The 112025-nt window shown below is 70.9% G+C and carries 106 protein-coding genes and 1 riboswitch (1 of these 107 cut by a window edge); of the genes, 55 read left to right on the top strand and 51 right to left on the bottom strand.

Features of this window, described 5'->3' with window-relative positions; all coding sequences use genetic code 11:
- Nucleotides 1-483, bottom strand: partial view of a carboxymuconolactone decarboxylase family protein gene (locus ACIP6U_RS06785; protein WP_401713807.1) — the 5' portion only. 39 nt of this gene lie to the left of the window's left edge; 483 of the gene's 522 nt are visible here — the first part of the coding sequence; it begins with the start codon at nt 481-483; the stop codon falls past the left edge of the window.
- Nucleotides 484-529: 46 nt separating this feature from the next.
- Between ACIP6U_RS06785 and ACIP6U_RS06780 the strand changes: the two genes are divergently transcribed.
- Entirely contained in the window at nt 530-2080 is a 1551-nt protein-coding gene (locus ACIP6U_RS06780) for a PLP-dependent aminotransferase family protein (RefSeq protein WP_401713805.1), read from the top strand.
- Nucleotides 2081-2087: 7 nt separating this feature from the next.
- On the opposite strand, the gene ACIP6U_RS06775 is transcribed toward ACIP6U_RS06780, so the two are convergent.
- Complete coding sequence (locus ACIP6U_RS06775; RefSeq protein ID WP_401713803.1) at nt 2088-2306, bottom strand: hypothetical protein; 219 nt, start codon at nt 2304-2306, stop codon at nt 2088-2090.
- Nucleotides 2307-2412: 106 nt separating this feature from the next.
- Entirely contained in the window at nt 2413-3648 is a 1236-nt protein-coding gene (locus ACIP6U_RS06770; protein ID WP_401713801.1) for an amidohydrolase family protein, read from the bottom strand.
- Nucleotides 3649-3794: 146 nt separating this feature from the next.
- On the opposite strand from ACIP6U_RS06770, the gene ACIP6U_RS06765 reads away from it, so the two are divergent.
- The 3 genes from ACIP6U_RS06765 (at nt 3795) to ACIP6U_RS06755 (ending at nt 6051) form a co-directional block, all read left to right on the top strand.
- Nucleotides 3795-4094, top strand: coding sequence for an antibiotic biosynthesis monooxygenase family protein (locus ACIP6U_RS06765; protein ID WP_401713799.1), 300 nt, complete (start codon nt 3795-3797; stop codon nt 4092-4094).
- 32 nt (nt 4095-4126) lie between these two features.
- Entirely contained in the window at nt 4127-4963 is an 837-nt protein-coding gene (locus ACIP6U_RS06760) for a MurR/RpiR family transcriptional regulator (RefSeq protein ID WP_401713797.1), read from the top strand.
- Between the two features lie 68 nt (nt 4964-5031).
- The gene (locus tag ACIP6U_RS06755) at nt 5032-6051 is read left to right on the top strand and encodes a 2-dehydropantoate 2-reductase (protein ID WP_401713795.1); all 1020 of its coding nucleotides are present in this window, start codon (nt 5032-5034) and stop codon (nt 6049-6051) included.
- Between the two features lie 25 nt (nt 6052-6076).
- On the opposite strand, the gene ACIP6U_RS06750 is transcribed toward ACIP6U_RS06755, so the two are convergent.
- Nucleotides 6077-6997, bottom strand: a complete 921-nt coding sequence (locus tag ACIP6U_RS06750) for a hypothetical protein (RefSeq protein ID WP_401714421.1) — start codon at nt 6995-6997, stop codon at nt 6077-6079.
- A gap of 156 nt (nt 6998-7153) precedes the next feature.
- Between ACIP6U_RS06750 and ACIP6U_RS06745 the strand changes: the two genes are divergently transcribed.
- The 3 genes from ACIP6U_RS06745 to ACIP6U_RS06735 all read left to right on the top strand — a co-directional run bounded on the left by ACIP6U_RS06745 (nt 7154) and on the right by ACIP6U_RS06735 (nt 10344).
- On the top strand, nt 7154-7501 hold the full coding sequence (locus ACIP6U_RS06745) for a hypothetical protein (protein ID WP_401713793.1): 348 nt from the start codon (nt 7154-7156) through the stop codon (nt 7499-7501).
- 7 nt (nt 7502-7508) lie between these two features.
- Nucleotides 7509-8693 (top strand): glutathionylspermidine synthase family protein, encoded by a 1185-nt coding sequence (locus ACIP6U_RS06740; protein ID WP_401713791.1) that lies wholly within the window; start codon nt 7509-7511, stop codon nt 8691-8693.
- Between the two features lie 74 nt (nt 8694-8767).
- Nucleotides 8768-8858: riboswitch (ZMP/ZTP riboswitch) on the top strand.
- 31 nt (nt 8859-8889) lie between these two features.
- Entirely contained in the window at nt 8890-10344 is a 1455-nt protein-coding gene (locus ACIP6U_RS06735) for a glycine hydroxymethyltransferase (RefSeq protein ID WP_401713790.1), read from the top strand.
- Nucleotides 10345-10390: 46 nt separating this feature from the next.
- Here ACIP6U_RS06735 and ACIP6U_RS06730 read toward each other — a convergent pair whose 3' ends face one another.
- The 4 genes from ACIP6U_RS06730 to ACIP6U_RS06715 form a co-directional block, all read right to left on the bottom strand.
- Nucleotides 10391-11188: a hypothetical protein gene (locus tag ACIP6U_RS06730; RefSeq protein WP_401714420.1), complete on the bottom strand. Its 798-nt coding sequence runs from the start codon at nt 11186-11188 to the stop codon at nt 10391-10393.
- A gap of 71 nt (nt 11189-11259) precedes the next feature.
- Nucleotides 11260-11946 carry a hypothetical protein gene (locus ACIP6U_RS06725; protein ID WP_401713788.1) on the bottom strand — a complete coding sequence of 229 codons (687 nt, stop codon included), beginning with the start codon at nt 11944-11946 and terminating at the stop codon, nt 11260-11262.
- 180 nt (nt 11947-12126) lie between these two features.
- Nucleotides 12127-13059 carry a hypothetical protein gene (locus ACIP6U_RS06720; protein ID WP_401714419.1) on the bottom strand — a complete coding sequence of 311 codons (933 nt, stop codon included), beginning with the start codon at nt 13057-13059 and terminating at the stop codon, nt 12127-12129.
- Between the two features lie 235 nt (nt 13060-13294).
- Complete coding sequence (locus ACIP6U_RS06715) at nt 13295-13897, bottom strand: RNA polymerase sigma factor (RefSeq protein WP_401713786.1); 603 nt, start codon at nt 13895-13897, stop codon at nt 13295-13297.
- Between the two features lie 100 nt (nt 13898-13997).
- Here ACIP6U_RS06715 and trpS point away from each other — a divergent pair, with 100 nt between their 5' ends.
- Nucleotides 13998-15011, top strand: coding sequence for a tryptophan--tRNA ligase (gene trpS / locus ACIP6U_RS06710; protein WP_401713784.1), 1014 nt, complete (start codon nt 13998-14000; stop codon nt 15009-15011).
- Nucleotides 15012-15151: 140 nt separating this feature from the next.
- The gene (locus ACIP6U_RS06705; protein WP_401713782.1) at nt 15152-15730 is read left to right on the top strand and encodes a 2'-5' RNA ligase family protein; all 579 of its coding nucleotides are present in this window, start codon (nt 15152-15154) and stop codon (nt 15728-15730) included.
- Nucleotides 15731-15764: 34 nt separating this feature from the next.
- Here ACIP6U_RS06705 and ACIP6U_RS06700 read toward each other — a convergent pair whose 3' ends face one another.
- Both ACIP6U_RS06700 and ACIP6U_RS06695 read right to left on the bottom strand, forming a co-directional pair.
- Nucleotides 15765-16520 carry a decaprenylphospho-beta-D-erythro-pentofuranosid-2-ulose 2-reductase gene (locus ACIP6U_RS06700; protein WP_401713780.1) on the bottom strand — a complete coding sequence of 252 codons (756 nt, stop codon included), beginning with the start codon at nt 16518-16520 and terminating at the stop codon, nt 15765-15767.
- Nucleotides 16521-16617: 97 nt separating this feature from the next.
- A complete protein-coding gene (locus tag ACIP6U_RS06695; protein WP_401713778.1) occupies nt 16618-18027 on the bottom strand; it encodes an FAD-binding protein in 1410 nt (469 codons plus the stop codon).
- A gap of 133 nt (nt 18028-18160) precedes the next feature.
- On the opposite strand from ACIP6U_RS06695, the gene ACIP6U_RS06690 reads away from it, so the two are divergent.
- Genes ACIP6U_RS06690 through ACIP6U_RS06675 form a run of 4 tightly spaced genes read left to right on the top strand, consistent with a single transcriptional unit; the run spans nt 18161 to nt 21115 of the window.
- On the top strand, nt 18161-18697 hold the full coding sequence (locus tag ACIP6U_RS06690) for a phosphatase PAP2 family protein (RefSeq protein WP_401713776.1): 537 nt from the start codon (nt 18161-18163) through the stop codon (nt 18695-18697).
- A complete protein-coding gene (locus ACIP6U_RS06685; protein WP_401713774.1) occupies nt 18694-19686 on the top strand; it encodes a decaprenyl-phosphate phosphoribosyltransferase in 993 nt (330 codons plus the stop codon). The genes ACIP6U_RS06690 and ACIP6U_RS06685 overlap by 4 nt, the downstream gene beginning before the upstream one ends.
- Before the next feature lie 23 nt (nt 19687-19709).
- A complete protein-coding gene (locus ACIP6U_RS06680) occupies nt 19710-20174 on the top strand; it encodes a GtrA family protein (protein WP_401714418.1) in 465 nt (154 codons plus the stop codon).
- Nucleotides 20162-21115 carry a YihY/virulence factor BrkB family protein gene (locus ACIP6U_RS06675; protein ID WP_401713772.1) on the top strand — a complete coding sequence of 318 codons (954 nt, stop codon included), beginning with the start codon at nt 20162-20164 and terminating at the stop codon, nt 21113-21115. The genes ACIP6U_RS06680 and ACIP6U_RS06675 overlap by 13 nt, the downstream gene beginning before the upstream one ends.
- Here the strand turns inward: ACIP6U_RS06675 and ACIP6U_RS06670 are convergent.
- On the bottom strand, nt 21063-22529 hold the full coding sequence (locus tag ACIP6U_RS06670; RefSeq protein ID WP_401713771.1) for a D-alanyl-D-alanine carboxypeptidase: 1467 nt from the start codon (nt 22527-22529) through the stop codon (nt 21063-21065). The two genes, ACIP6U_RS06675 and ACIP6U_RS06670, sit on opposite strands and share 53 nt — an antisense overlap.
- On the opposite strand from ACIP6U_RS06670, the gene ACIP6U_RS06665 reads away from it, so the two are divergent.
- From ACIP6U_RS06665 to ACIP6U_RS06650, 4 genes are all read left to right on the top strand, one after another.
- Nucleotides 22468-22707, top strand: coding sequence for an SCO4848 family membrane protein (locus ACIP6U_RS06665; protein ID WP_401713769.1), 240 nt, complete (start codon nt 22468-22470; stop codon nt 22705-22707). The genes ACIP6U_RS06670 and ACIP6U_RS06665 overlap by 62 nt on opposite strands.
- 138 nt (nt 22708-22845) lie before the next feature.
- Nucleotides 22846-24039, top strand: a complete 1194-nt coding sequence (locus ACIP6U_RS06660; RefSeq protein WP_401714417.1) for a metallophosphoesterase — start codon at nt 22846-22848, stop codon at nt 24037-24039.
- Nucleotides 24040-24360: 321 nt separating this feature from the next.
- Nucleotides 24361-25917, top strand: a complete 1557-nt coding sequence (locus ACIP6U_RS06655; protein WP_401713767.1) for an ABC transporter substrate-binding protein — start codon at nt 24361-24363, stop codon at nt 25915-25917.
- Nucleotides 25918-26014: 97 nt separating this feature from the next.
- Nucleotides 26015-26416, top strand: coding sequence for an ATP-binding protein (locus ACIP6U_RS06650; protein WP_401713765.1), 402 nt, complete (start codon nt 26015-26017; stop codon nt 26414-26416).
- Between the two features lie 30 nt (nt 26417-26446).
- On the opposite strand, the gene ACIP6U_RS06645 is transcribed toward ACIP6U_RS06650, so the two are convergent.
- Nucleotides 26447-27946: a sensor histidine kinase gene (locus ACIP6U_RS06645; protein ID WP_401713763.1), complete on the bottom strand. Its 1500-nt coding sequence runs from the start codon at nt 27944-27946 to the stop codon at nt 26447-26449.
- Nucleotides 27943-28632, bottom strand: coding sequence for a response regulator transcription factor (locus ACIP6U_RS06640; protein WP_401713761.1), 690 nt, complete (start codon nt 28630-28632; stop codon nt 27943-27945). The genes ACIP6U_RS06645 and ACIP6U_RS06640 overlap by 4 nt, the downstream gene beginning before the upstream one ends.
- A gap of 166 nt (nt 28633-28798) precedes the next feature.
- Here ACIP6U_RS06640 and ACIP6U_RS06635 point away from each other — a divergent pair, with 166 nt between their 5' ends.
- Nucleotides 28799-31222, top strand: a complete 2424-nt coding sequence (locus ACIP6U_RS06635; RefSeq protein ID WP_401714416.1) for an MMPL family transporter — start codon at nt 28799-28801, stop codon at nt 31220-31222.
- A gap of 9 nt (nt 31223-31231) precedes the next feature.
- On the opposite strand, the gene ACIP6U_RS06630 is transcribed toward ACIP6U_RS06635, so the two are convergent.
- Nucleotides 31232-32008 (bottom strand): TetR/AcrR family transcriptional regulator, encoded by a 777-nt coding sequence (locus tag ACIP6U_RS06630; RefSeq protein WP_401713759.1) that lies wholly within the window; start codon nt 32006-32008, stop codon nt 31232-31234.
- Nucleotides 32009-32086: 78 nt separating this feature from the next.
- Entirely contained in the window at nt 32087-32497 is a 411-nt protein-coding gene (locus tag ACIP6U_RS06625) for a VOC family protein (protein WP_401713757.1), read from the bottom strand.
- Nucleotides 32498-32565: 68 nt separating this feature from the next.
- Between ACIP6U_RS06625 and ACIP6U_RS06620 the strand changes: the two genes are divergently transcribed.
- Both ACIP6U_RS06620 and ACIP6U_RS06615 read left to right on the top strand, forming a co-directional pair.
- On the top strand, nt 32566-32958 hold the full coding sequence (locus ACIP6U_RS06620; RefSeq protein ID WP_401713756.1) for a hypothetical protein: 393 nt from the start codon (nt 32566-32568) through the stop codon (nt 32956-32958).
- Nucleotides 32958-35432 carry a DUF4132 domain-containing protein gene (locus ACIP6U_RS06615; protein ID WP_401713754.1) on the top strand — a complete coding sequence of 825 codons (2475 nt, stop codon included), beginning with the start codon at nt 32958-32960 and terminating at the stop codon, nt 35430-35432. The genes ACIP6U_RS06620 and ACIP6U_RS06615 overlap by 1 nt, the downstream gene beginning before the upstream one ends.
- Before the next feature lie 3 nt (nt 35433-35435).
- On the opposite strand, the gene ACIP6U_RS06610 is transcribed toward ACIP6U_RS06615, so the two are convergent.
- The 6 genes from ACIP6U_RS06610 to ACIP6U_RS06585 form a co-directional block, all read right to left on the bottom strand.
- On the bottom strand, nt 35436-35930 hold the full coding sequence (locus ACIP6U_RS06610) for a hypothetical protein (RefSeq protein ID WP_401713752.1): 495 nt from the start codon (nt 35928-35930) through the stop codon (nt 35436-35438).
- Nucleotides 35931-36056: 126 nt separating this feature from the next.
- Nucleotides 36057-36836, bottom strand: a complete 780-nt coding sequence (locus ACIP6U_RS06605) for a succinate dehydrogenase iron-sulfur subunit (protein WP_123998168.1) — start codon at nt 36834-36836, stop codon at nt 36057-36059.
- Nucleotides 36836-38590: a succinate dehydrogenase flavoprotein subunit gene (gene sdhA, locus ACIP6U_RS06600; RefSeq protein ID WP_401713750.1), complete on the bottom strand. Its 1755-nt coding sequence runs from the start codon at nt 38588-38590 to the stop codon at nt 36836-36838. Before sdhA ends, ACIP6U_RS06605 begins: the two co-directional genes overlap by 1 nt.
- A 31-nt stretch (nt 38591-38621) precedes the next feature.
- Nucleotides 38622-39104 carry a succinate dehydrogenase hydrophobic membrane anchor subunit gene (locus tag ACIP6U_RS06595; RefSeq protein WP_401713748.1) on the bottom strand — a complete coding sequence of 161 codons (483 nt, stop codon included), beginning with the start codon at nt 39102-39104 and terminating at the stop codon, nt 38622-38624.
- Between the two features lie 5 nt (nt 39105-39109).
- The gene (gene sdhC, locus ACIP6U_RS06590; protein WP_123998165.1) at nt 39110-39490 is read right to left on the bottom strand and encodes a succinate dehydrogenase, cytochrome b556 subunit; all 381 of its coding nucleotides are present in this window, start codon (nt 39488-39490) and stop codon (nt 39110-39112) included.
- Nucleotides 39491-39738: 248 nt separating this feature from the next.
- A complete protein-coding gene (locus ACIP6U_RS06585) occupies nt 39739-40251 on the bottom strand; it encodes a 2-oxo-4-hydroxy-4-carboxy-5-ureidoimidazoline decarboxylase (RefSeq protein ID WP_401713746.1) in 513 nt (170 codons plus the stop codon).
- Between the two features lie 242 nt (nt 40252-40493).
- Here ACIP6U_RS06585 and ACIP6U_RS06580 point away from each other — a divergent pair, with 242 nt between their 5' ends.
- The 3 genes from ACIP6U_RS06580 (at nt 40494) to ACIP6U_RS06570 (ending at nt 44300) form a co-directional block, all read left to right on the top strand.
- On the top strand, nt 40494-42104 hold the full coding sequence (locus tag ACIP6U_RS06580) for a family 20 glycosylhydrolase (RefSeq protein ID WP_401714415.1): 1611 nt from the start codon (nt 40494-40496) through the stop codon (nt 42102-42104).
- Between the two features lie 104 nt (nt 42105-42208).
- The gene (locus ACIP6U_RS06575) at nt 42209-42712 is read left to right on the top strand and encodes a hypothetical protein (protein WP_401713745.1); all 504 of its coding nucleotides are present in this window, start codon (nt 42209-42211) and stop codon (nt 42710-42712) included.
- 112 nt (nt 42713-42824) lie between these two features.
- Nucleotides 42825-44300 (top strand): MFS transporter, encoded by a 1476-nt coding sequence (locus ACIP6U_RS06570; RefSeq protein WP_401713743.1) that lies wholly within the window; start codon nt 42825-42827, stop codon nt 44298-44300.
- A 30-nt stretch (nt 44301-44330) separates the two neighbouring features.
- Here ACIP6U_RS06570 and ACIP6U_RS06565 read toward each other — a convergent pair whose 3' ends face one another.
- Nucleotides 44331-46475, bottom strand: coding sequence for a peptidoglycan recognition protein (locus tag ACIP6U_RS06565; protein ID WP_401713741.1), 2145 nt, complete (start codon nt 46473-46475; stop codon nt 44331-44333).
- A 306-nt stretch (nt 46476-46781) separates the two neighbouring features.
- On the opposite strand from ACIP6U_RS06565, the gene ACIP6U_RS06560 reads away from it, so the two are divergent.
- From ACIP6U_RS06560 to ACIP6U_RS06545, 4 genes are all read left to right on the top strand, one after another.
- Entirely contained in the window at nt 46782-47402 is a 621-nt protein-coding gene (locus ACIP6U_RS06560; RefSeq protein ID WP_401714414.1) for an RNA polymerase sigma factor, read from the top strand.
- Between the two features lie 46 nt (nt 47403-47448).
- Nucleotides 47449-47637: a hypothetical protein gene (locus tag ACIP6U_RS06555; RefSeq protein WP_401713739.1), complete on the top strand. Its 189-nt coding sequence runs from the start codon at nt 47449-47451 to the stop codon at nt 47635-47637.
- Between the two features lie 353 nt (nt 47638-47990).
- Nucleotides 47991-48653 carry an RNA polymerase sigma factor gene (locus tag ACIP6U_RS06550; protein WP_401713737.1) on the top strand — a complete coding sequence of 221 codons (663 nt, stop codon included), beginning with the start codon at nt 47991-47993 and terminating at the stop codon, nt 48651-48653.
- The gene (locus tag ACIP6U_RS06545) at nt 48653-49741 is read left to right on the top strand and encodes a hypothetical protein (protein ID WP_401713735.1); all 1089 of its coding nucleotides are present in this window, start codon (nt 48653-48655) and stop codon (nt 49739-49741) included. Before ACIP6U_RS06550 ends, ACIP6U_RS06545 begins: the two co-directional genes overlap by 1 nt.
- Before the next feature lie 203 nt (nt 49742-49944).
- On the opposite strand, the gene ACIP6U_RS06540 is transcribed toward ACIP6U_RS06545, so the two are convergent.
- Nucleotides 49945-50802 carry a L,D-transpeptidase family protein gene (locus ACIP6U_RS06540; RefSeq protein WP_401713733.1) on the bottom strand — a complete coding sequence of 286 codons (858 nt, stop codon included), beginning with the start codon at nt 50800-50802 and terminating at the stop codon, nt 49945-49947.
- A 140-nt stretch (nt 50803-50942) separates the two neighbouring features.
- Between ACIP6U_RS06540 and ACIP6U_RS06535 the strand changes: the two genes are divergently transcribed.
- Both ACIP6U_RS06535 and leuE read left to right on the top strand, forming a co-directional pair.
- A complete protein-coding gene (locus tag ACIP6U_RS06535; protein ID WP_401713731.1) occupies nt 50943-51524 on the top strand; it encodes a Uma2 family endonuclease in 582 nt (193 codons plus the stop codon).
- A 30-nt stretch (nt 51525-51554) separates the two neighbouring features.
- A complete protein-coding gene (gene leuE / locus ACIP6U_RS06530; RefSeq protein WP_401713729.1) occupies nt 51555-52205 on the top strand; it encodes a leucine efflux protein LeuE in 651 nt (216 codons plus the stop codon).
- 40 nt (nt 52206-52245) lie between these two features.
- On the opposite strand, the gene ACIP6U_RS06525 is transcribed toward leuE, so the two are convergent.
- Nucleotides 52246-53712 carry an FAD-dependent monooxygenase gene (locus ACIP6U_RS06525; protein WP_401713727.1) on the bottom strand — a complete coding sequence of 489 codons (1467 nt, stop codon included), beginning with the start codon at nt 53710-53712 and terminating at the stop codon, nt 52246-52248.
- A 79-nt stretch (nt 53713-53791) separates the two neighbouring features.
- On the opposite strand from ACIP6U_RS06525, the gene ACIP6U_RS06520 reads away from it, so the two are divergent.
- Nucleotides 53792-54445 carry a TetR/AcrR family transcriptional regulator gene (locus ACIP6U_RS06520; protein WP_401713725.1) on the top strand — a complete coding sequence of 218 codons (654 nt, stop codon included), beginning with the start codon at nt 53792-53794 and terminating at the stop codon, nt 54443-54445.
- Nucleotides 54446-54500: 55 nt separating this feature from the next.
- On the opposite strand, the gene ACIP6U_RS06515 is transcribed toward ACIP6U_RS06520, so the two are convergent.
- Complete coding sequence (locus ACIP6U_RS06515) at nt 54501-55592, bottom strand: acyltransferase family protein (RefSeq protein ID WP_401714413.1); 1092 nt, start codon at nt 55590-55592, stop codon at nt 54501-54503.
- Between the two features lie 206 nt (nt 55593-55798).
- Between ACIP6U_RS06515 and ACIP6U_RS06510 the strand changes: the two genes are divergently transcribed.
- The 3 genes from ACIP6U_RS06510 to ACIP6U_RS06500 are packed head-to-tail and all read left to right on the top strand — an operon-like array spanning nt 55799 to nt 61313.
- On the top strand, nt 55799-57265 hold the full coding sequence (locus tag ACIP6U_RS06510; RefSeq protein ID WP_401713723.1) for a glycosyltransferase family 29 protein: 1467 nt from the start codon (nt 55799-55801) through the stop codon (nt 57263-57265).
- Entirely contained in the window at nt 57262-59595 is a 2334-nt protein-coding gene (locus ACIP6U_RS06505; protein ID WP_401713722.1) for a glycosyltransferase, read from the top strand. Before ACIP6U_RS06510 ends, ACIP6U_RS06505 begins: the two co-directional genes overlap by 4 nt.
- Nucleotides 59596-59621: 26 nt before the next feature.
- Nucleotides 59622-61313 carry a hypothetical protein gene (locus ACIP6U_RS06500; protein ID WP_401713720.1) on the top strand — a complete coding sequence of 564 codons (1692 nt, stop codon included), beginning with the start codon at nt 59622-59624 and terminating at the stop codon, nt 61311-61313.
- A 50-nt stretch (nt 61314-61363) separates the two neighbouring features.
- On the opposite strand, the gene ACIP6U_RS06495 is transcribed toward ACIP6U_RS06500, so the two are convergent.
- The 3 genes from ACIP6U_RS06495 to ACIP6U_RS06485 all read right to left on the bottom strand — a co-directional run bounded on the left by ACIP6U_RS06495 (nt 61364) and on the right by ACIP6U_RS06485 (nt 64824).
- The gene (locus ACIP6U_RS06495; RefSeq protein WP_401713718.1) at nt 61364-62356 is read right to left on the bottom strand and encodes a hypothetical protein; all 993 of its coding nucleotides are present in this window, start codon (nt 62354-62356) and stop codon (nt 61364-61366) included.
- A 144-nt stretch (nt 62357-62500) separates the two neighbouring features.
- Nucleotides 62501-63838, bottom strand: a complete 1338-nt coding sequence (locus tag ACIP6U_RS06490) for an alpha-2,8-polysialyltransferase family protein (RefSeq protein WP_401713717.1) — start codon at nt 63836-63838, stop codon at nt 62501-62503.
- The gene (locus ACIP6U_RS06485) at nt 63838-64824 is read right to left on the bottom strand and encodes a glycosyltransferase family 2 protein (protein ID WP_401713716.1); all 987 of its coding nucleotides are present in this window, start codon (nt 64822-64824) and stop codon (nt 63838-63840) included. Before ACIP6U_RS06485 ends, ACIP6U_RS06490 begins: the two co-directional genes overlap by 1 nt.
- A 198-nt stretch (nt 64825-65022) precedes the next feature.
- Between ACIP6U_RS06485 and ACIP6U_RS06480 the strand changes: the two genes are divergently transcribed.
- From ACIP6U_RS06480 to ACIP6U_RS06465, 4 genes are all read left to right on the top strand, one after another.
- The gene (locus ACIP6U_RS06480) at nt 65023-66369 is read left to right on the top strand and encodes a DUF6716 putative glycosyltransferase (RefSeq protein ID WP_401713715.1); all 1347 of its coding nucleotides are present in this window, start codon (nt 65023-65025) and stop codon (nt 66367-66369) included.
- 255 nt (nt 66370-66624) lie between these two features.
- Complete coding sequence (locus ACIP6U_RS06475) at nt 66625-67890, top strand: cytidylyltransferase domain-containing protein (RefSeq protein ID WP_401713713.1); 1266 nt, start codon at nt 66625-66627, stop codon at nt 67888-67890.
- A 14-nt stretch (nt 67891-67904) separates the two neighbouring features.
- A complete protein-coding gene (locus tag ACIP6U_RS06470) occupies nt 67905-68840 on the top strand; it encodes an N-acetylneuraminate synthase family protein (RefSeq protein WP_401713712.1) in 936 nt (311 codons plus the stop codon).
- A gap of 25 nt (nt 68841-68865) precedes the next feature.
- Nucleotides 68866-69933, top strand: coding sequence for a hypothetical protein (locus ACIP6U_RS06465; protein ID WP_401713711.1), 1068 nt, complete (start codon nt 68866-68868; stop codon nt 69931-69933).
- Between the two features lie 14 nt (nt 69934-69947).
- Here ACIP6U_RS06465 and ACIP6U_RS06460 read toward each other — a convergent pair whose 3' ends face one another.
- Entirely contained in the window at nt 69948-70607 is a 660-nt protein-coding gene (locus ACIP6U_RS06460) for a class I SAM-dependent DNA methyltransferase (protein WP_401713709.1), read from the bottom strand.
- A 340-nt stretch (nt 70608-70947) separates the two neighbouring features.
- On the opposite strand from ACIP6U_RS06460, the gene ACIP6U_RS06455 reads away from it, so the two are divergent.
- The 8 genes from ACIP6U_RS06455 (at nt 70948) to ACIP6U_RS06420 (ending at nt 80359) form a co-directional block, all read left to right on the top strand.
- Nucleotides 70948-72168, top strand: coding sequence for an amidohydrolase (locus tag ACIP6U_RS06455; protein ID WP_401714412.1), 1221 nt, complete (start codon nt 70948-70950; stop codon nt 72166-72168).
- Between the two features lie 287 nt (nt 72169-72455).
- Nucleotides 72456-73511, top strand: coding sequence for a BMP family protein (locus ACIP6U_RS06450; protein ID WP_401713708.1), 1056 nt, complete (start codon nt 72456-72458; stop codon nt 73509-73511).
- 307 nt (nt 73512-73818) lie between these two features.
- Nucleotides 73819-75447, top strand: a complete 1629-nt coding sequence (locus ACIP6U_RS06445; protein ID WP_401714411.1) for an ABC transporter ATP-binding protein — start codon at nt 73819-73821, stop codon at nt 75445-75447.
- Nucleotides 75444-76574 carry an ABC transporter permease gene (locus ACIP6U_RS06440; protein WP_401713706.1) on the top strand — a complete coding sequence of 377 codons (1131 nt, stop codon included), beginning with the start codon at nt 75444-75446 and terminating at the stop codon, nt 76572-76574. Before ACIP6U_RS06445 ends, ACIP6U_RS06440 begins: the two co-directional genes overlap by 4 nt.
- Nucleotides 76571-77857: an ABC transporter permease gene (locus tag ACIP6U_RS06435; RefSeq protein ID WP_401713704.1), complete on the top strand. Its 1287-nt coding sequence runs from the start codon at nt 76571-76573 to the stop codon at nt 77855-77857. Before ACIP6U_RS06440 ends, ACIP6U_RS06435 begins: the two co-directional genes overlap by 4 nt.
- Nucleotides 77854-78255: a cytidine deaminase gene (locus ACIP6U_RS06430; RefSeq protein WP_401713703.1), complete on the top strand. Its 402-nt coding sequence runs from the start codon at nt 77854-77856 to the stop codon at nt 78253-78255. Before ACIP6U_RS06435 ends, ACIP6U_RS06430 begins: the two co-directional genes overlap by 4 nt.
- An 84-nt stretch (nt 78256-78339) precedes the next feature.
- A complete protein-coding gene (locus ACIP6U_RS06425; protein ID WP_401714410.1) occupies nt 78340-79617 on the top strand; it encodes a thymidine phosphorylase in 1278 nt (425 codons plus the stop codon).
- A gap of 355 nt (nt 79618-79972) precedes the next feature.
- On the top strand, nt 79973-80359 hold the full coding sequence (locus ACIP6U_RS06420) for an STAS domain-containing protein (protein WP_401713702.1): 387 nt from the start codon (nt 79973-79975) through the stop codon (nt 80357-80359).
- Here ACIP6U_RS06420 and ACIP6U_RS06415 read toward each other — a convergent pair.
- Together ACIP6U_RS06415 and ACIP6U_RS06410 are read right to left on the bottom strand one after the other, a co-directional pair.
- Nucleotides 80243-81259, bottom strand: a complete 1017-nt coding sequence (locus tag ACIP6U_RS06415; protein WP_401713700.1) for a sigma-70 family RNA polymerase sigma factor — start codon at nt 81257-81259, stop codon at nt 80243-80245. The genes ACIP6U_RS06420 and ACIP6U_RS06415 overlap by 117 nt on opposite strands.
- Nucleotides 81260-81390: 131 nt before the next feature.
- Nucleotides 81391-82656 (bottom strand): MFS transporter, encoded by a 1266-nt coding sequence (locus ACIP6U_RS06410; RefSeq protein WP_401713698.1) that lies wholly within the window; start codon nt 82654-82656, stop codon nt 81391-81393.
- A gap of 63 nt (nt 82657-82719) precedes the next feature.
- Between ACIP6U_RS06410 and ACIP6U_RS06405 the strand changes: the two genes are divergently transcribed.
- Entirely contained in the window at nt 82720-83670 is a 951-nt protein-coding gene (locus ACIP6U_RS06405) for a LysR substrate-binding domain-containing protein (RefSeq protein WP_401713697.1), read from the top strand.
- 18 nt (nt 83671-83688) lie between these two features.
- Here ACIP6U_RS06405 and ACIP6U_RS06400 read toward each other — a convergent pair whose 3' ends face one another.
- Entirely contained in the window at nt 83689-84453 is a 765-nt protein-coding gene (locus ACIP6U_RS06400) for an alpha/beta hydrolase (protein WP_401713696.1), read from the bottom strand.
- Between the two features lie 113 nt (nt 84454-84566).
- On the opposite strand from ACIP6U_RS06400, the gene ACIP6U_RS06395 reads away from it, so the two are divergent.
- Both ACIP6U_RS06395 and ACIP6U_RS06390 read left to right on the top strand, forming a co-directional pair.
- A complete protein-coding gene (locus ACIP6U_RS06395; RefSeq protein ID WP_123998128.1) occupies nt 84567-85685 on the top strand; it encodes an adenosine deaminase in 1119 nt (372 codons plus the stop codon).
- A gap of 178 nt (nt 85686-85863) precedes the next feature.
- A complete protein-coding gene (locus ACIP6U_RS06390; RefSeq protein WP_401713695.1) occupies nt 85864-86223 on the top strand; it encodes an ATP-binding protein in 360 nt (119 codons plus the stop codon).
- A gap of 73 nt (nt 86224-86296) precedes the next feature.
- Here the strand turns inward: ACIP6U_RS06390 and ACIP6U_RS06385 are convergent, their stop codons facing one another.
- The 5 genes from ACIP6U_RS06385 to afsQ1 all read right to left on the bottom strand — a co-directional run bounded on the left by ACIP6U_RS06385 (nt 86297) and on the right by afsQ1 (nt 90114).
- Entirely contained in the window at nt 86297-86500 is a 204-nt protein-coding gene (locus ACIP6U_RS06385) for a PspC domain-containing protein (RefSeq protein WP_280878266.1), read from the bottom strand.
- Nucleotides 86501-86593: 93 nt separating this feature from the next.
- Nucleotides 86594-87145, bottom strand: coding sequence for a VanZ family protein (locus ACIP6U_RS06380; RefSeq protein ID WP_401713694.1), 552 nt, complete (start codon nt 87143-87145; stop codon nt 86594-86596).
- A gap of 82 nt (nt 87146-87227) precedes the next feature.
- Nucleotides 87228-87860, bottom strand: coding sequence for a hypothetical protein (locus ACIP6U_RS06375; RefSeq protein WP_401713693.1), 633 nt, complete (start codon nt 87858-87860; stop codon nt 87228-87230).
- Nucleotides 87857-89440, bottom strand: coding sequence for an ATP-binding protein (locus ACIP6U_RS06370; RefSeq protein ID WP_401713692.1), 1584 nt, complete (start codon nt 89438-89440; stop codon nt 87857-87859). The genes ACIP6U_RS06375 and ACIP6U_RS06370 overlap by 4 nt, the downstream gene beginning before the upstream one ends.
- On the bottom strand, nt 89437-90114 hold the full coding sequence (gene afsQ1, locus ACIP6U_RS06365) for a two-component system response regulator AfsQ1 (RefSeq protein WP_123998123.1): 678 nt from the start codon (nt 90112-90114) through the stop codon (nt 89437-89439). The genes ACIP6U_RS06370 and afsQ1 overlap by 4 nt, the downstream gene beginning before the upstream one ends.
- 243 nt (nt 90115-90357) lie before the next feature.
- On the opposite strand from afsQ1, the gene ACIP6U_RS06360 reads away from it, so the two are divergent.
- A complete protein-coding gene (locus ACIP6U_RS06360) occupies nt 90358-91095 on the top strand; it encodes a SigE family RNA polymerase sigma factor (RefSeq protein WP_123998122.1) in 738 nt (245 codons plus the stop codon).
- A 283-nt stretch (nt 91096-91378) separates the two neighbouring features.
- On the opposite strand, the gene ACIP6U_RS06355 is transcribed toward ACIP6U_RS06360, so the two are convergent.
- Nucleotides 91379-92014 (bottom strand): uridine kinase, encoded by a 636-nt coding sequence (locus ACIP6U_RS06355; RefSeq protein WP_401713689.1) that lies wholly within the window; start codon nt 92012-92014, stop codon nt 91379-91381.
- A gap of 127 nt (nt 92015-92141) precedes the next feature.
- Here ACIP6U_RS06355 and ACIP6U_RS06350 point away from each other — a divergent pair, with 127 nt between their 5' ends.
- Nucleotides 92142-92543 carry a hypothetical protein gene (locus ACIP6U_RS06350; RefSeq protein ID WP_401713688.1) on the top strand — a complete coding sequence of 134 codons (402 nt, stop codon included), beginning with the start codon at nt 92142-92144 and terminating at the stop codon, nt 92541-92543.
- A gap of 69 nt (nt 92544-92612) precedes the next feature.
- Here the strand turns inward: ACIP6U_RS06350 and ACIP6U_RS06345 are convergent, their stop codons facing one another.
- From ACIP6U_RS06345 to deoC, 3 genes are read right to left on the bottom strand one after another with little or no spacing between them, the layout of a single operon-like run.
- Entirely contained in the window at nt 92613-93530 is a 918-nt protein-coding gene (locus tag ACIP6U_RS06345; RefSeq protein WP_401713686.1) for an aldehyde dehydrogenase family protein, read from the bottom strand.
- Nucleotides 93523-94956 (bottom strand): aldehyde dehydrogenase family protein, encoded by a 1434-nt coding sequence (locus tag ACIP6U_RS06340; protein ID WP_401713685.1) that lies wholly within the window; start codon nt 94954-94956, stop codon nt 93523-93525. Before ACIP6U_RS06340 ends, ACIP6U_RS06345 begins: the two co-directional genes overlap by 8 nt.
- Before the next feature lie 6 nt (nt 94957-94962).
- Complete coding sequence (gene deoC / locus ACIP6U_RS06335) at nt 94963-95919, bottom strand: deoxyribose-phosphate aldolase (protein WP_401714409.1); 957 nt, start codon at nt 95917-95919, stop codon at nt 94963-94965.
- Nucleotides 95920-96064: 145 nt separating this feature from the next.
- On the opposite strand from deoC, the gene ACIP6U_RS06330 reads away from it, so the two are divergent.
- Nucleotides 96065-96790: a PH domain-containing protein gene (locus ACIP6U_RS06330; protein WP_401713683.1), complete on the top strand. Its 726-nt coding sequence runs from the start codon at nt 96065-96067 to the stop codon at nt 96788-96790.
- A 45-nt stretch (nt 96791-96835) separates the two neighbouring features.
- On the opposite strand, the gene ACIP6U_RS06325 is transcribed toward ACIP6U_RS06330, so the two are convergent.
- Nucleotides 96836-98011 (bottom strand): glycosyltransferase family 39 protein, encoded by a 1176-nt coding sequence (locus tag ACIP6U_RS06325; RefSeq protein WP_401713681.1) that lies wholly within the window; start codon nt 98009-98011, stop codon nt 96836-96838.
- Nucleotides 98012-98497: 486 nt separating this feature from the next.
- Between ACIP6U_RS06325 and ACIP6U_RS06320 the strand changes: the two genes are divergently transcribed.
- Entirely contained in the window at nt 98498-100066 is a 1569-nt protein-coding gene (locus ACIP6U_RS06320) for a purple acid phosphatase family protein (RefSeq protein ID WP_401714408.1), read from the top strand.
- Between the two features lie 18 nt (nt 100067-100084).
- Here ACIP6U_RS06320 and ACIP6U_RS06315 read toward each other — a convergent pair whose 3' ends face one another.
- The 3 genes from ACIP6U_RS06315 to ACIP6U_RS06305 form a co-directional block, all read right to left on the bottom strand.
- Nucleotides 100085-101716 carry a phospho-sugar mutase gene (locus ACIP6U_RS06315; protein WP_401713679.1) on the bottom strand — a complete coding sequence of 544 codons (1632 nt, stop codon included), beginning with the start codon at nt 101714-101716 and terminating at the stop codon, nt 100085-100087.
- A 121-nt stretch (nt 101717-101837) separates the two neighbouring features.
- The gene (locus tag ACIP6U_RS06310; protein ID WP_401713677.1) at nt 101838-102662 is read right to left on the bottom strand and encodes a purine-nucleoside phosphorylase; all 825 of its coding nucleotides are present in this window, start codon (nt 102660-102662) and stop codon (nt 101838-101840) included.
- A 149-nt stretch (nt 102663-102811) separates the two neighbouring features.
- Entirely contained in the window at nt 102812-103249 is a 438-nt protein-coding gene (locus tag ACIP6U_RS06305; protein WP_123998112.1) for a gamma-glutamylcyclotransferase, read from the bottom strand.
- A gap of 95 nt (nt 103250-103344) precedes the next feature.
- Here ACIP6U_RS06305 and ACIP6U_RS06300 point away from each other — a divergent pair, with 95 nt between their 5' ends.
- Together ACIP6U_RS06300 and ACIP6U_RS06295 are read left to right on the top strand one after the other, a co-directional pair.
- Nucleotides 103345-104793 (top strand): NAD(P)H-quinone dehydrogenase, encoded by a 1449-nt coding sequence (locus ACIP6U_RS06300; RefSeq protein WP_401713676.1) that lies wholly within the window; start codon nt 103345-103347, stop codon nt 104791-104793.
- A 166-nt stretch (nt 104794-104959) separates the two neighbouring features.
- Nucleotides 104960-105910, top strand: a complete 951-nt coding sequence (locus ACIP6U_RS06295; protein ID WP_123998110.1) for a DeoR/GlpR family DNA-binding transcription regulator — start codon at nt 104960-104962, stop codon at nt 105908-105910.
- Nucleotides 105911-105992: 82 nt separating this feature from the next.
- Here the strand turns inward: ACIP6U_RS06295 and ACIP6U_RS06290 are convergent, their stop codons facing one another.
- Together ACIP6U_RS06290 and ACIP6U_RS06285 are read right to left on the bottom strand one after the other, a co-directional pair.
- Nucleotides 105993-106565: a TetR/AcrR family transcriptional regulator gene (locus ACIP6U_RS06290; RefSeq protein ID WP_401713674.1), complete on the bottom strand. Its 573-nt coding sequence runs from the start codon at nt 106563-106565 to the stop codon at nt 105993-105995.
- A gap of 80 nt (nt 106566-106645) precedes the next feature.
- Entirely contained in the window at nt 106646-108418 is a 1773-nt protein-coding gene (locus tag ACIP6U_RS06285) for an acetyl/propionyl/methylcrotonyl-CoA carboxylase subunit alpha (RefSeq protein ID WP_401713670.1), read from the bottom strand.
- A gap of 363 nt (nt 108419-108781) precedes the next feature.
- On the opposite strand from ACIP6U_RS06285, the gene ACIP6U_RS06280 reads away from it, so the two are divergent.
- Entirely contained in the window at nt 108782-109258 is a 477-nt protein-coding gene (locus ACIP6U_RS06280) for a hypothetical protein (RefSeq protein WP_401713668.1), read from the top strand.
- Here the strand turns inward: ACIP6U_RS06280 and ACIP6U_RS06275 are convergent.
- From ACIP6U_RS06275 to ACIP6U_RS06260, 4 genes are all read right to left on the bottom strand, one after another.
- The gene (locus ACIP6U_RS06275; RefSeq protein WP_401713667.1) at nt 109227-109853 is read right to left on the bottom strand and encodes a Maf family protein; all 627 of its coding nucleotides are present in this window, start codon (nt 109851-109853) and stop codon (nt 109227-109229) included. The two genes, ACIP6U_RS06280 and ACIP6U_RS06275, sit on opposite strands and share 32 nt — an antisense overlap.
- A 23-nt stretch (nt 109854-109876) precedes the next feature.
- Nucleotides 109877-110005, bottom strand: a complete 129-nt coding sequence (gene mmpB, locus ACIP6U_RS06270) for a morphogenic membrane protein MmpB (protein ID WP_401713665.1) — start codon at nt 110003-110005, stop codon at nt 109877-109879.
- Between the two features lie 110 nt (nt 110006-110115).
- Entirely contained in the window at nt 110116-110325 is a 210-nt protein-coding gene (locus ACIP6U_RS06265; protein WP_401713663.1) for an acyl-CoA carboxylase epsilon subunit, read from the bottom strand.
- A gap of 17 nt (nt 110326-110342) precedes the next feature.
- Nucleotides 110343-111980 (bottom strand): acyl-CoA carboxylase subunit beta, encoded by a 1638-nt coding sequence (locus tag ACIP6U_RS06260; protein ID WP_401713661.1) that lies wholly within the window; start codon nt 111978-111980, stop codon nt 110343-110345.
- Between the last annotated feature and the right edge of the window lie 45 nt (nt 111981-112025).

Below are 112025 nucleotides of genomic sequence, written 5' to 3'. Positions count from 1 at the left end.
GCGGCAGGTCACGCCGAAGCGGTTCCACGCGTTGATCACCGTGATCGCGGCGATCAGCTGCGCCAGCTCGGCCTCCTCGAAGTGCTTGGCGGCCTTCTCGTACACCTCGTCCGGCACGAAACCGTCGGTCAGGACCGTGACCGCCTCGGTCAGCTCGAGCGCCGCGAGCTCCTTCTCCGTGTAGAAGTGCCGCGACTCCTCCCACGCGCCGAGCTGGATGATCCGCTCGACGCTCTCGCCCGCCGCGAGCGCGTCCTTGGTGTGCATGTCCAGGCAGAACGCGCAGTGGTTGAGCTGCGAGGTCCGGATCTTGACCAGCTCGTTGAGCTTCGGGTCGAGGCCCTTACGGGCGGCGGCGTCCAGGCGGAGCATCGCCTTGTAGACGTCGGGCACGTGCTGGGCCCAGTTCAGGCGGGGGCTGTGCTCGGGGGCGTACTGATCGGTGCGATCGGAGGCGGATTCGGCGGTCTGCTCTGTGGTCATGTCTCGACCCTAGGTTCCGGGCAGCCCAGGAGTATGGTCCATTTCCATGGTGAAAACGTGGGCCACTTTCGGCGTAGACCTCCACCTGGAACCGACCGGACCGGGCCTGCGCCGCGGCCTGACCGACGCCCTGCGCGAGGCCGTCCGCACCGGCCGCCTGGCCCCCGGCACCCGCCTGCCCTCCTCCCGCTCACTCGCCGCCGACCTGGGCATCGCCCGCAACACGGTCGCCGACGCGTACGCCGAACTGGTGGCGGAGGGCTGGCTCACGGCCCGCCAGGGCTCGGGCACACGGGTCGCGGAGAGCGTTCGGGCTGCGCAGGCCACGAGGGGTGCGAAGGGCGCGTGGGTCGGGGAGGGCACGCCGATCGCGACGGACTCCCCACCTCGCCCCGACCCCGAGCCGTCCGGCGAGGAGCCCCATCGCCACCCCCGTGATCGCCACCCCCGTGCGGGGCATCACCTCCACCCCGGTGAAGAGCACCGCCCTCGCGAAGCGCACCGCCCCCGCGAAGCGCCCCGCCCCGCCTACGACCTGGTCCCCGGCACCCCCGACCTCGCCTCCTTCCCGCGCGCGGAGTGGCTCAAGGCCGCCCGGCGCGCCCTGACAGACGTCCCGTCCCAGTCCCTCGGGTACGGCGACCCGCGCGGCCGCGTCGAACTGCGCACCGCGCTGGCCGGCTACCTCGCCCGCGCCCGGGGCGTACGCGCCGACCCCGACCGCATCCTGGTGTGCGCCGGCATCTCGCAGGGTCTGCGCATCCTCAGCGCGGTACTGCGGGCGCGCGGCGCGAGCACGGTCGCCGTGGAGTCGTACGGCCTCTACATCCACTGGCGCCTGCTCGCGGCCGAAGGTCTGCGAACCGTCCCGCTCCCCTTCGACGAACGGGGCACGGACCCGAGGGAGTTGACCGACGAGGGCGCGGTCCTGCTCACCCCCGCCCACCAGTTCCCGATGGGCGGCACCCTGCACCGCGACCGGCGCGCGGCCGTCGTCGACTGGGCCCGCCGCACCGGCGGCATGGTCATCGAGGACGACTACGACGGGGAGTTCCGCTACGACCGCCAGCCCGTCGGCGCCCTCCAGGGCCTGGACCCCGACCACGTCGTGTACGCGGGCACCGCCAGCAAGGCCCTCGCGCCGGGCCTCCGGCTGGCCTGGCTGATACTGCCCCCGGGCCTCGCCCAGGAGGCGGCACGCGCGAAGGGCGGCATCGACTCCTGCGGGGCACTGGACCAGCTGACCCTCGCCCAGTTCATCAACTCCGGTGCCTACGACCGTCACGTGCGCGCCTCCCGCCTGCGCTACCGGCGGCGCCGCGACGCCCTGGTCGCCGAACTCGCCCACCGCGCCCCCCAGGTCAGCGCCACCGGCATCGCGGCCGGCCTGCACGTGGTCCTCCGCCTTCCCCCGGGCACCGAACAACAGGCCCTGCGCGCGGCCGCCTGGCAGGGCCTCGCCCTCCACGGCCTGCACCGCTACCAGCACCCCGACGCGACGGTCGAACGCCGCGACGCGCTGGTGGTGGGCTACGGGACCCCACCGGAGCACGCGTGGTCGGGGGCGCTGGAGGCGTTGTGCCGGGCGTTGCCTTAGCGGTCGTTCACGTGCCGGCAAGGCGTTGAGCGCGACGGAGACGCAGGGCGGACGCGGTGACGGCCGCCGTGGTGCCCAGCACCGCGTAGCCGCCGAGGGCGAAGACGCCGACGATCAGCAGGACGCCGCGCGGGTTGAGGGCATCGCTCAGTTCGGCGGTGAAGCTCTGTGATGCGGGGGCGGGAGGCGTGTCGTGGGCCGGGGCGCCGGGTGAGAAGGATGTCATGGTCAGGTCTTTCGGGGTGCGGTGTGCCGTGCGTGGAGGGGAGCGGACTCGGGGGCTGGCCTCGTACCGTTGACCTGGGTTGCCCCGGTCCGGTGCTTGCGAGGGGTCAGACGACGACTCCCGCCTTGATGACGTGGAGCAGGCTCTGCTGCGGGCGGGCAAGAACGCCGATGTCCTCAAGCGGATTGCCGTCCACCACGAGCAGGTCGGCATGGGCCCCGACGGCCAGAGTGCCTATCTCGCCTTCCATGCGCAGCAGCCGTGCGGCCGTGGTCGTGGCGGACCGCAGGATGTCGGCAGGCGGCTGGACCTGGGCCCGCAGGTTGAATTCCTCGAGCTGGGCGCTGTGCAGGGGACCGATCAGGTCCGTGCCGTAGACCAGATTGACGCCGGCCCGGTAAGCGCGCTCAAGCGCGGACAGGCCGGCCTCGTGCACGTCGGCGATCTTCTTGTACGACTGCTCGGGCATTCCGACGCGTCGGCCGAACTGGGCCATCTGGTCGTAGGTGACCAGCGTGGGAACGAGAAAGGCATCGTGCTCCAGGAGCAGGCCGATCGTCTCGTCGTCGATGAGGTTTCCGTGCTCGACGGACCGGACACCCGCCCGCAGCGCCCGGTTGACCCCACGGGAGTGGTAGGCGTGCACCGTGACATAGCGGTTGTGGTGCTCGGCCTCGACGACGGCCGCGCGGATCTCCTCGTCGGTGTACTGGACCGCCGACACCTCGTCGTGGGGTGAGGCCACGCCTCCGCTGACCAGCACCTTCAGATGCGATGCGCCCTTTCGGAACTCGTCGCGGGCGGCGGCACGTACCGCGTCCACGCCGTCGGCCACACGGCCGAAGGAGGGGCGGCTCTGACAGCAGGGCAGTGAGTCGTCGCCCAGCGGGCGGAGGTCGCCGTGGCCCCCGGACTGCGACAGGGCCCTGCCGCCGTAGATCAGGCGGGGGCCGGTCGCGAGTCCCTCATCGAGGGCCCGGGCCATGCCGTGGTCGGCTCCGCCGACGTCGCGGACGGTGGTGAAGCCGCGCCGGAGCATGCGCTCGGCTTCCTTCAGGGCGCGAGCGGTGGCATATCCAGGCGTCCAGTCGGCCGCCTCCTTGGCGTCGAACGTCGTCAGCAGGATGTGCACGTGGGCGTCGATGAGGCCTGGCAGCATGGTCGCGCCGCCGACGTCGAGAACGGGCACGTCCTCGGGCGCCGCGGGCGCACGCCCGGTGCCGTGAGCGGCGATGCGGCCGTCGACGGCCTCCAGCCAGGAGGTGTCGGTCAGCTCACCGCTCTCCGGGTGGAGCAGCCGAGCGTTCGTGATCAGCAGACGTACGGGATGCGAAGAGGGCATCTTCTGGTTCCTTCCGGTGGTTCCGGGCTGTGGCCGGCGGACTTCTCGCCAGGGAAGGCGGCGAGAACCGCGAGAGGCGGCGACGACGTACAGGAAGATGCGTGCAACATTAGATGCATGGAAAGCATGCATGCAATGATTGATTCATGAAGTTCACGTCACTGTCTCTCCGCACGTCCCCCGGCCGCCGTGACGAGCTGGTCGACCACTTCCGCTCGGCCGGCATCCTGGAGGCTTCGGGCGCACTCGCGGCGCAGGTCCTGGTTCCGGCAGACGCACCGGACACCGTCGTGGTCACGGCTCTGTGGCCCGACGCCGACGCCTGCACGGCCTGGCAGAATTCACCCGAGCGCCAGGAGTACGCGCTGGCGATGGCGCGCTTCTTCGACTCCGCCGACGCCATCAGCACCCGTGGCTTTCACGTCGCTCACCACGTGGCCGAGTGAAGCCGTCGCCCCGCACGTGAGGAGAGGACTCCTTGACCATCGAGTCATGGCTGGCCGAGCGCACCACCCGCGGCGCACTCGGCCCTCAGGCCGAACGCGTGGCGCACCTTCTGGCCCGGGCTCCCCAGTTCGCCAGCTACTCCTCGGCCCGCGAGATCGCCGAACGGGCCGGAGTCAACGTCTCGACCGTGGTCCGCACCGCCCAGCAGCTGGGTTTCGAAGGCTGGCCCCAGCTGCGTGAGGAACTCCGGGCCCTCTACCTCGCCTCAGTCTCCTCCGGCGACGTCTCCCTGGGTCCGGAGGCCGCCGACCCCGCGGCCCAGATGCTGCGCCATGACACCACCAACATCAGCGCTCTGGCCACTCCCGACAACCTCGCCGCCATCCGCGCCACCGCCCGGGCCATCAAGGCCGCCCGCCGCACGCTCATCATCAGCTCCGGCAGCGGGGCCGGGCCCGCCCACATCCTGAGTTACCTCGGCACCATCGCCGGCCACGACGTCCAGCTCGCCCTCGGCTCCTCCACCAGTCAAGCCGTCCAGGTCGCCCGCCTGGAAGAGGGCGACTGCCTCATCACCATCAACATCTGGCGGCTCACCCGCACCCTGCGCGGCCTGACGCGACTGGCCCGTCGGCGTGGCGCCACCATCAGCATCCTGACCGACCTGCGCTCCTCCCCGCTCGCGGAGGATGCCACCCACCTGATCATCGTCCCCATCGAAGCCACCCACACCGGACCATCCCTCACCGGCGTGGTCGCCGCCGTCCAGGCCATCCTCAGCGAACTCGCCGATGACGACGCCGTCCGCTCCGCGGGCCAGATCCAGCAGCTGTGGCAGGAACTCGACCTGATGGACGACCAGCCCTGAACCTGTCAGCCGGCCCTTGAACGCGCCGGTCGATCCGCGAACTCTCCGCCTACGGGAGGACCACCGACATGCGCATCACGGTCATGGGCGCGGGCAGCATAGGCTGCCACCTGGGCGGACACCTCGCCCGGCAGGCTGACGTCGAGGTGACGCTGATCGGCCGCCCGGCGGCGATGGCCGTCGTCGCCGACAAGGGCCTCACCCTCACCAGCGGCCGCCACGAGCCGATACATGTCTCCCCCGACGAGCTCACCGTCACCACCGAGGCCGCGGCCGCCGCCGACGCGGAAGTCGTGCTGGTGACGGTCAAGTCGGACGGCACCCGCGCCGCCGCGCGTGAGCTGGCCCCGCACCTCGCACCGGACGCCGGCGTGGTCAGCTTCCAGAACGGCCTGCGCAACGCCGAGGCATTGCGCGAGGAACTGCCTGAGCACACCGTGCTGACCGGGATGGTCCCCTACAACGTGCTGCAGACCGAGCCCGGGACGTTCCACCAGGGCATGGGCGGCGCGCTGATGCTGGACGACGATGCGGCCGGCGCGTCGCTCGTCGCCGCGCTCGCGGCGTCCCTGCTGCGGGTGGAGGCGCGCCCGGACATGCGCGAAGTCCAGTACGCCAAGCTGCTGATGAACCTGAACAACGCTGTCAACGCGCTCGCCGGCGTTCCGCTGCGAGCACAGCTCGGCGAACGCTCCTTCCGTACCTGCCTGGCCTTGTGCCAGCGTGAGGCGTTGGCGGTGTTCCGCGCATCCGGCGTGACGCCCGCCCAACTGGGTGCGGTCCGCCCCACGCTGATGCCCCGCCTGCTCCGCCTTCCGGACGTGGTGTTCACTCGCGCGGCCAAGGCCATGCTGGCCATCGACGCCACCGCACGGTCCTCGATGTGGGAGGACCTGCGGCGTGGGCGGCCGACCGAGGTCGACTCTCTCCAAGGTGAGATCGTCGCCCTGGCACAGCGGCACGGGCTGAGCGCCCCGGTCAACGCCCGGCTCGCCGAGCTGGTCCACGAGGCGGAGCAGTCTCCCCGGGGCACTGTTCGCGCCTGGTCGGGGCCAGAGCTTCTGGCCGCCCTCCGCGGCACGGCTTGAACCAGGAGTCGCTACGGGTGCTGCCTCAGGACGGCGGGAGGGGAGCCGAAGGCTCCCCCTGCGAGCCCGGTCCCAGTCCCGGTCCCGGTTCCGGTCCCAGTCCCGGCTCCCGCCCCGGCGCCTCCCCGAACCGCGCCAACGCCAGCGCCCCCGCCACCGCCACGCAGAACCCCAGTACCGCCAGCCACACCAAGCCCTCCCTCGTGCGGTCGCCGAGCCAGATCACGCCCACCGCTGCCGGGCCGATCGTCTCGCCGATGACCATTCCGGCGGTGGCCGCGGTCACCGAGCCGTGCTGGAGGGCCGAGGTCAGCAGGAGGAAGGCGGCGGCGCCGCCGAGGAGAAGGGCGTAGGTCGCCGGGTTGGTGAGGAGGTCCGAGGGGGTGACCGAGTCGATCAGGCGTACCGCCACCTCCACCACCCCGAACCCGAACCCGGCCCCCAGCCCGAGCGCCGGCGCCCGGCCCCGCCCCGACCAGCGCCCGCCGACCAGCGCGAGCAGCAGTACCGCGACGGCGACCCCGAGCATCGCGTACTTCAGCGCGGTCGACCCGGCACGGTCCCCCTCCGCGCCCGAGGCCAGCCCCAGCATCGCCAGTCCGCCGCAGACCACCCCGACCGCGCCCCACTCCAGCCCGCTCAGCCGCACCCGCAGCAGCCGGGCCGCGACCACCGCCGTCACCGCCAGGCTGGAGGCCAGCGCGGCGCCGACCGCGTAGATGGGGATCGAGCGCAGCGCGGCGATCTGGAACACGAACCCCAGCCCGTCAAGACCGAGCCCGAGCAGATACCGCCACTGCCGCACAGCTCTGAGCAGCAGCGCCGCCTCCCCACCGGCGCCGGTCGCGCGGGTGCCGGCCGTCTCCTCGTCGGCCTCCCGCGTGGCGACGGCCTGCAACACCGTCGCCGTACCGAAGCAGACCGCCGCAGCCAGCGCGCACACCATCCCAAAGATCACAAAGCGACTGTAGGGGAGGGGAGTACGGGCGGGGTGCCTCGTGGCGTGCTCTCACCGATCTCTAGGCTGTCCGCCGAAGATCACACAGCGGCCTGACGGCAGCCGGCCCCTCGCACAGCGGCCGGATCAACGGGGAGACGGAACATGGCGGACGCACGCAGACAACTACGCTCGGGCACGGTCGTACTCGGCGGCATGGGACTGCTCGCCGCCGCCCTCACCGCCTGCTCCTCCGACCCCGACAAGCGCTGCGTCGACCGCGACAGCTACAACCTCGCCAAGGGCTACAAGGTCGTCGCCGACAAGAGCTGCAACTCCACCAGGACCTCGGCGAACGGCGCCTGGTACTACGGCGGCAAGAAGAAGGGCTCCTGGGTCGAGGGCGGTTCCTTCACCAAGCCCCGCAAGAGCTCCGGCTCCTCGGGCGGCGGCCACGGCAGCAGCGTCGACCGCGGCGGCTTCGGCAGCGGCAAGGGAAGCTCCGGCGGCTGAGCGACCCATGCGAAGGCACCAGATCACCCCGCGCCCCGACTGGCAGCGCACCGTCGAGGAACAGGGCCTCGTCTATCCGCTCACCCGGTATCCCGACGACTCCCTGCGCCCCTACTGGGACGAGAGCGCCTACTACTCCTTCACGCTCCCGGAGGTCGAGGCCCTGGAGGAGACCGTCGAGGAACTGCACCGCATGTGCCTGGCCGCGGCCGAGCACATGGTGTCCCGTCACCGCCTCGCCGACCTCGGCATCACCGACCCCCGCCTCGCGCAGACCGTCGCCGAGGCCTGGCACCGGCGCGCCGAACTCCCGTCCGTCTACGGCCGTTTCGACCTCCGCTACGACGGCACCGGTCCGGCGAAACTGCTGGAGTACAACGCCGACACGCCCACCTCCCTCGTCGAGGCCGCCTCGCCCCAGTGGTTCTGGATGCAGGACCGCTTCCCCGGCGCCGACCAGTGGAACTCCCTCCACGAACGCCTCGTCGCCGCCTGGAAGAACCAGGCCGCCCTCCTCCCGCCCGGCGCGCCCCTGCACTTCGCGCACTCCGCCGCCGACGAGCTCGGCGAGGACCTCATGACCGTCGCCTATCTCAAGGAGACCGCCGAACAGGCCGGCCTCGACACCGACTGGATCTCCATGGAGGAGATCGGCTGGGACCCCCTCTCCGGCCGCTTCGTCGACAACCGCCTCCGCTTCATCCGCAGTTGCTTCAAGCTCTATCCCTGGGAGTGGCTCACCAGCGACCGCTTCGCCGACCACGTCCTCGACACCCTCGACAACGGCGGCGGCACCGGCACCACCTTGTGGATCGAACCCGCCTGGAAGATGCTCCTCAGCAACAAGGCCCTGCTGGCCGTCCTGTGGGAGCTGTATCCCGACCACCCCAACCTCCTCCCGTCCTACCTCGACGGCCCCCGCGACCTCGCCCGCACCACGGGCTACGTCGCCAAGCCCCTGCTCGGCCGCGAGGGCGCCGGCGTGACGATCCACGCCCCGCACACACCCCCGCCCGAGCCCCAGGAACCCTGCTGCTACCAGCAGTTGGCCCCGCTGCCCGACTTCGACGGCAACCACGTCGTCCTCGGCGCCTGGGTCGTCGAGAACGAGTCGGCCGGCCTAGGCATCCGGGAGTCGTCGGGCCTGGTCACGGACGAGTACGCCCGCTTCCTCCCGCACGTCATCCGGTGAGTCCGCCGCCCGGCCGGACCTCGCTCGCATGGTGGACGGGACACGTCCGCCCCGCGACCTGCCCGGTAGGCTGACCGGCGGGCCGTGACTGGCGCGCTGGGATGGGACCAACCATCGGGGAGCGGCCCGAACGGAAACTGTGTGCCGTGCGCCTGGGCCGTACCGTGAACGCCGAACGCAACGTCCGGAGGTCCTGATGCCCGACAACTCTGCGCCCCTTTCCCCCGAGTCCACCGCCTTCCGCTCCGCCCTCGATGTGATCCGTGCCGTCGAGCCGCGCGTCGCCGACGCCATCGGCCAGGAGGTGGCCGACCAGCGCGAGATGCTCAAGCTGATCGCCTCGGAGAACTACGCCTCCCCGGCCACCCTCCTCGCCATGGGCAACTGGTTCAGCGACAAGTACGCCGAGGGCACCGTCGGACGCCGCTTCTACGCCGGCTGTCGCAACGTCGACACCGTCGAGTCCCTCGCCGCCGAGCACGCCAAGGAACTCTTCGGCGCCCGCCACGCCTACGTCCAGCCGCACTCCGGCATCGACGCCAACCTCGTCGCCTTCTGGTCCGTCCTCGCCCAGCGCGTCGAGGCCCCCGCCCTGGAGAAGGCCGGCGTCCGCCAGGTCAACGACCTCTCCGAGGCCGACTGGGCCGAACTGCGCCAGGCCTTCGGCAACCAGCGCATGCTCGGCATGTCCCTGGACGCCGGCGGCCACCTCACCCACGGCTTCCGCCCGAACATCTCCGGCAAGATGTTCGACCAGCGCTCCTACGGCACCGACCCCACCACCGGCCTCATCGACTACGAGGCCCTGCGCACCTCCGCCCGCGAGTTCCAGCCGCTGATCATCGTCGCCGGCTACTCCGCCTACCCCCGTCTCGTGAACTTCCGCATCATGCGCGAGATCGCCGACGAGGTCGGTGCGACCCTGATGGTCGACATGGCGCACTTCGCCGGCCTGGTCGCCGGCAAGGTACTGACCGGTGACTTCGACCCGGTCCCGCACGCCCAGATCGTCACCACCACCACCCATAAGTCGCTGCGCGGCCCGCGCGGCGGCATGGTCCTGTGCGACGACTCCCTCAAGGACCAGGTCGACCGCGGCTGCCCGATGGTCCTCGGCGGTCCGCTCCCGCACGTCATGGCCGCCAAGGCCGTCGCCCTCGCCGAGGCCCGTCAGCCCTCCTTCCAGGACTACGCCCAGCGCATCGTCGACAACTCCCGCGCCCTCGCCGAGGGGTTGATGAGCCGCGGCGCCACCCTCGTCACCGGCGGCACGGACAACCACCTCAACCTGATCGACGTCACCACCTCCTACGGCCTCACCGGCCGCCAGGCCGAGGCCGCCCTCCTCGACTCCGGCATCGTCACCAACCGCAACTCCATCCCCGCCGACCCCAACGGCGCCTGGTACACCTCCGGCATCCGCATCGGCACCCCCGCCCTGACCACCCGTGGCCTCGGCACCGCCGAGATGGACGAGGTCGCCGCGCTCATCGACCGCGTCCTCACCACCGCGGAGCCCGGCACCACCAGCAAGGGCGCACCGTCCAAGGCCCAGCACGTCCTCGACCCCAAGGTCGCCGACGAGATCTCCCGCCGCGCCACCGACCTCGTGGCCGGCTTCCCGCTGTACCCGGAGATCGACCTGGGCTGAGGCCCACCGGGCTGACGCCCACCCCGACGCTTGGGCAAACCGCACCTCACAGGTCGAGGTCGATCAGCTCATGTCGTGGCTCCTCCCGCGGCGGTCCGGCTCCCTGCCGGGCCGCCGCGCGGCGTATCAGCAGCGTGCCGCCGACACCGACCGCGATCCCCACGGCGAGCCCCGGCAGCGTCCACCAGACACCACCCCGGCCGAGCCCGCCTCCGCCCAGCCTGTCCGCCGTGCCAGCTCTGGCCTGGCTGTCCGTCCTGCCCGCCGCGGCCGAGCCGGTCTGCGCGGACTCGCTCCCCCCAGCCCTGCTCCGCGGCCCGTCCCCGAGCCCGTCGAGCACGCCCTGCTGCTCCAGCGTCACGAAGATCGAGCGCGGCGCCCGATGCCAGCGGATGTCGTCGTCCTCCACATCCGGCGCGAGGTCGCTGCGCACCCAGGGCGAACCGTCCGCCGCCACGAACAGTTGGTCCTGCCGCTCCATGGCCACGTCACCGCCCGGCGCCCGGTCGGTCTGCGGCCAGCCCCCGACGCCCGACAGCCCCCAGATCACCGTGAAGTCCACCGGGGGATACCGGCCCTCGGTCCACTCCTCCGGCACCCGTTCCGTCCCGGTGAACGACGGCCGCAACAACTCCGTCAGCCGGGCGAACGCAGGCTCGCCGGAACGCAACGCCATCGTCCGCCCCGTGCCACCCGCGACGATCACCGCTGTGTCGGGAGTGTCCCGGCCCGGCGTCGGAGCCTCCGCAGCTGCTCGGGCCACTGCCCCGGGCCCGGCCTCCGCGCCGACCGCCGCGTCGGCCATCGGCACCCCGCACAAGGTCACCGCCACCACCGGCAACATCACCGCAAGCCGCACCGTCGCCCGCCCTACTCGTGGGCCATGCCCAGCCCGCCCGGTCCGCCCGCACCCCCTCATACGTCCCGCAACTCCTGCCTGGGCCCCGACTCCCGCCCTCCGCGCCCCCACCCCGGCGGCAGCCGCGACGCCAGCGGTCGCAGCACCAGCGCCACCCCCGCCCCGGCCGCCGCCCCCGGCAGCGTCCACCACCAGTTGGACCACCAGCGGGTGCCGTCGGGCGGGTCCGGCAAGCCGACCGACACGGTGGTCGTCGACGTGTCCGGTACGTCGGTCGGCACAGTGGCCGGCTCCGGCGTCGGCTCCTCCGATCGCCACGGCTCCGGGAAGATGCCCGTGGAGGCGTCGCCCGAGGCCTTGCCCATCACGCCCAACTTCTTCAACAGAGCGCGTAGTTCGGCGGGGTGGTCGGCGCGGTGCCAGTAACCGTTCGGCGTTTCCGGCATGTTGGCCGCCGTGTGGATCCAGACGGCGCGGGGCCCGGAGTCGACGGGGAAGACCCGGTCCACGCGCCAGGGCGACATGTCGTGCACCATCCATGTGACGTTGATCTGCCGCGCGTTGGCCAAATTGACCTCGGCCGGCTGGTCCCGGCTGCCCACCTCCGCCGCGCCGAGCAACTGTTCCAGCGCGCCGTACTCCTTGTCGGAGTAGTACAACCCGGTGGCCTGGCCGCTGGCCGGCGAGGTCACCAGCACACTCGTCGGTCCGCCCGCCGAGGCCGACGACGCCACCCACGTCATCAGGGCCAGCGTCACCGCCAACGCGCCTGCCAACACCGCCAGTTCACGGACCCGGCCCCGCCATCTGTTCCGCCACCCCTGCATCGCGTCCCCCAACCAGTCGTCCCCTCGACCCGTCCCCGAGCCGCATGTCACTTCTGGTACACCGCCCGACCCGCCGGGGTTCCCACCCCGACCGCACTATTTCGCCGACCCGCCGGCAGACCCGCCGCCGGAGCCATCGGAAGGTCCGTCGGCAGACCCGCCTGAGCCCCCGCCGGACCCCTCGGCAGAGCCCGCGGCAGACATCCCCCCGGCCTTCTCCAACCCCTTCGCGATCTCCACCGCCCGAGCCCTCGACGCCACCCCCTCCAGCCGGAGCGTCACCTCGTCGAGGCCGGTCCGGTGCATCCACAGCAGCGTCGGCCCGGCGGTCCGCTCCTTACGGGTGAAGCGGCTGCCGTCCGCGTCGATCAGCCAGAAGCTCAGCAGATGAGGGCGGGGGAACCACAGGGCGTAGTCCCGAATGCCGTCGGTCGAGGTCTCCTCGCCCAGCGGGACCCACTCCGGCTGCTCGCGCGCGGTCTTGGCGAAGGTGAGGTCCAGTGGGTTCGGCATCTCGTCCAGCCGGACCGTGTGCCCGTCCTCGCGCCAGCACAGGCTCACCAGGAACCGCCCGTGCGGCTCATCGGTCACCGCCACCGTGTCCGGGACGCCCAGCGCCTTCGGCACCAGCGGTTCGAACCCGGCGCGCTGCTCGGCCTGTCCGAGCGACACCGACCGCCCGCACCCGGGCACCTCGGCGCCGGGCGACGGCACCGCCGACGGGTCGTACCGCACCTCGACCCCGCCGAAGTCGAACCAGTCGAAGACCGCCGCCCGCACCGGGGGCGTGAGCACGAGCACCGTCAGCAGGCCGCACAGCAGGGCGGTCAGCGAACGCCAGCGCAGTCGTGTCCAGTGCCGGACCGACCGCAGGCGCGCGCCGACCGGCCGTGGCTCGGGGACCGGGGTCGGCAGCTGTTCGGCGAGTATCTGGCCCAGTACCCGCTCGACCATCGTCTCGGAGTCGTCGGCGCCTCCGGTGCCGGGCGCGTCCAGCGACCGGCCCAGCGCCTTCAGCTCCTCCGGCAGCCGGGCGGCCTCCTCCCGGGTCCGGCCCCGCTCCCGTCCCTGCTCGCGTCCCCGCGCACGTCCTCGCGGACCCCGGCCGCCGCCCCGACCGTCGCCGCGGCCGCGTGGGCCCCGGCCACCGGTGCCTCCGGCGGCACGGCCGCCCTCACCCTCGTACCTCTGCCCCTCGTAACCCCGATCCTCGAAGCTCTCGCCCTCGTGGCTCTCGCCCTCGAAACCGTCGTCCTCGTGCGACTCACTCATGCTCATCACCCCCTTCCCGAGGTCGGAAATCCGGCAGCAGTCTGCCCAGCTTTCGCAGGGCGCGGCTGAGGCGGGACTTCACCGTGCCTCTCGGCCAGCCCAGGGCCTGGGCGGTCTCCGGCTCGTCCATCTCCAGCAGATAGCGGTAGGTGACGACCAGGCGGTGCTCCTCGCTCAGCTTCTCCAGGGCGGACAGCAGGGCCGCGCGACGCTCCGTCTCGATGGTCGCGACCGCCGGGTCCGCCGATTCCGGTATCAGCGGCTCGGCCTCGGCGAACGCCGCTTCCCGGCCGGCGAGCGTGCGCTGCCGGGCCGCCGTGCGCACCGTGTTCCTCGTCTCGTTGGCGACGATCGACAGCAGCCACGGCTTGAAGGCCGCGCCGTCCTTGAACCCGCCCAGCGCGCAGTACGCCTTCACGAAGGCCTGCTGCACCACGTCCTCCGCGTCCGCACCCGCCCCGAGTGCCGCGGCCGCCCTGAGCGCGATGCCCGTATGGGCCCGCACCAGCTCCGCGTACGCCTCCGGCTCTCCGGCGCGTACGCGTGCGATCACCGCGGCCTCATCGACGATGCGGCCCCCCTCCCGCGTTCTCACACATTTGGTACACCGCCCGACCCGGATCGGTTCCCACCCGTGTCACATCTGTTTCCGACCGGTTCCGGACCCGCCCCCCAGACCTGAGAGAATGGTGAGCATGGCTTCTGACCGTCCCCGCGTGCTCTCCGGAATCCAGCCCACCGCAGGCTCGTTCCACCTCGGCAACTACCTCGGCGCCGTCCGCCAGTGGGTGGCTCTCCAGGAGTCCCACGACGCGTTCTACGCGGTCGTGGACCTGCACGCGATCACGATCCCGCAGGACCCGGCGGAGCTGCGCGCCAACACCCGGCTCGCCGCCGCGCAGCTGCTGGCGGCCGGGCTCGACGCGGAGCGCTGCACGCTCTTCGTGCAGAGCCACGTCCCCGAACACGCCCAGCTGGCGTGGGTCATGAACTGCCTGACCGGGTTCGGCGAGGCCTCCCGCATGACCCAGTTCAAGGACAAGTCCGCCAGGCAGGGTGCCGACCGGGCGAGCGTCGGCCTGTTCACGTACCCGATCCTCCAGGTCGCGGACATCCTGCTGTACCAGGCCAACGAGGTGCCGGTCGGTGAGGACCAGCGGCAGCACATCGAGCTGACCCGCGACCTCGCCGAGCGCTTCAACGGCCGCTTCGGCGAGACCTTCACGATCCCGAAGCCGTACATCCTCAAGGAGACGGCGAAGATCTACGACCTCCAGGACCCGTCGATCAAGATGAGCAAGTCGGCGTCCACGCCGAAGGGCCTCATCAACCTCCTCGACGACCCGAAGGCCACCGCCAAGAAGGTCAAGAGCGCGGTCACCGACACCGACACCGTCATCCGCTACGACGCGGTGGAGAAGCCGGGCGTCAGCAACCTGCTCACGATCTACTCGACCCTCACCGGCAAGTCGGTCGCGGAGCTGGAGCGGGACTACGAGGGCAAGATGTACGGCGCCCTCAAGACGGACCTCGCCGAGGTCATGGTCGACTTCGTGACGCCCTTCAAGGAGCGCACGCAGCAGTATCTGGACGACCCGGAGACGCTCGACTCGATTCTGGCCAAGGGCGCGGAGAAGGCGCGTGCCGTCGCCGCGGAGACCCTCTCCCAGGCCTATGACCGGGTCGGCTTCCTGCCCGCGAAGCACTGAGGCGCACAACCGCACACACGTACCACTGGGCAGAGCGCTGCACATCACTACGGTTGCGCCTGCCCGCATCCCAGCCGTGGCCGTACAGTCGATAGCCGAACGGATGGGAACGACCGACCGACACGACGACAGGAGATGACGTGGGGACCGTAACGATCGGCGTGTCGATCGCGGTCCCGGAGCCTCACGGCAGCCGCCTCCAACGGCTGCGCACCGGCTTCGGGGACGCCGCTGCTCACGGCATCCCCACGCACGTCACCCTGTTGCCGCCGACGGAGGTCGACGGCGCTTCGCTGCCGGCCGTCGAGGCGCATCTGACGGAGCTCGCCGGGAACGGCCGTCCGTTCCGGATGCGGCTGTCCGGCACGGGCACCTTCCGGCCGCTGTCGCCCGTCGTCTACGTGCGCGTGGAGGATGGCGCCGAGGCGTGCACCTGGCTGCAGAAGCAGGTCCGCGACGCCTCCGGGCCCGTCGCACGCGACCTCCAGTTCCCGTACCACCCTCATGTGACGATCGCGCACGGCATCGACGACGAGGCGATGGACCGCGCCTTCGAGGAGCTCGCCGACTACGAGGCCGAGTGGCCGTGCACCGGGTTCGCGCTGTACGAGCAGGGCGCGGACGGCGTGTGGCGCAAGCTGCGTGAGTTCCCCTTCGGGAGCTCGGTGGTGCCGCCGCAGGCCGGTCATGTGGAGCGGGGCACCATCCCGAGCCGGTAGGTCTACGCCTACAAGGACAGCCGTCGGCCTCCATCTACAGGGACAGCCGTCGGAACACCCCGCGCGGGACGTGCCGCAGGGCCGACATCACCACGCGAAGCGTGCCGGGCACCCACACCGTCTCCGAGCGGCGGCGCAGGCCCAGTTCGACGGCCGTCGCGACCGCCTCAGGGGTCGTCGCCAGCGGCGCCTCCGGCAGCCCCGCCGTCATCTTCGAGCGGACGAACCCGGGGCGTACGACCATGACCTGCACGCCGGTGCCGTGGAGCGCGTCGCCGAGGCCCTGGGCGAACGCGTCCAGGCCCGCCTTGCTGGAGCCGTAGATGAAGTTGGCGCGGCGGGCGCGCTCGCCGGCGACGGAGGAGAGCACCACGAGCGAGCCGTGGCCCTGCGCCTGCAACGCGCGTGCGCTCACGAGCCCGGCCGACACCGCGCCCGTGTAGTTGGTCTGCGCGACGCGCACCGCGGCGGCCGGATCACGCTCGTCGTTCGCCTGGTCGCCGAGGATCCCGAAGGCGAGCAGCACCATGTCGACGTCGCCCTCGGCGAACACCTTGCCGAGCGCCACCTCGTGCGCGTCGGGGTCGAGCGCGTCGAAGGCCACGGTGTGCACGTCGGCGCCGAGACCGCGCAACTGCTCCGCCGACTGCTCCAGGGCCGGCGAGGGGCGTCCGGCGAGCCACACCGTGCGGGTGCGGCGGGCGATCAGACGGCGGGCGGTGGCGAGGGCGATCTCGGACGTACCGCCGAGGACGAGCAGGGACTGGGGGAGACCGAAGGCGTCCTTCACGAGAGAGCTCCTAGCGGGTGCCTGGGGGTGCCTGGGGTTGCGTGGAGGGTGTCCGGAAGGTGCCCGGAGCTTGGGGTTGCTCAGAGCTTGGTGCTGCTCAGAGGGCGAGGCGGCGGGCGAGGTCCGACACGAACACCCCGCGCGGGTCGAGGTCCGCGCGCAGTGCCCGGAAGTCGTCGAGGCGCGGGTACATGGCGGCGAGCAGGTCGGGGCGCAGCCGGGAGTCCTTGGCGAGGTAGACGCGTCCCCCGGCCTCGGCCACGTCCTCGTCGAGCCGGTCGAGGAGGACGCCGAGGCCGGGCAGGCCCGCCGGGATGTCGAGGGCCAGCGTCCAGCCGGGCACGGGGAAGGAGAGCCAGCCGGGGTCGGCCTCCCCGAAGCGCTTGAGGACGGCCAGGAAGGACGGGCACCGGTGCTCGGAGATGCGCCGCACGATCCGGCGCAGGGCGTCCTCCCGGCCGTGTCCGACGACGAACTGGTACTGCACGAAGCCACCGCGGCCGTAGACGCGGTTCCAGTGCGGCACGCCGTCCAGGGGGTGGAAGAAGGCGGGGATCCGCTGGAGTTCGCCGGTACGCGCGCGGGGTGCCTTGCGGTACCAGAGCTCGTTGAACAGGCCCACGGTCGTGCGGCTCAGAAGGCTCTCCGGGAGGAAGGCGGGGGCGGCCGGGAGCCGGCGGGTCCGGAAATCCAACGGTGTTCTACGCGTGCGTGCGGGCAGCGCGTCGAGGGGCGCGTGGTCGCCGCGCGAGAGCACCGCGCGGCCGGTCGCCGCGCCCCGCGCGAGGAGGTCGATCCAGGCGACCGAGTAGCGGTAGTGGTGATCGGTCGCCGTGAGGCGTGCCATCAGGTCGTCGAGGTCCGTCGCGCGTTCGGTGTCGACCGACATCAAGGACGTCTCGACGGGCAGCAGTTGAACGGTCGCCGTCAGGATCACGCCGGTCAGGCCCATGCCGCCGGCGGTCGCGTCGAACAGGGGCGTGCCGCGGCTCACCGTGCGGATCGTGCCGTCCGCGGTGAGGAGTTCGAAGGACAGGACGTGCCGGGAGAAGGAGCCTGAGACGTGGTGGTTCTTGCCGTGGATGTCAGCGCCGATCGCGCCGCCGACCGTCACCTGGCGCGTGCCCGGCGTCACCGGCACGAACCAGCCGAGCGGCAGCAGGACCTCCATCAGCCGGTGCAGGGAGACGCCCGCGTCGCACAGCACGATGCCCTCGGCGGCGTCGATCACGTGGACGCGGTCCAGACCCGTCATGTCGAGCACCGCGCCGCCGGCGTTCTGCGCCGCGTCCCCGTAGGCCCGCCCCAGGCCTCTGGGAATGCCCCCGCGGGCCCCGCAGCCCCGGACGGCCGCCACGGCCTCCTCGTACGTCCCCGGGCGGATCAGACGGGCCGCCGTGGGCGCGGTGCGGCCCCACCCGGTGACGGGAACGGGGACGGCTGCGCGAACGGGAGCGGGGACGGCTGCGGGAACGGGCGCGGACGTGGGGGCGGCGTCGGCAGACATGTCCGCGACCGTATCGCCCCTATGTGATCGCTTTGTTCATAAACATGACCTCCCTCCCTGAAATGGGTGATTAATGGGATGTCGCTCAATATTGCCGGAGTTCCAACGGCGTTGACGTGAACAGTGAGTCCACATGGAGCACACGGACCCCACGGACCCCATGGACCTGGACCACCGAGTCCTTTCGGCCTGCCGGGCGTACGGCGCCGATCCGCGCGTCGCCGGAGCCGCGCGCGCCCTCTCCCGGGCCGGCGAGCACGGCGCGCTGTGGCTCGCGGCGGGGCTCGCGGGAGCCGCCGTGGACGGTGCGCGACGCGGCACCTGGTTGCGCGGCACGGCGCTCACCGCCGGTGCGCACCTCGTCAGCATGGGCGTGAAGAGAGCGGTGCGCCGCCCGCGTCCGACCCACGTCGAACCCCTCGTGCGCACCGCGGGCCGGCACTCCTTCCCCAGCTCCCACGCGACCTCCGCCGCCGCCGCGGCCGTCGCCTTCGGGGCGCTCGGCGCGCACGCGGTCCCGCCGCTCGCCGCCGCGATGTGCCTCTCCCGCCTGGTCGTCGGCGTCCACTACCCCTCGGACGTGGTGGCGGGCGCGGCCCTGGGGGCGCTCACGGCGTGCGTCGGATCGCGCTGGATGAAGACCGCGCCGGACGACGGAGGGCGCTCATGACGGAGACCGCGCCCCTCACCGGCAGCGCGCGCACCCGCGAGACGGCGCTCCTGGAACAGCGCACGCCCGGGCGACGTACCCCATCACCCCGCAGGGGCACCCGCCTCGGCTCGGTCCTCCGCGGTCTGCTGAGGACCGCGCGCCCCAAGCAGTGGGTCAAGAACGTCCTGGTCGTCGCCGCCCCGGCCGCCGCCGGCCAGCTCTTCACCCGGCACGCGCTCACCCAACTCGCCCTGGTCTTCGCGCTGTTCACCGCCTGCGCCGCCGCCGTCTACCTGATCAACGACGCCCGCGACGCCGAGGCCGACCGCGCCCACCCCACCAAACGGCACCGCCCGGTCGCCGCAGGACAGGTCCCCGTACCCGTCGCCTACGCCGTCGGAGGCGCCCTCACGGCCCTCGCACCGGTGCTCGCGGCCTGGCTGGTCTCGCCGGTCGTCGCGGCGCTCCTGACGGCCTACCTGGGCATGCAACTGGCCTACTGCGTCAGCCTCAAGCACGTCCTGGTCGTCGACCTCGCCGTCGTCACGACCGGCTTCCTGATGCGGGCGATGATCGGCGGGCTCGCCCTCGGGATCCCGCTCTCGCGCTGGTTCCTGATCACGACCGGCTTCGGCGCGCTGTTCATGGTCGCGGCCAAGCGCTACTCCGAGGCCGTGCAGATGGCCGGAAAAGGCGGCGCCACGCGCGCGTTGCTCACCGAGTACACCACCGGCTACCTGCGGTTCGTGTGGCAGCTGGCCGCCGGGGTCGCCGTGCTCGGCTACTGCCTGTGGGCCCTGGAGGAGGGCGGCGTCTCGCACGCGAGCGTGCTGCCCTGGCGCCAGTTGTCCATGGTCGCCTTCATCCTCGCCGTCCTCAGGTACGCCGTCTTCGCGGACCGCGGCACGGCGGGCGAACCCGAGGACGTCGTCCTGCGCGACCGGGCGCTCGCCCTCATCGCCCTGGTGTGGCTGGCGATGTACGCGCTGGCGGTGGCGAATTGGTGACCCAAGCGAGCCCGGCGCCCGCCGTGAGCCCCGCCACGGCACTCGCCCGCCCCGCCTCCCCCGGCCGGCCCAGCCGTCGCGAACTCCTCGCCTTCGCCGCCGTGGGACTCCTCGCCTACGCCACCGACCTCGCCCTCTTCACCTGCCTGCGCGGCCCGGCCGGGCTCGACCCGATCACCGCCAAGGCGCTCTCCTTCGTGGCCGGCTGCTCGATCGCGTACACGGGCAACGCGCTCGGCACCTACCGGGGCACCGGACCGGGCGGCCTGCGCCCCTACGCCGTCTTCGTCGCCGTCAACATCGCCGGCGCCCTCGTCCAGCTCCTGTGCCTCGCCGTCAGCCACTACGGCCTCGGCCTCACCTCGCAGCGCGCGGACACGGTCTCCGGTGCTGTAATCGGCATGGCCCTTGCGACGATCCTGCGGTTCTGGGGTACTCGCACATTGGTTTTCCGCAGTGAGGGCAGAGTCGGATCATGGACTGGCTGAAGAAGCTCCCCGTCGTCGGGCCGCTGATGACGCGGCTGACCGCCACGCACGCGTGGCGGTCCTACGAGCGCCTGGACCGGGTGAAGTGGTCGCGGCTGGCCGCCGCGATGACGTTCATCAGCTTCATCGCGCTGTTCCCGCTGCTCACCGTGGCCGCCGCGGTCGCCGCCGCCACGCTCAGCACCGAGCAGCAGAACACGCTCCAGGACAAGATCGCCGACCAGGTGCCCGGCATCTCCGACCAGCTCGACATCCACGGTCTGGTGCAGAACGCCGGCACGATCGGCCTCATCGCCGGTGCCGCGCTGCTGTTCACCGGCATCGGCTGGGTCGGGTCGATGCGCGACTGTCTGCGCGCGGTGTGGGAGCTGCCGGACCGGGAGGGCAACCCGATCCTGTCCAAGGCCAAGGACGCGATCATCCTGATCGGCTTCGGCGGCGCCGTCCTCGTCACGATCGCCATCTCGACCGTCGCCTCGGCCCTGGTGGGCTGGATCGGCGAGCAACTCGGCCTCCAGGAGGGCGGCATCGGCCGGGCCCTGCTGCGGATCGCCGCGTTCACCGTCGCCGTACTCGCCGACTTCCTGCTGCTCCTGTACGTCCTCACGCTGCTGCCCGGCGTGGAGCCGACGCGCCGTCGGCTGCTGGTCGCCGCGCTGACCGGCGCCGTCGGCTTCGAACTGCTGAAGCTGCTGCTGAGCGGGTATATGCAGGGCGTCGCCGCGAAGAGCATGTACGGCGCCTTCGGCGTGCCCGTCGCGCTGCTGCTGTGGATCAACTTCACCTCGAAACTCGTCCTGTTCTGCGCCGCCTGGACGGCGACACAGAGCGAGCAGGACGAGATCCGCGAGGAGGAGGCCGAGGAGCGCGACGGGGAGATCCGCAAGGTCAGGGACGAGGACGACGACGTACCAGATCAGGCAGCGGCCAGCGGCGGTTGACCAGGAAGGCGGCGGCCGCGAGCAGCACCAGCGCACCGCCCGTGATCGCCAGCGCCGTCCCGATGCCGCCGGAATCCTCCTCGGCCGCGGCCTTCTTCGTCACCGGGTCCGTCGACGCGTCGACGGACCCGCCCGCCTGCCCCGAGGAGGCCGTGGCGCCCGGCTGGGCGCTCGCCTGCGCGCCCTTCGGCGCCACCAGCTCGCCCACCGGCTGCGCCTTGCCGGCCGCCTTGAAGCCCCAGTCGAAGAGCTTGGAGGTCTCCTTGTAGACCTCGTTGTGGTCGTTCTTCGACGGGTTCATGACGGTGACGAGCAGCACCTTGCCGTTGCGTTCGGCGACCCCCGTGAAGGTCGCGCCCGCATTCGTCGTATTGCCGTTCTTGACGCCCGCGATGCCCTGGTACACAGGGGTGTCGTAGTCGCCGCTCAGCAGCCGGTTGGTGTTCTGGATCTCGAAGGACTTGCGGACCTTCTTGCCCTTCTTGTTCTTCTTCGTCTCGCCCGGGAACTGCGCCCGCACCGTCGAGCAGTACTCCCGGAAGTCCTTCTTCTGCAGCCCCGAGCGGGCGACCAGGGTCAGGTCGTACGCGGAGGAGACCTGCCCCGGCGCGTCGTAGCCGTCGGGGGTGACCACGTGCGTGTCGAGGGCCTGGAGCTCCTCGGCGTGCTCGTTCATCTGCTGGACGGTGGTGTCGACACCGTCGTTCATCGCCGACAGCACGTGCACGGCGTCGTTGCCGGAGCGCAGGAACACGCCGAGCCACAGGTCGCGGACCGTGTAGGTCTCGCCCTCCTTTATCCCGACCATGCTGGAGTCGGCCCCGATGCCCGCCAGGTCGGCGGGGACGACCTTGTGCTTCTCGGCCTTCGGGAACTTCGGCAGCACCGTGTCCGCGAACAGCATCTTCATCGTGCTCGCCGGGGGCAGCCGCCAGTGCGCGTTGTGCGAGGCGAGCACGTCGCCGGACTCGGCGTCGGCGACGATCCAGGAGCGGGCCGTGAGGTCCTTGGGGAGCACGGGGGCGCCGCTGCCCAGATCGACCTGCGTGCCCGCCTGCCCGAGGCGTGCGCCGCCCACGGTCGACATCTTCGCCGGGGGTGCGGCCGACGGACTGGTCGAAGGACTGGAGCTCGTCGAAGGACTCGGACTCGTCGAGGGACTCGGGGCCGCGAGCGTGACGGGCGCGGTCAGCGCGAGCGACGACAGGGCGGCGGAGGTGACCAGCAGGGTTCGCCTGACGGTCTTCTTGGCAGCGGGCACGGACGAGAACGTACATGGCGTGCGACGGGAAGTCCCACCGCCCACCCCACCCCGGGAAGGGAACCGGACAGGCGGCGGCGATACTGAACGTATGAAGCTCAGCCGCCCGGTCTCCTGGTTCCTGCTCGCCTTCGGGGTGTGGAGCTGGGTCATCTGGGTCACTTTCGTCAAAAACCTTGTCAAGGACAGCAGCGGGCTCGCGTTCGAGGACGGGAACCCGACGGCGTACTTCTGGGTGCACCTGACGCTCGCCGTCGTCTCCTTCGTATTGGGGACGGTTGTGGGGGGCATCGGGTTGCGCGGACTGCGCGCATTGCGCCGCGCCGCATAGAAGTCCGCGCGGAAGTCCTCCAGAAATCCTCCAGAAGTCCTCACAAAAGACAGCGGGGTTCACGGCACGGTGGTCATCGTCTTCGCGCTGCTCGCGCTCACGGTCCTGGTGGCGGGCAACTGGTATCTGTGACGCCGCCTGTTCCGCGACACGACCCGGGGCCCGGGTGTCATGCGCCGCGTGGGCGTGGCCGTCGTCGCGGGCGGCTGGCTGCTGGCGATCGGCGCGCTCGTCGCCGAGCGGTCCGGCGCGCCCTTCTGGCTCCAGCAGACCCTCGCCTGGCCGGGCTTCCTGTGGCTGGCCCTCTCCATCTACCTGCTGCTCGCGGTGGTCGCGGGAGAGGTCGTACGACCGCTGCTGCGCCGCCTGCTGGAGCGCCGGGCGCGCCCGGCGGCGGACGTACGGGAGCCGGTCCCGGCGGGAGCACTGCCGGCGCCCGCTGAGGAGCCGACTCCCGAGGAGGCACCCACCACCGCCTCCTCCGGGACAGCCGAACGGCCCGCGCCCCCCGACCCCTCCCGCCGCCTCTTCGTCTCCCGTGTCGTCGCCGGTGCCGGCGCCGCGATGGCCGTCGGGACCGTGGGATACGGGACGTACGGCGTCCTGCGCGGCCCGCGCGTGAAGCGGGTCACCGTGCCGCTGGCCAAGCTCCCGCGCGGGGCGCACGGTTACCGCATCGCCGTGGTCAGCGACATCCACCTGGGCCCGACGCTGGGCCGGGGCTTCGCGCAGCGGGTCGTCGACACGATCAACGGGACCCAGCCGGACATCGTCGCCGTCGTCGGCGACCTGGTCGACGGCAGCGTGAAGGACCTGGGCCCGGCCGCCGCGCCGCTGTCGCAGCTGAAGGCGCCCGCCTACTTCGTCACCGGCAACCACGAGTACTTCTCCGGCGCCGAGCAGTGGGTCGAGGAGGTGCGCCGGCTCGGTCTGCTCCCGCTGGAGAACGCGCGCACCGAACTGCCGTGGTTCGACCTGGCCGGCGTCAACGACATCGCGGGCGAGAGCGAGGGGCAGGGCCCGGACTTCACCAAGGCGCTGGGCGACCGCGACACCACGCGCGCGTGCGTGCTGCTCGCCCATCAGCCGGTGCAGATCCACGACGCCGTCGACCACGGCGTCGACCTCCAGCTCTCCGGCCACACCCACGGCGGTCAGCTCTGGCCCGGCAACTTCGTGGCGGAGGCGGCGAATCCGACCGTCGCGGGCCTGGAGCGGTACGGCGACACGCAGCTCTACGTCTCCCGGGGCGCCGGCGCCTGGGGGCCGCCCACGCGCGTGGGCGCGCCCTCGGACATCACGGTGATCGAGCTGGCCTCGACGCGCGCCTGAGCGTCGGCGTCTCTTTCCAGAAGGCGACCCACTTTCCAGAGGGCCGACTTCCTTACCGAAGGCCGACTCCCTAACCGAGGTCCACGCCCCTCGCGAAGCCCAACTCCCTTTCCAGGAGCCCGCTTTCGCCGGTTTTCACATCCTGTGGACGGGCTGTGAAACCCGGCCGAAACGATCCTTCGGTAAGTGTTCTCTCATCTCGCCAGATTTCCCTTCCCCCGGCTGAAACACGTGTGGTTAGGTGAGCCGCGCCGCTCGGGGGAGCGGCCTGGGGAGTGAACGGTGGGGTGGGTCCCGACGGGGCCCGGAGAGGGCAAACCGATGCGCTCGGTTCGCACGCGGATTCTCGCGACGGTACTGGTACTCGCGGCCGCGGGAGTGGGCGGCTGGCAGTTGCTGCCGTCGCAGGAGAATTCCGGCAAGACGATCACGGTCGGTACGACGGACGCCGTCACGGCGCTCGATCCGGCCGGCGCCTACGACGCGGGTTCGTGGGCGCTGTTCAGCAACGTCTTCCAGTCACTGCTGACCTTCGACCCGGGCGGTGCCGAGCCGGTGCCCGACGCGGCCAGGAGCTGCGTCTTCGTCGGCAGCGGACTGACCACGTACCGCTGTGTGCTGCGGGACGGCCTGACCTTCCCGAGCGGGCGCGCGATGACCGCCGAGGACGTCAAGTACTCCTTCGACCGGGTCAAGAAGATCAACTCCGACGTCGGCCCGTCCTCGCTGCTGAGCACGCTCAAGTCGGTCGACGCCAAAGGCCTGACGGTCACCTTCCACCTCTCCTCGCCGGACGCCACCTTCCCGTTCAAGGTCGCCACCGGGGCCGGTTCGATCGTCGACCGCACCAAGTACCCGAGGAACAGCCTGCGCACCGAGACCGGCGCCGACGGCACGGGGCCGTACAAGCTCACGTCGTACGCGAAGAACAAGAAGGCCGTCCTCGCCCCCAACGCGCACTACAAGGGCGACGTCCACGACACCGGACGCCCCATCGACCTGCTCTACTACGGCAGCGCGGCCGCCCTGGAGAAGGCCTGGAAGGCGAAGCAGATCGACGTCGCTGCCCGGCAGCTGCCGCCGACGACGCTCTCGCGGCTCTCCGCCAGCGACCCCAATCAGCGCGTCAACGAGTCCGACACCTCCGAGACCCGCAACCTCTACCTCAACACGCGCCAGAGCTCGCCCCTGCACGACGTCCAGGTCCGCAAGGCCATGGCCTGGCTGATCGACCGCGAGGAACTGGCCGCGACGGTCTACCAGGGCACGGTCGACCCGCTGTACTCGCTGATCCCCACGGGCATCACCGGTCACACGACGTCGTTCTTCGACACCTACCCCAGGCAGGACGAGCAGAAGGCGAAGGAGCTGCTCACCGAGGCCGGCGTGACGACCCCCGTCACCTTCACCTACGGCTACGCCGAGGGTCGCGGCGCCGCCCAGGCGGAGGCCGAGGACCTCAAGAAGCAGCTGGAAGCCGGCGGCCTGTTCAAGGTCACGCTCAAGGGCTACGAGTGGACCGACTTCCAGAAGCAGTGGGCGGCCGGGAAGCTCGACGCGTACGCCGTCGGCTGGGTCGCCGACTATCCCGACCCGGACACCTTCGGCGGCCCGCTCGTCGGCACCGGCAGCACCATGAACACGGGCTACAGCAACAAGGCCGTCGACCGGCTGATCCAGGCCAGTCAGCAGTACCCCGACCGAGGGGACGCCGCGGCCGACTTCAAGACGCTGCAGGAGGACATCGCGCGCGATGTGCCGGTCATCCCGCTGTGGCAGGGCAAGGAGTACGTGCTCAGCAACGAGGCCGTCGGCGGCGGCCAGTACCTCTCGGACGCCACCGGTGTGTTCCGGCTGTGGAGCCTGACCTGGATCTGACTCCGGTCGGGCGGCACCGACCTTCACCCGAGTGACGCGCGACGCCCACCCGACGCAGGAGGATGTGACGGAGGCGTGCGTGGGGTGAGGAGGACATGTGCTCAGACGCGACTCCTTCCGGCTGCCCCGCCACCCGGCCTCCGTCGGCCTCGCCCGGCACCGGGTACGCGACCACCTGGCCGACTGGGGACACGGTCCCGACGACCCGGCCCTGCACGACGCCGTCCTCCTGGTCTCCGAACTGGCCACCAACGTCGTACGCCACGGCCCGCTCCTGGAGCGCGAGTTCGAGGTGGCCGTGACCGCGCTCTCCGACGGCTCCTGCCTCATAGAGGTCTCGGACGAGGGCCGGACCGAACCGCGCCTGCGCCTGGTGACGGAGTGGGACGAGACCGGCCGCGGTCTGCGCCTGGTGGAACACGTCGCGGCGGCCTGGGGGGTGTGGAGTCGCGGCCGACACGGCAAGACGGTGTGGGCGCTGGTGCTGACCGAGGCCTGAGCGGTGTCGGGGCGCGAGCCGCATAGAGGCTTACGACGGATCGAGGTCCTCCGCCTCCACAGCCACCCGCGCCGGCAGCGTCACCGTCACCGTCAGCCCCTCGCCCGGGGCCGTGCGGACCGTCACCTCGCCGCCGTGGGCCTGGACGACGCCCTGCACGATGGCCAGGCCGAGGCCGCTGCCCGCGCCGCCGCCGGCTCGGAAGAAGCGGTCGAAGACCCGGGCCGCGTCCTCCTCGCACAGCCCGGGACCCTTGTCCTCGACACAGAGGCGTACGACGCCGTCCGCCCGCTCCAGGCCGAGCCGCACCGGCACGTCCGCGGGGGTGTGCGTGCGGACGTTGCCCGTCAGGTTGCCGAGCACCTTCCGCAGGCCCGACTCGTCGGCCCGCACCAGCAGCGCGCCGTCGGCGCCGACCGATATGGGCCGCTCCGGCTGCTGCACCCGCAGATCCTCGGCCGCGTCCCGCACCAGACGGCTCAGGTCGACGTTGCGCAGGAGCAGTTGCGGCTCCTGGTCCAGACGGGCCAGCGTGAGCAGTTCGTCCACCAGGCGGCCCATGCGGTCCGTCTCCGCCAGCACCCGGTCCCAGGCCCGCCGGCGCTCCGCGGGGTCGCTCAGCATGCCCTTGTCGTACAGCTGGAGGTAGCCGCGGATCGCGGACAGCGGGGTGCGCAGCTCGTGCGAGGCATCGCCCACGAAACGGCGCAGCTGGGCCGCGCTGCGTTCGCGCGTGCGGTACGCCGACTCGACCTGGTGGAGCATCGAGTTGAGGGCGAGGCGCAACTGCTCGACCTCCTGCGTCGGATGGTGGCTGGAGGGCACGCGCCGGGTCAGGTCGCCCTCGGCGATCGCCGACGACGTCTCCACCATGTCCTCCAGCGGCCGCATCCGGCGGCTGACGCTCATCATGGTCAGCCAGGCCAGCAGCACGAGGAGCAGCCCGCCGACGGCGAAGTCGAGCCGCAGGGCCTTGCCCATGCCCATGTGCAGGGCTTCGGTCGAGGCCGCCATCAGGATGTATGTGCCGTCGGCAAGCCGGACGGCGGTGACCCGGTACGAGGCGTGGTTCACCGTCACGTCGTGCGGGCCGGTGTCCCGGGCGAGGGCCGGGGCGTCGTGGGCGGCGCGGGCCAGGTCGATCTGCGCGTCGGTGAGCCGCACGCCGAGGATGCCGACGGCCTTGCCCCGGTCGTCGACGGCCGTGTAGATCGAGTCCGGTGCCGACCGGTCCTTGGCCGAGTCGTCCGGGACGATCTTCTCCTTGGCGAAACCCAGGGCGCCGAGCGAGTCGACGTTCCGCATGGTGAGTTCCGAATCGCTCAGCGAGTCGCGCATCTTGATCAGCTCGGCGTCCACCTGGTCGAGCAGGTAGTACCGCATCCCCATGAGGCTGACGGCGGTGGTCGCCACGATGCCGAGGGCCAGCAGCGCCACGTTGGCCAGCGTCAGCTTGGCGCGCAGCGAGTGCAGGCCCCGTTTGCAGAACGCGGGGCGCAGCGGGCGGCGGAACGGATGGAGGAACGTCATGCAAGCCCGTATCCGACGCCACGCCGCGTGGTGATCACCGGTGCTCCGAGGGTGTCCAGCTTGCGCCGCAGATAGCTGATGTAGGTCTCCACGACGGTCGACTCGGGCGGGGTGTGCTCGTACTGCCAGACGTGCCGCAGCAGTTGCTCCTTCGACACGATCCGGCCGCCGTTGCGCACCAGGAAACGCAGCAGCGCGTACTCGGTGGGGGTCAGCTCGACCGTGCGGCCCGCGCGGTGGACGCTGTACGTCGTCTCGTCCAGCTCCAGGTCGCCGTAGGTCAGCGGTGGCCGCTGGGGCAGCACGTCGGCCCGGCGGGTGCGCCGCAGGACGGCGGTGATCCGGGCGACGACCTCGTCGATGTTGAACGGCTTGGTGATGTAGTCGTCGCCGAAGCCGAGGGCGCCGACGATCTCCGCGGGCGCGTCCCGCGCGGTGAGGAAGACCAGCGCCAACTCCGGCCGCTTCGCGCGCAGTTCACGCCCAAGAGCCCGGCCGTCGCCGTCCGGCAGCATGACGTCGAGCAGCGCCGCGTCGGGGCGGGTGCGCTCGACGAGCGCGAGCGCCTCGCGGACGGTGCCCGCGATCATCACCTCGAACCGGTGGTAGCGCAGGGCGATGGCGAGGACGTCCGCGATGCTCGGCTCGTCCTCCACCACCAGCACGGTGCCTGGAGCCGTCGTCATGCCCCCAGTATCGGCCGGGCCACTGACAACCGGACCGGATCGGTCTTTGGAGTTCCTTGAGAGTCATGGGCGCGCCGTGTCCACGCACGCGTGGTGCCGCCAATCCTGTTGCCCAGGACCTGGGGGACCGACCGACCGACTAAGGGGAGTGTTGAGAGTGGCGGCATTGGCACGGTGGTGCTATCGGCACCGGCTGGTGGTCCTGTTGCTGTGGGTGGGGGCACTGTTCGGCCTGGGCTTCTCGGCCTCGGCCGCGGGCACGAACTACGCGAACGTGTTCTCCCTCCCCGACACGGATTCCAAGAGTGCGTACGACCTGATGGAGAAGGCCTTCCCGAACACCTCCGGGGACACCGACACGGTGGTGTGGAAGGTCGACCAGGGCTCGGCGAAGGACCAGGCGGTCCGGTCCCGCATCCAGCCCGCCCTCGACAAGATCGCGAAGATGCCCGGCGTCGGCGCGGTCACCAGCCCCTACGCGGGCGCGCAGGGCGCGGCCCAGGTCAGCGGCGACGGAAAGATCGCGTACGCCCAGCTGACCTTCGCCAAGCCCGCCAACGAGGTGCCCAAGGAACTGGTCCAGGACGTCCTGGACACCGCGCAGGGCGCCGAACGAAGCGGTCTTGAGGTCGAGTTGGGCGGCCAGGCGATCCAGCGCGTCCAGGAGCCGCCGCAGGGCCTGTCGGAGATGGTCGGCATCGTCGCCGCGGCCGCCGTGCTGTTCCTGGCCTTCGGGTCGTTCTTCGCGATGACGCTGCCGATCGCGATCGCCATCTTCGGTGTCGGCACGGGCCTGTTCTCCACCCAGCTCCTCAGCCACGTCACCGACATCCCCGACATCGCCCCGCTGCTCGCCTCCCTGATCGGCCTGGGCGTCGGCATCGACTACGCGCTGTTCATCGTGACGCGGCACCGGCGCGGCATCCAGAAGGGCATGGACCCGGAGGAGGCGGCGGTCACCGCGCTCAACACCTCCGGCCGGGCGGTGCTGTTCGCGGGCGGCACGGTCTGCATCGCGCTCGCCGGCATGCTCGTGACCCGGCTGCGGTTCCTGGACGGCGTGGTCATCGGCACCTCCCTCACGGTGGTGCTGAGCGTGCTGGCCGCGACGACCCTGCTGCCGGCCCTGCTGGGCCTGCTCGGACCGCGCGTGCTCGGCCGCCGCCAGCGGCGCCGGCTCGCGGAGAACGGGCCCGAGACCGAGTCGACGAGCAACCTCTCGGCCCGCTGGTCGATGAACGTGCAGAAGCGTCCCCGCCGGATCGCCGTGCTCGCCCTGGCCGTCATGGCCGTACTCGCCCTGCCCGTGCTGTCGCTGCGCCTGGGCGCCACCGACCAGGGCAACGACGACTCCTCGTCGACCACCAGGAAGGCGTACGACCTCCTCGCCGACGGCTTCGGGCCCGGCTTCAACGGGCCGCTCCAGGTGGTCACGGACGCCGGCGACACCACCGCCCTGGTCAAGGGCATCCAGGGCACCGAAGGCGTCGCCAAGGTGGTCGCGCTGCCGCCCGCGCAGGGCGTGACGGTGATCCAGGTCGTGCCGACCACGTCACCGCAGTCCAAGGAGACCGACGACCTGATCGACACCCTGCGGGACGACGTGATCCCGCAGGCCGACGTCACCGCGCACGTCGGCGGTGTGACGGCCGTGTCCAAGGACTTCGCGACGGTGACCGGCGAACGGCTGCCGCTGTTCATCGCGACCATCATCGGCCTGGGCTTCCTGCTCCTGCTGGTCGCCTTCCGGTCCCTGGTGGTCCCGTTGACGGCCGCCCTGATGAACCTGATCGCCGCGGCGGCCTCCTTCGGCGTCCTGGTGGCGATCTTCCAATGGGGCTGGGGCCTGGAACTGCTCGGCCTCGGCAAGGAGGGTCCGATCAACGCCTTCCTGCCGGTCATCATGCTGTCGCTGCTGTTCGGCCTCTCCATGGACTACCAGGTGTTCCTGGTCAGCCGGATGCACGAGGAGTGGGTGCACACCAGGGACAACGCGCGCGCGGTGCGCGTGGGCCTCGCCGAGACCAGCCGGGTCATCAACTCCGCCGCCCTCATCATGGTCTGCGTCTTCATGGCGTTCGTGCTCAGCGGCGACTCCGGTGCGGCGATGGCGGGTGTGGGACTGGCCGCCGCGGTGGCGCTCGACGCCTTCATCCTGCGTACGGCGCTGGTGCCGGCCGCGATGCACCTGCTCGGCAACTCCAACTGGTGGCTGCCGGAATGGCTGGAGAAGCGGCTGCCGCACCTCGCGGTCGAGCCCAAGGAGGACGGCGAAACGGGCGAGGCCAACGCGTCCTCGACGGCGGCCGACGGTCCCGCCTCCGCGGTGCACGGCTTCGTCCGCAGCCCGGACGGCGACGCGGTGGAGGGCGCGGCGGTCACGGTCCTGTCCAAGGGCGGACGCCAGCTGGACCGCGTGACGACCCTGGCCGACGGCTCGTACATCGTCTCGGTGCCGGGCCCCGGCGCCTATCTGCTCGCGGTCACCTCCGCGGCCCACGGCTCCCGGGCCAGGCACGTGATGGTGGCGGACGGGCCGCTCGTGTACGACGTCGAGCTGGCGGAGGACGAGGTGGACGCGGTCAACTGAGCCGCGCGTTCAGGGGCGCTCGTCCTCGGCCGGTTCCGAGGCGGGCGCCCCGCGCTTCTTCTTCGCCGGGTCGGGCAGCGCGTGGGTCATCCCCGGCAGGAAGTCCGTGAACAGCTCGTGCACCTCGAGGACGAGCGGCCGCAGCACCCGGAAGCGGGCCAGCGAGACCCCGCGCGCGGTGAGCCGGGCCCCGCGCTCGGCGAGCCGGTAACTCCGCTCACGCCCAGGCGTCCGGTCGAACACCCAGTACAGGACGAGCCCCATCTGCGAGAGCCACATCAACTCCGGGAGCGCGTCCCGCAGTTCGGGCGCCACCTTGGTCTTCGCGCCGGACAGCACCTCCTTGTGGACGCTGATCGCCTCCACGCGCGCGTGCTCGCTCTCCGGTGAGAACGGGCTGAGCGGGCTGTCCGGGTCGGCCGCGTTCTTGAAGAACTGCACCGCGAACTCGTGGTAGGGCGCGGCGATGTCCAGCCACACCTTCAGCACGCCCGCGAGCCGTGCCTCCAGGTCCCTCTCCCGGTCCAGGACCTCGCGGACCGCCACCTGGTGCTCGGCGGCGATCCGGTCGTAGAAGCCCTGGATCAGGTGCTCCTTGCCGGCGAAGTAGTAGTACGCGTTGCCGACGGAGACCCCCGCCTCCTTGGCGATCGCCCGCATCGTCGTCTTGTCGTAGCCGTGCTCCTGGAAGAGCCGCATGGCCGTCTCCAGGATCAGCGCGCGGGTCTGCTCGGACTTGCTGGGCACGCTGTCGCTCTGCGGAGCGCTGTCGTTCGTGGCGGACACGCACAGGAGCCTACGGGGTGCCCGACCGGTTACCGGCCACAGCCCGCGGCCTCCGGGCTCACCGACTGCGGCCCCGACTCACCGACTGCGGCCCAGCTCCGGGCGCTTGGTGTAGTCCGTGAACCCGATGACGTTGCCCCACGGATCGGCGGTCTCGACGGTCCAGCCGGTGGCGACCGAGAAGGGCTCGTCGAGGAGCGGGACCCCCGCCGAGCGCAGGGAGCGGGCGGCCGTGCGGGCGTCCGCCACCTCGATCCACAGCCGGGACGTCGGCCACGACGGCGGCCGGTGGCCCAGCGCCTCCTCCTGCCGCAGCAGGATCCCGGGCGTCTCGGCACCGACCTTCAGCAGGGCGATCCCGGCCTCGTCGAAGCGGAACGCCACGGCGAACCCGGCGCTCTCGTAGAAGCGCACGGCCTCGGCGAGGTCGCCGACGGGCAGCAGCGCGTTGTCGAATCCGAGCAGCTCGTACGACTGGTCATCTGACATGGCATCAGGTTAGGCGGAAGATCGGCCGGAAACCGTGATTGTCAGTGGCGGCCCCTACTGTCGGTCGCATGGCAATCGTGAGGTTCGTCGACGAGACGACTGCGGGGGAGCGGGGCGCCGGCTGGGAGCTGGAGGTCGCCGAGGAGCGGCTCACCGTGGGTGAGTTGATCAGGCGCCGGGTGTTCCAGGAGGTCGCCGAGTACAACGCGCGCATGCCCGGGGTGTTCCAGGGCCTGGTGCAGCCGGAGGACGCGGAGCGCGTGCTGAACGGGTACGCGTTGCGCACGCCCCGCCGGATAGACCCCGAAGTGCAGACCGGACTGGCGCTGAAGGCGTTCGCCGGGAACGGATTCCTGGTGCTGGTGGGGGACCGTCAGGTGACGGACGTGGCCGAGGAGATCGAGCTGCCGCTGGGCACCGAGGTGACGTTCCTGAAGCTCGTGGCGCTGGTGGGTGGCTGATGCGCTCTCCTCGCTCGCACCTGGACCGGCTGCGCAACCGCGTCGCCGTGTTCGACGCCGGCCGGGTGGCCGACGAGACCATGAAGATGGTGGCCTCCAGCCGCGGCTACTTCGGCCGCCCCGGCTGGAGCGAGGCCGTCGAGGAGCTGCGCGCGCTGCCGGTGGAGCGGCGCCGCGCGATGCTGCACGCGATGGCCGACCGCTTCCCCGCGCTCGGCGACGGACTGGACGCCCGCTGCGGTGCCATCTCCCTCACGATCCGCCTCTGCGAGGGCATCGACGACGACCCGCTGGCCGCCGAGCGCCGACGCGCGCTGGACGACCTCGGCCGCGTGCACTCCTTCTGGCACGCCTCCGGCTTCGAGTCCCTCGCCGAGCACGAACTCGCGCAGGGCCGCGCTCTCTCTCCGGCCCTCGTCGCCGTGGTCCGCCGCTCGGCCGTGGAGGCGTACCGCTCGAACGCCGTCGTCGACCTGGCGAAGCGGCTCACCGACCCCGCCCTCAACGTCGGCGAGGAGTGGGCCGAGCAGGCCCTGCGGGACGCCGACGGCCCCGACTGGCAGGCGCTGCTGCGGCACGCGGCGACGGCCACCGCCGCCAAGCCCACCGCCAGGTGGGACAAGCAGGCCCACGTGGTGATCGACGCCGTCGGCGCCGACCGCGTCCGCGAGACCGTGCCGGCCTGGTTCGCCCTCGTCGGCCGCCCGCGCACCCTCCCGCTCGACCGGCGCACCTACGAGCCCGACGTCAACAGCGCCTACGACCCCTACAACGCCAACGCGCTGCGCGGCCTGGCCTGGCTGCTCGCCCTCCTCCCGCCCCACCCGGACACCGCCCGCGCCCTGGGCGCCCTCGTGGAGACCTCCCTCAAGAAGGTCGCGGGCATGGGCCCGCGCAACCCGAAGGTCGCCAACGCGGGCGTGAACGCCCTCGCGCGCATCGACAGCGAGGCGGCCCTCGCCGAACTGGCCCGCCTCGCCGCCCGGGTGACGTACAAGGCCACCGCCAAGCTCCTCGACACGGCCCTGGAGACCCGCGCCGCCGCGCTCGGCCTGACCCGCGAGGAGATCGAGGAACTGGCCGTGCCGGCGTACGGCCTGACGGAGGTCGGACGCGCGAGCCACACCCTCGGCGAGTCGACGGCGATCCTCGAAGTCCAGGGCACGAAGGCGGTGTTGACCTGGCGGTCGGCGAGCGGCAAGCAGGTCAAGAGCGTCCCGGCGGGCGTCCGCCGCGACCACCAGGAAGCGCTCAAGGACCTCAAGGCCGCGGCCAAGGACATCGACAAGATGCTGTCGGCGCAGAGCGAGCGCCTGGACCGCCAGTTCCTGTCCCGCCGCACGTGGTCGTACGCGGCGTGGCGGACGCGCTACTTGGACCACCCGCTGGTGGGCACCCTGGCGCGCCGCCTCCTGTGGACGGTCGACGGACGGACGGTCGGCTACGCGGACGGCGAACTGCGCACCCTCACCGATACCCCCGTCACTCCTGTCGCTGAAGGCGCCGAAGTCACCCTCTGGCACCCGGTCGGCCACGACCCCGCCGAGACGATCGCGTGGCGCGACTGGCTGGAGCGGCACCGCGTCACGCAGCCGTTCAAGCAGGCCCACCGCGAGGTGTACCTGCTGACGGACGCCGAGCGCGCGACGGGCACGTACTCGAACCGCTTCGCGGCCCACATCCTGCGCCAGCACCAGTTCAACTCCCTGACCGCGGTCCGGGGTTGGCGCAACAAGCTGCGCCTGATGGTGGACGACGAGGCACCGCCGGCGACGCGCGAACTGCCCCAGTGGGGCCTGCGGGCGGAGTACTGGATCAGCGGCGAGGGCCAGGAGTACGGTGCCGACACCACGGAGTCCGGCTCCTTCCTCCGCCTGCGCACCGACCAGGTCCGCTTCTACCCGCTGGACGCCCCGCAGAACTCGGCGCACTGCTGCGGCGGCGACTACCGCATGTGGCTCCGGGACGGCGAGGACCCCTCAGCCCCTGTTCCCCTCACCGACATCCCGCCCCTGGTCCTCTCCGAAGTCCTGCGGGACGTCGACCTGTTCGTCGGCGTGGCGAGCGTCGGCAACGACCCGGCCTGGCAGGACGGCGGGCCGGCCGGCCGCTTCCACGAGTACTGGTCGTCGTACAGCTTCGGCGCCCTCAACGAGAGCGCCAGGACCCGCCGCGCCCTCCTGGAACGCCTGGTCCCCCGCCTCGCGATAGCCGACCGCTGCACCCTGGAGAGCCGCTTCCTGCACGTCAAGGGCGAACGCCACACCTACAAGATCCACCTCGGCTCGGGCAACATCCTCATGACCCCGAGCGGCCAGTACCTGTGCATCGTCCCCAAGTCCAGCCCCGCGGTCCCGGAGTCGGGTTACCTGCCCTACGAGGGCGACCGGATGCTGGCGGTGATCCTGAGCAAGGCGATGCTGCTGGCGGACGACACGAAGATCACGGATCCGTCGATCCTCAGTCAGCTGTGAGGGTCACATGGCACTCAGCGAGCGGGCGTAGTTGATCTGACCCATGACCGCGGGAAAGGTGTGCGGCCCGAAGGCCGGGATCATCGTCGAGTGGTGCCGGCCCGCGCTCGTCACGGAGACCTGGATGAAGCCAGTGGTCCGCTTCTCCTTCATCAGGAGGAAGAAGAGACCGAGGAGACAGACAATGAAGAAGATGATCGCGAGCACGATGGCGACCGTCGGTATCTTCTCCTCGGTGTGCGACATGTCGGTGGCGTTCCACACCGCACCACGGAGGGGGAGGGCGCCGGCGGGCGTGATGATCTGGTCGCCCATGACGGTGATGTCCCCGATGGACACCAGCGGGGCGCCGCCCATGGGTGCCGGAGCTCCAGGCTGCTGCGGGTAGCCGTACGCCGGACCGGGCCCGGGATATCCGTAGCCGGGCGGCGGTGTGGTGGGAGGTTGACCGGGACCCCACTGGGGGTTCCCGCCCTGGTACGGATTCGGCTCACTCATGGTGTTGTCCCCCGTTGTTCCAGCCGTGTCGCGTCAGGTTATTGGGTCGGTCCGCCGTCCTGCCAGCGGAAGGGCCGTTCCCCCCGACTCCGGGAGGAACGGCCCTGAGTTGCTGTCGACGGTCGGTCAGAACCGCCGAGTGATCAGCGCCCTCTTCACTTCCTGGATCGCCTTGGTGACCTCGATGCCTCGGGGGCAGGCGTCCGTGCAGTTGAAGGTGGTGCGGCAACGCCACACGCCGTCGCGGTCGTTGAGGATCTCCAGGCGCTGTTCTCCCGCCTCGTCACGCGAGTCGAAGATGAAGCGGTGGGCGTTGACGATGGCCGCCGGGCCGAAGTACTGGCCGTCGTTCCAGAAGACCGGGCACGAGGACGTGCACGCGGCGCACAGGATGCACTTCGTGGTGTCGTCGAAGCGCTCGCGGTCCTCGGCCGTCTGGAGACGCTCGCGCGTCGGCTCGTTCGTGTCCTTGGTGATCAGGAACGGCATCACGTCCCGGTACGCCTGGAAGAACGGGTCCATGTCCACGACCAGGTCCTTCAGGACCGTCAGACCCTTGATCGGCTCGACCGTGATCGGCTTCTCGGGGTTGAGGTCCTTGATCAGGGTCTTGCAGGCGAGACGGTTCTTGCCGTTGATCCGCATCGCGTCCGAACCGCAGATGCCGTGCGCGCACGAGCGGCGGAAGGTCAGCGTGCCGTCGATGTCCCACTTGATCTTGTGGAGACCGTCGAGCACGCGCTCCTTGGGGTCGATCTCCAGCTGGAAGTCCTCCCACGTCGCTTCCGCCGAGACCTCGGAGTTGAAGCGACGGATGCGGAAGGTGACCGTGATGTAGGGGGAGTCGGCGAAGCCGGGCTCGGGCTGGCCGGCCGCTTCCGCCTTGTCCAGAACAGGGGTAGCCATCAGTACTTACGCTCCATCGGCTGGTAGCGGGTCTGGACGACCGGCTTGTAGTCGAGACGGATGGACTCGGTGCCGTCGTCGCCGACCTCGCGGTACGCCATGGTGTGGCGCATGAAGTTGACGTCGTCGCGGTTGGGGTAGTCCTCGCGGTAGTGACCGCCGCGGGACTCCTTGCGGGCGAGCGCGGAGACCGCCATGACCTCGGCGAGGTCCAGGAGGTTGCCGAGCTCGATCGCTTCCAGCAGGTCCGTGTTGAAGCGCCGGCCCTTGTCCTGGATCGAGACGTTGCGGTAGCGCTCGCGCAGCTCCGCGATCTTCTCGACCGCCGTCTTGATCGTCTGCTCGGTGCGGAACACCATGACGTTCGCGTCCATGCACTCCTGCAGCTCACGCCGCAGGACCGCCACACGCTCGGTGCCCGTGGAACTGCGCAGGTGCTCGACCTGGTCGACGACCTGCTGCGCCGGGTTCTCCGGCAGCTCGACGTACGACGCCTTCTGGCTGTACTCCGCCGCCGCGATGCCCGCCCGGCGCCCGAACACGTTGATGTCCAGGAGGGAGTTGGTGCCGAGACGGTTCGCGCCGTGGACGGACACACAGGCGACCTCGCCGGCGGCGTACAGGCCGGAGACGACGGTCGTGTTGTCGCTCAGCACCTCGCCCTCGACGTTGGTCGGGATGCCGCCCATGGCGTAGTGCGCGGTGGGCTGGATCGGGATCGGGTCCGTGTACGGCTCGATACCGAGGTAGGTGCGCGCGAACTCCGTGATGTCGGGCAGCTTCGCGTCCAGCTGCTCCGGCGGGAGGTGCGTGAGGTCGAGGTAGACGTGGTCGCCCTCAGGACCGCAACCCCGGCCCTCGCGGATCTCCGTGTAGATGGACCTCGACACCACGTCTCGCGACGCCAGGTCCTTCATCACCGGCGCGTACTTCTCCATGAAGCGCTCGCCGTCCTTGTTGCGCAGGATGCCGCCCTCACCGCGGGCGCCCTCCGTCAGCAGGATGCCCATGCGCCAGATGCCGGTCGGGTGGAACTGGAAGAACTCCATGTCCTCCAGCGGCAGCCCGCGCCGGTACACCGCGGCCTGGCCGTCACCGGTCAGCGTGTGCGCGTTCGACGTCACCTTGAAGAACTTGCCGGTGCCGCCGGACGCGTAGATCACGGCCTTCGCCTGGAAGACGTGGATCTCGCCGGTCGCCAGCTCGTACGCGACCACGCCCGCCGACCGCTTGACGCCGTCGACCTCGGTGATCAACTGGTCGAGGACGTAGAACTCGTTGAAGAACTCCACGCCCTCCTTGACGCAGTTCTGGTACAGCGTCTGGAGGATCATGTGGCCGGTGCGGTCGGCCGCGTAGCAGGACCGGCGGACCGGGGCCTCGCCGTGGTTGCGGCTGTGACCGCCGAAGCGGCGCTGGTCGATCGTGCCGTCGGGCGTCCGGTTGAACGGCAGGCCCATCTTCTCCAGGTCGAGGACCGAGTCGATGGCCTCCTTCGCCAGGATCTCGGCGGCGTCCTGGTCGACCAGGTAGTCACCGCCCTTGACCGTGTCGAAGGTGTGCCACTCCCAGTTGTCCTCCTCCACGTTGGCCAGCGCGGCGGCCATGCCGCCCTGCGCGGCGCCCGTGTGGGAGCGGGTGGGGTAGAGCTTCGTCAGGACCGCGGTGCGGCTGCGCTTCGTGGACTCGATGGCGGCGCGCATACCGGCGCCGCCCGCGCCCACGATGACGGTGTCGTATTTGTGGATCTTCATCAGGAATTCCTCAGTCCCTCAGCCCGGCGGCCTAGCGGATGTTCGGGTCGAAGGTGAAGATCACCAGCGTGCCCAGCAGGATGGTGAACACCGTGGCGGTGTAGAGCAGGCCCTTGAGCCACAGCCGGGTGTTCGCGCGCTCCGCGTAGTCGTTGATGACCGTGCGCAGGCCGTTGGCCCCGTGCAGCATCGCCAGCCACAGCATCAGCAGGTCCCAGACCTGCCAGAACGGCGAGGCCCAGCGGCCGGCCACGAAGGCGAAGCCGATCTTGGAGACACCGCCGTCGAGGACCAGCTGGATCAGCAGGTGACCCAGGACCAGGACGACCAGCACCACGCCGGACAGGCGCATGAACAGCCAGCCGTACATCTCGAAGTTGCCCCGGGTGGACTTGGGGGTCTTCTTGGTGCGCTGGCGCGGGGCCTCGATCAGAGGCGCGGGGTTGTCGACGTTGAAGAGGGACTCGCCCTCGACAGGGCCGACACCGGAGGCGGGGGATTCAGTGGTGGCCATCGGTGTCAGCTCCCGAACAGTTCACGAGCGGCGTGGCCGAGGACGGGGTAGATCGCCCCGAGCATCAGCACGACCCAGATGCCCACGACGGACCAGAGCATCTGCTTCTGGTAGCGCGGGCCCTTCGACCAGAAGTCGACGGCGATGACGCGCAGGCCGTTGAGCGCGTGGAAGAGGATGGCGGCGACGAGGCCGTACTCCAGGCACGCGACGAGCGGGGTCTTGTACGTGGCTACGACCTTGTCGTAGTCCTCGGGGGAGACACGGACGAGAGCGGTGTCCAGCACGTGAACGAACAGGAAGAAGAAGATGAGGACGCCGGTGACTCGATGAGCCACCCAGGACCACATTCCTTCCCGGCCGCGGTACAGCGTTCCAGCCGGCACGGAAGTCCCTCCGGGAGCGGGGATTGGGGCCGCGCCGGCTTGTGCGGTCGGTGGGCCCGGCCGGGTACGGTCCACCGGCCCTCAGCATCGTAGCGACGCACTGCCGCTCGGCTTACGCCGGGCCTACCTGTGTGATCAAAGTGGCACGCGTATGGGTGAGCTTTGCGGCTTCCGGGGTGGTTGGTTCTCTTATGTGCCGGGCGCGGCGCCGTGGGGGCTGGTCGCGCCCCGCGGCGGAGCCGCACATGTCACAGCCCCGCGCCCTTGACGGCATGCACCAACCGTTGCCTTGCCAGGCGCCGGAGTTCCTCCGACGCCACCGCCCGTTCCTCCTCCGGATCGTTTGTCAAACGTGACCGGATGCCTTCGAGAATGTGGTCCAGGCACTGGCGCGGTGGGGTGTCGCCCAGGTAGACGACGAAGGCGTGGCCGAAGCGGGCCTCGTAGGCCGCCTGGGCCGCGCTCAGTGCCGTGTGGGCGGCCGAGTACGTGTCCTCGGGCAGCGTGGGCAGGGTCTCCGCGGCCAGCGCCTCCGAGAGGTCCGTCGACGAGAGGTCGTACGCCGCCTCGTCCGATGCCGCCAGCAGGGAATCGACGTCCGGGTACGGGCGATGGGCCGCCACCCGGTCCGCCCAGCGGTGGCTGCGCAGGCAGGTCAACAGGAGGGTGCGGGCGTCGTCGTCGGGGGCGCCGTTGAAGGCGTCCAGGACGGTGGGCAGCGCCGGTATGCCGACTCGGCCAGGAAGGTGTGTGGGCGTCACGTGGGTTTCGGCAGTTTCGGCAGAGGAAGCGAGGGAAGCTGAGAGAGCAGCGCAAACTGTGAAAGGTGTGTCGTCACGTTATCGAGCGAGAGCGTGACGTGTCCGACGGATGCCCGAATTTCACCCGCACGGGAGAGTTTCGGAACGTGTGGTGGACACATCGCGCCCCCGAGGGGACTTAGGTTGGCGCTGTGAGCCAGCACAGGCGCCGGCCTCCGGCGCAGAAGGTCAAGCACAGGCGGATGATCGTCGCGGGCGCGTTCGCCGGGACGGTCGCGCTCGGGATCGGCCTCGGTTTCTGGGCCTCCGGCGACGAGAGCGGACCCGCCGGGGCGGCGCGCACACAACAGCCCTCCGACGCCAGGTCGGGCCTGACGCCCGGCGCGTCCCGGGAGTCGAGTCCCAGTCCGACGCCTACGCGCTCGTACGCCCTCTCGCAGGCCCCCAGGACGATCCCCGCCGTGCGCTCCCACACCGCGGCACGGGGTCCCGGCTGGCGTCCGGTGCGCGGTGAGCGCGTGGTCGTGGGCGATGCCGAACTGGCCGACGAGGGGCGCCTGATCGCCGGTGAGCTGGGGCTGACGTACGCCGGGGAACAGGACGACGTGCGCGCCGGGGACGTACGCCTCGCGCTGAACGACGACGAGGGGGCCGATCCGGAGTCGTACGCCATGACCGTGCGCGGCGGTCGGGTGAACATCAGCGGGCCCGCGGACTCGGGCGTGTTCTACGGGACGCGGACGCTCAAGCAGGAGGTGCACGGCGGCGGGACCGCGCCCGAGGGGGTCGTGCGGGACGAGCCGGCCAAGCAGGTGCGCGGGTTCATGCTGGACATCGCGCGCAAGCCCTTCACCGCGGCCTGGATCGAGGACCGGGTGCGGGAGCTGGGGGACCTGAAGTTCAACGAACTGGGGCTGCACTTCTCCGACGACCAGGGATTCCGGATCGCCTCCGACAGCCATCCCGAGATCGTGTCCAAGGACCATCTGACCAAGGCCCAGGTCACGAGGATCGTCGAGCTCGCCGCGAGCCGGCACATCACCGTCGTGCCCGAGATCGACTCGCCCGGACATCTGGGCGCGGTCATCGTCGCGCATCCGGACCTTCAGTTGCGCAACACACAGGGTGTCGCCTCGCGCGGGGCCGTGGACATTTCCAAGCCGGCCGCCGCCGAGATCGTCGACGACCTGCTGAACGAGTACGCCGGGCTCTTCCCCGGCGGGCAGTGGAATCTCGGCGGTGACGAGTACCAGGCGTTGACCGTCTCCAGTCCCGCCGCCGCCTATCCGCAGCTCGCCACCGCCGCCCGGGCGGCCTACGGCTCCGGCGGGACCGTCGCCGACCTGACCACGGGCTGGCTCAACGACCGCGCCGACACCGTCCGCGCCCACGACCGCACGATGCGCGCGTGGAACGACGGCTTCTTCGCCGGTACGTCCGTGCCGGCGGCCAAGGACCTGCGGGTCGGGTACTGGACGGGCAAGGAGATCGGGGCGCGGCTGCCGGTGGAGTACCTGAGCGCCGGGCGGAAGGTCGTCAACTACAACGACGAGTTCCTCTACTACGTCCTCGGGGAGCCGAACACCTTCGTCTATCCGACCGGGCAGCGGATCTACGAGCGGTGGACCCCGCTCGTCGTGCGCGGCACGCAGGCGGTGCCCTCGAAGTACGACGGGCAGATCCTCGGCGGGTCCTTCGCCGTCTGGTGCGACCTCGCCAACTCCCAGACGCAGAACCAGGTCGCGGCCGGCATCAGGATGCCGTTGCGCGCCACGGTCCAGAAACTGTGGGATCCGCGGCGGCCGGCCCAGTCCTGGACGCAGTTCAAGGCTCTTGCCGACAAGCTGGGGTGATCCCAGGATAGGGCTGTGAACTGACGTACGGCTGGGGTGTGTTCGGCGCGGGCCGAAGCCAAGAGGGCGCGGGCCGACGCCAAGAAACCGTGGGGGAACGGGACATGGGCTACTGGGGGTATTACGTCGTGGGCCGCAGCGAGCGGCCGCTGGCGGAGCTGGACGCGCTGGCCGACGCCGAGGGGATGGTGCTGCGGGAGTCGGCGCCCGAGGGCTGGCAGGTGTGGGAGTACCCGAGCGGCGACGGCGAGGTCGGCAGCATGAACGTGCTGGCCAGGGAGACCGGCGCCCCCGCCCTCTTCGGGTACGTCATGGACAGCACGGCCGTGGTCGTCGAGGCGGCGGGGCCCAGGAGCGGGGCGTGGACGACGTGTCTGGCGCGGGCCGCGATGGCCGGGTACCTCGGTGCGGGCAACGACGGACTCACCGTGGAGGACTACTTCCTGGACCCCCGTGACGCCGCAGAGCGGGCCGTCGCCTGGGCCGCCGAGGCCGGGCACGACGTGCCCGACGAGCCGCTGGTCGACGTACTGACGGCCGACCCCGACCCGCTCGCCGAGAACCTCTTCTTCCGGTTGCTGGACCGGCTGGGTGTCGTGCCGCTCTGACCTGTGCGGAGCCGCCATGACCCCGCTCCGGCCCTCCGTGGGCTCGGCAAAAACAGCGTAATAAGAGACGCGACCGTTCCCAAAGCTGGACCGGCGGGAGCACGATGGCCGCATGGCCGACAATCGTCGTTGGTGGGCGCTGGTAGTCATCGCCCTAGCCCAGTTGATGGTCGTGCTCGACATGACCATCGTCAACATCGCCCTGCCGTCCGCCCAGGCCGACCTGCACATGTCGGACGGGAACCGGCAGTGGGTGATCACCGCGTACACCCTGGCCTTCGGGGGACTGCTGCTGCTCGGTGGCCGGGTCTCCGACCTCGCCGGGCGGCGCAACACGTTCATGATCGGACTGCTCGGCTTCGCCGCCGCGTCCGCGCTGGGCGGGGCCGCCGCCAACTCCGGGATGCTGTTCGGGGCGCGCGCTCTTCAGGGCGTGTTCGCCGCGCTGCTCGCGCCCTCCGCGCTGTCGCTGCTCGCGACGACGTTCACCGATCCCAAGGACCGCGGCAAGGCCTTCGGCATCTTCGGCGCCATCATCGGCGCGGGCGCCGCGGTCGGTCTGCTCGCGGGCGGCTTCCTCACCGAGTACCTGGACTGGCGCTGGTGCCTGTACGTCAACGTGCCCATCGCGCTGGTCGCGTTCGCGGGCGCCCTGACCCTGCTCCAGCCCGGCGAACGCCACCCGGGCGGCCGCCTCGACGTGCCGGGCGCGCTGCTCGGCTCGGCCGGGATGCTCTCCGTCGTCTACGGCTTCTCCGAGGCGGAGTCCAGGAGTTGGAGCGACGGGCTGGTGCTCGGGCTGCTCGGCGGCGGGGTCGTACTGCTCGGCGCGTTCGGCTTCTGGCAGACCCGGGCGCGGGTGCCCCTGCTGCCGATGTCGGTGGTCAAGGACCGGCAGCGGGTGGGCGCGTTCCTGACCGTGCTGCTGGTGACGATCGGGATGTTCGGCGTCTTCCTCTTCCTGACCTACTACATGCAGGGCGTCCTCGGGTACTCGCCGGTGAAGACCGGTGTCGCCTATCTGCCCATCACCGTCGGCATGGTCGTCGGCTCGACCCAGATCGCGGCCCGGCTGCTGAACAAGGTGCCGCCGCGCGTGCTGATCGTGCCGGGGCTGCTGATCGCGGCCGGCGCGCTCGCGCTGATCGCCCAGGTGGGCGTGGAACCCGCGTACGCCTCGCACATCCTGCCCGGGATGCTGATGCTCGGCCTCGGCATGGGCACCGCGATGATGACGTCCGTGTCCCTGGCCACCGGCAGTGTGGCGCCGCGGGACGCCGGTGCCGCCTCCGCCACCTTCAACACCGCCCAGCAGGTGGGCGGTTCGATCGGTACGGCGCTGCTGAACACGATCGCCGCGACGGTGACGGCGCGCTATCTGACGGCCCACGCCGGACCGGGCGTCGACGCCCGGGAGTTGGCGGCGAAGGCCTCCGTGCACGGCTTCAACGTCGCCACCTGGTGGGCGATGAGCGCGCTGCTGCTGGGTGCGCTGATCGCCGGCGTGGTCGTGAACGCGGACCGGGCGCCCACCCCCCAAGGTGCGGGGGAGCAGGCGCCCAAGTCGCTGGAGGACGTGGCTACTTGAGCTGGTCGAAGTAGCCCGGTCCCCCTCGAACTACTTGATGTACACCAGGCCGTCCGTCGTGATCGTCGGGCGGCCACTGGTGCCCACCACGACGACCTTGACCGTGTGCTTGGCACTGGCGGACCAGCTCTTCGTCCAGATCGCCTGGCGGTAGCTGGTGGTGGCGGACTTCAGGTCCACGGTCGCCACCTTGGCGCCGTCGACGTACACGTACGCCTGTCCCGAGGTCGACGCCCGCGAGACCACCCAGGACGCCGAGCGCCCGGTGAACGTCCAGGTCAGGCTCGCGTTCTTCGAACCGCTGGAGTACGACTTCCCGCCGAGGTAGCTGGTGGACGAACGGCTGGTCCAGGTACCGGTCTTCGTCGCCGAGGTCTCCTGGAGGATCAGCGGCGTGAAGGACGGCGAGGACGTGCGGGTGTTGCCTGCGAAGTCGGTCGCCCGCATCGACCAGACGGACGCGGAGCCGGACTTGGCCGTGCGGCTGGACGTCGTGGTGGTCGGGCCGAAGGTGGCCGTCGCCGGGGTCAGCAGGTCGACCGCCTTCAGGGCCTGCGCGTCGGTGGCCTTCCAGCCGAGGGTGACCGGGACGGCGGTGGTGCTGACCGTGCCGGTGCGCAGGGTGAGTTTCGGGGCCGTGGTGAACGTCGGCAGGGTCGTCTCCGCGACGAAGGCGAGGGCCGCCGTGGTCGTCGTCTTGCCCGACTGGTGCGTGGCCCGCACGGTGACCTTGTGACTGCCCAGGGCGAGCGTGGTCTTGGCGGAGGTGGCCGTACCGGCGGTGGTGGCGACCACCTTGCCGTCGACCAGCAGATCGAACTTCGAGATGAGCGAAGTCGGCGTGCTGGTCGACCAGTTCACCGTGACGGCGCCCTTGGTGTAGTACGTCGTGCCCGACTTGCCCGCGCCGGTCACCGTGCCGGTCTTCAGGTCCTGCACCGGACCGGCCGCCTGGGTGCGGATGGCCGGCAGCTGGGCGTAGAGCGAGGTGCCCGGGCACTCGGTGGCGTAGCCGTCGCGGTGCGCGGAGATCCGGTTGAAGGTGTAGGCCTGGCCGGCGGTGAACTTCGTACCGGTGTAGCTGTCCTGCGTCGCGCCCGCCGTCAGCTGCACCGTGCCGGCCGGGTCGGCGCCGTACTGGCCGAGCTTCCAGGCCGCGATGCGGGCGACCGAGGTCAGGGCCGCGCTGCTCGCCCCGGCGGTGGTGTAGTTGCCGAGCACGGCGATGCCGGTGGACTCACGGTTCCAGCCGTAGGTGTGGGCACCGAGCACCGGCAGGTCGACGCCGCCCTTGCGGCCCTCGAAGATCGTGCCGCACTTGTCGACCAGGAAGTTGTAGCCGATGTCGTTCCAGCCGTTGGTCTGCACGTGGTACGTGTAGATGCCCCGGACGATGGCCGCCGAGTCGGCGCACGAGTAGTCGTTGGAGCCGTCCGTGTGGTGCACGAACACGGCCTTCACGTCGGGGTTGTACTCCGAGGGGTCCTTGCTGATCGACTCGTCCGCGCCCCAGCCGGCCCGTGTGGTGATCGGCGGCTCGGGCACGGTGGACGGCGGCGGGGTGGGCGTCGCCGAGGGGGTGGCGGTCGGGGTCGCGGTGGTGGTCGGCGACGCGGTGGTGGTCACGGTGGCGGAGGGGCTCGCGTCCGCGACGAACGCGGCCGGCTCGGCCTTCTGCTCCGCGGGCGTCACCACGCCCGGGTCGACCAGGTTGACCTCGAGTCCCTTGGGCAGTCCGGCACTTGTGCTGCCGTCCTCGTGGACGACCTGCACCTGCACGCCGTCCGAGGGGCCCACCCACAGGGGCTCCGAGGCGCCACGGGCCCCGGCGCGCTCCTCGGGGTCCTCCACCGGGTCGACGTTCGTCTCCAGGTCCTGCCAGGCCGTCCACGCGCCGGTGTCGGTGCTGCGGGTGCGCACCTGGGCCGTGCCGTCCAGGTCCTTGGTCGCGCCCGTCCAGGAGACGCCGAGCAGCGAGAACTGCTTGGTCTCCGTGCGCGCCAGCTCGCGCTTGCCGGTCGCGGTGTTCTTCAGCGTCAGGTCGTAGACCTTCGCGGGCCGCTTGGCCTGTCCGTCCGCCGCGCCCTCGGCCGACGGGCTGGCGATGGCGTAGGACGCCAGGCCTCCGCCGCCCAGGACCACGGCGCCCAGGGTCAGCCAGGCCCGGCGTTTCATGCTCAGCGGTCTGTACGCATGGGACGTACGACGACTCACCACGTGTTCCCCACCCCGAAGAAGGCCCGAAGGCCACAGAAGTCATAAGAAAGTCACAGAAACCGCACCCGTCACACAGGTGCTCTGGACCATTCAGCGGTCGCCGGGCGGCAAACGTCACGGCGGATCGGTCGACAGTGATGCAAGTCACCTGAAGGCGCTGGCGAGTTGGGGCAGCCGACGAGCTGTGACACTTCTGTGCGACCTGGCGCTGATGACCGTGAAGACGTGAACGATTCAACTGTGTTCACGACTTCTGTCAGGACAGTGTCGGGCCAGGGAGGGGAACCCCGCCGCGTGCAGGCGTACGACGGGGAACTGGGCGCGGCCGTCGCGCGCGCCCAGCAGGGCGACGAGGCCGCCTTCGCGGTCGCCTACCGGCTGGTGCAGCCGGGGCTGCTCGGCTACCTGCGCGGGATCGTCGGCGACGAGGCCGAGGACGTGGCCGCCGACGCCTGGCTGGAGATCGCCCGGGACCTCGGCCGGTTCAAGGGCGACGGCGCGGGCTTCCGCGGCTGGACGGCGACCATCGCCCGGCACCGGGCCCTGGACCACCTGCGCCGCCAGCGGGTACGGCCTCGGCCGACCGCGCTCGAACAGGACGTACTGGAGCTGCCCGGGCCGCACGCCACCGACGACCAGGCCCTGGAAGCGCTGTCCACCGAGCGCGCGCTGGCGCTGGTGCGCACCCTGCCGCCCGACCAGGCCGAGGCCGTGCTGCTCCGGGTCGTCGTCGGGCTCGACGGCCCCGCCGCCGCCCGCGTCCTCGGCAAGCGGCCCGGCGCGGTGCGCACGGCCGCCCACCGGGGGCTGCGCTCGCTCGCGCGGCGGCTCGGCGCCGAGGGTGTGACGAACGAGGACCCGCGCACGCTGGGGGAGTCGACGTGAACGACGACAGCCGAGGCCGGCCGTAGGACACGGATGGGACGGGGACATGGGCGAACGGCACGAGGGCGGCCGCACCGGCGGCCCGGTTCTGGAAGTGCTGTTCGCCGGTGCCATCCGGGACGGCGTGCTCGATCCCGAGGGGGAGCGGCGGGCGCTGGACGCCTTCCGGGCCGCCCGGGACGCGGGCACGCACCGGGCGCCGACCCGGCGCCGGGACGACTGGCGGGCCGGGTGAACCCATGGGTGTGCCGATGGACATGGGTGTGCGAATGAATCCGGCCAGCCGGTGGAAGGGCCCGGAAAAGCGCCGGTGGACGAGGCGGAGCGCTCCCACCGAAGCAACGGCCGGGGCCGCCACCCCCCACAGGAGAGGCCCCGGCCGTCGCGCGGCACGGGCCGCGCGGCGACCCGTACTTGCTACAGCGCCATGACTGCGGTTTCTGTCACACCCCACGACATCACAAGCTGGTCCCAGCTTGTACGGACATGGACGAGCAGCGGTTTCAGGTCGTAACGTGCCTTTCGCGCCGGGCGCGGATGTCGAACAATCGCCGCAACCATCGGCAGACCATCGATCGAGGACTACGGGTGCTGGGGGACGACGCGGACCTGACCGCCGCGGTGCTTTCGGCACAGGACGGGAACGAGACCGCGTTCCGGACTGTGTACCGAGCGGTGCACCCGCGGCTGCTCGGGTACGTCCGGACGCTGGTCGGCGACCCGGACGCGGAGGACGTCGCGTCCGAGGCCTGGCTGCAGATAGCCCGCGACCTGGAACGGTTCAGCGGCGACGCGGACCGCTTCCGCGGCTGGGCCGCCCGGATAGCGCGCAACCGCGCCCTGGACCACATCCGCATGCGCGGCCGCCGCCCGGCCATAGGCGGCGACGAAACGGAACTCACCGGCAGGGCCGCCGAGTCCGACACCGCGGGCGAGGCCATCGAGGCGCTGGCCACCGACCGCACCCTCTCGCTGATCGCCCGGCTCCCGCAGGACCAGGCCGAGGCCGTCGTACTGCGCGTGGTGGTGGGCCTCGACGCCAAGACCGCGGCCGAGACGCTCGGCAAGCGACCGGGGGCCGTTCGCACGGCGGCGCACCGGGGTCTGAAACGCCTGGCAGAGTTGCTCGCCGACGATACGGAATCCGCGGGTGCGCTCGACGCGATGCCGCACCAGCGAGAACCCGAAGACCGTGCGGTGACGTCCGCGAGTGTGACGCATACGCGTCCGCGGACGCAGAAGGACATGTGATGGCCGACGAGCAGTACAGGTGGCTGGACCCCGAAACAGCGGAGACGCTGCTGCGCGGAGAGTCACTGGACGCTGTCGACGCCACCGCCCGGGACGAGGCCGAACGGCTCGCCAAAACGCTCGACGCGCTCTCCTCCGACGTCATCCGGGCCGGGTCCGACGTCATCCGGCCCGGACCCGAACTCCCGGGCGAGGCCGCCGCGTTGGCCGCCTTCCGCACCGCGCGCGCCGACCGGACCGGTGCGGCCGCGGTCGGCCCGCCCACCCGCGGCCGGTCCTCCGACGCCGGGCTCGTGCGGATCGGCGGCCCCGGCCCGGGCGCCCGCCCCTCCCGCCGGCAGCCCGTGCGCTTCGGGCTGACCGCCGTGCTGGCCCTCGGCATGGCCGGCGGGGTCGCGGTCGCGGCCACCTCCGGAATCCTGCCGACGCCTTTCGGCGGCGACGACCCTCGCCCCTTGTCCTCCGTCACGGCGGCCGTGTCGCCGGACCGGTCGCACGCGTCGCCGAAGGGCCTGCAACCCGGCCGGCCCACGCCCGACGGACCCACCGGCGGTCCCACCGCCTCGGACCCGACGGGTCCCGGCGCCACGGTCGCGCCCGGCTCCGAGGACCGCGCCGAGGGCAAGGACGACGGCCGGTGGAGCGGTGGCCCCGCGGCCTGCCGTGATCTGCGGGACGGCAAGAAGCTGAACGCCGAGCGCAGACGGGCCCTGGTGCACGCGGCGGGCGGTGTCGGCGGCGGTCGCGTGTGGCGGTACTGCAAGAACGCGCTCGGGGACGCCGGGTCGACCGCCAGGGACAGCGACGACAAGGGCAAGGGCGACGGCAAGGGCGACGGCAAGAACGAGATCGGTCCCGGCGGACAGTACGGCCCGGGAGACCAAAGCGATCAGGGTGGCAAGGGCGATGACCAGGGCGGTGCCGACGACGGCAACGGCATGGCGCCCGGCGGTGGCGGACAGACCGGCGGAACCGGACAGACCACGGGAACCGGCGGCTCGGGCGCCGTCCGGCCCCTGGTGCCGACGCGGCTGACGACGCCCGCCGCACCGACTCCGGCGCCGGAGCCGACGTACCGCGCTCTGTAAAGCTCTGACCTGCGGGTTTCGGATCTTCTGGCGCGGGGTGTGACGTTTTCGGCCGGGATGGCGCAGTACTGAATGAGCCGACTGGTCATCGGCCGACGCACAGAGCCGGGGTTCCCCCCGTACCTACGGCTCGTGCAACTCGGCGCGGGCGGGACACGTTCCCCCGGTCCCGTCCGCGCCCCGCACACCTCATGCCGCGCGTCTCACCAGTACACGACGACCTTGTCGCCGTTGCGTACCTGTGCGTACAGACTCGCGATCGCCGCCTCGTCGCGGACGTTGACGCACCCGTGCGAACCGCCCGCGTAGCCGCGGGCCGAGAAGTCGTACGAGTAGTGCACGGCCTGGCCGCCGCTGAAGAACATCGCGTACGGCATCGGGGAGTCGTACAGCGTCGAGTAGTGGTCGCGGGACTTCCAGTAGACGTGGAAGACGCCGTCCCGGGTGGGCGTGCCGTCCGCGCCGAAGCGGACCGCCATCGTCGACACCGTGCGCCCGTCGATCATCCAGCGCAGGGTCCGGCTGGTCTTGTCGATGCACAGCACCCGCCCGGTCAGACACCGCGGATCGGGCGCGCCGGCGGGCTGGCCGCCCATCAGATACAGGTCCCACTTCCCCGGCTCGTGCGTCATCTTCACCAGCCGCTGCCAGGTGACGGTGTCCGTCTCGCCCGTCCTCGGCAGCCCGCGCTTGCCCTGGAAGCCCTTGACCGCCCGCTCCGTCAGATCGTCGTACGACCCCGTCGGCCCGTCGAACAGCCACTGCACCTGATGCAACCTGGCCTGCAACTCCCGCACATCACGTCCACTGTCCCCACGGGACCACAGGACAGCGGGCGCGGGCCCGGACTGTTTGGAGGGTTCGGCGGAACGGGAGGGGGACGCACTCGACTTGCCGTCGGCCCCGGCGGAGCCGTCGTCCGACGTCTTCGTCGGGGGAGCGCTGCTCGGCAACGAGATGTGCACCGGCGAGTCGCCCTTGCCGTCCGCGCCCTGCACGGTGCAGCCGTACACGGCGGCCAGGGCCACGAGTGCCGCCGTCGTGACGATCGTTCTCCCCATGCCCCGTAGTCTGCCCCCGGGTGGGGGGTTGCGAACAGGGGGCTCTGACCTGCGGGATTCCTCCGTACGGGTGATCGGGGGCGGAAGCTGCACGGCCCCGGTTACTCTCGAGGAGAGTGGCCCCCGAAAAGGAGGATGCCGTGGCTGTACTGCAACACGAGCTGACGTTGAGCGAAGCCGCCGACCTGCTCTCCCGTGCACTGCCTGGGCACCGCGTGGAGATTCTCCAGGGGAGGCTCACTGTGACACCGCCGCCGGACGGCTCGCATGCACTGTCGTTGTCCTGGTTGGTCGTAGCGTTCGACAGGGCGGGAGCCCGGCAAGCCGGGCTCAGGTACGTCCAGGGCATCGGCCTCTGGCTGCCCACGCTGCCCGCCGACTTCGCGATCCCCGACTTCTCCGTCGTCGACGAGGACTTCCGGGACGCACACGTCCAGAAGAACTGCTACGCCCCGAACGTCTTCCGCCTGGTCGCCGAGATCACCTCGTCGAACTGGTCCGACGACCTCGGCCCCAAGGTCGAGTGCTACGCCGAGGCCGGCATCCCCGTCTACATCGTGGCCGACCGCAAGCACGACGAGATCCTGCTCTACAAGGATCCGGCCAACGGCAAGTACCCGGCTCCCGAGCGCTACAAGCGAGGCCAGACCGTCCCCGTCCCGGAGTCCGTCGGCGTCGCTCTCGACCTCTCCGTGGACACCCTCCTGGACGGCGACGACTGACTGTCGTACCCACATGCGACACTCGTCTGCATGTTCGGTGTCATCGACCTTCCCACCTATCTGGCGGGCCTCGTCCTGATCGTGCTGCTGCCCGGTCCCAACTCGCTCTACGTTCTCTCGGTCGCCGCCCGCAAGGGTGTCCGGGCCGGGTACACCGCCGCTGCCGGTGTGTGGTGCGGGGACACCGTGCTGATGACCCTCTCCGCGGCCGGGGTCGCCTCGCTGTTGCAGGCGAACGCCGTGCTGTTCGGGATCGTGAAGTACGCGGGGGCCGGCTATCTGACCTGGCTCGCCATCGGGATGCTGCGGACCGCCTGGTCGATGTGGCGGACCCGGCGGGAGCGGGCCGTCGAGGAGGCGCCCGTCGCCGCGGCCGACGAGCGGCCCTATCGGCGGGCCTTCGTCGTCAGCCTCTTCAACCCCAAGGCGATCCTGTTCTTCGTCGCCTTCTTCGTGCAGTTCGTCGACCCCGGGTACGCCTACCCGGCCGTGTCCTTCGTCGTCCTGGGGACCCTGGCCCAGATCGCCAGCTTCCTCTATCTCAGCGCGCTGATATTCAGCGGCACCAAGCTGGCCGCCGCCTTCCGTCGCCGCAGGCGGCTCTCGGCGACGGCGACCTCGGCGGCGGGCGCGCTGTTCCTCGGCTTCGCGGTGAAGCTGTCGCTGGCCGGCGGGGTCTAGGCGGGCGCAGGGGGCTGCGGCGCGTACGCGTACGTCGCCGTCACGGGCGTCCACCGAAGCCCGTGAGGTACTCCCGCAGTCCGGTGGCCGACGTGCCCGCCCAGCCGACGTAGCCGTCCGGTCGGACCAGGAACAGGCCCGGGCCGTACGTCTCCTCGGCGGGCGCGTGCACCACCCGTACCGTCTCCGGGAGCGTCGTCCCCGGGATGTCCGCGCCGAGGTCCGTGTCGAGCGCCAGCAGGGTCCAGTGCGGGCCCTGGAGGGCGTCGAAGAGCCGCGTGCCCGCCACCGTCACGTCCGGCGCCCGGTCGCCCGCGCGCACCCGCTCCGGGGCCGTCCGGGTGTCCACCGTCAGCGACGACTCCCGGTAGCCGAGCCCCAGTTGGCGTGTCGCCTTCCCGCGCTTCACCTCACCCCGGTGGACGCCCGTCGACAGGCCCAGCACCTGGGCGGCGATGGGGCGCCGCTCCTCCTCGTACGTGTCGAGCAGTTCCTCCGGTGCGCCCCCGCGCAGTACCGCGCCCAGCTTCCAGCCCAGGTTGTAGGCGTCCTGGACGCTGGTGTTGAGGCCCTGGCCGCCGGCCGGGGAGTGGACGTGCGCCGCGTCGCCGGCGAGGAAGACCCGTCCGGCGCGGAAGCGGTCGGCCAGGGCGGCGCGCGGCTGGAAGTTCGAGGACCAGCGCAGTTCCGTCACGTCCTCGGGGGCGAGGTGGGAGCGGGCGGCGACGACCTTGCGGACGCCGTCCAGTGAGGTGTCGACCGCCGTGCCCTCGGGGAACTGGGCGACGACCTGGAAGTCCTCCGTACCGGCGAGCGGGCAGATCGCGAGGAAGCCCTCGCCGTCGCCGTGCTGCGGGAAGACGTGCCAGTGGTCCCGGCCCAGGCCGGCGATCCTGACGTCCGCCACCAGCATCGGGTTCGGGTCCACGGTCTCCCCGGCCATGCCGATCCCGAGCCCCCTGCGCACCGCCGAGCGGCCCCCGTCGGCCGCCACCACGTACCGCGCGCGGACGGGGTCGCCGGCGGCGAAGCGGACGGTCACGCCGTCGCCCTGGCGGCCTGGGGACTCGTCGAGCGAGACGACCTCCCGCCCGAACTCCACCCGTCCGCCCAGCTCCGTCAGCCGCGCGAACAGGATCTCCTGCGTCCGCCACTGCGGGACCATCCACGGGCCGGTGAACCGCGTGTTCTCCTCGGTGTCCTCGGCCGGGTCCATCATCCGGTGCTCGCCGACCTGCTTCCCGTCCTGCCAGATCATCCCGACCGGGTACTCGGCCCCGGCCGCGAGGATCCCGTCCAGCACGCCGAGGTCCTCGAAGACCTCCATCGTGCGCGGCTGGATGCCCTTGCCGCGCGAGCCGCGGGCCAGTCCCTCGCCGCGCTCCGCGACCAGCGCGTCCACCCCGCGCCGGGCGAGGTCGATGCCGAGGGCCAGGCCGGTCGGGCCCGCGCCCACGATCAGTACGTCCACCGCTGCCATGTCCGCCGCCAACTCGTCGGCACTCATGATCCATCTCCTTAACGCTGTTAAGTTCCGTTGCCCGCAAGGGTGCCCTTAACGCCGTTAAGCTGTCAAGCTGTCAGGCGTGAGTACGGAACGACGCGTGCCCCTCGACCGCAAGCGGGTCGCGGACACCGCCCTGAAGCTGCTGAACGAGGCCGGTCTGGAGGGCCTGACCCTGCGTGCCATCGCCAGGGAACTGGACGTCAAGGCGCCCGCCCTGTACTGGCACTTCAAGGACAAGCAGGCGCTGCTGGACGAGATGGCGACCGAGATGTACCGGCGGATGGTCGCGGGGGCGGTCCTGGATCCCGCGGACACCTGGCAGGAGCGGCTGCTCAAGGCCAACCGCGGACTGCGCGCCGCCCTGCTCGGCTACCGCGACGGCGCGCGGGTCTTCAGCGGCTCGCACTTCACCGGCTCCGACCACGGCCGGGAGATGGAGGCGAACCTGCGGCTGTTCACGGCCGCCGGCTTCACCCTCACCGAGGCGGTCCGCGCGGCGGCCACGCTGAACGCGTACACGATCGGCTTCGTCACCGAGGAGCAGGGCGTCAAGCCGCTCCCCGGCGAACGGCGCGAGGGCTTCGACGTCGAGGAACGGGCTCGGCTGCTGGCCGAGTTCCCGCTCTCGGCCGCGGTCGGCGCGGAGATCTTCGAGGGCTACGACCGGCAGTTCGAGGAGGGCCTGCAACTGATCCTCGCGGGAATCGAGGCCCGCTACCGCCCCTCGGGCTGAGCCGCGTCACCGGCCGCCCTCACGCCCGTACCGCTGCCCCTCGTGCCGCGCCCCCTCACGCCGACGCCAGCACCCGCTTCAACCGGGGGCCGAACGGGCGCTCCACGAAGCGGTGGATGAGCCAGGCCAGGCCCAGCAGGCCCGACACCGTGAAGGTGAGCGTGAGGTGCGCGGGCAGGCCCAGGACGCCGTGCAGGGCGTGGATGACCGGCCAGCCCAGGTGCTCGTGGACCAGGTAGAAGGGGTACGTCAGGGCGCCCGCCGTGGTCAGCCAGGGCCAGTTCGCCCAGCCGAGGCGGCCCAGCGCGATGGCCGCGACCGCCACGAAGCCCAGCGTCACCACCAGGACGATGCCGAACACCGTGCGATGGGTGAACGCGTCCGTGCTCGCCGGCCGCCACAGCGCCGCCACCGCCTCGTGCTGCCCGATCAGCCAGCCCACGGCCACCACCGACCACGCGTAGACGTCCCGCCGGTCGCGGTGGACCAGGTAGAGGCCGACGCCCCCGACGAAGAACGGCGCGTACTCGGGCATCACGACGAGGTCGAGCAGCGGCTCGTGCGCACCCCGGGCGATCGCCGCCGCCGCCATCCAGCCCGCGCAGAACAGCAGCACCCGGCGGCGATTCGCCCCCGGCACCACGACCAGCAGCGCGAACAGCGCGTAGAAGCGGACCTCCGCCCACAGCGTCCAGCACACCCCGAGCACCCGGTCCACGCCCAGGGGTTGCTGAAGCATCGTCAGGTTGACCAGCGCGTCGCTCGGCGAGACCGCCTCATAAGCGACGACCGGGAGTGCGAACACAGCCGTCACGAGTACGATGGCCGCCCAATAGGCGGGCAGCAGTCGCGCGGCACGGGATGCGAAGAAGGATTTCACCGGGCGTCCCCACCCGCTCATGCAGATCACGAACCCGCTGATCACGAAGAAGACCTGCACACCGAGACAGCCGTACGCGAAATACGAATGCAACGTGGGGAACTGGTCGCGTGGGGAACTTCCCCATGCGCGGGCCACCTCGCCGTCGCGGCCGCCGTAGTGGTAGCCCGCCACCATCAGGGCGGCGAGCAGCCGCAGTCCGTCCAGCGACCGCAGCCGGGGCTCCGAGGCCTTGACCTCGGATTCAGCGGGCGATCTTTCCGTCAGGAGCTCTCTATGGGGGAGTCGGCGCCAATAGTCCGAATCGTGGCGAAAGCTTGGTTGACGGGCCAACGATTCGTCCTCCGGATTCCATCAGTTCACCTGAACGTCGCTTTTGCTTCCTAATTTTTCCAGCATCCCCCTACGCCGTGGTAAACCCGGCGAACGACTCAGTTTTCACTGCATTGGCTTGGCAAATACCCAGGAGCGCCATGACGAGGGTCCAGAACAGACGCGCACGTGTACACGGAGGGGAGCTGGACGACTGCCTGCGCGCCTGTGCCGCGCACAGCGGGAAGCTCGTCGGCAGCATCGACCGCAAGCGCGTCGAACTCGCCGAACAGCTGCGCAAGCTGCTCGTCGTGTGGGGCACCACCTCCGTGGCCGCCCCGGCGCCCGCACCCGCCGGTGGCGCCACCGCGCTGCTCAAGCGGGCCGTCAAGGGCGCCACGGCACCGGCGGGCGGCATCCCCAACGAGCTGCTCGACGCCCTGCTCGCCGTGGCCAACAAGGCACTTGAGGCCGGTTACGACGACGAGGTCAACCTCGCCCTGGTCATCAGCGACACCGTCCTGGCCCAGCGCAAGAACTCCCGCGCCGGCTGGCGGCTGCGCGCCCGTCTCCTGGAGGCGATCGGCGACGAGACCGAGGCCCTGGAGGCGTACGAGAAGTACCTCGGGCTCACCGACGACGACGGCTTCGGCGTCCGCAACCGGATCGCCGGTCTGCGGCTGGCCGGGCAGAAGGAGCGCGAGCTGATCGCCCTCCTGAAGCGGCAGAGCCCGCGCGCCGAGGAGTTCACCCGCCGCCCCGCCACCGACGTGTGGGCCGAGGGCCTGGCCGCCCAGGCCGTCGGCGACTGGAGCGAGGCCGAACCCCGGCTGGTGGGAGCGCTCCTGACGCTGACCGCCGAGGACGCCCCGGTCAACGACCGCCAGGAGCTGCTCAGTCAGTACCTGGACCTGCGGCTGACCGCCCCCGGCGTCGACCTGCCCGCGCTCACCGAGGCCCTCGCCCTCTACGCCGAGCAGCGCCGCACCCGGATGCGCGGCCCGGTCGCCGACCCGACCGTCGGCGGCGTGGAGTGGATCAGCCTCGGCGAGTTCCGCAACCTGATCGCCGGCAAGTCGATCGCGCTGATCGCCAACTCCGGCCGGGTGGGCGCCAGTTCGATGGGCAGCGAGATCGACGCGTACGACCTCGTCGTGCGCTTCAACTCGTACAGGATCGACCCGAAGAACACCGGCAGCAGGACGGACATCCACGCCACGATCCACAAGCACGGCTTCAACTGGGAGAAGCAGGTCGCCACGCGCCTGGTCTTCGGCGGTATCTCCGGCGACTGGAAGTACTCGCTGCGCAACCGCCTGGTGCCCGGCGCCCAGACCTACCTCGGCGACGAATCGCTGCGCTGGCCGGTGCGGAACATCGGCAGGCTGAGCGCGGACGTCTGGTCGGGCATCCCGACCACCGGCTTCAACATGCTGTACCTGCTGGACTTCCTCGACGTCAGCCCGACGCTCGACCTGATCGGGTTCGACTTCTACGAGAGCGGTGCCTACCGCGTCCAGGAAGCGATGAAGCTCGCCATCACCTCCGTGCACGAGTACACCAGCGAGAAGGCATGGGTCATGGAGCGGGCCCAGAGCGTGACCGACATGAGGATATCCCTGCGATGACCACGACCTCCCTGACCGGGGCCCCCGCCGTCAAGGCCCCGTCGACCGACGCGGCCGCCCTGACCGGCAAGCGGCGCATCGCCTTCGCGAGCTTCGTCGACGAGAACTACCTGCCCGGCTTCCTCGTCCTGCTGCGCAGCCTCGCGCTGTCCAACCCGAGCGTGTGCGAGGACTTCGTCGTCCTCTACGACGACCTCAAGCCCGGCTCGATCGCCAAGATCCGCGCCCTGCACCCGCGCATCGTGATGCGGCGCGTCGACGCCGACCACTACGACTCGTACCAGAAGGGCGACCAGGACAACTACCTGGTCCGCAAGGCGTACTTCATCCTGGACGTCTTCAAGATCCGCGAGTACGACACGGTCATCACGCTCGACACGGACATGGTCGTCCTGAGCAGCCTGAGCGAACTCCTCGAACTGCGCGAGGGGTTGGCGGCCGTCCCGCAGTTCTTCTACGGGCAGCACAAGCTCAACTCCGGTCTGCTGGTGATCCAGAAGGAGTACCTGAGCGACGAGTTCTGCGCCCGCCTGGACCGCTGCGGCCGCTCCGGCGACTACGAGCTGGACAAGCACGACCAGGGCATCCTCAACTCGGTCCTGAACGGCGACTTCGTCCGCCTCGACCCGCGCTACAACTTCGTCAAGCGGCGGCTGTCCGGCGACCTCCCGGTCCCCGACGACACCGCGATCCTGCACTTCACCGGGCGCCACAAGCCCTGGCAGGGCGGCGAGGCCGGCTACAGCCAGGCGGAGGAGCGCTGGCGCGAGTTCGAGCTGACCGACGCCGAGTTCCACGCCGCGTACATGGAGGCCGCCGGCGGTCTGCACCACGACCTGCTCGTGCACTACGGCACCCCGCACGTCGCCCGCACCGGCGATGTCGAGGTCGCCCGCAAGGTCGCCGCCGCGCACATAGGCAACGGCGACTACCAGGACGCCGTCGACGTCCTGGCCGGCGTCCACATCCCGCTGGACGAGGCCTGGCCGCACGAGGTCTTCGGCCACGCCCTGATGAGCGTCTCCCGGTACGAGGAGGCCAAGGCCCAGCTGCTGCTGGCCACCGCCGCCCCCAACCGGGCCGCCACCTCCTACGCCCGGCTCGCCCAGATGGCCTGGGTGCACGGCGACAACGCGGACGCGCTGAAGTACGCCACGGCCGGCATCGCCGTCGACCCGACCCACCGCTCCAGCCGGCTGTGGGCGCAGCGCGCGGCCTCCGTGCCGGCCCAGGAACAGGGCGCGCCCGAGGACCAGTTGGCGCACGTCGCCTTCTACATGGACCGCCAGGGCAACGCGGGCGACAAGTTGCTCCCGGAGAGCGTCCGTTCGGCCTTCGGCCCGGACACCACGTCCCGCCGCTGGCACTCGGTCCACGCCCACCGCCTGTTCGACAAGGCGGCCCTGGAGCGCGTCAACCGGCGCCGGGGTCTGGTCATCGGCGGCGGCGGCCTGTTCATCCCGGACACCATGCCCAACGGCAACAGCGCCTGGCAGTGGAACGTCCCGGACGAGCAACTCGCCGCCATCGACGTGCCGATCGCCGTCTTCGCCGTCGGCTTCAACGCCTTCGACGGCCAGTCCTACCGGGCCAACCGCTTCCGCGACTCACTCCGCCTCCTGGTCGAGAAGTCGAGCTTCTTCGGCCTGCGCAACCACGGCTCGATCGAGAAGGTCCGGGCGATGGTCCCGGCCCACCTGCACGACAAGATCCGCTTCCAGCCGTGCCCGACGACGGTCACGCGCCAGCTGGTACCGGGCTGGCAGGACCCCGCCCAGCGCGACGACACCATCCTGATCAACGCGGCCTACGACCGCGCGGGTCTGCGCTTCGGCCACGACTACGCCTACTTCCTGGCCCAAATGGCCAAGGCGGTAAAGGACTTGGGCGAGCTCGCCGAGGTCCGGTGCGTGGCCCACTCGCTCGACGACGAGAAGATCGTCTTCGACCTGCGCCGCGAGCACGGCATCTCGATGCCCGTCATCCCGATGTACGACTTCGAGAACAAGGAGATCCTCGATCTCTACGCCCGCACCAAGCTGGTGATCGGCATGCGCGGCCACGCGGGCATGATCCCGTTCGGCGTCGGCACACCCATCATCAGCCTGATCTCGCACCCGAAGATGGCGTACTTCCTGCGGGACATCGAGCGCCCCGAGTGGGGCGTCTCCGTCCACGACCGCCACCTCGCGGCCCGCCTGGTGGAACGCTCCAGGGACCTCCTGGCCGACCACGCCAAGACGGTCGCCGACGTCCACGGCCGCCAGCAGGAACTGTGGAAGGCCACGGAGGCGAACGCCGCGGATCTGCGGGTCATCCTGGGCGGCTGAACGTGCCCGAAGTCCTCGTAGAGGATGTGGACGACGCTCCCGCGGCCTCCGGGTCGCGGGAGCGTCGTCGCTCGGCGTCGTGGTGGCCGCTGGTCGCCCTCCCGTCGGTGGCGGCCGTCGTGTACGCCGTGCTCACCCGACGGCTCACCGGTGACCTCCAGTACGCTCTCGGCGCCCTGCGCACGGGCGGCAGGGCCGGCTACTCGCCCTCGGAGGTCTTCACCCACCGGCCCTTCTTCTACCGCTGGTTCATCGCGGGCCTCGACCGCCCGACCTTCGGGACCACGACCGCCCGCGAGGCGCTGATCGCGGCGGAGGGCGTCCTGCTCGCCGCCGCGGCCGCCTACGCCCTCCACTCGGCGCTGCTGCGCCGGGTCACCGCCCGCGAGGCCGCCCTCACGGCGGGAGCCGTCGGCCTCGCGCTGGCCCTGGCCCCCAGAAACGACTTCCTTCAGGCGGAGTGGGCGGCCGTGGTCCTGACGGTCGTGGCCGTCGCCGCCGCACTCGGCCCCACCCGGCCCTGGCCGGCGGCCCTGCTCGCCGCCCCGCCGCTCGCCCTCGCGGTGCTGATGAAGTACTCGACCGCCACCACGGCCGTGATCGGCGTCCTGCTCGTGTACGCCGTCGACCGCGGCCGCGCCGCACGGCTCGCGCTCGTCGCGGTGCTCGCGGCGCCGGCCCTGTTCGGGCTGAGCCTGCTCGCGGGGTCGCACGAGTGGCAGTGGGTCCAGGACATGCCGGCGACCAACCAGTCCACCCTCGGCCGGACAGCCGTCCACCCGCTCTTCCTCCTCGAACGCTCCGTGGACTACCTCGCCGACCGGTCCGTGGTCAGCCCGGTGCTCCTGCTCGCCCCCGGAGCGCTGCTGCTGGTGCTCACCCGGGTCCGCGGGCGGCGCCGGCGCACCGAACTGGCCCTGGTGGCCCTGGCCGTCGGCCTCTGCGCCCTGGCGGCCGTGTTCGTGCAGGGCAACTGGTTCCTCTACCACGGCGCCCCGATGCCGGTGCTCGCCGCCGCGGCCTGGGGCCTCGCCGTGGGCGGTGCGCGCCGCTCGCCACCCTGGTTCTTCGGCGCCGTCTCACTGCTGTACGGCGCGCTGCCCGTGCTCTACACGGCGGCACCCAAGGGCGACCAACGGTCGTACGTCCTCTGGGCGTTGGGCCTCGTCGCGCTGCTGGCGGCAGTGGTGGACGTGGCGCGCGAGCGCGGCCGGACCGCTTCCCGAAGCTCCCGACGCCGGTCCGCGGTCGTGGTGGCCCTGGCCGGTGTCGTCTGCCTGGCCGGGTGCGTGTGGCCCGGCTCCCCGCACCTGGTGTCGAAGGGCAAGGTCACCATGACCAGCGCCGAGTACCTGCGCGAGGCGCGGCGGACGGAGAAGGAGGCGGACGCGATCAGAGCCGAGATGCCCGCCGACGCGCCTGTGCTCTACCTCGCCTTCGGCAACACGGCGTACTACGTCGACCATCCCGCCCAGTGCCGCTACCCGGTCGCCACGTTCCTCCAGCGCACGCGCCTCATCCCGGACATCATCGAGCGGCCCTCGTACAAGGAGAACGCCGCCTGCGTCGACCGCGACCCGGCGCCGTACGCCGTCCTGGATCCGGCCTGGTTCCGGCCCACGAAGATCGCGACGGAACTCTGGCGGCGTATCACGGCCGAGTACGACTGCCCGTCCGTGCGGGGCGAGACGCGTCTGCTGGTGTGCCGACGCAGATGAAGGTCACCACGCGGACGCGGTGACCTTCAGGACGGCGGGTCGCCGGGCCGTCAGTGGCGTACCGCCTTGCGGACCAACCGCCGCAGCCGCGACAACGGAGACCGGCGAGGAGCCTTGCGCTCCCCCTCGGCGGCCTTCCGCAGCTGTTCGAAGTGGTCCGCCCGGGTGCGGCTCAGGTACTCGTCCGACGTCAGTGGCTTCGCGATCGACCAGGCGCGCTTGTGCTGGCCGTCGTAGTGGGCGACGTACGCCTTGGCCAGTTCCAGGACGGACTTGAAGGGGATGCCGTCGGTGTGGTCGCGGTCGATGCGGTCCTGGACGGCGGTGATGAGGGCGAGTTTCTCGTCGACCGTGTAGTCGTCCTCCGAGATGCGCTTCAGCACGTCCGCCGGGATCGGCTTCGTGACCTCGAAGGCGAGGGTGGAGCGGATCGGGGGGCCCGCGATCTCGATGTAGGGGAGCAGCGCGCCGGTGCTGTGGTGGAGCCACGGCAGGCGCGGGCCCGCGAAGTCCTGGTGGAGGACGATCGAGCCGGGCTCGAGGCGGGTCAGGAAGCGTTCCGAGACGCAGCGGAAGACCCGGGCCGTCTTGGCGATGTCGATGTGCAGGAACTCGACGGGGGTCGTGTCGTCCGGGTCGGAGGTCTGCCAGAGGTCACCCGCGTGGATCTCCAGGAACGGGAGGAAGGGCTCCAGGCGGCCCCGGAAGTCGTTCAGGAACGAGTTGTCGTCCTCCGGCTTGTGGCCCGACGTGAAGAACTTCTCCGAGGCGAACGTGCCCTTGCCGACCCGGAAGAAGTCGTACGCGTGCAGGCGTCCCGTCTTCTCGTCGAAGGCGGGGTTCTCCCGCAGGCCCATCGCGAGCGCGTACGTCGACCCGCCGCCGCCGGACCCGAGTTCGACGATCCGGCCGTTGCCCGAGAGTTCGTGGCGCCCCACGAGATACAGGAACTGCAGTTCCCAAGCACTCACCTGGGTGTACGGCAGATCGTCCGGAAGAGTGACGCTGTCGAACTTCGAGTAGAGCCGGCCGAGCTTGGTCATGGAATGCCTCACGGAGGAGAATCGATGGGGGCGGCTCCCGAGATCCTATGGACCTGGGAGCCGCATCACCGTGAATTCACAGGAGTAAGGCAATCGCCATCGTGCATTTCCCCGGGCTTGGCCTGAGGTTTACTCCTGGTTCGCCTAGCGCTTCACCACCTTCTTGAGCGCCCGGGCCCGACGTACCACCCGACGTGCCGTCGCATTGCGCGGCAAAAACGCCAGCCGTTCCGGGATACCGCCCGGCAGGCCGAGTGAGGTGAGCCGCTTCCGCTTGAAGTAGCGCTGGGTGCGCGGGCCGAATTCCTTGGACAGGTATTTTTCGGCCGCCGGGCGCAGGGCGTGGTGGATCTGCGGCTGCATGGTGAAACCGACCGCGGTGACCAGGCCGCCCAGCGATTTCGCGGGAACCGTCTCCTCGCCCTTGCGGTCCTCCAGATCCGGGATCACCGCGTCCGCGAGAACGGCCGGGACCCGGTTGCTGTTCTGGTACGGAGTCAGGCGGTCCAGCAGCGGCTCGGTGCCGACCCGGGCCACGGGCAGGCCGTAGAACGCGGCCGCCGTGAACAGCGCGGTCGAGAAGCAGCCGACGACCAGCGCGGGCGGGGACTTCTCGAACAGCACCTCCGCCAGGACCGGCAGGTCCAGGACGGTGAGGTCGACGCCCAGCTGCTCGGCCTCCGCCTCCAGGATCCGGCTGTAGCGGGCCGGCGCGGTGGGATGCGGCTTGAAGACGATCGCGCGGTGACCCCGCTCGACCGCCCCGCGCATCATCCGCACGTGCAGGTCCTCCTCCTCCTTCGCGGAGAGGATGTTCAGCGCGGACAGGTACTGGCCAAGCAGCAGCGCCGAGTTGGCCGGCAGCACCGGCGCCTCGGGCACGGCGGCGGTGAGTTCGCCCATCACCTTCAGGAAGGCCGTGGTCGGCACGACCTGCGCCGGCACGTCGAACTCGGTCAGCAGCATCGGCGTCAGACCGGCCACCAGGTCGAGGTGGAGCAGCCGCCGCACCCGCGTGCCGACCAGCGGGTCGAGCTTGTTGCGGGTGGGGCCGTAACTCATCAGACCGTCGGCGTACACCTCGACCGGGGCCTCGGTGAACAGCTGGGCCACGGTGAGGGCGGGCGCGACCTGGATGGACTCCAGGACCAGCTCCACCCTGTCGTCGCCCAGCTCCCACAGCAGCCGCAGATAGCGCTCGAAGAGCGGGATGTCGTCGGGCCGCGGCGCCCACGCGCCCGGGTGGAAGGGGCGGATGGCCTCGTTCCACGACAGCACGGCGTCGAAGTGGTCGCGCAGCGGCTCGAAGCCCGGCATCTCGTCGACGGCCGGAGTGGTCTCCGGCGTCGTGGAGTTGTTGAAGACCAGCAGCACCTGCCGGTCACCGTCCGCCTCCGGGAAGAGGTCGGACTCTATGGCCGCGGCGAGCGTGGCCGCGCCGTACAGCGTCGAGACGCAGAAGATCCGGGTGGTGCGGGGCATCAGGCGGCCGCCTTCGCTGTGGTGATCCGGCGCCGCAGCCGCCGCAGCTTGGAGGAGCGGCGCAGGTCCATGGTGTCGAGCACGTCACCGAGCGCTTCCTGCGGCATGCGCTGTATGGCCGCCGCGCTCATCGAACGCAGCTGCTTGGCCACGGCCGGCTCCCACTTGGAGTCGTCCGCGAGGTGGTGGGCGATGATCGCGCAGTACGTCCGCACGGCCTTCGGCAGCAGCCGCGCGGAGTCCGGGTCGAGCGCGGTCTCCTCCACCACCTGGTCGAAGGCGCGGATGAAGTCGAGTTGACGGACGTCACCGATCTGGGTGAGCGAGGAGGCGACCCCGCGCCGGTAGAAGACGCCGAGCAGGCTCACCACGGCGAACGACTCCGCCTCGCGGTGCAGCTTCCAGATCCACGGCCGGTCCTCCGCGGTGCGCAGCCCGTCCGTGAAGTGCAGCAGGCCCTTCTCCAGAAGGCGGCGGTGATAGGCGCCGGCCCACGCGTAGGCGTAGTCCACCGAGGTCGTGCGGTCGGCGGGCAGGATCGCCTCGCGCGGGTTCATGACCTCCCAGCGGCGCCCGTGCGGCACCCGGTGCACCGAGCGGGAGCGGGCGGTCGCCTGCACGTGGTCGGTGCGGATGAAGTCGCAGTCCAGCTTCTCCATGGCCGCCACCAACTGCTCGTAGTAGCCCGGGGCCAGCCAGTCGTCCCCGTCGAGGAAGGTCAGGTACTCGCCGCTGGACGCGTCCAGACCGGTGTTGCGGGCGGTGGCGAGGCCTCCGTTCTTCTCGTGGCGGACGTAGCGCACCTGGGCCACGGCCGACAGTTCCTCGGCCGCGCGTTCAAGGATGGCCGGAGTTTCATCCTTCGAATGATCGTCCACAAGAACGAACTCGAAATCCGGTCGAGCGTTGAGGCGAAGGCTTCTGAGGGTGTCCGGGGCATATTGCTGCACGTTGTAGAACGGCACGATCACGGAGAGCTTTGGCACCCGCAAAAGCCTAGGAGGCGGCTCGGCTGCGGAACTTTCCGGTACCCGTACGGCGGGTGAACTCCATGTGTCGGAACGGTGCATCCCATGTACTTCCGAGGCTTTGGCGAGCCAGTTCGGCTCTCGGCGATGTGTTGTTAACTTTTTGGCCAGGTGCGGTTGGGCCGCACCTTGGATTTGGTTCCTAGCGTCTTCGTTGTGCCGCCTAGTACAACTAAGCCCATGAGAATCGCTGTTCTCGCGGACTCCGACACCCGCTGGAAATGGGGTGCGTTGACCGCGGCTCGTATCGTTCCGGGCCCGACCATGGAAGCCGCAGGGCGCGACGCCGCGCAAGTCGGCCCCGAGCTCAGCGGTTTCCTGCTGCGCGGCCGGGCCACCCCCACGGCGCGCCAACTGGCCGAAGTGGGCGTCCATGTCGACTCCCTGAAGGAGGTCACGGCGCTGGAGTTCCTGCGCGTCATGGCCGAGGAGGAGTACGACCTGGTCGTGCTCTCCCTGGTCGGCGGCGGCGTCCAGGCCATGCTGCACGGCCTCAAGCGCGTGTGGGAGGGCCGCAAGCGGCGTCCCGTCGTCGTCACCGGCTATGTCGGCGTCGTCTACGAGAAGCTCGCCGACGGCCTGCTGCTGCGGCACGGCGCGGACCTCGTCCTCGCCAACTCCCGCCAGGACGCGGACCGTTTCAGAGGTGTGTACGAAGGGGTGGGCGCGGACGCCTCGTCGGTGACGGAGGTGGCACTCCCGTTCCTCGGCGGCGCCCCCTACGAAGGTGAACACGACCCGTACACCGTGGTGTTCGCCGCGCAGCCGTCCGTCCCGGACAGCCGCAAGGACCGTACGTACCTGCTGGAGCGGCTGATCCGGCACGCCCGCCGGCACCCCGAGCGCGAGGTGCTGCTCAAGCTGCGGTCCCGGCCGGGCGAACACACCACCCACATCGAGGAACTGCCCTACCAGAAGCTGGCCCAGAAGCTCGACGCACCGGCCAACTTCCGCCTGGTGTACGGGAACATGGGCGAGGTCCTCGACCGCACCGACCTGCTGGTCACGATCAGCTCGACTGCCGCACTCGAATCACTGCACCGGCGTATTCCGACCGTCGTCCTCAGCGACCTGGGCGTGCGCGAGGTGCTCGGCAACCACCACTTCGTGGGCTCCGGCTGCCTCGCCTCCTGGGACCAGCTGGACGAGGGCTACCGGCCCGAGCCCGACGAGGAGTGGGTGGCCCGTCAAGGCGTCGCCGCGGACGGTTCGTACGCCACCGCGTTCGACGCGGCGCGCGAGCGGATCACCAAGCTGCTCGCCAGGCCCGGCGGCCTCGCGCCCCTCACCCCGTACTACACACCGGCGACCGCGCCCGGCTACCTGCCCGGCATCCTCGCCCGCCACCACCTCGGCCCGGACGGCAGCCCGCTGCCCGGCGCCCCCGCCGCCGACAAGGAACCCGGCGCGGTCAAGCAGATAGTCCGCCGCGCCGCCCGCGGCGCCTACCGCCACGGCGTGCAGCGCGTCGCCCCGGTGATCCGACGGATGGGAGACCTGTGAGTCCCCGCCACCCGTCGCCGCGACGGACGGTGCGTCCGTGAACCCCCGCCCGGCCGGTCTGCCGCCGTCCTCGAACTCGTCCCAAGGAGTAGAGCCCATGTCCAACCCCGGAGCGGGTCAAGGCGCTTCGGTGCGCGGTGCCTGCCGGCATGGCGTGCGGCGGATCGCTCCTGTGCCGCGGCGGGTGGTGGGGCTGTGAGCCTTCGTCCGGCCGGTCTGCCGCCGTCCTCGAACTCGTCCCAAGGAGTAGAGCCCATGTCCAACCCCGGAGCGGGTCAAGGCGCTTCGGTGCGCCGGGTGCTCGCGGTGATTCCCGCGCGCGGCGGTTCCAAGGGTGTGCCCGCGAAGAACCTCGCCTCCGTGGGAGGTGTACCGCTGGTGGCCCGTGCCGTGCGCGAGTGCCGGGCCAGCCGGCTGGTGACGGACGTCGTGGTCTCCACCGACGACCAGGCCATCGCCGCCGCGGCCCGCTCGGCGGGCGCCGAGGTCGTGCTGCGCCCCGCCGCCATCGCCGGCGACACCGCCACCTCCGAGGCCGCCGTACTGCACGCCATGGACGCGCACGAGGCCCTGCACGGGGCGCCGGTCGACGTGGTGCTGCTCGTGCAGTGCACCAGCCCGTTCATCATCCGCGAGGACGTGGACGGCGTCGTCGGCGCGGTCGTCGACAACGGCGCCGACTCCGCCCTGACGGTGGCCCCCTTCCACGGCTTCGTATGGCGCGACGCCGACGACGAGGCCAGGGCCGGCACCGTCGCGGAGACCGACGCGGCCACCGGCGGCGGCTACGGCGTCAACCACGACAAGTCCTTCCGCCCGCGCCGCCAGGACCGCCCCCAGGACTTCCTGGAGACCGGCGCCGTCTACGCGATGGACGCGGTGGGCTTCCGCGAGCACCAGCACCGCTTCTTCGGCCGCACCGAACTCGTGCGCACCGACCCGGCCCGCGTGCTGGAGATCGACGACCACCACGAGCTCGCCCGCGCCCGGGCGCTCGCACCCCTCTTCGACGCGGACCGCCCCGGTTCGCTGCCGACCGGCGCCGACATCGACGCGGTCGTACTGGACTTCGACGGCACCCAGACGGACGACCGGGTGCTGATCGACGCCGATGGAAAGGAGTTCGTCTCCGTGCACCGCGGCGACGGACTGGGCATCGCGGCGCTGCGCAAGACCGGCCTGAAGATGCTGATCCTGTCCACGGAGCAGAACCCTGTCGTCGCCGCGCGGGCCCGGAAGCTGCAGATCCCGGTCCTGCACGGCATCGACCGGAAGGATCTCGCACTGAAGCAGTGGTGCGAGGAGCAGGGCATCGCGCCCGAGCGCGTGCTCTACGTCGGCAACGACGTCAACGACCTCCCGTGCTTCGCCCTCGTGGGCTGGCCCGTGGCGGTCGCGAGCGCCCACGACGTGGTACGCGGCGCCGCCCGTGCGGTCACCACCGTCCCCGGTGGCGACGGCGCGATCCGAGAGATCGCCAGCTGGATCCTCGGCCCCTCTCTCGATTCCCTCAACAAGTAAGGACACCACCCGCCATGAGCAACTCCCGTCTGCGCACCTTCGGTTCGAAGACCGCCGGCCCCGGTCACCCGGTCTACGTCGTCGGCGAGATCGGCATCAACCACAACGGCGAGCTGGAGAACGCGTTCAAGCTGATCGACGCCGCCGCCGAAGCCGGCTGCGACGCGGTCAAGTTCCAGAAGCGCACCCCGGAGATCTGCACCCCGCGCGACCAGTGGGACATCGAGCGCGACACCCCCTGGGGCCGCATGACCTACATCGACTACCGCCACCGCGTCGAGTTCGGCGAGGACGAGTACCGCCAGATCGACTCGTACGCCAAGAGCCGGGACATCGACTGGTTCGCCTCCCCGTGGGACACCGAGGCCGTCGCCTTCCTGGAGAAGTTCGACGTCCCGGCCCACAAGGTCGCCTCCGCGTCGCTGACCGACGACGAGCTGCTGCGCGCGCTGCGCGCCACCGGCCGCACGGTCATCCTCTCCACCGGCATGTCCACCCCGAAGCAGATCCGCCACGCGGTCGAGGTCCTCGGCTCGGACAACATCCTGATGTGCCACGCCACTTCGACCTACCCCGCGCAGGCCGAGGAGCTCAACCTCCGCGTCATCAACACCCTCCAGGCCGAGTACCCGAACGTCCCGATCGGCTACTCCGGTCACGAGACGGGCCTGCAGACCACCCTCGCCGCGGTCGCCCTCGGCGCCACCTTCGTCGAGCGTCACATCACCCTGGACCGCGCGATGTGGGGTTCCGACCAGGCCGCCTCGGTCGAACCGCAGGGCCTCCAGCGCCTCGTGCGCGACATCCGTACCATCGAGGCCTCGCTCGGTGACGGCGTCAAGAAGGTCTACGACTCGGAGCTCGGCCCGATGAAGAAGCTGCGCCGCGTGCCGGGCGTCGTCGCCGAGGCGGAGATCGCCGCCGCGGCGGGCGAGCCGGTCTCGGTCTGATCCACACAGGGACGGTCATACGTCGATGAGCCCCCGCGCCGGATCCGCCGGCCACCCCACGCTCGCGTTCGTCGAGAGCCCGGTACAGCTCCTGAACGTGCTGGAGTGGGCGCACGCCCATGCGCCCGGCGCGGAGCTCACCCTCGTCGTGCTGTCCCCGACCGACCCGATGACCCGCGGTCAGCTGCGCCGGATGGCGGAGCTGGCCCGCGAGGAGGGTCACCACGTCCGCTGGGAGGAGGCCCGAGGCGGTCCGGCGGCACCGTTCCAGACGATCGGCGGCCTGAGCGGCCTGCTCCGGCGGGCACCCCGGGTCGTCCTGGGCGACCCCTTCTCCCGTTACGTACAACTGCTGCTGACCATCACCAAGGCCCGCGACCTCGTCGTCGTCGACGACGGCACCGCGACCATGGAGTTCGTCGCCCAACTGGCCCGCGGGGAGCGCCTGGTGCGCTGGCACCGCAAGGGCGGCCGGCCGGGCGCGCGGGACCTGCTCTTCGCCCCGGTGTCCTCCCGGGCCCGGCACCGGCTCACGCCGAGCGCGAAGAGACGGGTCGAGGTGTTCTCCTCCATGCCGATGGACGAGACGCCGGCCGGAGTGACGGTCACCGCCAACGACTTCTCCTGGACCCGCGCCCGCTTCGGGCCGCCCCGCATCACCAAGGGCGCCGACATGGTCGGCACCTCGCTGGTGGAGACCGGTGTGGTGGACGGCGAGCGCTACCTGGAGGCCGTCCAGCACCTCGCCAAGGCGCACGGCGCCACCCGGTACTTCGCGCACCGCCGCGAGGCCACCGACAAGCTCCACCGGCTGGCCGCCGAGACGACTCTGGAGATCGTCCGGCCCGACCTGCCGCTGGAGCTGATCGCCCGCCGCGGCCCGATCGGCCGCACGATCCTCAGCTTCCCCTCGACGGTCGTCCACACCCTGCCGCTGGCCCTGGCCGGCACCGAGGTCCGCGTCGCCGTCTGCGACATCGACCCCGACTGGCTCACCGACAAGGCCTCCCCCCGCGCCCAGGGCTTCCTGTCCGGCGTCACGGGCACGGCCAAGGACGTCACCCGCCTGTCGTCGGTGACAGTGGTGGCCTGACCCGGAGAGTCGGCTCAGCCGTCCTTGCGGGCCACCAGGAACGCGCGCGGGCGGGTCTCCGTGTCCTGGGGTTCCCGGACCACCCGGGTGACCGGGCGGAGGTCCGCCTTGACGAGCTGTTCGGTCACCGCGTCCGGGGTGCGCCAGTAGTAGTCGAGCGCGATGTCGTGCCCGAAGCGCTCGGCGAGGTGCAGCCGGCCGTCGTCGTCGCCGCTCTGGAAGCCGAGCAGGACGTGACCGCCCGGGGCCAGGAGGCGGTGGAACTCGGTGAGGACCGTGGGCACTTGGTCGTCGGGGACGTGGATGATCGAGTAGAGCGCGACGATCCCGCCGAGGGTCTCCGACGGCAGGTCCAGGGACGTCATCGACCCCACGTGGAAGCGCACCTCGGGGTGGGCCCGGCGGGCCAGCTCCACCATGCGGGGCGAGAGGTCCACGCCGAAGACGGGGATGCCGAGCCGCTGGAGCCGGGCGGTGACATGGCCGGGGCCGCTGCCTATGTCGGCCACCGGCCCGCCGCCCGCCTCTCCCACCAGCTCCGCGAAGCCGGTGATCAGGGCTCTGTCCAGGGTGTGGATGCCCAGCCAGTCCGAGAACCGCTCGGTGTAGGCGTCGGCGATCGTGTCGTACGAGGTCCGGGTGGTGTGCAGGAAATCCGCGGTTTCTGGGCTCACGTGCCCGCACCCTAGTGCGGCCCGCACCCACCCGTCCGCCGGTTCATCGGGGCGGCATCTCCCGTTCGCCCGGCGGAGCGTCCTGCCACGGTTGTGCGACAGTGCGGTCCCGACAGGTGAACAGAACCGCCGGGTGCGTGCCGAGCGTGGTATCCGTTGAAGGAGTGACTCTCCGTGGATCTCATGATCCGCCCGACCGAAAAACGGGCGAGTTTACCCATCCGAACCGATACATATGCGTCGGGCGACCAGATTTTCTTCCCCTAACGGGTTGAACTTTTGTTGATCGAGGGTCAGTTGGTCCCTCCGGCGTCCTACCCTTCAGAGGGTGAAGCAACTTATGTCACTGGAGTCCGAGGCCGATCTGCCCGGGGAAGCCCTGCTTCCCGGCACGCTGCCCGCCGCCCTGCGTGCCGAACTCGTCGCCTTCCGCCGCGACTTGCACATGCACCCCGAGCTGGGCAACCAGGAGTTCCGCACGACCGCGGCGATCAAGGCCCGCCTCGAGCAGGCGGGGCTGAAGCCGCGCGTGCTCGCCATCGGGACCGGGCTCATCTGTGACATCGGCGAGTGGGACGGCGGGCGGCCCATGCTCGCCCTGCGGGCCGACATCGACGCCCTGCCGATCCCGGACACGAAGAGTGAGTGCGCGTACCGCTCCACCGTGCCCGACCGCGCGCACGCCTGCGGTCACGACGTGCACACCACCGTGGTGCTCGGCGCCGGTCTGGTCCTCGCCGAGCTGCACCGGCAGGGCCTGCTGCCCCGTCCCGTGCGGCTGCTGTTCCAGCCTGCCGAGGAGGTGCTGCCCGGCGGCGCCGCCGACGCCATCGAGTGCGGGGTGCTGGACGGGGTGGGACGGATCGTCGCCGTGCACTGCGACCCGCGGGTGGACGCCGGCCGGATCGGACTGCGGCACGGAGCCATCACCTCCGCCTGCGACCGCCTGGAGGTCTCCCTCGACGGCCCCGGCGGCCACACCGCCCGCCCGCACCTGACCACCGACCTGGTCACCGCCGCCGCCCGGGTCGCCACCGACGTGCCCGCCCTGGTCGGCCGGCGCGTGGACAGCCGTAGCGGACTCGCGGTCACCTGGGGACGGATCGAGACCGGGCACGCGCCCAACGTCATCCCGCAGCACGCCGAGCTCTCCGGCACCGTGCGCTGCCTGGACCTGGAGACCTGGCGGCAGGCGCCCGACATCGTGGTCGCCGCGATCGACGAGATCGCCAACCTGCACCGCGCCAAGTCGGAGATCACCTACGTCCGGGGCGTCCCGCCGGTCGTCAACGACCCGGTCGTCACCGACCTGCTGCGCGACGCCATGACCGCCCGCCGGGGCGCGGACGCCGTCGAGTCCACCGAGCAGAGCCTGGGCGGCGAGGACTTCTCCTGGTACCTGGAGCACGTGCCCGGCGCCATGGCCCGGCTCGGCGTGCGCACCCCGGGGGAGCGGACCGTACGCGATCTGCACCAGGGCGACTTCGACGCCGACGAGTCGGCGATCACGGTGGGCGTGGAGATGTTCACCGCCGCCGCACTGCTGGACGCGGAGCAGTAGCCGACGGGCGCGACAGCCCCCACGAGGGCTGTTGCGCCGTCCGGCGCAACACGGTTGTAAGCCAATCGTGCGCCGTTCGAAATCGAGCCGGGTCAGGCGGGCGGAGCCCGAGTTCAGACGCCGTTTGCCTCGAATCGATAACGGCTTTGGAGTAGGTCTTTTTCTGACATCTACGCGCGTTACGATGCCGCGAAGCCGACGCCGCCTGGGCGTGCAGGCCTGAGCACTGGCATGGTGCTCACATCCAGCGCCGATATGGCGCTCAGGTCAGGTGAAGGAGCCTTCCCGTGCGCCGGGTAGCCAAGCTTTCCGCTGCGGTCGCCGCTTCCGCAGCTCTCGCACTGACTGCCACAGCCTGTGGCAGTACCTCCTCCGACAGTGACACCTCGTCGTCCGCCTCCTCCGGCGGTGACAAGGGGATCAAGATCGGCCTCGCCTACGACGTCGGCGGCCGTGGTGACCGTTCCTTCAACGACTCCGCCGCGCGCGGCGCCGACAAGGCCGAGAAGGAGTTCGGCGGTTCCATCAAGGAACTGACCGCCAAGAGCTCCGACACCGAGGCCGACCGTGAGCAGCGCCTGACCGACCTCGCGGACGCGGGCTACAACCCGATCGTGGCCGTCGGCTTCTCCTACGCCACCTCGGTCGACAAGGTCGCCGCCAAGTACCCGAAGGTCAGCTTCGGTCTGATCGACTCGGTCGCGACGGCGAAGAACGTCGACAGCATCACCTTCACCGAGGAGCAGGGCTCCTACCTGGCGGGTGTCGCGGCGGCGCTGAAGACCAAGAAGGACCACGTCGGCTTCATCGGCGGTGTGGACACCCCGCTGATCAAGAAGTTCGCGGCCGGTTACGTCCAGGGCGTCAAGGACACCAACTCCAAGGTCAAGGTCGACGTCCAGTACCTGACCCACGGTTCCGACCTGTCCGGCTTCGCCAGCCCCGACAAGGGCAAGGAAGCCGCGTCCGGCCAGCTCGACAACGGCGCCGACGTGATCTACGCCGCGGCCGGCTCCTCCGGCAACGGCTCGATCGAGGCCGTCTCCGCGGTCAAGGGCGCCTGGGCCATCGGCGTGGACTCCGACCAGTACAACATCCCGGGTCTGTCGAAGTACAAGAACTCGATCCTGACCTCGATGGTCAAGAACGTGGACGTCGGCGTGTACGACTTCGTCAAGTCCGTGCACGACGGCAAGCCGCTGACCGGCAACCAGATCTACTCGCTCGCCAAGGGCGGTGTCGGCCTGGCCACCAGCGGTGGCTTCATCGACGACATCAAGACGCAGCTGGACGCCGCGAAGGCGAAGATCGTCGACGGCTCCGTCAAGGTCAAGACCAGCTGACCTGACGGTTCCCGCCGGAACCCTGGCTCGGCGAGGGGTCTCGACAACCCCTCGTCGAGCCATAACAATGTGTCAACTCTACGCGTGTAGCTTGGAGTTGTCGCGACAGGGTCTGTCCGGCGGGTCAGGCCGGTGCATGTCAGCGGTACCTTGTCACGCACGTGAGCGGGGTCTGGTGCGTCCAGCTGCAAGGCGGAGGAGGGCGGCGACGCGGAGCGTCGGCAACCGACGACAACGCCGCAGATGGGCGTGCCAGACCCCGCGACACCGGAATGACCCGCCGGACAGACCCTGGCGTCGCCGACGCCTGCCCTCCCCTACGCAGCCCCTTTCCCCATCAGGAGAGTGCGCCATCAACGCGTCCAGCCCTCCCGCTGCCGTCGAACTGCGCGGCATCACCAAGCGATTCCCCGGTGTCGTGGCCAACAAGGACATCGACATCACCGTCCGCACGGGCACCGTGCACGCCCTGTGCGGCGAGAACGGTGCCGGCAAGTCCACCCTGATGAAGATCCTCTACGGCATGCAGCAGCCGGACGAGGGCACCATCACCGTGGGCGGCGAGACCGTCACCTTCAACAACCCGGCCGACGCCATCGCCCGCGGCATCGGCATGGTCCACCAGCACTTCATGCTGGCCGACAACCTCACCGTCCTGGAGAACGTGGTCCTGGGCGCGGAGAAGCTGCACGGCATCGGCGCCGGGGCCCGTACGAAGATCAAGGAGATCTCCGACGCGTACGGCCTGAACGTGCGGCCCGACGTCCTGCTCGAAGAGCTCGGGGTCGCCGACCGGCAGCGCGTGGAGATCCTCAAGGTCCTCTACCGCGGCGCCAAGACGCTCATCCTCGACGAGCCCACCGCCGTCCTGGTGCCGCAGGAGGTCGAGGCGCTCTTCGACAACCTGCGCGAGCTCAAGGCCGAGGGCCTCACCGTCATCTTCATCTCCCACAAGCTGGGCGAAGTGCTGTCCGTGGCCGACGAGATCACCGTCATCCGCCGCGGCACCACCGTCGGCACGGTCGAGCCGGCCGGCACCACGCCCAAGCAGCTCGCCGAGCTGATGGTCGGCAGTGAGCTGCCCACGCCGGAGACCGAGGAGTCCACGGTCACCGACGTCCCGCTGCTCAAGGTCGACAAGCTCAACCTCAGCCAGACCGACCTCGACGGCGTCGAGCGCGTCATCCTCGACGCGATCTCCTTCACCATCCACCAGGGTGAAGTCCTCGGCATCGCCGGCGTGGAGGGCAACGGCCAGTCCGAACTGGTCGAGGCGATCATGGGCATCCGCGACCCGGACGCCGGTGTCATCACCCTCGGCGACACCGACATCTCGCACGCCCCCACCCGCCACCGCCGCGAGGCCGGCATCGGCTACATCCCCGAGGACCGCCACCGCCACGGCCTCCTCCTGGAAGCCCCGCTGTGGGAGAACCGCATCCTCGGCCACGTCACCGAACGCCCCAACTCCCGCGGCCAGTTGCTCGACATCAAGGGCGCCCGCGCCGACACCGACCGCATCATCGCGGCGTACGACGTCCGCACCCCCGGCATCGACGTGACGGCCGCCTCGCTGTCCGGCGGCAACCAGCAGAAGCTGATCGTCGGCCGCGAGATGAGCCACTCGCCCAAGCTGCTCATCGCCGCCCACCCCACCCGCGGTGTGGACGTCGGCGCGCAGGCCGCGATCTGGGACCACATCCGCGAGGCCCGCCGCGAGGGCCTGGCCGTGCTGCTGATCTCGGCCGACCTGGACGAGCTCATCGGCCTCTCCGACACCCTGCGCGTGATGTACCGCGGCCGGCTCGTCGCCGACGCCGACCCCGCCACCATCACCCCCGAGGAGCTGGGCTCCGCCATGACCGGTGCGGCCAGCGGCCACCTGGAGCACACAGCGGCCGCCGGCCCGGAGCGCACAGAGGACGACGCCCGATGAAGAAGCTGACCCAACGCATCGACAAGGAGCGGCTGCTCCTCGGTATCGCGGCCCCGCTGCTCGCGATCGTCGCCGCGCTCGTCGTCACCGCCCTGGTGATCCTCGCCACCGGCAAGAACCCGGGCGCCGCCTTCAGCGACATGGTGACCTACGGCTCCGCGAGCGACAGCCAGGTCTACATCCTCAACAAGGCGACGACGTACTACCTGGCGGGTGTCTCGGTGGCCATCGGCTTCCGGATGAACCTGTTCAACATCGGCGTCGACGGCCAGTACCGCATCGCCGCGTTCTTCGCCGCCGTCCTCGGCGGCGCGCTGACCACGCCCGGCTGGATCTCCATCCCGCTGATCATCCTGTGCGCCATGGGCACCGGCGCCGTGTGGGCGGCCATCGCGGGCGTCCTCAAGGTGACCCGCGGGGTCAGCGAGGTCATCTCGACGATCATGCTGAACTCGATCGCCACCGCGATCATCGCCTTCCTGCTCCAGCCCGGAAAGCTCGCCGAGCTGCAGAGCGGCGGCACGGTCGTCTCCACGAAGCCGCTCCCGGACTCCTCGTACTTCTTCCAGATCGACACGGGCGCGGCGGGCGAGCTGTGGGGCTTCATCGTCATCGCCATCCTGGTGGGCATCGCCTACTGGTTCGTGCTCGGCCGTACCCGCTTCGGCTTCGACCTGCGCACCGTCGGCCAGTCCGAGAGCGCGGCGGCCGCGAGCGGTGTCTCGGTGAAGAAGATGGTCGCCACCAGCATGGTGATCTCGGGCGCGGTGGCCGGTCTGATCGGCATGCCGACCCTGCTCAACGACAGCCACCAGTTCAGCAACGACTTCCCGGTCGGCATCGGCTTCACCGGCATCGCCATCGCGCTGCTCGGCCGCAACCACCCGGTCGGCATCGCCCTCGGCGCGCTGCTGTGGGGCTTCCTGGAGCGCACCACCAACCACCTTGAGTTCGAGGGCTACGACAAGGAGATCCTCGGCGTGATCCAGGGCGTCATCGTCCTGTGCGTCGTCATCGCCTACGAGATCGTGCGCCGCTACGGCCTCAAGCGCCAGCAGCAGCGGGTCGGCGCGGAACTCGCCGCCCAGGCCGCCGCCCCGACCGAGAAGCAGGAGGTGGCGCGATGACTGCCACGATGACCGACACGCCGCCCCCCGCGGCGCCCAAGGCGGACAACGCACGCACCCGCTCCGGCCGCTCCCTCGGCCAGATCCTCATGATCGTCGCGGGCGCGCTGCTGCTCGTCGCCGCGGTCCGCGTCATCACCGGCGCCGACCAGCTCACCTCCGAGGGCCAGGTCAGCGCCGCGCTGGCCCTGGCCGTACCGATCGGCCTTGCCGGTCTCGCCGGTCTGTGGTCGGAGCGGGCCGGCGTGGTCAACATCGGCCTCGAAGGCATGATGATCCTCGGCACCTTCGGCGCCGGCTGGATCGGCTGGCAGTCCAACCCCTGGCTCGGCCTGCTGTGCGGCATCGGCTTCGGTGTCCTCGGCGGCCTCGTGCACGCGGTCGCGACCGTCACCTTCGGCGTCGACCACATCGTCTCCGGTGTCGCGGTCAACCTGCTCGCGCTCGGCGCCACCCAGTACCTCGCCAAGATCTTCTTCTCGGACGGCAAGGCGGCCGACGCGGGCGGCAACCCCAAGCAGTCCCCGCCCGTGGACTCGCTGCCCAACATCGACGTACCCGGTCTCTCGGACGCGCTCAGCTCCGTCGAGAAGCACCACTGGTTCCTGATCTCCGACCTCGCCGGCATCCTCGGCGGCCTGGTCAGCGACCTGTCCGTGGTGACGGTGTTCGCCGCGCTGCTGTTCGTCGGCAGCTGGTGGCTGCTGTGGCGCACCGCGTTCGGTCTGCGGCTGCGCTCCTGCGGCGAGAACCCGATCGCCGCGGAGTCCCTCGGCGTCAACGTCTACCGCTACAAGTACGCGGCCGTCGCCGTCTCCGGCGGCCTCGCCGGTCTCGGCGGCGCCTTCCTCGCGCTGGTCACCTCGCACACGTATCTGGAGAACCAGACCGGCGGGCGCGGTTACATCGGTCTCGCGGCGATGATCTTCGGCAACTGGCGGCCCGGCGGACTCGCCATGGGCGCCGGCCTGTTCGGCTACTCCGACGCCCTCCAGCTGCGCAACGGCGGCGAGACCGTGCACGCGCTGCTGCTCCTGCTGGTCGTCCTGCTCGCCGCACTGGCTGGCTGGAAGCTGTACAAGAAGGCGATGATCCAGGGCGCCGTCAGCGCCGTCATGGCCGTGGCGGTCCTGGTCTGGTACCTCACCACCGACGAGGTCCCCAGCGACTTCGTGGGCGCCACCCCGTACGTCGTCACCCTGCTGGTGCTGTCGCTGTCCGCGCAGCGCCTGCGGATGCCCAAGGCGGACGGCATGCGCTACCGCAAGGGCCAGGGCAAGTGACCTCGCGGCCGGACGTCGACTGGGACGGACTGCGGGAGGTGGCGCGGGACGCCATGTCCCACGCGTACGCCCCCTACTCGGGCTTCCCGGTCGGCGTCGCCGCACTGGTCGACGACGGCCGTACGGTCTCCGGCTGCAACGTCGAGAACGCCTCGTACGGCCTTGGCCTGTGCGCCGAGTGCGGTCTGGTCTCGGAGCTGCAGCGCACCGGCGGCGGGCGGCTGACGCACTTCACCTGCGTCGACGGGCGGGGCGAGATCCTCGTCCCGTGCGGCCGCTGCCGCCAGCTGCTGTACGAGTTCGGCGGCCCGGACCTGCTGCTGGAGACCCCGGCGGGGATCCTGCCGCTGTCGGAGATGCTGCCGCAGGCCTTCGGCCCGGACCACCTCACCAAGTAACACCCGTGCGGCCCCGCCGAGTTGTCGCCATCGCTCGGGGGCCGCACGGCTGCTGGAACCCTCGGAAGGAACCAAGCCATGGCCATGGACGCCGTCTCCGTCATCCGCACCAAGCGGGACCGCGGTGAGCTCAGCGACGCACAGATCGACTGGGTCATCGACGCGTACACCCGCGGGGAGGTCGCCGACGAGCAGATGTCCGCGCTCGCGATGGCCATCCTGCTCAACGGCATGAACCGGCGCGAGATCGCCCGCTGGACGGCCGCGATGATCGCCTCCGGCGAGCGCATGGACTTCGCGGCGCTGTCCCGCCCGACGGCCGACAAGCACTCCACGGGCGGTGTCGGCGACAAGATCACCCTCCCGCTGGCCCCGCTGGTGGCGGCCTGCGGCGCGGCCGTCCCGCAGCTGTCGGGCCGGGGTCTTGGCCACACCGGCGGCACCCTGGACAAGCTGGAGTCGATCCCCGGCTGGCGCGCACTGCTCTCCAACGAGGAGATGCTGCACGTCCTGGACACCACCGGCGCGGTGATCTGCGCGGCGGGCGACGGCCTGGCCCCGGCCGACAAGAAGCTGTACGCGCTGCGGGATGTCACCGGCACGGTCGAGGCGATCCCGCTGATCGCCTCCTCGATCATGTCGAAGAAGATCGCGGAGGGCACCGGCTCGCTGGTCCTGGACGTCAAGGTGGGCACGGGCGCCTTCATGAAGACGATCGAGGACGCACGGGAGCTGGCGTCCACGATGGTCGGCCTCGGCACCGACCACGGCGTCAAGACGGTCGCGCTCCTCACCGACATGGCCACCCCGCTCGGCCTGACCGCGGGCAACGCCCTTGAGGTCCGCGAGTCGGTCGAGGTGCTGGCCGGCGGCGGCCCCGCGGACGTCGTCGAACTGACCCTCGCCCTCGCCCGCGAGATGCTCGACGCGGCCGGCGTGAAGGACGCGGACCCGGCCAAGGCCCTGGCCGACGGCTCGGCGATGGACGTCTGGCGGCGCATGATCGCGGCCCAGGGCGGCGACCCGGACGCGGCCCTGCCCACTTCGAGGGAACAGCACGTCATCAAGGCCCCGACCTCGGGTGTCCTGACCCGCCTGGACGCCTACGACATCGGCATCGCCGCCTGGCGCCTGGGTGCCGGGCGCGCCCGCAAGGAGGACCCGGTGCAGGCCGCCGCGGGCGTCGAACTGCACGCCAAGCCGGGCGACGAGGTCACCGAGGGCCAGCCCCTGCTGACCCTGCACACGGACACGCCCGAGCGCTTCGAGTACGCGGTGGAAGCGGTGCTGGGCTCCTACGACATCGAGGCGCCGGGTACGGCCTTCACGGCGTCGCCTGTGGTGCTGGAGCGCATCGCCTGACGGCGGGTCGGCGACGGCGTCGACCGGGAACCTCATGGATGCGGACCGTGGGCAGGAACCCCAGGGATCATCCGACGGTTGTCGGCCTGCGGTCCCTCGGGGCGCGGCCGTCGGCGGCCCGCGCCCTCGTGGCCGGCGGCAGCTGTCGGCCCCTGATCGTCGTCGGGCCCTGACCGTCGTCGGGCCGGATGCCGTCGGCCTGGTTCCTCGCCGGTCATGACCACCAGGGGCCGGTCCTTCGGGGCCGGTCCCTTCGCGCGCACGGTCGGCTCCGTGATCCCGGCCCAAGGGCATGCCTCCTGAGCGCATGCCGTCGGCGGACAGGCGGGCACGCCCCGTGAGCGCGCGGACCGCGATGAGTTCTGACCGTCCGCCCGGTCTACCGCTCGTGGAAGCCATGACACCCGCCGTACTCGTGCTGCCCGGCCCCGTCACCCGTGACGAGGTGGCCGGGCTGTGCGACGGCGTGCGCGCGCGGCTGGAGGCGACCGGAGCGGGCGTCGTCGTGGTGGACGTCGCCGCGCTCGGGCCGCCGGGGCTCGGGGCGGTGGATCTGCTCGCGCGCCTCGAACTGGCCGCCCGGCGGGCCGGGGGCCGGATCAGGCTGCGCGAGCCCGATCCGGCGCTACACGCCCTCCTCGGTCTGGTCGGGCTCCGCTTCGAGATGGAGGGGCAGGTCGAAGAGCGGGAACCACCGCTTCGTGTCGAGGAAGAAGTGGAACCCGGTGAGCCGGCCGTCTGAGATCTCCAGCACCTGGACCGCCCACGGGCTGTAGCCGCCCGCCTCCGGGTCCGGCTTGTACTGGGCGAACCCGGGCAGTCCGTTGACCTGCACCGGAATCAGGCGCGAGCCCTCGCAGGCGGCGCCCAGCGTGGTCATGAAGCCGGTGATGTCGTCGTGTCCGGTCAGCCACAGGTCGAACGGCGGCATCGTCATGACCGCGTCCTCGTGCAGCAGCGCCGTCAGCGCCGTCATGTCGTACCCCTCGAACGCCTTCACATAGCGCTCCAGGAGCTTCTGCTGCTCCTCGTCCAGCGGGTCGGAGACGGCCGCGCCGGCCGCCTTGTCCTCCCGCTCCGCAAGCGTGGCCCGGGCCCGCTGGAGCGCGCTGTTGACCGACGCGACGGACGTGTCGAGCAGCTCGGCGACCTCGCTCGCCCGCCAGGCCAGCACCTCGCGCAGGATGAGCACCGCGCGCTGCTTGGCCGGCAGTTGCTGAAGGGCCGCCATGAAGGCGAGCCGCACGGATTCCTTGGCCACCGCGGCCTCCGCCGGGTCCTCTGGCGTGGGCAGGACGCGCGCGTCCGGCATGGGCTCCAGCCAGGTGTTGTCCGGGCGGGGGGAGAGCGCGGCCTGGGCGAGCGGGGTGGATTCGCTCAGGTCCATCGGACGGGCGCGCTTGTTGCCCGCGGTCAGCATGTCCAGGCAGACGTTCGTCGCGATGCGGTAGAGCCAGGAGCGCAGACTGGACCGGCCCTCGAACTTCTCGTAGCTGCGCCAGGCGCGGACCATCGTGTCCTGCACCGCGTCCTCGGCCTCGAAGGAGGAGCCGAGCATGCGATAGCAGTACCCCGTCAGCTCCGTGCGGTGTTTCTCCAGCCGGAGGTCCAGGTCCGTCGTCGTCGCCGTACCGTCGCTCATCGTCCACCCACCCCTGTGGTGTTTCTGTCGCGCTTCTGTGCGCCCAGCACTTCGGAAGCTACCGCAGGGCACTGACAATGGCCCCTGGAGTGAACAAAGGCGCAGGTCAGAGGTGAGGAGGAGACCTGGGGTCAGGCGGTCACGGGACGCGCGGCCAGCCGGGCCGCCCGGGTCCCGAGGAGGGTGATCGTCACCACTCCCGCCACCGCGAGCAGTCCGACGCCGACCGTCCCGGCCCAGCCGCCGGCGTGGAAGGCGAGCGCGCCCACCGTGCTGCCCGCGCTGGAGCCGATGTAGTACGCCGACTGGTACAGCGCCGAGGCCTGGGCGCGCCCGGTCGTGGCCGTCTTGCTGACCGCCGAGGAGGCGCACGCGTGCCCGGCGAAGAAGCCCGCGGTGATCAGCACCAGGCCCAGCAGGACCAGCGGGAGCGACGGCGCCAGGGAGAGCAGCAGCCCGGAGGCCGTCGTACCGGCCGCCAGATACAGCGCCCCGCGGCGGCCCAGCCGACCCACCAGGCGTCCCGCCGTGGACGCCGACACCGTACCGACCAGGTACACCAGGAAGATCGAGCCGACGATGCCCTGGGGGAGCGAGAAGGGCGCCTCGGTCAGGCGGTAGCCGATCACCGTGTAGACACCGCCGAAGACGGTCATGAACAGGGCGCCGATCGCGTACAGGCGGCGCAGCAGCGGGTCGGCGAGGTGGTCGCGGACCGTGCGGGCCAGTACCCGGGGCCGCAGCGAGCCCGGCGTGAAGTGCGTCGGCGCCGGCAGCAGCAGCCGGAAGGCCACCGCGCAGGCCACCGCGATCGCGCCGATGACACCGACGGCCACCCGCCAGCCCCACTCCTGCGCGACCCATCCGGTGATGACCCGGCCGCTCATCCCGCCGACGCTGTTGCCCGCGACGAACAGTCCGATCGCCGTGACCAGCGCCCTGGGCCGGACCTCCTCGGCGAGATACGCCGTCGCGGAGGCGGGCAGCCCGGCCAGTGCGGCCCCCTGGAGGAAGCGCAGCGCCACCAGCGTGCCCAGCGAGGGCGCGAACGGGACCAGGACCCCCAGGCCCACCGCGACCACCAGCGACGCGGTCATGACCGTACGACGTCCGAAACGCTCCGACAGTGCGCTCATCGGCAGCACGAACAGCGCGAGTCCGCCGGTCGCCGCCGCCACCGTCCAGCTCGCGTCGCTGGCCGCCACCCCGAACTCGCCGGAGATCAGCGGCAGCAGGGCCTGCGTGGAGTACAGCAGCGCGAAGGTCGCCACGCCCGCGAGGAAGAGGGCGAAGCTCATTCGGCGGTAGCCGGGGCCGCCCGGGGTCAGCCGGGAGTCGGAGGCGAGGACGGGGGAGAGGGCATCCGTGGGAGCGGACACCTCGGTACTGGCAGGCATGCCTCGAAGCTACGTACGCGCCCGCTCATCCGTCCAATGCACGGAAACGTCATAATCGTTCCCATGGCGCATCAGCAGAGGTCACAGGCTCACCTGTCACCGTCCGGTGACACAGAAGACATCGTCGCGCTGCTCGCGCCCCGCCTCGCGTACTTCGCGGGCGTCGCCCGCACCGAGCACGTCACGCGGGCCGCGCAGGAGATGCGGGTGCCGCAGTCCACCCTCTCCAGGGCCATGGTCCGCCTCGAACAGGACCTGGGCGTGGACCTGTTCGCCCGCAGGGGCCGCACGGTGTCGTTGACCCCCGCCGGCCGCACCTTCCTCACCTCCGTCGAACGCGCCCTCGCCGAGATCGAGAAGGCCGCCGAGGAGGTCCGGGCGGACGCCGACCCGGCCACCGGCAAGGTCGCGTTCGGCTTCCTGCACACCATGGGTTCGGAGACCGTCCCCGGTCTGATCCGCGCCTTCCGCGCCGACCATCCCCGGGTCCGCTTCACCCTCGTCCAGACCTACGGCGAGGCGATGCTGGAGAAGCTCCGGGCCGGCGAACTGGACCTCTGTCTGACCTCCCCGGTCCCCGACGCCCCCGACCTGGTGGCCCGCCGCCTGGACGAACAGAAGCTGCGCCTGGTCGTCCCCGCCGACCACCCTCTGGCGACCCGCCGACGCGTCCGCCTCTCCGAGGCCGCCGAGGAAACCTTCGTCACCCTCGAACCCGGCTACGGCCTGCGCCGCATCACCGACGACCTCTGCAAGGAGGCGGGCTTCAAGCCGAGGGTCGCCTTCGAGGGCGAGGAGGCGGAGACGCTACGGGGTCTGGTGGCGGCGGGCCTGGGCGTGGCGCTGCTGCCGCCACCGGCCTTTCCCCGCCCGGGGGTCGCCGAACTGACGGTCACGTCTCCGAGAGCGGCGAGGGAGATCGGCGTGGCGTGGCTGGACGGCCATCCCGACACGCCCCCGGTGGCCGCCTTCAAGAAGTTCCTCCTGTCGAGAAGGGGGAGCCTCCTGACCTGAGCCGGTCCGCCCCGACCGTCAGCGGCGCAACGATTTTCCGAACCCCGCGGCCAACGGCATCCGCAGCCCGAGAGGCGGCGGTGCGGCGAACGCGTCCTCCAACGGCCGGGCGAACGACGCCCCGAACAGCGCCCCCCGCACGAAGTCCAGCGCCAGCGCGTGCACTTCGCTCCGGTACTGGTGCAACCCGTGTCCGTCGGCGTGCACTTCGAACCGGCACACGTCCCGGTTCGCCTTTTTCGCCCGGGAGGCGAGCCGGAACGACAGTTCGGGATCGGTCCGTTCGTCGTTCGTGCCGTGCACGATCAGCACCCGCCGCCCCACCAGCTGCTTCACCGGTTCGGGCGAGGCCGCCACGTCGTCCTCCGGCAGCCAAGGCGCGATCGCCAGCACGGAGTTGACGGCCTCGTGCCCGCCGGCCCGCAGCGCCGCCCGGCCGCCCATGTCGACGCCGAGCAGGCAGACGGGCACGTCCCCGTACCGTCGTACGACCTCGTCCGCGGCCCAGGACGCGTCGCCCGCGAGATGCGCCTCGTTGCCGTTCCAGCCGCGGTAGCGGTAGTGGACGACGTGCGCGGCCAGGCCGTCGTCGCGGCCCGCTCGGGCCAGCCGGCGGCCCAACGCCCTTACGGAGGCGGTGGCGAGCATGGGGGACGGTCTGCGGGCGGACTCCTCGTCGCCGCCGGGGAGCAGCAGCACCACGCCGCTCACCGTCGTCGGCTCCGGGCCGAGTGCCCTCCCCAGCCGGGCCCGTCGCACCGGCGTCGTCGCTTGGTGTGCCATGACAGAACAGTGTCAGAAGGGCAGGTGCACCCGAACCGTCCGCGCGGTCACCGTTACGTATCGACGGAGTTGTACACCGGGCGATCTACGCGCGTAGGAAGTAGAGTGCGGCAATGACGAGCCAGAGCACCGCGAACATCCCGACGCCGGACCAGATCCGCCGGGCGCCGAAGGTTCTGCTGCACGACCACCTCGACGGCGGCCTGCGTCCGGGCACCATCGTCGACATCGCGCGGGAGACGGGATACGACCGGCTCCCCGAGAGCGACCCCGACAAACTCGGCCTGTGGTTCCGCGAGGCCGCCGACTCCGGTTCCCTGGAGCGGTACCTGGAGACCTTCTCGCACACCGTCGCCGTGATGCAGACCCGGGACGCGCTGGTGCGGGTGGCCCGCGAGTGCGCCGAGGACCTCGCCGAGGACGGCGTGGTGTACGCCGAGGTGCGGTACGCGCCCGAGCAGCACCTGGAGGGCGGCCTGACCCTCGAAGAGGTCGTCGAGGCCGTCAACGAGGGCTTCCGGGAAGGGGAGCGGCTGGCCCGGGAGAGCGGTCACCGCATCCGGGTGGGCGCCCTGCTCACCGCCATGCGGCACGCGGCCCGCGCCCTGGAGATCGCCGAACTCGCCAACCGCTACCGGGACCTGGGCGTGGTCGGCTTCGACATCGCGGGCGCCGAGGCCGGCTTCCCGCCCACCCGGCACCTCGACGCCTTCGAGTACCTCAAGCGCGAGAACAACCACTTCACCATCCACGCCGGCGAGGCCTTCGGACTGCCGTCCATCTGGCAGGCGCTGCAGTGGTGCGGCGCCGACCGGCTCGGGCACGGGGTGCGCATCATCGACGACATCGAGGTCGCCGACGACGGCTCGGTGCGGCTCGGACGGCTCGCGGCGTACGTACGGGACAAGCGGATTCCGCTGGAGCTGTGCCCCAGCTCCAACCTCCAGACCGGGGCCGCGGCCTCGTACGCCGAGCACCCGATCGGGCTGCTGCGCCGGCTGCACTTCCGGGCCACGGTGAACACCGACAACCGGCTGATGTCCGGCACCGGTATGAGCCGGGAATTCGAGCACCTTGTCGACGCGTTCGGTTACACGCTCGACGACATGCAGTGGTTCTCCGTCAATGCGATGAAATCAGCGTTCATTCCTTTCGATGAACGACTCGCGATGATCAATGACGTCGTGAAGCCCGGATATGCCGAGCTGAAGTCCGAATGGCTGTTCCAGTAGACCGCTTCCACCAGCGGGTATGCGGTCGATAAGAGGTGGCCGGGACGTAACGGCCCACCGGAAATGCGGACGGGTATTCACAATCCGTCCGCATTTCGATGTTTGCGGCGGGTGGCTTCGCATGTTTACGGTCGTGGACCGCTCACATCCCCGTAACCCCATTTCGAGGACGCATTTCATGAAGCAGTCTGCTGCCAAGACCCTCGGTGTCGCCGCGCTCGGTGCCGCCTTCGCCGCCACCGGCGCGGGTGCCGCGAACGCCGCCCCGGCGGTTCCGGACGCGAGCCAGGCGCTGGGCACCCTCACCCAGACGCTGCCCGCTGAGAACGTCGCCAAGGCGCTGCCCGGTGCCGGTGAGGCCCTCAGCCAGGCGCAGCCCGCGCTCGCGTCGGGTCTGTCCGCCGTGCAGCCGGCCGCCCAGAAGGTGCTCGCCGACGGTCCGACCGCGCCGGTCGCCGGCCTCCTCGGCGGTCTCCCGGTGGGCCAGACCGGCCTGCCCACGCACGGCCTGCCGCTGAACGGGATCCCGCTCGGCTGAACCGCCCTCGGACGCACGGATGGGGCGCACCCCCGGACACGGGGTGCGCCCCATCGGCGTACACGGAAAGTGGTCACCAGGCGGTGCGGGCGGCCTTCTCCTCGGAGGGGAACAGGATCCACAGCGCGATGTAGAGCAGGAACTGCGGGCCCGGCAGCAGGCACGAGAGCACGAAGATCACCCGCATCGTGGTCGCGGAGGTGCCGAAGCGCCGCGCCAGCGCTGCGCACACTCCGCCGATCATGCGGCCGTTGGTGGGGCGGGCAATGGCGGACATGTGCGGCTCCTTCGTGAGCGTCGGTCGGGCGGCCGGTCGTGGCTGCCTCATCTGCCTTCAACGCTACGGAGAACCCGCGGATCCGGCGTCGCTCTACGGTGCGATGCCGACCCTGGGAATCGTCGGGGTCCGACCCTGAGCGGCTTCCTCCTGGAGGACGGCCGCGGGCGGCAGGCGATCCCCCCTGCGGCGGAGCCGGGCGCGGCCGGCCGGCACCACCGCGAGATGTGCGAGGGCCACCCCGACGGTGTTCAGGAACAGCGTGTCGACGTCCGCGACCCGGCCGGGCACACCGGTCTGCAACAGCGTGATGCCGAGCGAGATGAGAGCGCCCGCCGTGGCCGTGCGGACCAGGGACGACAGCGGCGCGGCATACAGCCGCCCGTGCACCAGCGGGATCAGTACGCCGAGCGGGGCGAGCAGTCCGAGCCCCTCGGCGATGCGCCGGGCCGCCTCGGGCCAGCCGAGCTCCAGATCGGCGTGGATCCCGGCGAACGGCCGCAGGTTGGCGGGCTGTACCCAGGGGACGTCCAGCGGGCGCAGCGTGAGCCAGGCGACGAACACGAGATGTGCGACGAGGAGAACACCTCCTGCCACACGGACGCGGATCTCGGCGCTGCCGCCGACGAAGCCTTGACGCTGCACGTCCCACAAGACGCGGCCCCCGGCGGGATCGGTTCCGGCTTACCCCCAGGTACCTGGATGAGGCCTCCGCCACACCCGTACGTCAGCCGCTCGTCACCTCGGCGGACGGCGGCTTCTCCGAGCCCGGACGGGAGCGGACCTCGTCCGTGCACTCGTAGCGGCGCAGCGGGTCGCGGCCCGGGCCGCCCAGGATGACCGAGCCGTCGCCCTCCGCCGCGGCCGAGTCGGAGAAGGTGCACACGATCTGGGCCAGCGCGTAGGAGGTGAGGTCGGCGGGCGTGCTGCTCAGGCGCAGCGTGTCCTCCGGATCCCCGGCGCGCGGTCCGCCCACGGCGATGCCGCCGCGCACGTCCGTCGTGTACCCGGCCTCCCGCTGCGAGGAGGACGGTGTCGCCGCCAGCTGGTCCAGCAGCCCCTGCGCCACCAGCACCCGCCGCTGCGAGTCCGCCGTGCCGTCCGGGACTCGTACCGTCCGGTCCACCGCGACCAGCGACGAGCCGCACAGCAGGAACACCTGCACCGGCAGCCCGCGCGAGGCCTGCGTGGAGATGTCCGGCTCGGCCAGCGAGCACAGCACCCGCGAGGGCGCCGCCCCGAAGTCCGTCGGGACCTCCGTGGAACGGATCCCGCACCCCGTCAGCAGCGCCGCGAGCACGGGCAGCGCCAGCAGCCCCCGCACCCCGAACGGACGTGCCGCAGTGGGTCGTACGGTCATGAGGGCTCCCCCTGCTTCCCCTCGGCCTGCTCGGGGTCCTCCGTCAGCGCCGACACGTCCTGCGGCAGCCGCAGCGTGAACACCGCGCCCCCGTCGGGGGAGTTGGCGGCGGTGATCTCGCCGCCGTGGATGTGCGCGTTCTCCAGGGCGATGGACAGACCCAGGCCGCTGCCCTCGGAACGTGGGCGGGAGGCGCTCGCCTTGTAGAAGCGGTCGAAGACGTGCGGCAGGACGTCCTCGGGGATGCCGGGCCCGTGGTCGCGCACCGCGATGACCACTTCGGCTCCTTCCCCGTCCTTGGCCCCCGACTTCCGCACCGCGACCCGCACCGGGGAGCCGCCGTGCTTGAGCGCGTTGCCCACGAGGTTGGCCATGATGACGTCCAGGCGGCGCGGGTCGAGCCGGGCGTGGATGCCCCGCTCGGCGTCCAGGTCGACCGCGTCCAGCCAGGCGCGCGCGTCCAGGCACGCGGTGATCTGGTCGGCGACGTCCACGTCGTCCAGGACCAGGCGGGCGGTCCCCGCGTCGAAGCGGGTGACCTCCATCAGGTTCTCGACCAGGTCGTTGAGCCGCCGCGTCTCACTGACGACGAGCCGCACCGCGGGCTCGATCATCGGATCCATGGACCCGGACTCCGCCTCCAGCTCTTCCTCCAGGATCTCGGTGACGGCGGTGATCGCGGTGAGGGGCGTACGGAGTTCATGGCTCATGTCCGCGACGAACCGGCGGGACGCCTCGTCCCGTGCGGCCATGTCGTCGACCCGTTTCTCCAGCGCCTCGGCCGCGTAGTTGAACGTCCGTGACAGATCCGCGAGTTCATCGGTCCCCGACACCCGCAGCCGGGTGTCGAGCCGGCCCTCGCCGAGCCGCCGGGCGGCCACACCGAGCCGCTGCACCGGCTTGAGCACGGTCGTCGCGGCGGCCTGCGCGAGCAGCGCGGAGCCGATCAGCGCGAGCCCGGTGGCGATACCCAGCGACCAGGCAAGGGAGTTGAGGTCCTTGGCCTCCGGCTCGAGGGACTTGAGCATGTAGCCGGTCGCGCCGCCGCCGATCACCCTGGTACCGGCCACCAGATACGGGGTGCCGTTCTGCACGACCCGCTGCCAGTAGAGGTGGTACGGGTACTTGTTGCCGGAGTCGACCTTCTGCTTCTTGTTCACCGCGGCGCGCAGCGAAGTCGGCACGTCCTGGAGGGAGAAGCCGTCCAGGGCGCCCGAAGTGCCGTACAGGGCCTTGCCGTCGGCGCCCTGCGCCACCAGCAGCACGCTGAAGCGCTGGCTGCTGCCCGACATCTGCCCGGCGGTGTGCTGGAGTTCGTCCTGCGAGGGGTCCGGCGGCAGTGAGCCCGCGCGGTTCTGCATCTCCTGCTGGAAGTCGCGCAGCACCGCGTCCTGGGTGCGGGTGAGCACCGCCTCGCGGTTGAGCCAGTACGCGATCCCGGACGCGGAGACCGCGGCCGTCAGCGCCACCAGGCCGAACACGACGACCAGGCGCAGCCGCAGACTGGTGAACCGAAGCCGGGACCAGACTCCCTTGCGATCCGCGGCCCAGCCGCGGATCCCCCCGTGCGCTTCGGTCACTGAGGCGAGTCCAGCCGGTAGCCGACACCACGCACCGTACGGATCAGGGTCGGGGACGACGGCACGTCCTCGACCTTGGCGCGCAGCCGCTGCACACAGGCGTCCACCAGCCGCGAGTCACCGAGGTAGTCGTGCTCCCACACCAGCCGCAGCAACTGCTGCCGGGACAGCGCCTGTCCGGGCCGCCGGCTCAGTTCGAGCAGCAGCCGCAGCTCGGTCGGGGTGAGCTGGAGATCCTCGCCGTTCTTCGTCACGGTCATCGCCGCGCGGTCGATGACGAGGCTGCCGAAGGTCGCCGCGTCGGTCGACTCGCGTTCCCCGCGCCGCAGCACGGCCCGGATCCGGGCGTCGAGCACCCGCCCCTGGATCGGCTTGACCACATAGTCGTCCGCGCCGGACTCCAGCCCGACGACGATGTCGATGTCGTCGCTGCGCGCGGTCAGGAGGATGATCGGCAGCTGGTCCGTGCGCCGGATACGCCGGCACACCTCGAACCCGTCGATGCCGGGCAGCATCACGTCCAGCACGATCAGGTCCGGCCGTTGCTCGCGCAGCAGCTTCAGACCGTCCTCGCCGGTGGCAGCGGTGGCAACCCGGTGGCCCTGGCGCGTAAGAGACAGCTCCAGGGCCGTACGGATGGCGTCGTCGTCTTCGATCAGCAACAGGGAAGGCACGGGCCTCATTCTGGCCCATGGTGGGGTGGGGTTTCGACTCCTGTACAGGTACGGCCCGTACCGCCGCTCTCTGTGACCGCGCTGTGCGATTCCGTAGCCAGGCCTCTGTGACAGGTCTGTGACAGTCGGCGGACACGTCCATGAAGTGGCCCGGGCAAGCTTCTCGGCACAGGCAAGGAAACGCCGCGAGGCAGCACCGCCTGAGCAGGCCGAACACCGGAAGTCCACGACGGGGGGCGCGAGATGAACACGCTGCACAGCACAAGCGCAAGCGCGGTTGTCACGCGACTGCACGACGTCACCCGGGGTTCAGAGAAGTCCGGTGCCGTGAGCGGGCGGGGGTGCGCTCGCGGCACCGGGCGTCAGCACACCGGTTACATGACGGTGGTTGACAGTGTCTCGGGGGAGGCACACGGGGGAAGCGCGTACAGGGAGGGCACGGGGGAACGTCGTTCGCTGTCGGAGGCGGAGTTCACCGCCTACGTCCAGGAGCGTCGCGCCTCCCTGTACGCAACCGCCTACCACCTGACCGGCGACCGCTTCGAGGCCGAGGACCTGCTGCAGAGCGCGCTGTTCTCGACCTACCGGGCGTGGGACCGGATCAGCGACAAGGCCGCGGTCGGGGGCTACCTCCGCCGCACCATGACCAACCTGCACATCAGCGCGTGGCGCCGCCGCAAGCTGAACGAGTACCCGACCGAGGAACTGCCGGAGACGCCCGGCGACACGGACGCGATGCGCGGCACCGAACTGCGCGCGGTCCTGTGGCAGGCGCTGGCCCGGCTGCCCGAACTCCAGCGCACGATGCTGGTCCTCCGTTACTACGAGGGCCGCACCGACCCGGAGATCGCGGAGATCCTCGACATCAGTGTCGGCACGGTGAAGTCCAGCATCTGGCGGTCGCTCCGCCGGATGCGCGAGGACGAGGTCCTCAGCTTCGGCCGTGACGAGGAGGACGCCTTCGGGGAGCTCGTCGCCTGAGGGTCGGGGGAAGCAAGGGGAAAACGGGGAACCCGGGGGGACCGGGGAAAACACGGGGGAAGCAAGTCGGGGGGAGCGGCAACCGAGGGGGCACCACTGGGGGGTGGTGATCGGTTGGCGGGGATCCAACGGGGGTCACGGGGGAACGGGGCCAACGGGGGACAGCACGGGGGAGCACCACGGGGGAACGGGGAAGCGGGACTGGAGGGCCGGGGGGTCCGTCCAGTCCCGCTTTTCCGTGTGCACCGGTTGTCGTGCCTACCGCTTTGCGCGTGTACGGGGTTCAGATCGTCGGCGTCGCCGCGGGCCGCCGGCCCACCGCCGCCGCGGCCAGCCGCGTCAGGGCCTCGTCCTTGTCGCACGGGTGGGCGCCCAGCGCGGTCTGCCGGCTGACGATCGACCGTTCCTGACGCATCAGCCGCCAGCCCCTGCGGAGCAGGAACGGCACCGACTTGCGGCCCTCGCGCAGATCCCGCAGGAAGCGGCGCCGGAACGTGCGCATCGGCCCGCGGCTGAGGCACAGGGCATCGGCCAGCAGCCCCAGTTCACGGCAGCGCCCCACGATCTCGGCGGCGAAGATGCCCTCCGCGACGAAGAGTGGCGTACGCCCGATGTCGACGGCGTCCTCGCCGGTGCGGGCGCTGAGCGAGAGGTCGTACACCGGGACGTTCGTACGGCCCGTGCGGCACAGCTCGGCTATCGCGGTCACCGCGACGTCCGCGTCCCAGGACTCCGGGTGGTCCCAGTCGATGTCGGAACTCCCCGCCACCTGCGGCAGCGTCGGGTCGTTCCCTTCCTTGTAGAAGTCGTCGAGGCGCAGCACCGGCAGACCGGAACGGGCGGCGACGAGGGACTTGCCCGAGCCCGAGGGGCCGCAGAGCAGCACGACACGGGCGGAGGAAGGGACATGGATGCTCACGGGTCACCAGTTTGACGTATTCCGTACGCCCTGCCGACCCCGCGGGTCGTCTTTGGAGTGCGCATCACACCTCAACTACCCTTCGTGTCGACACGATTACCCTGCGCACCAGAAGGTGGCACCAGCGATGGCACGACACACGTCCTCCCCGAACCCGACCGCCCAGCGGGCCCTGGTCGCCCTCGCGACGGCAGGCGTGGCGCTCGGCGCCGGTGCCGCGTCGGCCGCCGCGGACACCGAGCCGGTGCTGGACGTGGTGCGCACCCGTCCCACGTCCTTCGGCACCATCGACCCGCAGGCCGGCACGCAGGCCCTCACCGGCATGGTCGGTTACGTCACGGGACCGGTCGCCGACCTCAAGCCCAACCCCCTCGCGGGCACCGGTGTGGACCCTCTCGACAACGGCCTCGGCACCCAGCTCGCCGACTTCAAGCCCCTGGCCACGCAGGCCCTGACCGGCCCGGTGGCCCAGGCCGAGTCGATCGGCAGCATCCCGTTGGTGGGGCCGGTGGCGGGACTGCTGCGCTGACGCGGGTACGAAGAGAGCCGCGCCGCCCCCGGATGGTGGGGCGGCGCGGCTCGTCCGTGGGGGGATCGGTCAGTACGACGAACCCGAGGCGCCCAGGGCGCCCGTCGGGTGCCAGACCGTCTTCGTCTCCAGGAACGCCGTCATGCGGTCGATGCCCGGAGCCGCCGACCAGTCGACCTCGTCCACAGGCTGTGGACGGAGAACGCGCTTGAGGTTGTCGGCCGCCGCGATCTCCAGCTCCTTCGCCAGTACGTCGTCGGCGCCCGCGAGATCGATCGCGTTGACGTCCTGGTGCGCGGCCAGGGGCGCCGCGATCTCCGCCGTCTTCCCGGAGAGGACGTTGACGACACCGCCGGGCACGTCGGAGGTGGCCAGCACCTCGCCCAACGACAGTGCCGGGAGGGGGGAGTTCTCGCTGGCGATCACGATGGCCGTGTTGCCCGTCGCGATCACCGGGGCCAGCACCGAGACCAGGCCCAGGAACGAGGAGTCCTGCGGGGCGAGGACGGTGACCACGCCCGTCGGCTCCGGGGAGGACAGGTTGAAGAAGGGGCCCGCGACCGGGTTGCCGCCGCCGACCACCTGGGCGATCTTGTCGGTCCAGCCCGCGTACCAGACCCAGCGGTCGATCGTCGCGTCCACGAGCACGGCCGCCTTCGACTTCGACAGGCCCTCCGCGTCCGCGACTTCGCGCACGAACTGGTCCTTGCGGCCCTCCAGCATCTCGGCCACGCGGTAGAGGACCTGGCCGCGGTTGTACGCCGTCGCGCCGGACCAGCCGCCGAACGCCTTGCGGGCGGCGACGACCGCGTCACGAGCGTCCTTGCGGGAGGACTGCGGAGCGTTCGCCAGCCACTTGCCCTTTGAGTCGGTCACCTCGTACACCCGGCCGCTCTCGCTACGGGGGAACTTGCCCCCGACGTACAGCTTGTAGGTCTTGAAGACGCTCAGCCGCTGCTGCTCGCTCTTGTCGGACTTCTCAGACATCGAGGTACGCCTCCAGGCCGTGGCGACCGCCCTCGCGGCCGAAGCCCGACTCCTTGTACCCGCCGAACGGCGAGGTCGGGTCGAACTTGTTGAACGTGTTGGACCAGATGACACCGGCCCGGAGCTTGCTCGCGACCGCGAGGATCCGGGAGCCCTTCTCCGTCCAGATGCCCGCCGACAGGCCGTACTGGGTGTTGTTGGCCTTGGCGACGGCCTCGTCCGGGGTGCGGAAGGAGAGGACCGACAGGACCGGGCCGAAGATCTCGTCGCGGGCGATGGTGTGCGCCTGGGTGACGTTCGTGAAGAGCGTCGGGGCGAACCAGTAGCCGGAGGAGGGGAGTTCGCACTCCGGGGACCAGCGCTCGGCACCCTCCGCCGAGCCCTGCTCGACGAGCGAGGTGATCCGGGCGAGCTGCTCGGCGGAGTTGATCGCGCCGATGTCCGTGTTCTTGTCCAGCGGGTCGCCGAGGCGGAGCGTGGAGAGCCTGCGCTTGAGCGAGTCCAACAGCTCGTCCTGGACGGACTCCTGGACCAGCAGCCGGCTGCCCGCGCAGCAGACCTGGCCCTGGTTGAAGAAGATGCCGGTGACGATCCCCTCCACCGCCTGGTCGATGGGGGCGTCGTCGAAGACGATGTTCGCGCCCTTGCCGCCGAGTTCGAGGGTGACCTTCTTGCGGGTGCCCGCGATCGTCCGCGCGATCTCCTTGCCGACGGCCGTGGAGCCGGTGAACGCGACCTTGTTCACGTCCGGGTGCGCGACGAGCGCGGCGCCCGAATCCCCGTATCCCGGAAGGATGTTGACGACACCCTTGGGCAGGCCGGCCTGGCGGCAGATGTCCGCGAAGAACAGCGCCGACAGGGGAGTGGTCTCGGCGGGCTTCAGCACCACGGTGTTGCCGGTGGCCAGCGCCGGGGCGATCTTCCAGGCCAGCATCAGGAGCGGGAAGTTCCAGGGGATGACCTGGCCCGCGACACCGAGGGGCTGGGGGTTCGCGCCGAAGCCGGCGTGGTCCAGCTTGTCGGCCCAGCCCGCGTAGTAGAAGAAGTGCGCGGCGACCAGGGGGAGGTCCGCGTCCCTCGTCTCCTTGATGGGCTTGCCGTTGTCCAGGGTCTCCAGGACGGCCAGTTCGCGGCTGCGCTCCTGGATGATCCGGGCGATGCGGAACAGGTACTTGGCGCGCTCGGAGCCGGGCAGCGCCGACCACTTCTCGAAGGCCTTGCGGGCGGCCTTCACCGCGCGGTCGACGTCCGCCTCGCCCGCCTGGGCGATCTCGGACAGGACCTCTTCGGTGGAGGGCGAGACGGTCTTGAAGACCTTGCCCTCGGCGGCCTCGGTGAACTCGCCGTCGATGAACAGGCCGTAGGAGGGGGCGATGTCGACGACGGAGCGGGACTCGGGCGCCGGCGCGTAGTCAAAGGTAGCCATGAGGGATCAGTCCACCGTCACGTAGTCGGGGCCGGAGTAGCGGCCGGTGGCCAGCTTCTGACGCTGCATCAGCAGGTCGTTCAGGAGCGAGGACGCGCCGAAGCGGAACCAGTGGTTGTCCAGCCAGTCCTCGCCCGCGGTCTCGTTGACCAGGACCAGGAACTTGATGGCGTCCTTGGAGGTGCGGATGCCGCCGGCGGGCTTCACGCCGACCTGGACGCCGGTCTGCGCGCGGAAGTCGCGCACCGCCTCCAGCATCAACAGGGTGTTCGCGGGCGTCGCGTTGACGGCGACCTTGCCCGTCGAGGTCTTGATGAAGTCCGCGCCGGCCAGCATGCCGAGCCAGCTCGCGCGGCGGATGTTGTCGTACGTCGACAGCTCGCCGGTCTCGAAGATGACCTTCAGGCGGGCGGCGCCCGAGGCCTCCTTCACGGCGACGATCTCGTCGTACACCTTCATGTACTTGCCCGCGAGGAACGCCCCGCGGTCGATGACCATGTCGATCTCGTCGGCGCCCGCGGCCACGGCGTCGCGCACGTCGGCCAGCTTCACGTCGAGCGCGGCGCGGCCGGCCGGGAAGGCGGTGGCGACCGAGGCGACCTTCACGGAGGAACCGGCGACGGCCTCCTTGGCGACGGCCACCATGTCGGGATAGACGCAGACGGCCGCGGTCGAGGGACTCGTGCGGTCGGTCGGGTCGGGGCGGACCGCCTTGGCGCCGAGCGCCCGGACCTTGCCGGGGGTGTCCGCGCCTTCCAGCGTCGTCAGGTCGACCATCGAGATGGCGAGGTCGATGGCGTACGCCTTCGCGGTGGTCTTGATGGAACGGGTGCCGAGCGAGGCGGCACGCGCCTCCAGGCCGACCGCGTCGACGCCGGGCAGCCCGTGGAGGAAGCGGCGCAGCGTGCTGTCGGACGCGGTGACGTCGCCGAGAGCGGGTGCTGTGGGTGCAGTGGTGGGCATGGTCACCAGACGAGCATATCTACGCGCGTAGCGGCTGTACAGCCCGAGAAGCCTCTCCGGATGCCCGTCGGCACCGGACCCCGGCGCGGCCTCGTGCGGGACCCGCGGTCGAGCGTTGTCGGTGCCGTCGTGGACAATCGGGACCATGACGACGTCCGAGCCCCAGTCACCCACGCCGCAACCCCCGGCACCCGAGTCCAGGGACCGGATCTACCGGTCACCCGCGGGAATCGCCGGCGGCGTACTGCTGCTCGCCATCGTGGCCTGGCTCGGCCTCGACGCGATCTTCGCCGGCCATGGCCGCACGCCGTGGCTCGCGCTCGCCACGCTGATCATGGTCGTGCCGCCGGTCGTCGCCTTCACGCTGCGCCCCGCGGTGTACGCCAACGGGGACCGGCTGCGCATCCGCAATCCGTTCCGGGTGATCGTGCTGCCCTGGGGGCAGGTCGCCTCCCTGCGCTCCAGTTTCTCGAACGAGGTCGTGGCGCAGTCCGGCGCCAAGTACCAGCTGTGGTCCGTCCCCGTCTCCCTGCGGGCACGGAAGAAGGCGTCCCGGCGGGAGTCCCGGGCGGCGGCGGACCAGGCCGCGGGGAGAAGCGGGCGGAGCCGCGGCGGTTTCGGCGGTGCCTTCGGGGGCGGCGGCGGGCTCGGTGGTGGCCTGGGCGGCGGGGTCTCGCGCGGTACGGCCGTTCCGGACGGGCCGGTGCGGGCGGAGACCGACAAGGTCATGGACGAGCTGCGGGAGTTCATGGAGACCCGGGGGAAGGCCGAGACGGCCCAGGGCGAGGTGACCGTGCGCTGGGCGTACGAGGTCGCGGGGCCGACGGTGGCCGGGGCCGTGCTGCTGGTGATTCTGCTGATCGTGGGCTGACGGGGGAGGAGTTCCCGCGGTGCCTCCAGCCCGACTCCCCGTCGATCAGGGCGCGCTCGGCCACACCAGAGCCATATAGGCCCCGCAGTACGCCGAGCCGAGGACTGCCGCCGTCAGGGCCAGCGCTCGGTACCGGCGTGACGCGCGGGCCAGATGCAGGGCGAGCGGCAGCAGCAACGGGAAGCCCGGCAGCAGGAAGCGGGCGCGCGGGAAGTAGACGCCCCCGCTGCACAGGACGATCACCAGCAGGACGCCGGTGAAGACCAGCAGCGGCAGCGGCTGGCGGTCCCACACCGACAGCCCGTACAGGACCACCGCCACGATCAGCGCGCAGGTCACCAGCACGAAGAACAGCTCGGGCGTGGAGTCGTACATCAGGTACTCGCGCATCCGGCGCAGGGTCTGGACCCCGCCGTCCACCTCGTTGTGCCACAGCCGCTGTACGGCGAAGTAGCCGTCCCAGCGGCCCAGCCGCAGCCCCACCCAGCCGACGTATCCGCACCAGCCGAGCGGGGCCAGGACGGCGGCGGCCGACAGGCGCCGGTCGAACGGGCGTCGGCGCAGCGCGAGCAGGGCCCAGACCGTGACCGCGGCCGCCACGGCGATGCCGGTCGGGCGGGTCAGGCCGGCCAGCGCGGCCAACACCCCGGCGAGCAGCGGCCGTTCGGTGAGCACCGCGTACAGCGCCCAGGCCGCGAACGCCGTGAACAGCGACTCCGTGTACCCCATCCACTGCACCAGGCCCACCGGCAGCGCGGCCCACAGCACGGTCAGCAGCACCCCGACCCGGCGCCCGTGCAGCCGGTCGCTCACCGCGAAGACACCCCAGGCGGCGACGACCGAGGCGACCACGGCGATCCCCAGACCGGTGGAGGCGCGGGAGCCCGGGGTCAGGACCGCGAGGGTCTTCATCAGGTACGGGTAGAGCGGGAAGAAGGCCAGGTTGTTGGCGTCCCGCGCGGTGCCCAGGACATGCGCGTACCCGTGGTCGGCGATGCCGAGATACCAGTCGGCGTCCCACTGGACCGCCAGGATCGGCCACACACCGTGGTGCTGACGGTGTGCCCAGAGGGTGAGGAACAGCAGGCCGGTGAGGCGGACACCGAGATAGGCCAGGAGGGCGGGGGCCGCGCGGCGCAGCACCGGCGGGGGAGCGGGCCTCGGGGAGCCGGCGGGTGCGGTGGTCGCCCGGGGTGTCGGCCGGGTGGCGGTCGAGGACACGGCGATGGCTCCAGAGCTGGCTCGACGGTGCGTTCGCCGTCCACGGTTGCCGTCGTGCCCCGGCCCGGTGGGGAACCGGGGTCAATGGGCCGGGGTAAATCACCCGTTGGGGTGCGGCGGGCCTGTGCGAGGGCGTGGCGGGCGCCCTGCGCCGGCTCGGCGGTGCGTTCGCCGTCCACGGTTGCCGTCGTGCCCCGGTCTGGTGGGGAACCGGGGTCAATGGGCCGGGGTAAATCACCCGTTGGGGTGCGGCGGGCCTGTGCGAGCGCGGGGCGGGCGCCCCGCGCCGGGTCGACGGTGCGTTCGCCGTCCACCGTTGCCGTCGCGCCGCGGTCGGGCGTGGACCCCGGGTCAACGGGCACGGGTACATCACCCGATGGGGTGCTACGGACCCGTACATGGGCCAATGCAGAGGTTCAGTCCAGTCACCATTCACCGGCCGCTGCCAGCGTCACGCCCATGAACTCTCCGCTGCACACGCCCCGCATGGGCATCCCCGCCGAACTGGCCGACCGGCTGACCATGCCGGAGCGGCACGCTTACCTCCGCACCACCCTGTCCCGCCGCGGTCTGCTGCGCACGAGTGCGATCGCCGCGGCCACGGGGGCAGGACTGGCCGCCGCGGGCCCGGCCGGAGCCGCGAGCCCGGACCTGATCACCCGCCCGGCCACCGAGTCCGTCGACGGCGCGCTCGTGGCGCCGTTCGGCCGGCACCTCGCCTACGGCGCCGACCCGCGCACCCAGATGCGGGTCTCCTGGCAGGTCCCGCTCCCCGTCCGCGACCCCTACCTGCGGATCGGCCTGAGCCCCCTCGACCTCGGCCACCGCGTCCACGCCGAGATCCGCGACCTGTTCACCCCGGCCGGCGTCGGCAAGAGCGCCGACATCGACCAGTACTACGTCCACGCGGCCCTGGACAACCTGCGCCCCGGGACCACCTACTACTACGGCGTCGGCCACGACGGCTTCGACCCCGCCCACCCCGGCGCCGCGCACACCGTCTACTCCTTCACCACCGCCCCCGCCGACCGCACCACCCGCCCCTTCACCTTCACGGCGTTCGGCGACCAGAACCCGAGCTACACCTCCATCGGCCTCAACGCCCTGGTGCAGGCCCAGAACCCGGCCTTCCACCTGCACGCCGGCGACATCTGCTACGCCGAGGAGACCGGCCACGGCCTGCCCGCCGACGCGAGCAGCTACGACGCCCGCCAGTGGGACCAGTTCCTCGCCCAGATCGAGCCGCTGTCCAGCCGGGTGCCGTGGATGGTCGCGTTCGGCAACCACGACATGGAGGCCTGGTACTCACCCAACGGCTACGGCGGCAACGAGGCCCGCTTCACCCTCCCCGCCAACGGCTTCGACCCGGCGGGCGCCCCCGGCGTGTACTCCTTCGTCCACGGAAACGTCGCCGTCGTCTCGGTCGACGCCAACGACGTCTCGTACGAGATCCCCGCCAACATCGGCTACACCCACGGCAAGCAGACCGCGTGGCTCGACAAGCGCCTGGGCCAGTTGCGCAGGACGCCGGGCATCGACTTCATCGTCGTCTTCCACCACCACTGCGCGTTCTCCACCACCACCTCGCACGCCTCCGAGGGCGGGGTGCGCGAGCAGTGGGTGCCGCTCTACGAGAAGCACCAGGTGGACCTGGTGGTCAACGGCCACAACCACATCTACGAGCGCACCGACCCGGTCGTCCAGGACAAGCCCGTCCGTGCCCTCGCCATCGGCGGCACGCACCAGCCCGCGCGCGGCGGTGTGGTCTACGTGACGGCGGGCGCGGGCGGCGAGAGCGTGTACGCCTTCCCCGTGGCCGACAGCTACGAGGGCCACGAGGACGAGGTCGGCCCGGTGCCGACGTACTACACGGGCGCCGACGGCAAGGTCACCGAGAACGTCGACTGGTCGCGGGTCCGGTACACCGGCTACTCCTTCATCCGCGTCGACGTCACCCCCGCCCACCGCCACGGCACCTCGACCCTGACGGTACGGGCGCTGGCGGCGACGGGCGCGGAGGTGGACCGCTTCACGGTCGAGCGAAAGGTCAACTGACCGCAGACAGAAGGTGGTTCAGATACCGGCAGCCGCCGACAGATCCCGCTTGATCGCCGCCAGCAGGTCCGACGCCGTGGCCCGCGCCGCCGGAAGATCCGCGTGCGCGGCCACCGGCACGACAACCTCCAGGTAGCACTTCAGCTTCGGCTCGGTGCCGCTGGGGCGGACGATCACGCGGGCGCCCTCCAGCGTGTACCGCAGCCCGTCGGTGGGCGGCAGCTTGTCGGTACCGCGGTCGAGATCCTCGGACCGGGTGACGGCGAGCCCCGCCAGCTCGGTCGGGGGCCGCTCCCGCAACCGCCCCATGGCGGCGGCGATCACGGACAGGTCCTCGACCCGCACCGCCAACTGGTCGGTGGCGTGCAGCCCGTGCTCGACGGCGAGATCGTCGAGCAGATCGAGCAGGGTCCGCCCCTCCTCCTTCAACTCCGAGGCCAGCTCGGTGACGAGGAGCGCGGCGGTGATGCCGTCCTTGTCGCGCACGCCGTCGGGGTCGACGCAGTAGCCGAGGGCCTCTTCGTAGCCGTACCGCAGCCCGTCCACCCGGGCGATCCACTTGAAGCCGGTGAGGGTCTCCTCGTACGGCAGTCCGGCCTTCTCGGCGATCCGGCCGAGCAGCGACGACGACACGATCGACTCGGCGAAGGTGCCCTGGGCCCCGCGCCGCACGAGATGCGCGGCGAGCAGCGCGCCGACCTCGTCCCCGCGCAGCATCCGCCACTCACCGTTCTCCTTGACGGCGGCGGCGCAACGGTCGGCGTCGGGGTCGTTGGCGATGATCAGGTCGGGGTCGGTGGCCCGGGCCCGCGCGAAGGCGAGGTCCATGGCGCCGGGCTCCTCCGGGTTGGGGAAGGAGACGGTCGGGAAGTCCGGGTCGGGCTCGGCCTGTTCGGCGACGAGCACGGGCTCCGGGAAGCCGGCCCGGGCGAAGGCGGCCATCAGCACGTCCTTGCCGACGCCGTGCATGGCGGTGTAGACGGTGCGGGCGCTGCGCGGCGAGCCGGCCGCGAGCACGGCGTCCGTGCGGGCGAGATAGGCGTCGAGAACGGAGTCGTCGAGGATCTCCCAGCCGGTGTCGGGCCGGGGCACGTCGGCCAGGCGCGCGACGGCGTCGATCTCGGCGGCGATCTCCGCGTCGGCGGGCGGCACGATCTGGGAGCCGTCGCCGAGGTAGACCTTGTAGCCGTTGTCGCGGGGCGGGTTGTGGCTGGCGGTGACCTCGACACCGGCGACCGCGCCCAAGTGCCTTATGGCGTAGGCGAGTACGGGGGTGGGCAACGGCCTCGGCAGCACGGCGGCCCGCAGCCCGGCGCCCGTCATCACGGCGGCGGTGTCCCGCGCGAAGTCGGCGGACTTGTGCCGGGCGTCGTACCCGACGACGACGAGCCCGCCCGTCTCGCCCTTCCCCTTGAGGTAGGCGGCGAGCCCGGCGGCGGCCCGAATGACGACGGCCCGGTTCATGCGCATGGGCCCGGCCCCGAGCTCACCGCGCAGACCCGCGGTGCCGAACTGGAGGGTCCCGCTGAACCGCTCCCCGAGTTCACCGACATCCCCGGCCTCGATGAGCTTGGCCAGCTCGTCACGGGTCTCCGGGTCCGGGTCCTCGCCGAGCCAGGCCTGGGCCCGGGCGATGAGATCGTCGTGCACGGTCGCTCAACCTCCGTGAATAAATCAGCGCCGGTCCGCTTCACCCAGCCCGTCCGGCGTTTGAGGACGAGGCCCCTTCAGGGCCGATGGGGGTCTGGGGGCGAAGCCCCCAGCAACGCGCCTACAGCCGACCAAGCACCTGAGTGAGCAGAGACCCCATCCGAGTAGCAGAGTCCCGACCCGCCTGAAGAACCTCTTCGTGGTTCAGCGGCTCCCCGGTCATCCCCGCGGCAAGGTTCGTCACCAGGGAGATACCCAGCACCTCAGCCCCCGCCTCACGCGCAGCAATCGCTTCGAGGACCGTCGACATCCCCACCAGATCCGCCCCGATCACCCGAGCCATCCGGATCTCCGCCGGAGTCTCGTAGTGCGGCCCGGGGAACTGCGCGTACACGCCCTCCTCCAGACTCGGGTCGATCTCCTTGCACAGCGCCCGCAGCCGAGGCGAGTACAGATCGGTGAGGTCGACGAAGTTCGCGCCGACGATCGGAGAGGTCGCCGTCAGATTGATGTGGTCGCTGATCAGCACCGGCTGCCCAGGCCGCATCCCCTCACGCAGACCGCCACACCCGTTGGTGAGGACGATCGTCTTGCTGCCCGCGGCCACCGCGGTCCGCACACCGTGCGCGACGGCGGCGACGCCACGGCCCTCGTAGTAGTGGGTACGGCCCAGGAAGACCAGGGCCCGCTTCGCGCCGATCTGGTACGAGCGGATCGTGCCGCCGTGTCCCTCCACCGCCGGCGGCGGGAAGCCGGGCAGCTCGGTGACCTGGAACTCGGCGTCGGGTGTGCCGAGAGCGTCCACGGCCGGCGCCCAGCCCGAGCCCATCACGAGGGCGACGTCGTGGGTCTCGGCGCCGGTCAGTTCGCGCAGGCGCGAGGCGGCGGCGTCAGCGGCGGCATAGGGGTCGCCCTGGATGTCGTCCGGAAGAAGAGATGCGTTCACGCGATGAGGGTAGCCGGTATCGGCCTACGCGCGTAGATGACAGAGCTCACGGGATTGCGATCGTTGTCTTGTCGTTTCCAACGAGACCTGTGAGGAGGGAATGAGTGGGAAGCTCCCAGCAGGGGGCTCACTCGGCCCCCTCACATGGTTCAGCAGGGCCGCTTGCGCAGTTCCATCACGTAGTCGTGCGGCGCCCCCGCCGACTCCGCCGCGTCGGCCAGCTCCCCGAGGTAACGGGCCGACGGCAGTCCACCCTCGTACCCGTTGAGGACGTACACCCACGAGGGCTCCTCGCCCTCCAGCGTGTGCACCCGCACCCGCATCCGGCGGTAGATGCCGAGGCCGACGCCCTCCCACCGGTCCATGGACTCCTCGTCCGGCGGCGCGATGTCGTACAGCGCGACGAAGACCTGGCAGAGGGGGTCCTCGACCAGCGTCGCGAGCGCGCCCTCCCAGCCCATGTGCTCGCCCCCGAAGGTCAGCCGCCACCCGTTCAGCCAGCCCGTGGCGCGCATGGGCGAGTGGGGAGCGCGGCGGGTCATCAGCCGCGCGTCGAGGTTGCCGGCGTACGCGGCGTAGAGCGACATGCGTCGAGGGTACGGCAGCCGACACACGCCCCTCTCCGGTCCCGCGAGCCCCTCGGGTCGCCCCGGGGCGGTGGCACCTTGAAGCGTGCGGGACAATGGGGTACGTGACTCGGATCGTGATCATCGGTGGCGGACCCGGCGGATACGAAGCTGCCCTGGTAGCGGCGCAGCTCGGCGCGGAGGTGACCGTCGTCGACTGCGACGGACTGGGCGGGGCGTCGGTGCTGACCGACTGCGTGCCGTCCAAGACCCTCATCGCCACGGCGGAGGTGATGACCACCTTCGACTCCTCGTACGAAGAGCTCGGCATCATCGTCGCCGACGACACCCCACCGCTGGAACAGGCGGCCCGGGTGGTCGGCGTCGACCTCGGCAAGGTGAACCGGCGTGTGAAGCGGCTCGCCCTCGCCCAGTCGCACGACATCACCGCCTCCGTCACCCGGGCCGGCGCCCGGGTCATGCGCGGCCGGGGCCGCCTCGAAGGCATGCAGGCTCTCGACGGCTCGCGCAAGGTCGTGGTCAGCACCGCCGACGGCAGCGAGGAGACCCTGACCGCCGACGCCGTGCTCATCGCGACCGGCGGCCACCCGCGCGAGCTGGACGACGCCCTGCCCGACGGCGAGCGCATCCTCAACTGGACGCAGGTCTACGACCTCACCGAGCTGCCCGAGGAACTCATCGTGGTCGGCTCCGGCGTCACCGGCGCCGAGTTCGCCGGCGCCTACCAGGCCCTCGGCTCCAAGGTGACCCTCGTCTCCTCCCGCGACCGCGTGCTGCCGGGCGAGGACCCGGACGCCGCCGCCGTCCTGGAGGACGTCTTCCGCCGCCGCGGCATGAACGTCATGGCCCGCTCCCGCGCCGCCGCCGCCAAGCGGGTCGGCGACCGGGTCGAGGTCACCCTCTCCGACGGCCGCGTCATCACCGGATCCCACTGCCTGATGGCCGTCGGCGCGATCCCCAACAGCGCGGGCCTCGGTCTGGAGGAGGCCGGCGTGCGGGTGCGCGAGTCGGGCCACATCTGGACCGACAAGGTCTCCCGCACGACCGCTCCGGGCGTGTACGCCGCCGGTGACGTGACCGGTATCTTCGCGCTCGCGTCCGTGGCCGCCATGCAGGGCCGGATCGCCATGTACCACTTCCTCGGCGACGCGGTGGCGCCCCTCAACCTCAAGACGGTCTCCTCGAACGTCTTCACCGACCCCGAGATCGCCACCGTCGGCTACAGCCAGGCCGACGTCGACTCCGGCAAGATCGACGCCCGTGCGGTGAAGCTGCCGCTGCTGCGCAATCCGCGCGCCAAGATGCAGGGCATCCGGGACGGCTTCGTGAAGCTGTTCTGCCGCCCCGGCACCGGAATCGTGGTCGGCGGTGTCGTGGTCTCCCCGCGCGCCTCGGAACTGATCCATCCGATCTCGATCGCCGTCGACAACAATCTGACGGTCGAACAGATCGCGAACGCGTTCACCGTCTATCCGTCCCTTTCGGGGTCGATCGCCGAGGTGGCCCGACAGCTGCACACCCGGAAGGCGACGGGCGACGCCTGACCGCCGAAACCGACTCCCCGCTGGTCACGGGGAGTTGTCGAGCATGCGTACGGCATAGTCGGCGCGGGTAGGCCTTATACCACTCCCCGTGCTTGTGTGCGAACAACTTCTGCTATTCGGCGCAAACTGCTGAAAGCAGACGGTCGTCCGCGTTACTGTCAGTTTCGTGTTCGCTGCAGAACGTCGCCAATTGATCCTCGAAATGGTGCGAGCGAACGGGGCCGTGTCGCTCCGTGAACTCGCCCGCGTCGTCCAGACCTCCGAAGTGACCGTACGGCGGGACGTGCGCGCACTGGAGGCAGAAGGACTCCTCGACCGCCGGCATGGCGGTGCGGTACTGCCGGGCGGGTTCACGCGGGAGTCCGGCTTTCCGCAGAAATCACATCTCGCGACCGCCGAGAAGACGGCCATCGCCGATCTCGCCGCGGGCTTCGTCGAAGAGGGCGAAGCCATCGTGGTCGGGGCGGGTACCACCACGCAGGAACTGGCACGCCGGCTCGCCCGGGTGCCAGGACTGACCGTCGTCACCAACTCCCTCCTGGTGGCCCAGGCGTTGGCCCATGCCAACCGGGTCGAGGTCGTCATGACCGGCGGCACCCTGCGTGGCTCCAACTACGCCCTCGTGGGCAGCGGTGCCGAACAGTCCCTCCAGGGGCTGCGCGTGTCCCGTGCCTTCCTCTCCGGGAGCGGGCTCACCGCCGAGCGCGGGCTCTCCACGTCCAACATGCTGTCGGCGTCCGTCGACCGGGCGTTGGTGCAGGCCGCGGCGGAGGTCGTCGTGCTCGCGGATCACACGAAGCTCGGTTCGGACACGATGTTCCAGACGGTGCCTACGGATGTGATCACGCGGTTGGTGACCGACGAGCCGCCGGCCCATGACGACCGGGCGGGGGCGGAGTTGCAGGCGCTGGCCGATCAGGGCGTGCAGATCGCTGTCGCCGGGGCGGGGGCCTCCGGCGGTGGGGCGGGGAGTGATGCCGGGCCCCCGCGGGGGGCTCGCCGGGATGTGGCTCTGCCGGGGCCTCGCCGGCAGGGAACGGGGTTGAGGGCGGCGAATCTCGGTGAGACCTCGCCGGGTGCCGAGCGGGCTCGCGTTGCTGATATGCGGCGGCGATAAGTCGAGTTGCGGCTGTCGGCCGGTGGGGGTTGCTCGCGCAGTTCCCCGCGCCCCTAAAGACAAAAAACAGGGGCGTTGCAGGTCAGTCTCTTTTCAGGCCCCGTAGCGTCAGATCCAGCAAACGGTCTGCCAGGTCCGTGTCCGTCGGAGATTCCTCCGCTGCCAATGCGATGGCGTGCGTCAGTTGGAGGAGGTCTGTGATGGTGATGTCCTCGCGGACCTTGCCTGCTTGCTGAGCCCGCGTCAGGAGGGCTTTGCCCGCCTGTTGGATCGGGTCGCTGCAACGGGACAGGGCCGACGTGTGGTCCGTCGTCACGGACATCAGGGCTCTGGACAGGCCCCGGTACTCGACGGCGTGGGTGACGATCTCTCGTAGCCAGGTGACCAGGGCCGTGCAGGGCTCGGGGGCATCGAGGAGTTCCTGCGCGCGGGAGCGCAGGTCGCTCACCGCGTCCTCGAAGACCGCGCTCAACAACGCGTGGCGGTTGGGGAAGTGGCGGTACAGCGTGCCGATGCCCACGCCCGCCCGGCGGGCCACGTGTTCCAGGGACGCGTCCGTGCCCTGGGCGGCGAAGGTGGCGCGGGCCTCGGTGAGGAGTCGCTCGTAGTTGCGGCGGGCGTCGGCGCGCAGGCCTGCCGGGGGGTTGGCCGTCATGGGACTCACCTGCCCTTGTGCGAAGGCGCCCGGCAGAGCGGCCGTTGCCGTCTGCCGGGCGCCTGTCGATGCCGTACGACTCAGTCCTTGATCTCGCAGATCGCGGCGCCCGAAGTGATGGAGGCGCCGACCTCCGCGGACAGGCCCTTGATGGTGCCGGCCTTGTGCGCGTTGAGCGGCTGTTCCATCTTCATCGCTTCGAGTACGACGACCAGGTCGCCTTCCTTGACCTCCTGGCCCTCCTCGACCGCGATCTTGACGATCGTGCCCTGCATCGGGGAGGCGAGGGTGTCGCCGGAGGCCACGGGGCCGGACTTCTTGGCCGCGCGGCGCTTGGGGCGGGCGCCGGCGGCGAGGCCGGTGCGGGCCAGGGACATGCCCAGCGAGGACGGGAGGGAGACCTCCAGGCGCTTGCCGCCGACCTCGACGACGATCGTCTCGCGGTCCGGGTCCTCGTCCGTCTCCGTGTCGGCGGGGGCGGCGAAGGGCTTGATCTCGTTGACGAACTCGGTCTCGATCCAGCGGGTGTGGACCGTGAAGGGGTCCTGGCTGCCGGTGAGTTCGGGGGCGAAGGCCGGGTCCCTGACGACCGCGCGGTGGAACGGGATGGCCGTGGCCATGCCCTCGACCTGGAACTCGTCCAGGGCGCGGGCCGCGCGCTGGAGGGCCTGTTCGCGGGTGGCGCCGGTGACGATCAGCTTGGCCAGGAGCGAGTCCCAGGCCGGGCCGATGACCGAGCCGGACTCGACGCCCGCGTCCAGGCGGACGCCCGGGCCCGAGGGCGGTGCGAAGGTCGTCACGGTGCCGGGGGCGGGCAGGAAGCCGCGGCCCGGGTCCTCGCCGTTGATGCGGAACTCGAAGGAGTGGCCGCGCAGTTCGGGATCGCCGTAGCCCAGTTCCTCGCCGTCGGCGATGCGGAACATCTCGCGGACGAGGTCGATGCCGGCGACCTCCTCGGTGACCGGGTGCTCCACCTGGAGGCGGGTGTTGACCTCCAGGAAGGAGATCGTGCCATCCGCGCCGACCAGGAACTCCACGGTCCCGGCGCCGACATAGCCGGCCTCCTTGAGGATGGCCTTGGAGGAGGAGTACAGCTCGGCGACCTGGGCCTCGGAGAGGAAGGGCGCGGGCGCCTCCTCGACCAGCTTCTGGTGCCGGCGCTGAAGCGAGCAGTCACGCGTCGACACGACGACCACGTTGCCGTGGGAGTCGGCCAGGCACTGGGTCTCCACGTGCCGGGGCTTGTCGAGGTAGCGCTCGACGAAGCACTCGCCCCGGCCGAAGGCCGCGACGGCCTCGCGGACGGCCGAGTCGTAGAGCTCGGGGACCTCTTCGAGGGTGCGGGCGACCTTGAGGCCGCGGCCGCCGCCACCGAAGGCGGCCTTGATGGCGATCGGCAGGCCGTGCTCCTCGGCGAAGGCGACGACCTCGTCCGAGCCGGAGACCGGGTCGGGCGTGCCGGCCACCAGCGGGGCACCGGCGCGCTGCGCGATGTGCCGGGCGGCGACCTTGTCACCGAGGTCGCGGATGGCCTGCGGGGGCGGGCCGATCCAGATCAGGTTCGCGTCCAGGACCGCCTGGGCGAACTCCGCGTTCTCGGAGAGGAAGCCGTAGCCGGGGTGGACGGCGTCGGCGCCGGACTCGCGGGCCGCGTTCAGGACCTTCTCGATGTCGAGGTAGCTGGTCGCCGGGGTGTCACCGCCCAGGGCGAACGCCTCATCCGCGGCGCGGACATGCAGAGCGTCCCGGTCCGGGTCGGCGTATACGGCCACGCTCGCGATCCCGGCGTCCCGACAGGCCCGGGCCACGCGGACAGCGATTTCGCCACGGTTGGCGATGAGCACCTTGCGCACGATTGAGGCTCCCTCCTTGAAACAAGCCGAGTTTAGGGACTGCCGACACGGCACTTCGACCCGTCCCGGGTGGTGAGCTTGCCCACACGGAGCGTGATGCGAGGCGTGCCCGACCCGTGAAATCCCTTGTCGCACCTCGGTACGCAGGACCTCTCGGGGAAACCCTAGCCCGCCTCTGTGGTCAAGGTCTCTGTCATCACGTGCTGCGGCCCACGTCGTTTCTTTGTGGAGTCCCTACGAATGGCCCAATGATTCTTTGCGGTCCGCAGAACCCTTGTCCCCGGGTTTACCCGTTAGTAGCGTTCGCGATGTATCGAACGTACTTGGGGTAACGAGGGTCGGCTCGGAAGTGGGTGGGGACCGGTGATACGCAGGCCGGTGGCATGGATCGTGGCGGTCGTGCTGTTCGTGGAGGCCTTCGGCGTCGCCGCGCTGAACTGGTTCCTCGGCATCGTCGTCGACCGGCAGGACATGTCCCTGGCCGGCCTCGACTCGGACACGATGGCCGTGTCCTCGAAGGTCGGCGGGATCGTCTTCGGGCTCTACTACGCGCTGTGCGGAGTGGTCGCCCTGCTGGTGGCCCTGCGCAACCGGCCGCCGGCCGGCCTCGGCCGCGTCCTGCTGATCAGCGCGGCCGTCGTGCACGGGCTGCTCGCCGCGTTCGTGTGGGGCCTGGTGGGCTGGCCGGCGTTCCTGTTCATGATCCTCGTACTCGCGCTCATCGTGCTGCTGCTGATGACCTACGACGGCCGGCCGGAGCCCGTCCGCGAGGAGCCGCAGGACGCCAAGGGCGGCGACGGACCCAAGATCACGCCTCCGCCGGCGCCCACAACTCCGTGATGCCGACGCCCAGTTCGGCCAGCAGTCTGCGAACGAGCGGCAGGCTGAGGCCGATCACGTTGCCGTGGTCGCCCTCGATGCCCTCGATGAACGGCGCGCTGCGGCCGTCGAGCGTGAACGCCCCGGCGACGTAGAGGGGTTCGCCCGTGGCGACGTACGCGGCGATCTCCTCGTCGGTGGGCTCGCCGAAGCGGACGACGGTGGAGGCCGTCGCCGACACGTACCGCTTGTTGCCGTCCGAGGTGTCCCAGACGCAGTGACCGGTCTGGAGCGTGCCCGCCCGGCCGCGCATCGCCTTCCAACGGGCCGTCGCCTCCTCGGCGTCGGCCGGCTTGCCCAGCGCCTCGCCGTCCAGGTCCAGCACCGAGTCGCAGCCGATCACCAGGGCGCCGTGGACCTCCGGGCGGGCGGCGACGACGGAGGCCTTCGCCTCGGCGAGGGCGAGCGCGAGGTCGGCGGGGGTGGGGGCGGTGACGGCGTCCTCGTCCACACCGCTGACGATCACTTCCGGTGTCAGGCCCGCTTGGCGGAGGAGGTTGAGGCGGGCCGGGGACTGGGAGGCGAGGACGAGTCGTCTGCGCGGCTGTGCGGTCATGCGGTCAGATTAGCCGTCGGCCCTTATCTCACGCCCAGCACGATCATGGCGATGATCATGGCCAGGGCCAGGAAGAGGCCGAGCCGCCTGAGGGTCTCCTGCAATTCGCGGAGATCATCGGGCGGCTCGTTCTTCGGGTCGGACCACAACATGTCACCAGCGTGCGGGTTCCCTGCGGGGCGGCGCCTGAGTACGGGTACTCAAAAGGTGCCCGGGGTTTCCCCTACGTGCGCGGTTCCCCGCGCCCCTGAGTCCGCTGAAATCAGCTCGGCCAGTAGGTGCGGGTCCATGCCGTCGGTCCGGGCTGCGGCAGGCGGTGGGCCGCGATCCGCGACGGGTCCGACCACGCCGCCCTCGGCGGCTCCTCCTCGCCCGGCGCGGCCTCCGCCGCCCCCGCGCGTGCTCGGACCACCGCGAGTGCGGCGGCCAACTCCTCCGGGGTCGGATTGCCCCGTACGACCTTGATGTTCATGGCGGCTCCCGGGCGGGCTAGAGGGGGATGTTGCCGTGCTTCTTGGGGGGCAGGGACTCGCGCTTGGTGCGGAGCTGGCGCAGGCCGCGGACGATGTGGCCGCGGGTGTCGGAGGGCATGACGACGGCGTCGATGTAGCCGCGCTCGGCCGCGATGTAGGGGTTGAGGAGGGCGTCCTCGTACTCCTGGATCAGGCGGGCGCGGGTGGCCTCCAGGTCGCCGTTGGTCTCGGCCTCGGCGATGGTGCGCCGGTGCAGGATGTTGACCGCGCCCTGGGCGCCCATGACGGCGATCTGGGCGGTGGGCCAGGCGAGGTTGAGGTCGGCGCCGAGGTGCTTGGAGCCCATGACGTCGTAGGCGCCGCCGAAGGCCTTGCGGGTGATGACGGTGATCAGGGGGACGGTGGCTTCCGCGTAGGCGTAGATCAGCTTGGCGCCGCGGCGGATGATGCCGTCGTGCTCCTGGTCGACGCCGGGCAGGAAGCCGGGGACGTCCACGAAGGTCAGCACCGGGACGTTGAAGGCGTCGCAGGTGCGCACGAAGCGGGCGGCCTTCTCGGACGCGGTGATGTCGAGGCAACCGGCGTACTGCATCGGCTGGTTGGCGACGATCCCGACCGGCCGGCCCTCGACCCGGCCGAAGCCGGTGAGGATGTTCGGCGCGTACAGGGCCTGCGTCTCGAAGAACTCGGCGTCGTCCAGGACGTGTTCGATCACCGTGTGCATGTCGTACGGCTGGTTCGCGCTGTCCGGTACGAGGGTGTCCAGCTCCAAGTCCTCGTCCGTGACGGTGAGATCGGCCTCCTCGGGGAAGACCGGGGCCTCGGAGAGGTTGTTGGACGGCAGGTACGACAGCAGCTGCTTGACGTACTCGATCGCGTCCTTCTCGTCGCCGGCCATGTGATGGGCCACGCCGGACACGGAGTTGTGGGTGCGTGCGCCGCCCAGCTCCTCGAAGCCGACGTCCTCGCCGGTGACCGTCTTGATGACGTCGGGTCCTGTGATGAACATGTGCGAGGTCTGGTCGACCATGACCGTGAAGTCGGTGATCGCGGGGGAGTAGACCGCGCCGCCCGCGCACGGGCCGACGACCAGGGAGATCTGCGGGATCACGCCGGAGGCGTGGGTGTTGCGGCGGAAGATCTCGCCGTACGCGCCCAGCGAGGCGACACCCTCCTGGATGCGGGCGCCGCCCGAGTCGTTGATGCCGATGACCGGACAGCCGGTCTTCAGGGCGAAGTCCATGACCTTGACGATCTTCTGGCCGTAGACCTCGCCGAGGGCGCCGCCGAAGACGGTGAAGTCCTGGGAGAAGACGGCGACCGGGCGGCCGTCGACCGTGCCGTAGCCGGTCACCACGCCGTCCCCGTAAGGGCGGTTGTGCTCCAGGCCGAAGTTGGTGGAGTGGTGGCGGGCGAACTCGTCGAGTTCGGTGAAGGTGCCCTCGTCGAGCAGCAGCTCGATCCGCTCACGGGCCGTCAACTTGCCCTTGGCGTGCTGCTTCTCGACGGCGCGAGCGGAGCCGGCGTGCGTCGCCTCGTCGATCCGGCGCTGGAGATCCGCGAGTTTGCCCGCGGTGGTGTGGATGTCGATCCCAGGGGTCCCTTGGGCTCCTTGGGTCTCTTGGATCTCGTGGCGCTCTTCCGGCTCGGACATCGGGATCGCGGCTCCCTGCCTGCTCAAAAGGGGGGACGGTTACTC

Source organism: Streptomyces sp. NPDC088794 (assembly GCF_044750545.1).
In the GTDB taxonomy this organism is placed as follows: domain Bacteria; phylum Actinomycetota; class Actinomycetes; order Streptomycetales; family Streptomycetaceae; genus Streptomyces.
Note: the sequence above shows the minus strand (reverse complement) of the source record. Positions and strands in the feature narration are given on the sequence as shown.

What these genes read in the sequence shown, in the direction of transcription:
- ACIP6U_RS06780 (WP_401713805.1), top strand. Translation starts at nt 530, where the DNA reads ATGGTGAAAACGTGGGCCACTTTCGGCGTAGACCTCCACCTGGAACCG.
- ACIP6U_RS06775 (WP_401713803.1), bottom strand. Translation starts at nt 2,306, where the DNA reads ATGACATCCTTCTCACCCGGCGCCCCGGCCCACGACACGCCTCCCGCC.
- ACIP6U_RS06770 (WP_401713801.1), bottom strand. Translation starts at nt 3,648, where the DNA reads ATGCCCTCTTCGCATCCCGTACGTCTGCTGATCACGAACGCTCGGCTG.
- ACIP6U_RS06765 (WP_401713799.1), top strand. Translation starts at nt 3,795, where the DNA reads ATGAAGTTCACGTCACTGTCTCTCCGCACGTCCCCCGGCCGCCGTGAC.
- ACIP6U_RS06755 (WP_401713795.1), top strand. Translation starts at nt 5,032, where the DNA reads ATGCGCATCACGGTCATGGGCGCGGGCAGCATAGGCTGCCACCTGGGC.
- ACIP6U_RS06750 (WP_401714421.1), bottom strand. Translation starts at nt 6,997, where the DNA reads ATGGTGTGCGCGCTGGCTGCGGCGGTCTGCTTCGGTACGGCGACGGTG.
- ACIP6U_RS06745 (WP_401713793.1), top strand. Translation starts at nt 7,154, where the DNA reads ATGGCGGACGCACGCAGACAACTACGCTCGGGCACGGTCGTACTCGGC.
- ACIP6U_RS06740 (WP_401713791.1), top strand. Translation starts at nt 7,509, where the DNA reads ATGCGAAGGCACCAGATCACCCCGCGCCCCGACTGGCAGCGCACCGTC.
- ACIP6U_RS06735 (WP_401713790.1), top strand. Translation starts at nt 8,890, where the DNA reads ATGCCCGACAACTCTGCGCCCCTTTCCCCCGAGTCCACCGCCTTCCGC.
- ACIP6U_RS06730 (WP_401714420.1), bottom strand. Translation starts at nt 11,188, where the DNA reads ATGTTGCCGGTGGTGGCGGTGACCTTGTGCGGGGTGCCGATGGCCGAC.
- ACIP6U_RS06725 (WP_401713788.1), bottom strand. Translation starts at nt 11,946, where the DNA reads ATGACGTGGGTGGCGTCGTCGGCCTCGGCGGGCGGACCGACGAGTGTG.
- trpS (WP_401713784.1), top strand. Translation starts at nt 13,998, where the DNA reads ATGGCTTCTGACCGTCCCCGCGTGCTCTCCGGAATCCAGCCCACCGCA.
- ACIP6U_RS06695 (WP_401713778.1), bottom strand. Translation starts at nt 18,027, where the DNA reads ATGTCTGCCGACGCCGCCCCCACGTCCGCGCCCGTTCCCGCAGCCGTC.
- ACIP6U_RS06690 (WP_401713776.1), top strand. Translation starts at nt 18,161, where the DNA reads ATGGAGCACACGGACCCCACGGACCCCATGGACCTGGACCACCGAGTC.
- ACIP6U_RS06685 (WP_401713774.1), top strand. Translation starts at nt 18,694, where the DNA reads ATGACGGAGACCGCGCCCCTCACCGGCAGCGCGCGCACCCGCGAGACG.
- ACIP6U_RS06675 (WP_401713772.1), top strand. Translation starts at nt 20,162, where the DNA reads ATGGACTGGCTGAAGAAGCTCCCCGTCGTCGGGCCGCTGATGACGCGG.
- ACIP6U_RS06665 (WP_401713769.1), top strand. Translation starts at nt 22,468, where the DNA reads ATGAAGCTCAGCCGCCCGGTCTCCTGGTTCCTGCTCGCCTTCGGGGTG.
- ACIP6U_RS06670 (WP_401713771.1), bottom strand. Translation starts at nt 22,529, where the DNA reads ATGACCCAGCTCCACACCCCGAAGGCGAGCAGGAACCAGGAGACCGGG.
- ACIP6U_RS06655 (WP_401713767.1), top strand. Translation starts at nt 24,361, where the DNA reads ATGCGCTCGGTTCGCACGCGGATTCTCGCGACGGTACTGGTACTCGCG.
- ACIP6U_RS06645 (WP_401713763.1), bottom strand. Translation starts at nt 27,946, where the DNA reads ATGACGTTCCTCCATCCGTTCCGCCGCCCGCTGCGCCCCGCGTTCTGC.
- ACIP6U_RS06640 (WP_401713761.1), bottom strand. Translation starts at nt 28,632, where the DNA reads ATGACGACGGCTCCAGGCACCGTGCTGGTGGTGGAGGACGAGCCGAGC.
- ACIP6U_RS06625 (WP_401713757.1), bottom strand. Translation starts at nt 32,497, where the DNA reads ATGTCAGATGACCAGTCGTACGAGCTGCTCGGATTCGACAACGCGCTG.
- ACIP6U_RS06620 (WP_401713756.1), top strand. Translation starts at nt 32,566, where the DNA reads ATGGCAATCGTGAGGTTCGTCGACGAGACGACTGCGGGGGAGCGGGGC.
- ACIP6U_RS06615 (WP_401713754.1), top strand. Translation starts at nt 32,958, where the DNA reads ATGCGCTCTCCTCGCTCGCACCTGGACCGGCTGCGCAACCGCGTCGCC.
- ACIP6U_RS06610 (WP_401713752.1), bottom strand. Translation starts at nt 35,930, where the DNA reads ATGAGTGAGCCGAATCCGTACCAGGGCGGGAACCCCCAGTGGGGTCCC.
- ACIP6U_RS06605 (WP_123998168.1), bottom strand. Translation starts at nt 36,836, where the DNA reads ATGGCTACCCCTGTTCTGGACAAGGCGGAAGCGGCCGGCCAGCCCGAG.
- sdhA (WP_401713750.1), bottom strand. Translation starts at nt 38,590, where the DNA reads ATGAAGATCCACAAATACGACACCGTCATCGTGGGCGCGGGCGGCGCC.
- ACIP6U_RS06595 (WP_401713748.1), bottom strand. Translation starts at nt 39,104, where the DNA reads ATGGCCACCACTGAATCCCCCGCCTCCGGTGTCGGCCCTGTCGAGGGC.
- ACIP6U_RS06580 (WP_401714415.1), top strand. Translation starts at nt 40,494, where the DNA reads ATGATCGTCGCGGGCGCGTTCGCCGGGACGGTCGCGCTCGGGATCGGC.
- ACIP6U_RS06575 (WP_401713745.1), top strand. Translation starts at nt 42,209, where the DNA reads ATGGGCTACTGGGGGTATTACGTCGTGGGCCGCAGCGAGCGGCCGCTG.
- ACIP6U_RS06570 (WP_401713743.1), top strand. Translation starts at nt 42,825, where the DNA reads ATGGCCGACAATCGTCGTTGGTGGGCGCTGGTAGTCATCGCCCTAGCC.
- ACIP6U_RS06565 (WP_401713741.1), bottom strand. Translation starts at nt 46,475, where the DNA reads ATGAAACGCCGGGCCTGGCTGACCCTGGGCGCCGTGGTCCTGGGCGGC.
- ACIP6U_RS06555 (WP_401713739.1), top strand. Translation starts at nt 47,449, where the DNA reads ATGGGCGAACGGCACGAGGGCGGCCGCACCGGCGGCCCGGTTCTGGAA.
- ACIP6U_RS06545 (WP_401713735.1), top strand. Translation starts at nt 48,653, where the DNA reads ATGGCCGACGAGCAGTACAGGTGGCTGGACCCCGAAACAGCGGAGACG.
- ACIP6U_RS06540 (WP_401713733.1), bottom strand. Translation starts at nt 50,802, where the DNA reads ATGGGGAGAACGATCGTCACGACGGCGGCACTCGTGGCCCTGGCCGCC.
- leuE (WP_401713729.1), top strand. Translation starts at nt 51,555, where the DNA reads ATGTTCGGTGTCATCGACCTTCCCACCTATCTGGCGGGCCTCGTCCTG.
- ACIP6U_RS06525 (WP_401713727.1), bottom strand. Translation starts at nt 53,712, where the DNA reads ATGAGTGCCGACGAGTTGGCGGCGGACATGGCAGCGGTGGACGTACTG.
- ACIP6U_RS06510 (WP_401713723.1), top strand. Translation starts at nt 55,799, where the DNA reads ATGACGAGGGTCCAGAACAGACGCGCACGTGTACACGGAGGGGAGCTG.
- ACIP6U_RS06505 (WP_401713722.1), top strand. Translation starts at nt 57,262, where the DNA reads ATGACCACGACCTCCCTGACCGGGGCCCCCGCCGTCAAGGCCCCGTCG.
- ACIP6U_RS06495 (WP_401713718.1), bottom strand. Translation starts at nt 62,356, where the DNA reads ATGACCAAGCTCGGCCGGCTCTACTCGAAGTTCGACAGCGTCACTCTT.
- ACIP6U_RS06490 (WP_401713717.1), bottom strand. Translation starts at nt 63,838, where the DNA reads ATGCCCCGCACCACCCGGATCTTCTGCGTCTCGACGCTGTACGGCGCG.
- ACIP6U_RS06475 (WP_401713713.1), top strand. Translation starts at nt 66,625, where the DNA reads ATGTCCAACCCCGGAGCGGGTCAAGGCGCTTCGGTGCGCCGGGTGCTC.
- ACIP6U_RS06470 (WP_401713712.1), top strand. Translation starts at nt 67,905, where the DNA reads ATGAGCAACTCCCGTCTGCGCACCTTCGGTTCGAAGACCGCCGGCCCC.
- ACIP6U_RS06465 (WP_401713711.1), top strand. Translation starts at nt 68,866, where the DNA reads ATGAGCCCCCGCGCCGGATCCGCCGGCCACCCCACGCTCGCGTTCGTC.
- ACIP6U_RS06455 (WP_401714412.1), top strand. Translation starts at nt 70,948, where the DNA reads ATGTCACTGGAGTCCGAGGCCGATCTGCCCGGGGAAGCCCTGCTTCCC.
- ACIP6U_RS06440 (WP_401713706.1), top strand. Translation starts at nt 75,444, where the DNA reads ATGAAGAAGCTGACCCAACGCATCGACAAGGAGCGGCTGCTCCTCGGT.
- ACIP6U_RS06435 (WP_401713704.1), top strand. Translation starts at nt 76,571, where the DNA reads ATGACTGCCACGATGACCGACACGCCGCCCCCCGCGGCGCCCAAGGCG.
- ACIP6U_RS06425 (WP_401714410.1), top strand. Translation starts at nt 78,340, where the DNA reads ATGGACGCCGTCTCCGTCATCCGCACCAAGCGGGACCGCGGTGAGCTC.
- ACIP6U_RS06420 (WP_401713702.1), top strand. Translation starts at nt 79,973, where the DNA reads ATGAGTTCTGACCGTCCGCCCGGTCTACCGCTCGTGGAAGCCATGACA.
- ACIP6U_RS06415 (WP_401713700.1), bottom strand. Translation starts at nt 81,259, where the DNA reads ATGAGCGACGGTACGGCGACGACGACGGACCTGGACCTCCGGCTGGAG.
- ACIP6U_RS06410 (WP_401713698.1), bottom strand. Translation starts at nt 82,656, where the DNA reads ATGCCTGCCAGTACCGAGGTGTCCGCTCCCACGGATGCCCTCTCCCCC.
- ACIP6U_RS06405 (WP_401713697.1), top strand. Translation starts at nt 82,720, where the DNA reads ATGGCGCATCAGCAGAGGTCACAGGCTCACCTGTCACCGTCCGGTGAC.
- ACIP6U_RS06400 (WP_401713696.1), bottom strand. Translation starts at nt 84,453, where the DNA reads ATGGCACACCAAGCGACGACGCCGGTGCGACGGGCCCGGCTGGGGAGG.
- ACIP6U_RS06395 (WP_123998128.1), top strand. Translation starts at nt 84,567, where the DNA reads ATGACGAGCCAGAGCACCGCGAACATCCCGACGCCGGACCAGATCCGC.
- ACIP6U_RS06390 (WP_401713695.1), top strand. Translation starts at nt 85,864, where the DNA reads ATGAAGCAGTCTGCTGCCAAGACCCTCGGTGTCGCCGCGCTCGGTGCC.
- ACIP6U_RS06385 (WP_280878266.1), bottom strand. Translation starts at nt 86,500, where the DNA reads ATGTCCGCCATTGCCCGCCCCACCAACGGCCGCATGATCGGCGGAGTG.
- ACIP6U_RS06375 (WP_401713693.1), bottom strand. Translation starts at nt 87,860, where the DNA reads ATGACCGTACGACCCACTGCGGCACGTCCGTTCGGGGTGCGGGGGCTG.
- ACIP6U_RS06360 (WP_123998122.1), top strand. Translation starts at nt 90,358, where the DNA reads ATGAACACGCTGCACAGCACAAGCGCAAGCGCGGTTGTCACGCGACTG.
- ACIP6U_RS06350 (WP_401713688.1), top strand. Translation starts at nt 92,142, where the DNA reads ATGGCACGACACACGTCCTCCCCGAACCCGACCGCCCAGCGGGCCCTG.
- ACIP6U_RS06345 (WP_401713686.1), bottom strand. Translation starts at nt 93,530, where the DNA reads ATGTCTGAGAAGTCCGACAAGAGCGAGCAGCAGCGGCTGAGCGTCTTC.
- ACIP6U_RS06340 (WP_401713685.1), bottom strand. Translation starts at nt 94,956, where the DNA reads ATGGCTACCTTTGACTACGCGCCGGCGCCCGAGTCCCGCTCCGTCGTC.
- deoC (WP_401714409.1), bottom strand. Translation starts at nt 95,919, where the DNA reads ATGCCCACCACTGCACCCACAGCACCCGCTCTCGGCGACGTCACCGCG.
- ACIP6U_RS06330 (WP_401713683.1), top strand. Translation starts at nt 96,065, where the DNA reads ATGACGACGTCCGAGCCCCAGTCACCCACGCCGCAACCCCCGGCACCC.
- ACIP6U_RS06320 (WP_401714408.1), top strand. Translation starts at nt 98,498, where the DNA reads ATGGGCATCCCCGCCGAACTGGCCGACCGGCTGACCATGCCGGAGCGG.
- ACIP6U_RS06305 (WP_123998112.1), bottom strand. Translation starts at nt 103,249, where the DNA reads ATGTCGCTCTACGCCGCGTACGCCGGCAACCTCGACGCGCGGCTGATG.
- ACIP6U_RS06300 (WP_401713676.1), top strand. Translation starts at nt 103,345, where the DNA reads ATGGGGTACGTGACTCGGATCGTGATCATCGGTGGCGGACCCGGCGGA.
- ACIP6U_RS06290 (WP_401713674.1), bottom strand. Translation starts at nt 106,565, where the DNA reads ATGACGGCCAACCCCCCGGCAGGCCTGCGCGCCGACGCCCGCCGCAAC.
- ACIP6U_RS06275 (WP_401713667.1), bottom strand. Translation starts at nt 109,853, where the DNA reads ATGACCGCACAGCCGCGCAGACGACTCGTCCTCGCCTCCCAGTCCCCG.
- mmpB (WP_401713665.1), bottom strand. Translation starts at nt 110,005, where the DNA reads ATGTTGTGGTCCGACCCGAAGAACGAGCCGCCCGATGATCTCCGCGAA.
- ACIP6U_RS06265 (WP_401713663.1), bottom strand. Translation starts at nt 110,325, where the DNA reads ATGAACATCAAGGTCGTACGGGGCAATCCGACCCCGGAGGAGTTGGCC.
- ACIP6U_RS06260 (WP_401713661.1), bottom strand. Translation starts at nt 111,980, where the DNA reads ATGTCCGAGCCGGAAGAGCGCCACGAGATCCAAGAGACCCAAGGAGCC.